At 69.3% G+C, this 113,234-nt stretch carries 105 protein-coding genes and 1 pseudogene (2 of these 106 running past the window's edge); 46 read left to right on the top strand and 60 right to left on the bottom strand.

Going from position 1 to position 113,234, the window contains the following annotated elements; genetic code table 11:
* From PWS46_RS10510 to PWS46_RS10550, 9 genes and pseudogenes are all read left to right on the top strand, one after another.
* On the top strand, positions 1–1,914 hold the 3' portion of the coding sequence (locus PWS46_RS10510) for a methyl-accepting chemotaxis protein (RefSeq protein ID WP_434614680.1). Its footprint begins 651 nt before the window's first position; the window shows 1,914 of its 2,565 coding nt (coding positions 652–2,565); its start codon lies off the left edge, out of view; it ends in the stop codon at positions 1,912–1,914.
* Between the two features lie 19 nt (positions 1,915–1,933).
* Complete coding sequence (locus tag PWS46_RS10515; protein ID WP_434614683.1) at positions 1,934–2,869, top strand: CheR family methyltransferase; 936 nt, start codon at positions 1,934–1,936, stop codon at positions 2,867–2,869.
* Positions 2,870–2,872: 3 nt separating this feature from the next.
* Positions 2,873–3,535 carry a chemotaxis protein gene (locus PWS46_RS10520; RefSeq protein WP_434614686.1) on the top strand — a complete coding sequence of 221 codons (663 nt, stop codon included), beginning with the start codon at positions 2,873–2,875 and terminating at the stop codon, positions 3,533–3,535.
* 3 nt (positions 3,536–3,538) lie between these two features.
* Positions 3,539–4,600 (top strand): protein-glutamate methylesterase/protein-glutamine glutaminase, encoded by a 1,062-nt coding sequence (locus PWS46_RS10525; RefSeq protein ID WP_434614688.1) that lies wholly within the window; start codon positions 3,539–3,541, stop codon positions 4,598–4,600.
* Positions 4,601–5,085: 485 nt separating this feature from the next.
* A pseudogene (locus tag PWS46_RS10530) lies at positions 5,086–5,766 on the top strand (methyl-accepting chemotaxis protein); the annotation flags it as partial.
* Positions 5,767–5,819: 53 nt separating this feature from the next.
* Positions 5,820–6,125 (top strand): STAS domain-containing protein, encoded by a 306-nt coding sequence (locus PWS46_RS10535; RefSeq protein WP_434614691.1) that lies wholly within the window; start codon positions 5,820–5,822, stop codon positions 6,123–6,125.
* 5 nt (positions 6,126–6,130) lie between these two features.
* On the top strand, positions 6,131–6,901 hold the full coding sequence (locus tag PWS46_RS10540; RefSeq protein WP_434614694.1) for an ATP-binding protein: 771 nt from the start codon (positions 6,131–6,133) through the stop codon (positions 6,899–6,901).
* Positions 6,898–8,160 (top strand): response regulator, encoded by a 1,263-nt coding sequence (locus PWS46_RS10545; protein WP_434614697.1) that lies wholly within the window; start codon positions 6,898–6,900, stop codon positions 8,158–8,160. The genes PWS46_RS10540 and PWS46_RS10545 overlap by 4 nt, the downstream gene beginning before the upstream one ends.
* Entirely contained in the window at positions 8,157–9,374 is a 1,218-nt protein-coding gene (locus PWS46_RS10550) for a PP2C family protein-serine/threonine phosphatase (protein ID WP_434614700.1), read from the top strand. Before PWS46_RS10545 ends, PWS46_RS10550 begins: the two co-directional genes overlap by 4 nt.
* Before the next feature lie 103 nt (positions 9,375–9,477).
* Here the strand turns inward: PWS46_RS10550 and rpsD are convergent, their stop codons facing one another.
* Positions 9,478–10,092: a 30S ribosomal protein S4 gene (rpsD, locus tag PWS46_RS10555; protein WP_014248629.1), complete on the bottom strand. Its 615-nt coding sequence runs from the start codon at positions 10,090–10,092 to the stop codon at positions 9,478–9,480.
* 240 nt (positions 10,093–10,332) lie between these two features.
* Here rpsD and PWS46_RS10560 point away from each other — a divergent pair, with 240 nt between their 5' ends.
* The 4 genes from PWS46_RS10560 to PWS46_RS10575 all read left to right on the top strand — a co-directional run bounded on the left by PWS46_RS10560 (position 10,333) and on the right by PWS46_RS10575 (position 13,682).
* Positions 10,333–11,493, top strand: coding sequence for an NAD(P)/FAD-dependent oxidoreductase (locus PWS46_RS10560; protein WP_434614703.1), 1,161 nt, complete (start codon positions 10,333–10,335; stop codon positions 11,491–11,493).
* 125 nt (positions 11,494–11,618) lie between these two features.
* On the top strand, positions 11,619–12,095 hold the full coding sequence (locus PWS46_RS10565; RefSeq protein ID WP_042689584.1) for an Hsp20 family protein: 477 nt from the start codon (positions 11,619–11,621) through the stop codon (positions 12,093–12,095).
* Between the two features lie 114 nt (positions 12,096–12,209).
* Positions 12,210–12,431, top strand: coding sequence for a DUF1150 family protein (locus tag PWS46_RS10570; protein WP_085090731.1), 222 nt, complete (start codon positions 12,210–12,212; stop codon positions 12,429–12,431).
* A gap of 225 nt (positions 12,432–12,656) precedes the next feature.
* The gene (locus PWS46_RS10575) at positions 12,657–13,682 is read left to right on the top strand and encodes a hypothetical protein (RefSeq protein WP_434614707.1); all 1,026 of its coding nucleotides are present in this window, start codon (positions 12,657–12,659) and stop codon (positions 13,680–13,682) included.
* 25 nt (positions 13,683–13,707) lie between these two features.
* Here the strand turns inward: PWS46_RS10575 and PWS46_RS10580 are convergent, their stop codons facing one another.
* The 4 genes from PWS46_RS10580 to rmuC all read right to left on the bottom strand — a co-directional run bounded on the left by PWS46_RS10580 (position 13,708) and on the right by rmuC (position 17,990).
* A complete protein-coding gene (locus PWS46_RS10580; RefSeq protein WP_244560865.1) occupies positions 13,708–13,908 on the bottom strand; it encodes a hypothetical protein in 201 nt (66 codons plus the stop codon).
* 128 nt (positions 13,909–14,036) lie between these two features.
* Positions 14,037–16,061, bottom strand: coding sequence for a methyl-accepting chemotaxis protein (locus PWS46_RS10585; RefSeq protein ID WP_434614710.1), 2,025 nt, complete (start codon positions 16,059–16,061; stop codon positions 14,037–14,039).
* Positions 16,062–16,237: 176 nt separating this feature from the next.
* Positions 16,238–16,426, bottom strand: coding sequence for a hypothetical protein (locus PWS46_RS10590; protein ID WP_434614713.1), 189 nt, complete (start codon positions 16,424–16,426; stop codon positions 16,238–16,240).
* A gap of 106 nt (positions 16,427–16,532) precedes the next feature.
* A complete protein-coding gene (gene rmuC / locus PWS46_RS10595; protein WP_434614716.1) occupies positions 16,533–17,990 on the bottom strand; it encodes a DNA recombination protein RmuC in 1,458 nt (485 codons plus the stop codon).
* A gap of 159 nt (positions 17,991–18,149) precedes the next feature.
* Between rmuC and PWS46_RS10600 the strand changes: the two genes are divergently transcribed.
* Positions 18,150–18,743 (top strand): NUDIX hydrolase, encoded by a 594-nt coding sequence (locus PWS46_RS10600; RefSeq protein WP_434614719.1) that lies wholly within the window; start codon positions 18,150–18,152, stop codon positions 18,741–18,743.
* Here the strand turns inward: PWS46_RS10600 and PWS46_RS10605 are convergent.
* The gene (locus PWS46_RS10605; RefSeq protein ID WP_434614722.1) at positions 18,740–19,981 is read right to left on the bottom strand and encodes a ChaN family lipoprotein; all 1,242 of its coding nucleotides are present in this window, start codon (positions 19,979–19,981) and stop codon (positions 18,740–18,742) included. The genes PWS46_RS10600 and PWS46_RS10605 overlap by 4 nt on opposite strands.
* Before the next feature lie 279 nt (positions 19,982–20,260).
* On the opposite strand from PWS46_RS10605, the gene PWS46_RS10610 reads away from it, so the two are divergent.
* Positions 20,261–20,998 carry an SDR family NAD(P)-dependent oxidoreductase gene (locus tag PWS46_RS10610; RefSeq protein ID WP_434614725.1) on the top strand — a complete coding sequence of 246 codons (738 nt, stop codon included), beginning with the start codon at positions 20,261–20,263 and terminating at the stop codon, positions 20,996–20,998.
* 202 nt (positions 20,999–21,200) lie between these two features.
* Here the strand turns inward: PWS46_RS10610 and PWS46_RS10615 are convergent, their stop codons facing one another.
* Positions 21,201–22,364, bottom strand: coding sequence for a pyridoxal phosphate-dependent aminotransferase (locus PWS46_RS10615; protein ID WP_434614728.1), 1,164 nt, complete (start codon positions 22,362–22,364; stop codon positions 21,201–21,203).
* A 77-nt stretch (positions 22,365–22,441) separates the two neighbouring features.
* A complete protein-coding gene (locus tag PWS46_RS10620; protein WP_434614732.1) occupies positions 22,442–23,761 on the bottom strand; it encodes a gamma-glutamyltransferase in 1,320 nt (439 codons plus the stop codon).
* Positions 23,762–23,834: 73 nt separating this feature from the next.
* On the opposite strand from PWS46_RS10620, the gene PWS46_RS10625 reads away from it, so the two are divergent.
* From PWS46_RS10625 to PWS46_RS10640, 4 genes are all read left to right on the top strand, one after another.
* Positions 23,835–25,199, top strand: coding sequence for a M48 family metalloprotease (locus PWS46_RS10625; RefSeq protein WP_434614735.1), 1,365 nt, complete (start codon positions 23,835–23,837; stop codon positions 25,197–25,199).
* 151 nt (positions 25,200–25,350) lie between these two features.
* Positions 25,351–26,766, top strand: coding sequence for an esterase-like activity of phytase family protein (locus PWS46_RS10630; RefSeq protein ID WP_434614738.1), 1,416 nt, complete (start codon positions 25,351–25,353; stop codon positions 26,764–26,766).
* 142 nt (positions 26,767–26,908) lie between these two features.
* Entirely contained in the window at positions 26,909–27,676 is a 768-nt protein-coding gene (locus PWS46_RS10635; RefSeq protein ID WP_434614741.1) for a DsbA family protein, read from the top strand.
* Positions 27,677–27,689: 13 nt separating this feature from the next.
* Positions 27,690–28,319 carry an HAD family hydrolase gene (locus PWS46_RS10640; protein WP_434614744.1) on the top strand — a complete coding sequence of 210 codons (630 nt, stop codon included), beginning with the start codon at positions 27,690–27,692 and terminating at the stop codon, positions 28,317–28,319.
* Between the two features lie 9 nt (positions 28,320–28,328).
* On the opposite strand, the gene PWS46_RS10645 is transcribed toward PWS46_RS10640, so the two are convergent.
* The 5 genes from PWS46_RS10645 to PWS46_RS10665 form a co-directional block, all read right to left on the bottom strand.
* Positions 28,329–28,997: an MT-A70 family methyltransferase gene (locus PWS46_RS10645; protein WP_085090134.1), complete on the bottom strand. Its 669-nt coding sequence runs from the start codon at positions 28,995–28,997 to the stop codon at positions 28,329–28,331.
* 127 nt (positions 28,998–29,124) lie between these two features.
* Positions 29,125–29,832 (bottom strand): Crp/Fnr family transcriptional regulator, encoded by a 708-nt coding sequence (locus tag PWS46_RS10650; RefSeq protein WP_434614748.1) that lies wholly within the window; start codon positions 29,830–29,832, stop codon positions 29,125–29,127.
* On the bottom strand, positions 29,829–30,461 hold the full coding sequence (locus tag PWS46_RS10655; protein ID WP_434614751.1) for a YgjV family protein: 633 nt from the start codon (positions 30,459–30,461) through the stop codon (positions 29,829–29,831). The genes PWS46_RS10650 and PWS46_RS10655 overlap by 4 nt, the downstream gene beginning before the upstream one ends.
* Before the next feature lie 410 nt (positions 30,462–30,871).
* Positions 30,872–31,432, bottom strand: coding sequence for a cold-shock protein (locus PWS46_RS10660; RefSeq protein ID WP_085090136.1), 561 nt, complete (start codon positions 31,430–31,432; stop codon positions 30,872–30,874).
* Between the two features lie 256 nt (positions 31,433–31,688).
* Positions 31,689–32,795, bottom strand: a complete 1,107-nt coding sequence (locus PWS46_RS10665) for an alkene reductase (protein ID WP_434614755.1) — start codon at positions 32,793–32,795, stop codon at positions 31,689–31,691.
* Positions 32,796–33,009: 214 nt separating this feature from the next.
* Here PWS46_RS10665 and PWS46_RS10670 point away from each other — a divergent pair, with 214 nt between their 5' ends.
* Positions 33,010–33,774: a histidine phosphatase family protein gene (locus PWS46_RS10670; RefSeq protein WP_434614758.1), complete on the top strand. Its 765-nt coding sequence runs from the start codon at positions 33,010–33,012 to the stop codon at positions 33,772–33,774.
* 40 nt (positions 33,775–33,814) lie between these two features.
* Entirely contained in the window at positions 33,815–34,732 is a 918-nt protein-coding gene (locus tag PWS46_RS10675; RefSeq protein ID WP_434614761.1) for an NAD(P)H-hydrate dehydratase, read from the top strand.
* Positions 34,733–34,735: 3 nt separating this feature from the next.
* On the opposite strand, the gene PWS46_RS10680 is transcribed toward PWS46_RS10675, so the two are convergent.
* A complete protein-coding gene (locus PWS46_RS10680) occupies positions 34,736–35,482 on the bottom strand; it encodes a ribonuclease T2 family protein (RefSeq protein ID WP_434614764.1) in 747 nt (248 codons plus the stop codon).
* A gap of 145 nt (positions 35,483–35,627) precedes the next feature.
* Between PWS46_RS10680 and aat the strand changes: the two genes are divergently transcribed.
* The gene (gene aat, locus PWS46_RS10685) at positions 35,628–36,272 is read left to right on the top strand and encodes a leucyl/phenylalanyl-tRNA--protein transferase (RefSeq protein ID WP_434614767.1); all 645 of its coding nucleotides are present in this window, start codon (positions 35,628–35,630) and stop codon (positions 36,270–36,272) included.
* Here the strand turns inward: aat and PWS46_RS10690 are convergent.
* The 4 genes from PWS46_RS10690 to PWS46_RS10705 form a co-directional block, all read right to left on the bottom strand.
* Positions 36,269–37,378, bottom strand: coding sequence for an anhydro-N-acetylmuramic acid kinase (locus PWS46_RS10690; protein ID WP_434614770.1), 1,110 nt, complete (start codon positions 37,376–37,378; stop codon positions 36,269–36,271). The genes aat and PWS46_RS10690 overlap by 4 nt on opposite strands.
* 40 nt (positions 37,379–37,418) lie before the next feature.
* Positions 37,419–38,282, bottom strand: coding sequence for a hypothetical protein (locus PWS46_RS10695; protein WP_434614773.1), 864 nt, complete (start codon positions 38,280–38,282; stop codon positions 37,419–37,421).
* Positions 38,283–38,497: 215 nt separating this feature from the next.
* On the bottom strand, positions 38,498–38,962 hold the full coding sequence (gene bcp, locus PWS46_RS10700) for a thioredoxin-dependent thiol peroxidase (protein ID WP_085090142.1): 465 nt from the start codon (positions 38,960–38,962) through the stop codon (positions 38,498–38,500).
* A gap of 56 nt (positions 38,963–39,018) precedes the next feature.
* Positions 39,019–42,027, bottom strand: coding sequence for a bifunctional [glutamine synthetase] adenylyltransferase/[glutamine synthetase]-adenylyl-L-tyrosine phosphorylase (locus PWS46_RS10705; protein WP_434614776.1), 3,009 nt, complete (start codon positions 42,025–42,027; stop codon positions 39,019–39,021).
* Between the two features lie 99 nt (positions 42,028–42,126).
* Here PWS46_RS10705 and PWS46_RS10710 point away from each other — a divergent pair, with 99 nt between their 5' ends.
* Positions 42,127–45,855, top strand: coding sequence for a YhdP family protein (locus PWS46_RS10710; protein ID WP_434614780.1), 3,729 nt, complete (start codon positions 42,127–42,129; stop codon positions 45,853–45,855).
* Positions 45,856–45,927: 72 nt separating this feature from the next.
* Here PWS46_RS10710 and leuC read toward each other — a convergent pair whose 3' ends face one another.
* The 3 genes from leuC to PWS46_RS10725 all read right to left on the bottom strand — a co-directional run bounded on the left by leuC (position 45,928) and on the right by PWS46_RS10725 (position 49,997).
* Positions 45,928–47,331: a 3-isopropylmalate dehydratase large subunit gene (gene leuC, locus PWS46_RS10715; RefSeq protein WP_434614783.1), complete on the bottom strand. Its 1,404-nt coding sequence runs from the start codon at positions 47,329–47,331 to the stop codon at positions 45,928–45,930.
* Between the two features lie 141 nt (positions 47,332–47,472).
* Positions 47,473–48,891 (bottom strand): FAD-binding oxidoreductase, encoded by a 1,419-nt coding sequence (locus PWS46_RS10720; protein ID WP_434614786.1) that lies wholly within the window; start codon positions 48,889–48,891, stop codon positions 47,473–47,475.
* Between the two features lie 110 nt (positions 48,892–49,001).
* Complete coding sequence (locus PWS46_RS10725) at positions 49,002–49,997, bottom strand: L-threonylcarbamoyladenylate synthase (RefSeq protein ID WP_434614789.1); 996 nt, start codon at positions 49,995–49,997, stop codon at positions 49,002–49,004.
* A 130-nt stretch (positions 49,998–50,127) separates the two neighbouring features.
* On the opposite strand from PWS46_RS10725, the gene parA reads away from it, so the two are divergent.
* Entirely contained in the window at positions 50,128–50,772 is a 645-nt protein-coding gene (parA, locus tag PWS46_RS10730) for a ParA family partition ATPase (RefSeq protein ID WP_085090739.1), read from the top strand.
* Between the two features lie 32 nt (positions 50,773–50,804).
* Here parA and bfr (PWS46_RS10735) read toward each other — a convergent pair whose 3' ends face one another.
* Both bfr (PWS46_RS10735) and bfr (PWS46_RS10740) read right to left on the bottom strand, forming a co-directional pair.
* Entirely contained in the window at positions 50,805–51,284 is a 480-nt protein-coding gene (gene bfr / locus PWS46_RS10735) for a bacterioferritin (RefSeq protein WP_434614792.1), read from the bottom strand.
* A gap of 14 nt (positions 51,285–51,298) precedes the next feature.
* Complete coding sequence (bfr, locus tag PWS46_RS10740; RefSeq protein WP_434614795.1) at positions 51,299–51,781, bottom strand: bacterioferritin; 483 nt, start codon at positions 51,779–51,781, stop codon at positions 51,299–51,301.
* A 387-nt stretch (positions 51,782–52,168) separates the two neighbouring features.
* Between bfr (PWS46_RS10740) and tyrS the strand changes: the two genes are divergently transcribed.
* Positions 52,169–53,437: a tyrosine--tRNA ligase gene (gene tyrS / locus PWS46_RS10745; RefSeq protein ID WP_434614798.1), complete on the top strand. Its 1,269-nt coding sequence runs from the start codon at positions 52,169–52,171 to the stop codon at positions 53,435–53,437.
* 55 nt (positions 53,438–53,492) lie between these two features.
* Here the strand turns inward: tyrS and PWS46_RS10750 are convergent, their stop codons facing one another.
* Positions 53,493–54,803, bottom strand: a complete 1,311-nt coding sequence (locus PWS46_RS10750; protein ID WP_434614801.1) for a branched-chain amino acid ABC transporter permease — start codon at positions 54,801–54,803, stop codon at positions 53,493–53,495.
* Positions 54,804–54,889: 86 nt separating this feature from the next.
* Positions 54,890–55,909: an aspartate-semialdehyde dehydrogenase gene (locus PWS46_RS10755; protein ID WP_434614804.1), complete on the bottom strand. Its 1,020-nt coding sequence runs from the start codon at positions 55,907–55,909 to the stop codon at positions 54,890–54,892.
* A gap of 217 nt (positions 55,910–56,126) precedes the next feature.
* Between PWS46_RS10755 and PWS46_RS10760 the strand changes: the two genes are divergently transcribed.
* A complete protein-coding gene (locus tag PWS46_RS10760) occupies positions 56,127–57,737 on the top strand; it encodes an ABC transporter substrate-binding protein (RefSeq protein WP_434614806.1) in 1,611 nt (536 codons plus the stop codon).
* Between the two features lie 39 nt (positions 57,738–57,776).
* Here the strand turns inward: PWS46_RS10760 and PWS46_RS10765 are convergent, their stop codons facing one another.
* Entirely contained in the window at positions 57,777–58,382 is a 606-nt protein-coding gene (locus PWS46_RS10765) for a cysteine hydrolase family protein (RefSeq protein ID WP_434614809.1), read from the bottom strand.
* 85 nt (positions 58,383–58,467) lie between these two features.
* Here PWS46_RS10765 and PWS46_RS10770 point away from each other — a divergent pair, with 85 nt between their 5' ends.
* Positions 58,468–59,352, top strand: a complete 885-nt coding sequence (locus PWS46_RS10770) for a LysR family transcriptional regulator (RefSeq protein ID WP_434614812.1) — start codon at positions 58,468–58,470, stop codon at positions 59,350–59,352.
* On the opposite strand, the gene truA is transcribed toward PWS46_RS10770, so the two are convergent.
* From truA to def, 3 genes are read right to left on the bottom strand one after another with little or no spacing between them, the layout of a single operon-like run.
* The gene (gene truA / locus PWS46_RS10775) at positions 59,346–60,083 is read right to left on the bottom strand and encodes a tRNA pseudouridine(38-40) synthase TruA (protein ID WP_434614815.1); all 738 of its coding nucleotides are present in this window, start codon (positions 60,081–60,083) and stop codon (positions 59,346–59,348) included. The two genes, PWS46_RS10770 and truA, sit on opposite strands and share 7 nt — an antisense overlap.
* 5 nt (positions 60,084–60,088) lie before the next feature.
* Entirely contained in the window at positions 60,089–61,033 is a 945-nt protein-coding gene (gene fmt / locus PWS46_RS10780) for a methionyl-tRNA formyltransferase (RefSeq protein WP_434614818.1), read from the bottom strand.
* 19 nt (positions 61,034–61,052) lie between these two features.
* Positions 61,053–61,565 (bottom strand): peptide deformylase, encoded by a 513-nt coding sequence (gene def, locus PWS46_RS10785; RefSeq protein WP_109150857.1) that lies wholly within the window; start codon positions 61,563–61,565, stop codon positions 61,053–61,055.
* A gap of 314 nt (positions 61,566–61,879) precedes the next feature.
* Here def and cobS point away from each other — a divergent pair, with 314 nt between their 5' ends.
* The 3 genes from cobS to PWS46_RS10800 are packed head-to-tail and all read left to right on the top strand — an operon-like array spanning position 61,880 to position 63,898.
* Positions 61,880–62,680, top strand: a complete 801-nt coding sequence (cobS, locus tag PWS46_RS10790; RefSeq protein WP_434614821.1) for an adenosylcobinamide-GDP ribazoletransferase — start codon at positions 61,880–61,882, stop codon at positions 62,678–62,680.
* A complete protein-coding gene (locus PWS46_RS10795; protein ID WP_434614823.1) occupies positions 62,677–63,321 on the top strand; it encodes a histidine phosphatase family protein in 645 nt (214 codons plus the stop codon). Before cobS ends, PWS46_RS10795 begins: the two co-directional genes overlap by 4 nt.
* Positions 63,322–63,373: 52 nt before the next feature.
* Entirely contained in the window at positions 63,374–63,898 is a 525-nt protein-coding gene (locus PWS46_RS10800; RefSeq protein WP_434614826.1) for a pyridoxamine 5'-phosphate oxidase family protein, read from the top strand.
* Positions 63,899–63,947: 49 nt separating this feature from the next.
* On the opposite strand, the gene PWS46_RS10805 is transcribed toward PWS46_RS10800, so the two are convergent.
* The 6 genes from PWS46_RS10805 to PWS46_RS10830 all read right to left on the bottom strand — a co-directional run bounded on the left by PWS46_RS10805 (position 63,948) and on the right by PWS46_RS10830 (position 73,409).
* Entirely contained in the window at positions 63,948–64,619 is a 672-nt protein-coding gene (locus PWS46_RS10805; protein ID WP_434614828.1) for a ChrR family anti-sigma-E factor, read from the bottom strand.
* Between the two features lie 10 nt (positions 64,620–64,629).
* Positions 64,630–65,205 (bottom strand): sigma-70 family RNA polymerase sigma factor, encoded by a 576-nt coding sequence (locus PWS46_RS10810; RefSeq protein ID WP_434614831.1) that lies wholly within the window; start codon positions 65,203–65,205, stop codon positions 64,630–64,632.
* A gap of 237 nt (positions 65,206–65,442) precedes the next feature.
* Positions 65,443–67,419 carry a molybdopterin biosynthesis protein gene (locus tag PWS46_RS10815; protein ID WP_434614833.1) on the bottom strand — a complete coding sequence of 659 codons (1,977 nt, stop codon included), beginning with the start codon at positions 67,417–67,419 and terminating at the stop codon, positions 65,443–65,445.
* Positions 67,420–67,441: 22 nt separating this feature from the next.
* Positions 67,442–68,626, bottom strand: coding sequence for a molybdopterin-binding protein (locus tag PWS46_RS10820; protein WP_434614836.1), 1,185 nt, complete (start codon positions 68,624–68,626; stop codon positions 67,442–67,444).
* Positions 68,623–69,540 carry a diguanylate cyclase domain-containing protein gene (locus PWS46_RS10825; protein WP_434614839.1) on the bottom strand — a complete coding sequence of 306 codons (918 nt, stop codon included), beginning with the start codon at positions 69,538–69,540 and terminating at the stop codon, positions 68,623–68,625. The genes PWS46_RS10820 and PWS46_RS10825 overlap by 4 nt, the downstream gene beginning before the upstream one ends.
* An 8-nt stretch (positions 69,541–69,548) precedes the next feature.
* Entirely contained in the window at positions 69,549–73,409 is a 3,861-nt protein-coding gene (locus PWS46_RS10830) for a response regulator (RefSeq protein ID WP_434614842.1), read from the bottom strand.
* A gap of 259 nt (positions 73,410–73,668) precedes the next feature.
* On the opposite strand from PWS46_RS10830, the gene PWS46_RS10835 reads away from it, so the two are divergent.
* Positions 73,669–75,063, top strand: coding sequence for a PQQ-dependent sugar dehydrogenase (locus PWS46_RS10835; RefSeq protein ID WP_434614845.1), 1,395 nt, complete (start codon positions 73,669–73,671; stop codon positions 75,061–75,063).
* A 39-nt stretch (positions 75,064–75,102) separates the two neighbouring features.
* Here the strand turns inward: PWS46_RS10835 and cowN are convergent, their stop codons facing one another.
* The 6 genes from cowN to PWS46_RS10865 form a co-directional block, all read right to left on the bottom strand.
* Entirely contained in the window at positions 75,103–75,399 is a 297-nt protein-coding gene (gene cowN / locus PWS46_RS10840; protein WP_149268171.1) for a N(2)-fixation sustaining protein CowN, read from the bottom strand.
* A 140-nt stretch (positions 75,400–75,539) separates the two neighbouring features.
* Complete coding sequence (locus PWS46_RS10845) at positions 75,540–76,256, bottom strand: LytTR family transcriptional regulator DNA-binding domain-containing protein (RefSeq protein ID WP_434614848.1); 717 nt, start codon at positions 76,254–76,256, stop codon at positions 75,540–75,542.
* A 22-nt stretch (positions 76,257–76,278) separates the two neighbouring features.
* The gene (locus PWS46_RS10850; RefSeq protein WP_295830429.1) at positions 76,279–77,061 is read right to left on the bottom strand and encodes an RNA methyltransferase; all 783 of its coding nucleotides are present in this window, start codon (positions 77,059–77,061) and stop codon (positions 76,279–76,281) included.
* Between the two features lie 146 nt (positions 77,062–77,207).
* Positions 77,208–78,338: a UDP-3-O-(3-hydroxymyristoyl)glucosamine N-acyltransferase gene (locus PWS46_RS10855; protein ID WP_434614851.1), complete on the bottom strand. Its 1,131-nt coding sequence runs from the start codon at positions 78,336–78,338 to the stop codon at positions 77,208–77,210.
* 90 nt (positions 78,339–78,428) lie between these two features.
* On the bottom strand, positions 78,429–78,893 hold the full coding sequence (locus PWS46_RS10860; RefSeq protein ID WP_434614854.1) for a cupin domain-containing protein: 465 nt from the start codon (positions 78,891–78,893) through the stop codon (positions 78,429–78,431).
* A 121-nt stretch (positions 78,894–79,014) separates the two neighbouring features.
* Complete coding sequence (locus tag PWS46_RS10865; protein ID WP_434614856.1) at positions 79,015–79,698, bottom strand: OmpA family protein; 684 nt, start codon at positions 79,696–79,698, stop codon at positions 79,015–79,017.
* A 53-nt stretch (positions 79,699–79,751) separates the two neighbouring features.
* Between PWS46_RS10865 and PWS46_RS10870 the strand changes: the two genes are divergently transcribed.
* The 3 genes from PWS46_RS10870 to PWS46_RS10880 all read left to right on the top strand — a co-directional run bounded on the left by PWS46_RS10870 (position 79,752) and on the right by PWS46_RS10880 (position 81,969).
* Positions 79,752–80,789 carry a DctP family TRAP transporter solute-binding subunit gene (locus tag PWS46_RS10870; RefSeq protein ID WP_434614859.1) on the top strand — a complete coding sequence of 346 codons (1,038 nt, stop codon included), beginning with the start codon at positions 79,752–79,754 and terminating at the stop codon, positions 80,787–80,789.
* A 143-nt stretch (positions 80,790–80,932) separates the two neighbouring features.
* Positions 80,933–81,478 (top strand): hypothetical protein, encoded by a 546-nt coding sequence (locus PWS46_RS10875; RefSeq protein WP_434614862.1) that lies wholly within the window; start codon positions 80,933–80,935, stop codon positions 81,476–81,478.
* Entirely contained in the window at positions 81,475–81,969 is a 495-nt protein-coding gene (locus PWS46_RS10880) for a hypothetical protein (RefSeq protein WP_434614865.1), read from the top strand. The genes PWS46_RS10875 and PWS46_RS10880 overlap by 4 nt, the downstream gene beginning before the upstream one ends.
* 209 nt (positions 81,970–82,178) lie before the next feature.
* On the opposite strand, the gene acs is transcribed toward PWS46_RS10880, so the two are convergent.
* Entirely contained in the window at positions 82,179–84,119 is a 1,941-nt protein-coding gene (gene acs / locus PWS46_RS10885) for an acetate--CoA ligase (protein WP_434614868.1), read from the bottom strand.
* Between the two features lie 387 nt (positions 84,120–84,506).
* Between acs and PWS46_RS10890 the strand changes: the two genes are divergently transcribed.
* Positions 84,507–84,731 (top strand): hypothetical protein, encoded by a 225-nt coding sequence (locus PWS46_RS10890; RefSeq protein ID WP_434614871.1) that lies wholly within the window; start codon positions 84,507–84,509, stop codon positions 84,729–84,731.
* A gap of 158 nt (positions 84,732–84,889) precedes the next feature.
* Here the strand turns inward: PWS46_RS10890 and PWS46_RS10895 are convergent, their stop codons facing one another.
* From PWS46_RS10895 to PWS46_RS10910, 4 genes are all read right to left on the bottom strand, one after another.
* Positions 84,890–85,309, bottom strand: a complete 420-nt coding sequence (locus PWS46_RS10895) for an EVE domain-containing protein (protein WP_085090178.1) — start codon at positions 85,307–85,309, stop codon at positions 84,890–84,892.
* Between the two features lie 17 nt (positions 85,310–85,326).
* Positions 85,327–85,611: a YciI family protein gene (locus PWS46_RS10900; RefSeq protein WP_434614874.1), complete on the bottom strand. Its 285-nt coding sequence runs from the start codon at positions 85,609–85,611 to the stop codon at positions 85,327–85,329.
* 74 nt (positions 85,612–85,685) lie between these two features.
* Positions 85,686–86,315, bottom strand: a complete 630-nt coding sequence (locus PWS46_RS10905; RefSeq protein WP_434614877.1) for a 3'-5' exonuclease — start codon at positions 86,313–86,315, stop codon at positions 85,686–85,688.
* A 22-nt stretch (positions 86,316–86,337) separates the two neighbouring features.
* On the bottom strand, positions 86,338–86,940 hold the full coding sequence (locus tag PWS46_RS10910) for an NUDIX domain-containing protein (protein WP_434614880.1): 603 nt from the start codon (positions 86,938–86,940) through the stop codon (positions 86,338–86,340).
* 259 nt (positions 86,941–87,199) lie between these two features.
* On the opposite strand from PWS46_RS10910, the gene PWS46_RS10915 reads away from it, so the two are divergent.
* Entirely contained in the window at positions 87,200–88,267 is a 1,068-nt protein-coding gene (locus PWS46_RS10915) for an SAM-dependent methyltransferase (protein WP_434614883.1), read from the top strand.
* Between the two features lie 13 nt (positions 88,268–88,280).
* Here PWS46_RS10915 and lepB read toward each other — a convergent pair whose 3' ends face one another.
* Positions 88,281–89,018, bottom strand: coding sequence for a signal peptidase I (gene lepB, locus PWS46_RS10920; protein ID WP_434614886.1), 738 nt, complete (start codon positions 89,016–89,018; stop codon positions 88,281–88,283).
* Between the two features lie 387 nt (positions 89,019–89,405).
* Here lepB and acnA point away from each other — a divergent pair, with 387 nt between their 5' ends.
* The 3 genes from acnA (at position 89,406) to PWS46_RS10935 (ending at position 93,049) form a co-directional block, all read left to right on the top strand.
* Positions 89,406–92,093, top strand: a complete 2,688-nt coding sequence (acnA, locus tag PWS46_RS10925) for an aconitate hydratase AcnA (RefSeq protein WP_434614889.1) — start codon at positions 89,406–89,408, stop codon at positions 92,091–92,093.
* Positions 92,094–92,345: 252 nt separating this feature from the next.
* Positions 92,346–92,567, top strand: a complete 222-nt coding sequence (locus PWS46_RS10930; protein WP_434614892.1) for a hypothetical protein — start codon at positions 92,346–92,348, stop codon at positions 92,565–92,567.
* Entirely contained in the window at positions 92,564–93,049 is a 486-nt protein-coding gene (locus PWS46_RS10935; protein ID WP_434614895.1) for a hypothetical protein, read from the top strand. Before PWS46_RS10930 ends, PWS46_RS10935 begins: the two co-directional genes overlap by 4 nt.
* A 24-nt stretch (positions 93,050–93,073) precedes the next feature.
* Here PWS46_RS10935 and PWS46_RS10940 read toward each other — a convergent pair whose 3' ends face one another.
* Positions 93,074–96,223, bottom strand: a complete 3,150-nt coding sequence (locus tag PWS46_RS10940; protein WP_434614898.1) for a PAS domain-containing protein — start codon at positions 96,221–96,223, stop codon at positions 93,074–93,076.
* 362 nt (positions 96,224–96,585) lie between these two features.
* Here PWS46_RS10940 and PWS46_RS10945 point away from each other — a divergent pair, with 362 nt between their 5' ends.
* Both PWS46_RS10945 and PWS46_RS10950 read left to right on the top strand, forming a co-directional pair.
* Positions 96,586–97,617, top strand: coding sequence for an amidoligase family protein (locus PWS46_RS10945; RefSeq protein WP_434614901.1), 1,032 nt, complete (start codon positions 96,586–96,588; stop codon positions 97,615–97,617).
* Between the two features lie 10 nt (positions 97,618–97,627).
* Complete coding sequence (locus PWS46_RS10950) at positions 97,628–98,371, top strand: gamma-glutamyl-gamma-aminobutyrate hydrolase family protein (protein ID WP_434614904.1); 744 nt, start codon at positions 97,628–97,630, stop codon at positions 98,369–98,371.
* Positions 98,372–98,489: 118 nt separating this feature from the next.
* Here the strand turns inward: PWS46_RS10950 and PWS46_RS10955 are convergent, their stop codons facing one another.
* Positions 98,490–98,903, bottom strand: coding sequence for a hypothetical protein (locus tag PWS46_RS10955; protein ID WP_434614907.1), 414 nt, complete (start codon positions 98,901–98,903; stop codon positions 98,490–98,492).
* Positions 98,904–99,219: 316 nt separating this feature from the next.
* Here PWS46_RS10955 and PWS46_RS10960 point away from each other — a divergent pair, with 316 nt between their 5' ends.
* Entirely contained in the window at positions 99,220–100,860 is a 1,641-nt protein-coding gene (locus tag PWS46_RS10960; protein ID WP_434614910.1) for a phospholipase D-like domain-containing protein, read from the top strand.
* Between the two features lie 34 nt (positions 100,861–100,894).
* Here the strand turns inward: PWS46_RS10960 and PWS46_RS10965 are convergent, their stop codons facing one another.
* The 3 genes from PWS46_RS10965 to PWS46_RS10975 form a co-directional block, all read right to left on the bottom strand.
* Entirely contained in the window at positions 100,895–101,665 is a 771-nt protein-coding gene (locus PWS46_RS10965) for an OmpA family protein (RefSeq protein WP_434614913.1), read from the bottom strand.
* On the bottom strand, positions 101,662–102,186 hold the full coding sequence (locus PWS46_RS10970) for a DUF4398 domain-containing protein (RefSeq protein ID WP_434614916.1): 525 nt from the start codon (positions 102,184–102,186) through the stop codon (positions 101,662–101,664). Before PWS46_RS10970 ends, PWS46_RS10965 begins: the two co-directional genes overlap by 4 nt.
* Before the next feature lie 122 nt (positions 102,187–102,308).
* Positions 102,309–102,947, bottom strand: coding sequence for a DedA family protein (locus PWS46_RS10975; RefSeq protein WP_434614919.1), 639 nt, complete (start codon positions 102,945–102,947; stop codon positions 102,309–102,311).
* A 153-nt stretch (positions 102,948–103,100) separates the two neighbouring features.
* On the opposite strand from PWS46_RS10975, the gene PWS46_RS10980 reads away from it, so the two are divergent.
* From PWS46_RS10980 to PWS46_RS10990, 3 genes are all read left to right on the top strand, one after another.
* The gene (locus PWS46_RS10980; RefSeq protein ID WP_434614922.1) at positions 103,101–103,772 is read left to right on the top strand and encodes an NnrU family protein; all 672 of its coding nucleotides are present in this window, start codon (positions 103,101–103,103) and stop codon (positions 103,770–103,772) included.
* A 123-nt stretch (positions 103,773–103,895) separates the two neighbouring features.
* Positions 103,896–104,330 carry a CBS domain-containing protein gene (locus tag PWS46_RS10985; RefSeq protein WP_434614925.1) on the top strand — a complete coding sequence of 145 codons (435 nt, stop codon included), beginning with the start codon at positions 103,896–103,898 and terminating at the stop codon, positions 104,328–104,330.
* 36 nt (positions 104,331–104,366) lie between these two features.
* Complete coding sequence (locus PWS46_RS10990) at positions 104,367–104,633, top strand: DUF2934 domain-containing protein (RefSeq protein ID WP_434614928.1); 267 nt, start codon at positions 104,367–104,369, stop codon at positions 104,631–104,633.
* A 27-nt stretch (positions 104,634–104,660) separates the two neighbouring features.
* Here PWS46_RS10990 and PWS46_RS10995 read toward each other — a convergent pair whose 3' ends face one another.
* The 3 genes from PWS46_RS10995 to PWS46_RS11005 all read right to left on the bottom strand — a co-directional run bounded on the left by PWS46_RS10995 (position 104,661) and on the right by PWS46_RS11005 (position 106,323).
* The gene (locus PWS46_RS10995) at positions 104,661–105,308 is read right to left on the bottom strand and encodes a cold-shock protein (RefSeq protein WP_434614930.1); all 648 of its coding nucleotides are present in this window, start codon (positions 105,306–105,308) and stop codon (positions 104,661–104,663) included.
* Between the two features lie 172 nt (positions 105,309–105,480).
* Positions 105,481–105,681, bottom strand: coding sequence for a hypothetical protein (locus PWS46_RS11000; RefSeq protein ID WP_434614933.1), 201 nt, complete (start codon positions 105,679–105,681; stop codon positions 105,481–105,483).
* Positions 105,682–105,717: 36 nt separating this feature from the next.
* The gene (locus PWS46_RS11005) at positions 105,718–106,323 is read right to left on the bottom strand and encodes a hypothetical protein (RefSeq protein WP_434614936.1); all 606 of its coding nucleotides are present in this window, start codon (positions 106,321–106,323) and stop codon (positions 105,718–105,720) included.
* 193 nt (positions 106,324–106,516) lie between these two features.
* Between PWS46_RS11005 and PWS46_RS11010 the strand changes: the two genes are divergently transcribed.
* Complete coding sequence (locus PWS46_RS11010) at positions 106,517–107,467, top strand: DMT family transporter (RefSeq protein WP_434614938.1); 951 nt, start codon at positions 106,517–106,519, stop codon at positions 107,465–107,467.
* Positions 107,468–107,476: 9 nt separating this feature from the next.
* On the opposite strand, the gene PWS46_RS11015 is transcribed toward PWS46_RS11010, so the two are convergent.
* The 5 genes from PWS46_RS11015 to PWS46_RS11035 form a co-directional block, all read right to left on the bottom strand.
* Positions 107,477–110,029, bottom strand: coding sequence for an ATP-binding protein (locus tag PWS46_RS11015; RefSeq protein WP_434614940.1), 2,553 nt, complete (start codon positions 110,027–110,029; stop codon positions 107,477–107,479).
* A 154-nt stretch (positions 110,030–110,183) separates the two neighbouring features.
* Positions 110,184–110,834 carry a maleylacetoacetate isomerase gene (gene maiA / locus PWS46_RS11020; RefSeq protein ID WP_434614942.1) on the bottom strand — a complete coding sequence of 217 codons (651 nt, stop codon included), beginning with the start codon at positions 110,832–110,834 and terminating at the stop codon, positions 110,184–110,186.
* A 186-nt stretch (positions 110,835–111,020) separates the two neighbouring features.
* Positions 111,021–111,725 (bottom strand): ABC transporter ATP-binding protein, encoded by a 705-nt coding sequence (locus tag PWS46_RS11025; RefSeq protein WP_109048004.1) that lies wholly within the window; start codon positions 111,723–111,725, stop codon positions 111,021–111,023.
* 14 nt (positions 111,726–111,739) lie between these two features.
* Complete coding sequence (locus PWS46_RS11030) at positions 111,740–112,576, bottom strand: ABC transporter ATP-binding protein (protein ID WP_434614946.1); 837 nt, start codon at positions 112,574–112,576, stop codon at positions 111,740–111,742.
* Positions 112,573–113,234, bottom strand: partial view of a branched-chain amino acid ABC transporter permease gene (locus PWS46_RS11035; RefSeq protein WP_434614949.1) — the 3' portion only. 286 nt of this gene lie beyond the right edge of the window; only the last 662 of its 948 coding nucleotides appear in the window; the start codon falls outside the window, past its right edge; its stop codon occupies positions 112,573–112,575. The genes PWS46_RS11030 and PWS46_RS11035 overlap by 4 nt, the downstream gene beginning before the upstream one ends.

The following is a 113,234-nucleotide window of genomic DNA, read 5'->3' on the forward strand; positions in this document are numbered from 1 at the left end:
GCGATGAGCGAGAGCATCGCCCGGCTGTCGTCGGTGGTCCGCAGCAACGGCAGCCTGCTGGCGGCCCTGCGCGAGATCAATGGCCGCGCCAGCGATTACCGCACCGCCTTCCGCGACGCGATGTCCGCCAACGACGAGGCGAAGCGGCTGACCGACGAGCTTGCCGCCGCCGCCACCGCGATCAACCGCGCCATCGACGGCATCGTCGCCTCCATCGCCGCCAGCGCCAAGGCGACTGAGGAGGAGGCCGGGAGCGAGGCCGCCTTCACCATCCGCCTGACGCTGGGCCTGGGGCTGCTGTCGCTGGTGATCGGCATCGTCGCCGCCAACCGCATCGCCGCTTCGATCATCGGGCCGGTCACCGGCATCCGCCGGGTGATGTCCGACCTGACAGAAGGCAAGCTGTCGGTCAGCGTCCCCCACACCGGGCAGAAGGACGAGCTGGGCGACATGGCCCGCGCCGTCGCCGCCTTCAAGGACGAGGCGGTGGAGGCCCTGCGCTCCCGCATCGCGCTGGAACGGGTGTCGGCCAACATCATGATGGCGGACGTCGACGGCCGCATCCTCTATGCCAACGACTCGATCATGGCCATGTTCCGACACGCCGAGGCGGACCTGCGCGTGTCCCTGCCCGGCTTCGACCCGAACAAGCTGGTCGGACAGAATTTCGACGTCTTCCACCGCGACCCCGGCCACCAGCGCCGCCTGCTGGCCGACCTGACCCAGACCCATCGCGGCTTGGCCAAGACCGGCGGACGCACCTTCCAGGTCATCGCCAACCCCGTCGTCAGCCGCCAGGGCGAGAAGCTTGGCACCGTCATCGAATGGCGCGACCTGACCGAGGAGCTGGCGATCGAGGCGGAGATCAGCGCGATGGTGGAGAATGCCGTGCGCGGCGACTTCACCCACCGCATCGCACTGGACGGCAAGACGGGCTTCTTCCGGCTGGTCAGCGAGGGCATTAACCGGCTGTCGGAGAACATCGCCGCCGTCACCGAGGAACTGGCTTCGGTGCTGGAGGCGCTGTCGCAGGGCGACCTGACCCGCCGCATCGACAAGCAGTATGAAGGCGTGTTCCAGCGGCTGAAGGACGATTTCAACGGCACGGTCGCCCGCCTGTCGGAGATCGTCCAGCGCATCGATCAGGCCGCCGGCTCCATCGCCGTCGCCAGCCGCGAGGTGGCGGAAGGCAGCATGGACCTGTCGGAGCGGACCGAGCAGCAGGCATCCTCGCTGGAAGAGACCGCGGCCAGCATGGAACAGCTCGCCGCCACCGTGCGCTCCAACGCCGACAACGCCCAGCAGGTCAACGGCTATGCCACCGAGGCGCGCAGCGCAGCCTCGCGCGGCGGCGACGTGGCGACCAGCGCGGTGGAGGCGATGCGCCGGATCGAGCAGTCGTCGCAGAAGATCTCCGACATCATCGGGGTGATCGACGAGATCGCCTTCCAGACCAACCTGCTGGCGCTGAACGCGGCGGTGGAGGCGGCGCGGGCCGGCGACGCCGGGCGCGGCTTCGCCGTGGTGGCGCAGGAGGTGCGGCAGCTCGCCCAGCGCTCCGCCCAGGCGTCGAAGGAGATCAAGGCGCTGATCATGGACAGCGGCGGGCAGGTGCGCGACGGCGTCGACCTCGTGCGCTCCGCCGGCAGCTCGCTGACCGAGATCGTGTCGGGCATCGGCCGCGTCGCCGATCTGGTGTCGGAGATCGCGCGGGCGACCACCGAGCAGGCGTCCGGCCTGGACGAGGTCAACATCGCCATCGCCCAGATGGACGAGATGACCCAGAAGAACGCCGCCCTGGTGGAGGAAAGCACAGCCGCCGCCCGCTCGCTGGAGGATCAGGCCGACCAGCTGCGCCGCCAGATGACCTTCTTCACCCTGGACCGCCAGTCCGCTTCTCGCAAATCCGCCTGAGGACGCCACCGGTGCCGCGATGACCGACCGCTCGCCCGTCTTATCGACCGAACCCGCGACACTGCGGCGCTCCCCCGCCGCCACACCGGCCGCCTCACCGGCCGCGGTATTCGGCGGCGCACGCGAGTTCCGGTTCGAGCGGCACCATTTCGACCTGATCGCCGGACTGCTGTATCAGCTGGCAGGCATCGCGCTGGCCCCGCACAAGGCCGAGATGGTCTATGCCCGGCTGGCGCGGCGCCTGCGCGAGTTGCGGCTGCCCGATTTCGACGCCTATTGCGCCCTGCTGCAGAGCGACGAGGTGGCAGACGAGATCGGCTTCCTGGTCAATGCGCTGACCACCAACCTGACCAGCTTCTACCGCGAATCGCACCATTTCGACTTCCTCGCCTCCACCGTCCTGCCGGAGGTGCGGGACCTGAACGCCGGCCGGCCGAAACCGCGCCTGCGGCTGTGGTCGGCCGGCTGTTCGTCGGGGCCGGAGCCCTACACCATGGCGATGGTTCTGGTCTCCACCATGGGCGCCGACCTGCGCCGCTGGGACGCCCGCATACTCGCCACCGACATCGACACCCACATGGTGGACACCGCCCGGCGCGGCATCTACCCGCTGTCGGGCGCCACCGGCATCCCGCCACAGGTCCGCCAGCGCTTCACCCAGGACGTGAGGCTGGACGGCGAGCCGGCGGTGGCGATGGGCGAGGAGCTGAAACGCCTCGTCACCGTCAAGCCGCTGAACCTGCTGGAACATTGGCCGATGTCCGGCCCGTTCGACGCGATCTTTTGCCGCAATGTGCTGATCTATTTCGACCGCCGCGGCCGGATGCAGGTGATAGAAAACTTCGCCCGGATGCTTCGCCCCGGCGGGTATCTGTTCCTCGGCCACTCGGAGAGCCTGTATGGCGTGTCGAACCTGTTCCGGCAGGCCGGTCCGACGATCTACCGGAGGGACTGAGCGATGAACGCCGTTCCCCTGCCCCGACACGACTCCACACATGCCGTATCCCCCCGCCGTCTGGGCAGCGGGCGCTACTTCAACCAGGAATTCAAGGTCGATACCGTCAAGATCGCGCTGGGCCAGCAGGCGGTCAGCGACCGCCCCGACCTGATGATCGCGACGACGCTGGGATCCTGCGTGGCGGCCTGCATCCACGACCCGGTGCGCGGCATCGGCGGCATGAACCATTTCATGCTGCCCGACCTGCCGGCGAGCGAACTGGAGGGGGCCGGCGTCGCCGCGCGCTATGGCTCGGTGGCGATGGAGCGGCTGATCAACGCGCTGCTGGCCGCGGGTGCCGAACGCCGGCGCCTGCGGGTCAAGCTGTTCGGCGGCGGCCGGGTCATCGAGTCGAGCTACGACATCGGCGGGCTGAACAGCCGGTTCGCGCTCGAGTACGTGCGGGCGGAGGGGCTGACGCTGGCCGGCCAGGATCTGGGCGGCGGCTCCGCCCGGCGGCTGCATTACTTTCCCCACAGCGGCAGGGCGCTGCGGCGCCTGCTGCGGCCGGAGGCGGCGGCCGACACCGTCACCCGCGAACGGCGCTTCATCACCCACCTGAGCCAGACCCCCGAGGAAGGCGACGTTGAACTGTTCGCCCCCGCCGATCCGGGAGGGAGCTGACCGATGCCCAGACCGATCCGTGTCGTCATCGTCGACGACAGCGCCCTGATGCGCGAAATGCTGAAGGACATCCTGAGCCGGGAGGCGGGGATGGAGGTCGCCGGCGTTGCCCGCGACCCCTTCGAGGCGCGCGAGGTCATCAAGGCCACCAACCCCGACGTCATCACCCTGGACGTCGAAATGCCGAAGATGGACGGCCTGTCCTTCCTGGAGAAGATCATGACCCTGCGGCCGACGCCGGTCATCATGGTCTCTTCCCTGACCCGCGAAGGCTCGGACGCCGCCATCCGCGCGCTGGAACTGGGGGCGGTGGATTGCGTCGCCAAGCCCGGCGGCTCCGACGGGCACGGGTTCGAGGCGACGGCGATGGAGTTGGTCTCCAAGATCCGCGTCGCCGCCACCGCACGCCTGACCATGCGCCGCCCGGCCGCCGCGCACGGTGTCCTGCCGACGCCGCGCCGCGCCGGGTCGGGAAAGCGGCTGATCGCCATCGGCGCCTCGACCGGCGGGGTGGAGCGCATCCGCGACGTGCTGGCCGCCATGCCGGCCGATTGCCCGCCGATCGTCATCACCCAGCATATGGGGCCGAGCTACGTGCCCAGCTTCGCGGCCCGGCTCGACCGGCTGTCGGCGCCCACCGTCCGGGTGGCCGTCCATGGCGACCGGCCGGTCCAGGGGCTGGTGCTGATCGCCCCCGGCGACCGCCATCTCGCCATCGTCCGCGACACCGCCGGCTTCGTCTGCCACATCCAGGACACCCCCGCGGTCAGCGGCCACCGGCCGTCGGTCGACGTGCTGTTCGCCTCCGTCGCCAAGGCGGCGGGCAACAATTCCGTCGGCGTCATCCTGTCCGGCATGGGCCGCGACGGCGCCATCGGCATGAAGGCGATGCATGAGGCCGGCGCCTTCACCATCGGCGAGCAGGAATCGAGCTGCGTCGTCTATGGCATGCCGCGGGCCGCCAGGGAGGCCGGCGCCGTGGCGGTCGAACTGCCGCTCACCCAAATCCCCGCCGAAATGCTGCGCGCCTTCGACGCCGTCGGCGAGCGCCCCCGCAGCGCCTGATTCCACCGCGCATCCGGGCAGAGTTTCCAAGGAGCACCAGTATGTTTACCCCCGCTTCCACCGATGCCGTGCCCGCGACGCCGGACGACTCCCAGGGCGGAAACGCCAAGGTCGCGGTCACCGAGGAGCTTCTGTCGACATGGCTCGGCTTCGCCGATGTGCAGCGCCGCACGCTGGATGTCGTGCAGGGCGAGCTGACGCGGACCTCGAACCATGTGGAGACCTCCACCCTGGACCTGTCGGACCGCTTCCGCGAGCTGGCCCAGAAGGCGCTGGAACAGTCGGAGCGGGTGGCCCAGATCGTCGCCATGGCCGGGTCGGTCGACATCGACGGCGAACGGGTGCCGCTCGACACGCTGGTCGTCGGCATGCAGGACATCATCACCGACATGGTGACCAACATCGTCACCCTGTCGCGCCACGCCATGAGCATGGTCTATCTGCTGGACGACGTGCAGAAGGACGTGGCCGAGCTGGAGAAGTCGATCGGCGACATCGACGGCATCAACCGCCAGACCAACTTCCTGGCGCTGAACGCCACCATCGAGGCCAGCCGCGCCGGCGAGGCCGGGCGCACCTTCGCCGTGGTGGCGCAGGAGGTGCGCCACCTCTCCCGCTCCACCGGCGAACTGGCCGAGCGCATGCGCAGCAAGGTCACCGCCGTGGTGAAGGGCGTCCGCAACGGCCACGACATCCTGCGCCAGATCGCCAACACCGACATGTCGCCGCAGATGCTGGCCAAGGAGCGGGTCGACAAGACGATGGACAGCCTGGTGGCGCAGACCACCCATTTCCAGTCGGTGCTGGAAACGGCCGCCTCGGTGTCGTCCGACATGTCCGCCACCATCGCCCATGTCATCACCGGCATGCAGTTCCAGGACCTGACCAAGCAGCGGATCGAGGCGATCAACGACAGCCTCGCCATCATGGGCGCCGGGCTGGGAGAGCTGGAAACCCGGATCCGCGCGCAGGTGCCCGCCGGCATCGGCGCGCGGGAGCCGCAGGAATGGCTGAACCAGCTGATGGGCCGCTTCACGCTCAGCGAAATGCGCGAGCGCTTCGTCCGCAAACTGCTGCTGGAAGGCACCGCGCTGGACGAAAACGGCGTGCTCGACCTCAATGCCGCAGGGGGAAGCGGCTCCGGCGGTGATATTGAACTCTTCTAGCGCGGTGCGCCCGCCGCCTGTACAGTGAACCACCTTTCCGGAAAGACGGGCCTATGGATTACGGCATAGAAGTGCGCGATCAGGAGGCGGTCGTCCGCTTGCGCGGCCGCCTGACCTTCAACGACCATGCAAAGTTGCGGACCCTGATCGGCGAGATGGGGCAGAACAGGCTCAAGCGCCAGGTGCTCGACCTGTCGTCGCTGGAGTTCGTCGATTCCGCCGGCATCGGCATGCTGCTGATCGCGCGCGAGGAGATGGACCGCGCGGCCAAGCAATTCGTTCTGCGGGGCGCCGCCGGTCAGGTGAAGCGGGTGCTGACCGTGGCGCAGATCGCCAAGATCGTTCCGATGGAGGACTGATCCCGGTGAGCGACGGGACGACCCAGATCACCGGATGCCGCACCCGCTTCGCCGGCATCGCCGCTCCCCGGATGCCGGCCGAACGGCTTGCCGGGCTGGCTCAGGCTCTGGGTCTGGCCCCGGTTGCGGAGCCCGCCGGGCCGGCGGCGCTGGCCATCCTGCTGACCGGCGCGGCCCCCGGCAGCGATGCCGACGAGCTGTGGCTCCCCCCCGTCGCCGCCTGGATCGAGCCGCCCGCCGGCAGCGAGGCCGCCGGGCTGGTTCCGCTGCTCGCCGAAGCGGCGGGCAACGACCTCTACCTCAACCTGACGACCGGGACTGCCCATGATCTCCAACTCGGCGGGCGGCTGCTGGCTGCGCTGAACGCGCGCCACCCGTTGGAAGGGGATCGCCGCGACGATCTGGAGTTGGCCCTGCACGAGGCGGTCAGCAACGCGCTGGTCCATGGCAATCTGGGCGTCGCCGGCATGAAGGAGTTGAGCGCGCAGGAACTGGAACGCTTTTCCCGCGACCTGGGCGACCGTCTTGCCGACCCGGCTCTGGCCGCCCGCCGCATCGTCATCGCGGTGCGGATCGATTCTGCGGAAGATGGGCCGGCGCAGGATGGCCGGGCGCTGGCGACGGTGGAGGTCACCGACGAAGGCGCCGGCTTCACCCCCGGCCCGCGCACCAGCTCCGGCGCCTCCGGCCGCGGCCTGGACCTGATCGGCAACGTCGCGGAAGAGCTGGAAATCGGAAATGGCGGTCGCAGCATCCGCCTGAGGTTCCGGCTGTGAACGCGGCGGGATGGCATAGCCCCGGCTGCGAGGCCGTTTCGGCGCCGCCGGACGGGATCGCCGACCCGCAGCGACCGGACGGGCCTGCCTGCGACTGCCAGGAGCCGGACTGGACCATCCTCGATTGCCCGGTCCTGGTGGTGGACGACACCGCCTTCAACCGCACCCTGATCGGCGCCTTCCTGACCGAGGCCGGCTTCCGCCGGGTTTCCTTCGCCGCAAGCGGGCTGGAGGCGCTGGCGATGATCGAGGCCGCCCTCCCCGACCTGCTGATCCTCGACATCATGATGCCGGGAATGGACGGGTTCGAGGTCTGCCGCCGCCTGCGCGCCATGCCCGAGACGGCCGACCTGCCGATCCTGGTACAGACCGCCCTGTCGTCCGGCGAGGACCGCAACCGCGCCTTCGCCGCCGGCACCACCGATCTGGTGTCGAAGCCGCTGGAACGCACCGAACTGCTGGCCCGCGTGCGCATCCATCTGGAAGACCGGGTGCTGATCCGCCGTCTGCAGGCCTATCGGGCGCGGGTGGAGGCGGAATTGTCCATCGCCCGGTCGATGCATGAGCATCTGCTGCCGACCCCGGCGCAATGCGATGCGGTGGCCGCCGCCGCCGGCTGCCGCCTGCGGGCCCACAGCGCGATCTCCCCCCATCTCGGCGGCGACCTGTGGGGGCTTCTGCCGCTCGGCGGGCGGCGCTTCGGCGTCTATCTGCTGAATGTCGCCGGCCGCGGGGTTTCGGCGGCACTGAACGCCTTCCGCCTGCATACCCTTCTGCAGGAGCTTGGCCCCGTCCACGGCCAGGATGCCGCCGGCCTGCTGACCGCGCTGAACGACCGCGCCGCCGGGCTTCTGGCCGCAGGGGAAAAGGCGACCATGACCTATGGGGTGGTGGACGGCGAGGCCGGGCGCTTCATCCACGCCTCGGCCGACGGCGCGCCGCCGATGATCCTGGATGCCGACGGCGGGCCGCATTTCGGTCTCGCCACCGGCCTGCCGATCGGCATCGCCCCCGGCACCCGCTATCGCAGCGAAATGATGGAACTGCCGCGCGGCGGCGTGCTGGCGCTCTACTCCGTCGCCGTGCTGGAAGCGCTGGATTCCGGCGGGACCGGAATCGGGCTCGGCTGGATGATCGCCCGCGCGGTGGCGGAAGGCGAAGGCTTCGATGCGGTGGTCCGCTCGCTGGGCTTTGCGCTGGGCCAGGGCAGCGGCGACGACCACACCTTGCTGTGGATCGAGCGGGAGACGGCGCCATGACCGGAGCCCCGCCGCCCGGCCTGCTGCCGATCGAGACGCGCGATGCCTTCGATGGGCTGGCCGGTGCCCGCGTATTGGTCGTCGACGACAACCGCATCAACCGCCATCTGCTGCTGGCATTGCTGGAGCGCGGCGGCATCACCCTGATCGAACAAGCGGAGGACGGGCATGACGCCCTGGTCCGGATCGAGCGGTTCAAGCCCGACCTCGTGCTGCTCGACCTGATGATGCCGCAGATGGACGGGTTCGAGATGTGCCGGCGCCTGCGCGCCGACCCGCGCTGGAAAACGCTGCCGGTCCTGGTGCAGTCCAGCCTGAACCGGGCGGAGGACCGCGCCCGCGCCTTCGCCGCCGGGGCGACCGACTATGTCACCAAGCCGATCAACGCGGTGGAACTGCTTGCCCGCGTCCGCATCCATCTGCGCAAGCGCACCATGCTGCGCGACCTGCAGCAGTATCACAGCCGCACGGAAGCCGAGCTGGAACTGGCCCGCGCCATGCAGGCCCGGATGCTGCCCGGCCCCGACCGGCTGGCGGAGCTGGAGGCGGCGACCGGCATCGCCATCCACACCCATTTCGCCCCCTCGTCCGAGCTGGGCGGCGATTTCTGGGGGATCGATCGGCTGCCGGACGGCCGGGTGGCAGTCTATCTGGTCGACTTCTCCGGCCATGGCGTCGGCGCGGCGCTCAACACCTTCCGGCTGGACGCCATCTGCCGCCAGATCGGCAGCACGGAGCTGAGCCCGGCGGATTTCCTGGCCGCCGTGAACCGGCGGCTGTGCGGGCTGCTGCCCTGCGGCCAGTTCGCGACCATGCTGACGGGCGTGATCGACCCGGCGGCCGGCCTGTTCCACTATGCCTCGGCCGGATCGACGGCGCCGATGATGTGGCATCCCGGCGACGAGGCGCCGCGGCTGGGCGACGGCAGCGGCCTGCCGCTCGGCCTGCTGGCCTCGGCCAGCTACGACAGCCGCCTGATGCCGATGCCGCCCGGCGCCCGCCTGTTCCTCTATTCCGACGCCGCCATCGAGATCCCGATCGGCGGCGAGGACAGCCACGAGGTTCTGGACGAATACGGCCTCGCCACCCTGTTCGCCCGCCGCCTGCAGGAGCCGGACGACGCCGCCCTGCTGTCCGGCCTGCTCGGCGACCTGAGGGCGACCGGCCCGATCGACGACGACCTGACGGCGCTGCTGTTGACGCGGCGGGAATGACACCGCCTGCCGGACGACACCGACGGCGCCGACGCTACCGGCCGAAAAGCAAAAAGGCCGCTCCCGAGGGAGCGGCCTTTCGCGTTCGGCGGGAGCCGACCGATCAGCGCGAGTAGAACTCGATGACCAGGTTCGGTTCCATCTGGACCGGGTACGGAACGTCGGCCAGCAGCGGGGCGCGGACGAAGCGGCCCTTCAGCGCGCTGCTGTCGACTTCCAGGTAATCGGGGATGTCACGCTCGCCGGAAGCGGAGGCTTCCAGGATCAGCGCCATCTGCTTGGACTTGGCGCGCACCTCGACGGTGTCGTTGTCCTTGATGCGGGCCGACGCGATGTTCAGGCGGCGGCCGTTGACCAGGATGTGGCCATGGTTGATCAGCTGGCGCGCGGCGAACGGGGTCGGCGCGAACTTCATGCGGTAGACCACCGCGTCCAGACGGCGCTCCAGCAGGCCGACCAGGTTCTCGCCGGTGTCGCCCTTGCGGCGGACGGCCTCGGCATAGATGCGGCGGAACTGCTTCTCGCCGATGTTGCCGTAGTAGCCCTTCAGCTTCTGCTTGGCCATCAGCTGCAGACCGTAGTCCGACGGCTTCTTGCGGCGCTGGCCATGCTGGCCCGGGCCATACTCGCGCTTGTTCAGCGGGCTCTTGGCACGGCCCCACAGGTTGACGCCAAGGCGGCGGTCGATCTTGTACTTGGACTCTTGACGCTTGCTCATAACTCTCAGGCCTCGTTGGACACGAGTTGATGTTGTCCCGGTAGTTCCATCCGCCCTGTTACAGGCGGCGGACGGGGCGTCAAAGATTGCGCGCGCCCGCTTTCCCAGGAGGTGAAGGCGCGCACAATACCCATTGGCGGGCTGGAGTCAAGCCCGACGGCATATCCGGAACTTCTTGCGTCCTCCCACCCTTTTGCGCTCCCTTTCCCGGCACCGCAAGCTGCAGGCAGGGATGACGCGATGGAACGGGTGGAGTGCGTGGTCGTCGGGGCGGGCGTGGTCGGGCTGGCGGTGGCGCGGCGGCTGGCACGGGCCGGGCGCGAGGTGATCGTGCTGGAGGCGGCGGACGCCATCGGCACCGGTACCAGTTCGCGCAACTCCGAGGTCATCCATGCCGGCATCTATTACCCCACCGGCAGCCTGCGCGCCCGGCTGTGCGTGCCCGGCCGCGATGAGTTGTATGACTATTGCGCCGCCCATGGCGTGGAGCATCGCCGCGTCGGCAAGCTGATCGTCGCGACGGAAGAGAACCAGCTGCCGAAGCTGGCGGCGATCCGCGCCCAGGCCACCGCCAACGGCGTCACCGACCTGACCGAGATCGACGCCGACACCGCGCGGACGTGGGAACCCAACCTGCGCACCGTCGGCGCCCTGCTGTCGCCCTCCACCGGCATCATCGACAGCCACGGGCTGATGCTGGCCCTGTTGGGCGACGCGGAGGAGGCCGGGGCAATGCTGGCGCTGCTGAGCCCGCTGACGCGCTCGCACCGCACCGCCACCGGCTTCGAACTGGAGGTCGGCGGGGCGGAGCCGATGCGCATCGCCTGCTCCACCCTGGTCAATGCCGCCGGGCTGGGCGCCTGGGGCGTGGCGCGCGGGCTGGAGGGTCTGGACCCCGTCCATGTGCCGCCGCGCGTGCTGGCGAAGGGCAACTACTATGCGCTGGCCGCCGGCCGCTCCCCCTTCTCGCGGCTGGTCTATCCGGTGCCGGTGGAGGGCGGGCTGGGCGTCCACCTGACGCTGGACCTCGCCGGACAGGCCCGATTCGGTCCCGACGTGGAATGGCTGGGCGATGTGGAGGGCAGTATTGATTACGCCGTCGATCCCGCCCGTGCCGACTCCTTCTACGGCGCGGTGCGCGCCTATTGGCCGGGTCTGCCGGACGGTGCACTGGTGCCGGCCTATTCCGGCGTGCGGCCGAAGCTGAGTGGGCCGGGACAGCCGCAGGCCGACTTCCTGATCCAGGGACCGGACACCCATGGAGTGGACGGTCTGGTCAACCTGTTCGGCATCGAATCGCCCGGCCTGACCTCCTGCCTCGCCATCGCCGACGCGGTGGCGATGGCGCTTGGCGAGGCGCCTGAAATTCTTAACCATTCCCAAGGCTCACAGGGTTCTTGACCGCGACCTCGGCTCTCCCAATCTATAGGCATGGCGGCGCCGGCCGATGCTGGGCCGCCGACCCGCCGGGCGCCGGAAACGGGCCCAACTTCCGCAACTCGCTCCCGTCGTGAGGAGGATGCGTCGTGACGACTCGCCTTTCGCTCTTCAACAGCCCGCTGCTGCTTGGCTTCGACCAGTTCGAGCGAACGCTCGACCGGATCGCCAAGAATTCGGCCGAAGGCTATCCCCCCTACAACATCGAGCAGATCGGCGACGACGGCCTGCGAATCACGCTCGCCGTGGCCGGCTTCACCTCCGATGACCTGTCGGTCCAGATCGAGGACAACCAGCTGGTCATCCGCGGCCGCCAGACCGACGACAAGTCGCGCGTCTACCTGCACCGTGGAATCGCCGCGCGGCAGTTCCAGCGCAGCTTCGTCCTGGCCGAGGGGATCGAGGTGGTGGGCTGCTCGCTCGACAACGGGCTGCTCAACATCGACCTGACCCGCCCGATGCCGGAGCCGAAGGTCCGCACCATCAAGATCGAACAGCCGAAGAAGGCCGCCGGCGGCGCCATGCCCCGCACCATCGACGTGTCCGCCGATGGCCGGGACGACTGATCGCCGGAAAGTCTGATCCAGGTCACGGCCTTCCCCCCTGTTCTCCGACACTCTACCCCCGACACTCTGCACGCGCGGTCGCCCATGACGGGGAGCCGCCGGGAGACCACGATCATGATGAACGATACCCACACCCAGCTGCGCCAGCTGTCGCCGCAGGATTTCGCCAGCTTCGGCCTGGGCGACGTCGCCTATGTCCGCCCGGTCGAGATGGACGGAACCGCCGCCTTCGCCATCCACGCCGCCGACGGCACGCCGCTGAGCGTGGTTGCCGACCGCGATCTGGCCTTCGCCGCCATCGTGCAGAACGACATGGAGCCGGTCAGCGTCCACTGACCGGTTCGGCCGGGGCGCCGCCGCCAACGGCGGCCGCCCCCTCGCCGCCTGCCCGCGGCCGGTTGCGCTGCAATCCGCCACATCTCGATCCTTGTCAGCCCTAACTCCTGTTGTAAGGTGCGCTCTGCGATAATCGCCGCTACGGGACGTGAAAAGGCAGTGGGGGACGGTCGGTTGGACGGCGGGGCAAGCGATACGGCGGCGGACACGAAGTCAGCTCCCGACATGGAAAAGCGTAGGGCCTGGGATGACGAGGCGCGCGATTCCCTCCACATCCTGCCCTTGTCGGCGATCCCGCTGGAAACGCCCGGCCTGCAGCATGCGCGCCTAATCAAGAATGTCCGGCTGCAGACGGTGGTGGAGATGTTCCGCGATGCCCAGACCGGCAGCGGGCAGGTCTCCCCCCGCCACATCCCAGCCTATTTCGAATCCTACAAGGACGAGATCGAACGCGATCTGGTGAAGCTGGAGAAGATCGGCGCCGCCTCCAGCTTCGACGTCTATTCCTCGCGGATCGAGCTGCGGCGGCTGAACATCGACGTCAACAACGTCGAATCGCTGACCCTGTCCGACCGCAAGAAGGCGGAGCTGACCAGCTACATGCGGGTCTTCACCCGGCCGCTGATGGAATATGTCTATGGCACGGAGGAGGTGCAGGTCGCCGACGTGACCGACATCATCCAGCTGTTCGCCAACCCCAACCGGGACGAGGCTCTGCGCAACCTGCGCATGATGGCCGACCGGCTGGACATCGGCCTGGGCGAGATCCCGCAGTTCCTGGAGGAGTATGGCGACGTCTTCCTGTCGCTGGCCTATTTCCGCAAATGCCTGGACGAGATCGTGCCGGAGGTGCAGCGCTTCGTCGGCTGGATGGGCGAGATCCGCAGCTCCGCCGAGGTCAAGCGCGACCCGCGCCAGATCAGGATGCTCGACGACATCGCCCGCGACCTGACCGACATCTCGACCTCCATCACCGGCCGGTTCGAGAGCTTCGACAACCGCTCCAAGGATTTCTGGAGCGACATCAACGCCGACACCTTCCGGTCGATCCGCGAGCTGATCTCGTCCCACCACGTCACCATCGGCGGGGTGCTGTGCGGTCTGGCGGTGAAGATGAACCTGTGGAAGCACCGCTTCGCCCGCGGTGGCGGCGGCCCCAACCGCCGCATGGAGTTCGTGAAGTCGGAGATCCTGCCCGGTCTGTCGCACATCAAGGCACTGGAGCAGTCGGCGCGGACCGGCCATCTGTAGGCGCCAGCCGCCCCCCCACTCGCCTTCAATCCATCGACAGCATCTTCCCCATGCCGTTGTCCAGCAGGATGGTGGCGAACAGCGTCAGGATCGGAATCAGGAACATCAGCCCGATGACGCAGCGCACGATCAGGTCCTTGCGTCGGGCGGAGCGGCACAGCGGGCAGTCGTCGGGACCATGCCCGTAATCGGACCCGCAATAGGGACAGGCGGTGGTGTCGACCATGGCAGACGGGCTTTCAGCATGGGCGGGAGGCCCTGGAACCAAGGCCATTCTGGACCCGCGCACCGCCCGGACGTCATGAAATCCCTGTCATCCTCAAGGCTTTTCGCCCGCTGTGGCGGGCCAGCCGCTCAGGCCGCGCGCTCCATCGGCACCAGCCCGGCGACGCTGCGGCCGAACTGCGCCGCGAACCGGTCGCGCTCGGCCCCGGCCAGGGTGAAGGTGACATGCAGGCGCCCGGCGCCACCGCGTTCCAACGCGCGCACGACGGCAGGCACCGGCTCCAGCCCCGGCAGCGCAACGCGTAGCGCGGTGCCTTCCGCCAGTCCGTTCCACGCCTCCTGCGGCAATCCACTCAGTTGGGCACCGCCTTCCGAGGCGTTGTCGACCGTCACCGGCACATCGCGCCCGGCCACCGTCAGCCGGCCCGGACGGTTCAGCGGATAGCGCGGGGCGGCCCGGCGGTTCACCTCCGGCGTCGCCGTGCGGATCGCCTCGATCAGGACGCGGCGGAGCTGGTCGATGCTGGTGGCGACGCGGGTGGACAGCGCATTGACCTCGCTGGCGCGCTCGCCGGTGGCGGTCGCCTCCTGCGAAACGGCGGCGATGCGGGTCGCCACCTCCTGCGCGGCGTTGGAGGTCTGGACGACGTTGCGGGCGATCTCGCCGGTCGCCGCCTCCTGCTCCTCGATGGCGGCGGCGACGGTGGCCGACACCGTTTCGACCCCGCGCACCCGCTCGGCGATGGCGCGCACGGCATTCACCGCCTCGGCGGTGGTCGCCTGGATGGCGGCGATCTGGCTTTCGATCTCGTCGGTCGCCCGCGCGGTCTGGCCGGCCAGCTGCTTCACCTCGCTCGCCACCACGGCGAAGCCCTTGCCCGCCTCGCCGGCCCGCGCCGCCTCGATGGTGGCGTTCAGTGCCAGCAGATTGGTCTGGCCGGCGACGTCGTTGATGAGGTTGGTCACCTCGCCGATGCGGGTCACCGCCTCCGCCAGCCGCTGGATGGTCTCCTCCGCCCGGACCGACGCGCCGACGGCGTCGCCGGTCATCGTGGTGGCGGTGCCGATCTGGGCCGCGATCTCGCGGATGGAGGCGCTGAGCTGCTCCGACGCGGCGGCCACGGTCTGGGCGTTCGACAGCGCCTGGGTCGCGGCGGCGGCGACATTCTGGCTGTTGTCGCTGACCGCCCGGGCCGATTCGGCCATGCGGGTGGCGTTGCCGGCCATCTGGCTGGTCTGGTTGGCGACCACGTCGACGGCGTTCGACGCCTCGGTCTCCACCGTTTCGGCCATGCGCAGCAGGGCCGCCTGCTTTTCGCGCTCCGACCGTTCGCGCTCCTCGTCGCGCAGGCGGCGCAGGCGCTCGGCCTCCTCGGCATTCTCCTTGAAGACGTTGAGCGCCTGGGCCATCGCCCCCACCTCGTCGCCGCGGTCGGCGCCGGGAATGGCGACGGCGAGGTTGCCCTGGGCCAGGGTCCGCATCGCCACCGTCAGTTCGCCCACCGGCCGCACCACCCGCCGCCGGATGCCCAGCACGCCGAGCACCACGACCGCCAGCACCAGGGCCGACACGCCCCACACCGCGGTCATGAACAGGCTCTCGCGGCCGGCGGCATAGACCTCCGTCTCGCTGTTGTAGCGGGTGGTGTCCTCGACGATGCGGTCGACGATGGCGCGGTGAGCGGCATAGGCGTCAGCGATGGCCACGTAGGAGGCGCGCGCCGCCGCTTCGTCCTTGCGGGCCAGCGCCGGCAGGAACTTGGTCTCGATCTCGCTCCAGAAACGCATCACCGGCGCGTGGGAGGTCCGGGTCAGCTGGTCGAGCAGCGACGGCTCGAAGCTCTCCTTCAGCCAATACTCATGCCGCTCGTCGTAATCCTTGCGCAGTTGCGCCAGCCGCGCGCGGCGCTGGTCGACCGATGCCGGGTCGTTCATCGCCAGCGTCGCCTCCAGATAGGCTTCGATCACATATTCCGGCGGCGGCAGGATGTCGGCGATCAGGTCCTTGCCCAGCACGATGCGCTGGTAGATCGGCCCGCCCACCTTCAACTCGCGGATCGCCAGCGCGCTGGTGACGACAACCGCCAGGAAACCGAGCGTGACCACCACCCCGAACAGATTGGTAAGCGCGGCAATCCGGAGGTTCTTCAGCATGTTGCAACCCCTGCGCAGAGACGACGGCACAGGGTTGCTTCTCAAAATAACGCTAATGTGACAAGTAAAAAACTTGCTCGATTATCGGGCGAAACAGAAATGATGTTTCGCTGTGCGCTCTGCACGCGGATTGTGCAGAGTCTGCGCAAGGACAGACCAAGGTGCCGGATACGGGCTCAGGTCAGAACCAAGGTGCCGATCCAGCCGACGAGCGTGAGGATCACCAGCATCACCAGCAGCGCCACGATCACGGAGTTGGTGCGGCGAATCGAACGGCAGCGCGGGCACCCGTCCTCGGCGGCAGGATAGCGGTGGGCGCAGCGGTCGCAGCGGACGGTCTGGTCGGTTGCGGTCTGGTCCGACATCGGCGGGTTCCATGGGGTCGAAGGGCGGTAACGCGGCATGGATAGCACGTCCGCCGGGCGCCGTCTCCAGAGCGACGAAATGCCGCATCACCCGGCCGGACGCGCGTCAATCGGCCGCCGTGGTCTCCACCGGTGGCACGGCGCGCAGTTCGGCCGACTGCAGGCGGCGCGGGCTGTGGTCCAACGGTTCCAGCAGCGGCATCTCCGCCCCCTCCGGCGCGGCGTGCAGGTCGCGGAAGCGGCGCGCGCTGACCAGCACCCGCGATTCCAGCGTGCCGACCGCGCTGTTGTAGCAGCCGACGGCCTTGTCCAACTGCCCGCCCAGCTTTTCCATATGGCCGCCCAGGTCGGACAGCCGCTTGTACAGCTCGGCCCCCAGCGCGCTGATTTCGCGGGCATTGTCGGCCAGCCGCTCCTGCCGCCAGCCATAGGCGACAGCGCGCAGCAGCGCGATCAGGGTGGTCGGGGTCGCCAGGATGACGCGATGGTCGATGCCGGCCTCGATCAGCGCCGGGTCCTGCTCCAGCGCCGCGGAGAAGAAATTCTCGCCGGGCAGGAACAGCACGACGAATTCCGGGCTGTCGTCGAACTGGTCCCAATAGCCCTTGGTGCCGAGCTGCTTCATATGCTCGCGAACATGGCGGGCATGGCGGACCATGCCGTCTCGCCTCGCCGGCTCCTCTACCGCCTGGATGCCGTCCAGATAGCCTTCCAGCGGCGTCTTGGCGTCGACCACGATGGTCTTGCCGCCGGGCAGCGTTACGATCAGGTCGGGGCGCAGCCGGCCGCTGTCGACTGAAACCTGCTCGACGAAGTCGCAATGGTCGAGCATCCCCGCCATCTCGCAGACCCGGCGCAGCTGGATTTCGCCCCAGCGCCCGCGCGCCGCCGGCGTGCGCAGCGCGCGGACGAGGTTGCCGGTCTCCGCCCGCAATTGGGTCTGGGTTTCCACCAGCGACAGCACCTGCTGCTTCAGCCCCTCATAGGCGCCGGCCCGCGTGCTTTCCAGTTCGCGGATCTGGCGGTCCATCGCTTCCAGCGACTGGCGCACCGGATCGACGATAGCGGCGATGGCGGTCTGGCGCTTGTCGAGGTCGCCCTTCGCCTGCTCCTGGAAGCCGGTCAGGGTCTCCCGCGCCAGATCGAGGAAGCTGCGGTTGTTCTGGTGCAGCGCCTCCGCCGACAGGGCCTTGAAGCTGTCGGCCAGTGCCGCCTGGGCGCGCTCCAGCAGCGCCATCTTCTCGGCCGCGGCGGTGCGCTCCGCCTCCAGCCGGGTGGACAGCTGGGCATGGCGCTCGCGGGCATCGGCGACCTCGCCATGCAGGCGGGCGATCTGGTGGTCGCGCGCCTCGATCTCCTCGCGCAGATCGTCCTCGGTCCGTTCGGCAAGGTCGAGACGGGTGGCGAACTCCGCATGCAGGGCGGCGGCGGCGGCTTCCGCCCGGCCGGCGGCGGCGCGCATCACCGCCCAGGCGACGGCGGCGCCCAGCAGCAGGCCGGCCACCAGCCCGACCGCCAGCGACTGCCCGTCGATCACCATCCCGTTGACCAGGAACTGCGTCACCCCGAATTCCTTCACCACTGGCTCACCGTCCGAGACGGGCACAGCCTATCGGAACAAATCGCGAATTGGAACGGGGCACGAACGGACAGAGGGCCGCACCGGCCGAGCCGCCGCTTTCCCCGCTTGCCCAACCAAGGATACGGCGCCATATCGGAAGCCATGCCGAACGACACGCCCCCCGACACCAATTCCCCCGATTGCGGCCCGAACTGCGGCGGCCCGCGCGTCCGCGGCATTCCACCCGGCGAGGACCGCGAGCGGCTGATGTGTCCGGACTGCGGCTATATCGCCTATCAGAATCCGCTGATCGTGGTGGGCGCGGTGGCGACCTGGGAGGATGGCCGCATCCTGCTCTGCCGCCGCGCCATCGAGCCGCGCAAGGGCTTCTGGACCCTGCCCGCCGGCTATATGGAAGAGCGCGAGAGCACCCGCGACGGCGCCGCCCGCGAAGCCTGGGAAGAGGCGCGGGCGCGCATCGACATCGACCATCTGCTGGCGATCTACGACATCCCGCGCATCAGCCAGGTCCAGATGATCTTCCGCGCGCGCCTGCTGTCTCCAGACGTGGAGCCCGGCCCGGAAAGCCTGGAGGTCGGCCTGTTCGCCTGGAAGGACATCCCCTGGAGCGAGCTTGCCTTCCCCACCGTCGTCTGGGCCCTGCGCGAGCATCACGAGCGGCTCGGCCGGTCGGACTGCGCGCCGGCGGTCAACCCCACGCCGGACGCGCTCGCCCGGTGGGAGAGGATGCTTTAAGGCGTCCCCGCCCCGTCCGCCGGAAACTTCGCCACCACATCCTGCTCCGCCCCGTCGCGCCGGATGGTGAGCGGCAGCCAGGTGCCCGGCGCCTGACGGCGGATCACCGCGACCAGATCGGCCGGTGCACGCACCGGCATTCCGGCGGCAATCAGGATGCGGTCGCCGGTGCGCAGGCCCGCCGCCTCGGCGACGCTGCCGTTGCCGACCGCTCCCACCCTGATGCCCTCCGGCGTGGGATCGAGTTGCACGCCCAGCTTCGGCCGTTGCGGCTCGGCATCCTCCCGCTCCGGCCCCAGTCCGAAGACGGCATCGGCGATGCGGCCGTCAAGCTCGTCGCAGTCGCGGTCGGCGTCCCAGGGCAGCAGCACGGCGGCGTCGCCGATGCCGAGATCGGCCAGCTGGTGCGGCACGCCCTCCCTGCGGGCGACATGCCCTTCGCCGAGGATGCCGATCACGCTGCGGCCGGTGGCGCGACGGGTCTCGGCGATCTTCTCCGCCATCGCGCGGTCCCAGACGCCCTGCGCCTCGATGAAGCGCTGGGCCGCCTTGCTGGGGGCATCGTCGGGCGCGGCGGCGCGGGCTTCCGAGCGGTCGTGCGCCGCCAGCGTCTCGGTCAGGCGGTTGCGGTAGGCATCCGTCGGGGGGGCCGGCGTGCCGACGCCCTCGCGGTCGGCCTCCGGGATGGCGGCCCAGCCGTTGCGGGCGGTTCGACTGACCAGCGAGCGTTCGACATTCAGCGCCACCACCGGCAGCCGGTGCAGGCGGGCGAACTGCAGGATCGGCAGATAGAATTGCGGATCGAAGCCCCAGACCGTGCGCCAGTCCGTCTGCTTCAGGAACTCGTTCTCCGTCAATTCCCCCGCCACCCAGCGGTCGAGCACCGGCTGCAGCCGCCGCGGCAGCATCTCCATGCCGACGGCAAGATCGGGATTCAGGGCGTGCAGCCCGGCCAGGGTGTGGAGCTGCCAGCGGTGATGGTCCGGCTTGTCATGCTGCTCCCCCAGCAGGACCACGGGCGCCTCGGCAATCCGGCGCAGCAGCGGCACCGGCTCCACCGCCGTTCCGGTGCCGTCCGCCCAGACACCGGGCGGCACGCAGCCGATGCGCGCGGCGTCCTCCGCCCTGGCCTCCGCGGCCCAAGCGGTGGGAGCGCTCAGGAACAGCGCCGCAACGGTCAGCAGCGCGAAGCGGAGACGCGGAACGGCGGCGAGGGGACGGAAGGGCTGGCGCGGCAAGGGCTGGCTCCGTCGGTGCGGGGATTGCGCCAAGGTTGGCGCTGCCGGCCGCAACGTCAATGGACAAGGCCGGCGATTGCGTCGTTCCGCCGCGCCGGACGGCGGACCGGTGGCCGGCATACTGCCGGATGACAGGCGGGACGACGGCGGTTAGGATCGCCGCAGGCGGTGGACCACCGGCGGATCGCGAGCGCAGGCTCCCGCATCCGTAAACCCGAGGCCGCTCCCAGGGTGTCCGCTTTCCCCGCCGACCGCAAACATTCGTGAAGCGCAGCCCCCATGCCGCACCGCAAAGTCGTCATTCTCACCGGCGCCAGCCGGGGTATCGGACACGCCACCGTCACCCGGTTCAGCAACGAAGGCTGGCGCGTGATCTCCTGCTCGCGCGAGGAGGTGCCGGAGCATTGCCGGCGCGATCCCAACTGGACCCACCACATCCCGGCCGACCTGTCGGACCCGGCCAGCCGCGCCGCCTTCGTGGAGGAGGCGAACAAGGCGCTGGACGGCGCGCCGCTGCACGCCCTGATCAACAACGCCGGCATCTCGCCGAAGACCCCGATCAAGGAGCGGCTCGGCTGCCTGAACGGCTCGATCGAGGGCTGGCACCGGGTGTTCGAGCTGAACTTCTTCGCCGCCCTGGTGCTGGCGCGCGGCTTCGCCGCCCCGCTATCGCGGGCGAAGGGGGCGATCGTCAACGTCACCTCCATCGCCGGCCATTCGGTGCATCCCTTCGCCGGCTCGGCCTATTCGACCTCGAAGGCGGCGCTGTCCGGCCTGACCCGCGAAATGGCGGTGGAGTTCGCGGAGATCGGCGTCCGCGTCAACGCCGTCGCCCCCGGCGAGATCGAGACCTCGATGACCGGCCCGGAATACGACGTGCTGATCCCGCGCATCCCGCTGAAGCGCATGGGCAAGCCGGAGGATGTCGCTGCGGTGATCTTCTATCTCTGCGGCCCGGACTCGGCCTATGTGACGGGCACGGAGACCTTCATCACCGGCGGGCAGCATCTGTTTTAAGGCGATGGCTTTGGTGCGGCGTTAGCCCCCACCCTGACCCTCCCCCGCTCTCAGCGGACCTACGGTCCGCCTGCCGCGTCAGCACAAAGCGAAGCTTTGTGCGAGAACTGGGCGGGGGAGGGCATTGGACCTTTGTCGGCGTTCAGCGGCAGTCCCTCCCCCGCCCAGCGGGGGAGGTTAGGTGGGGGTCTAACTCTGCCCCCTACTTCCCCGCCCGCCACGAGATCAGCCGCCGCACCGCCTCGGCGATGGTCTCCTCCGCCCCGGCGAAGCTGAAGCGCAGGAAGCGGCGGCCGCGGGCGGTGTCGAAATCGATGCCGGGGGTGCAGGCGATGCCCGTCTCCTCCAGGATCTGCTTCGCCAGCGCCTCGCTGTCGTCGGTCATGTCCGACACGTCGGCATAGATGTAGAAGGCGCCGTCTGCCGGAGCCATCTTGGTGAACCCCGCCTTCGGCAACTCCTCCAGCAGCAGCGCGCGGTTGCGGGCATAGCGGGCGACGTGGCCGTCCAGCTCCTCCGTGCAGTCGAAGGCCGCGACCGCCGAAACCTGACTGAGGGTCGGTGCGGAGATGAACAGGTTCTGCGCCAGACATTCGACCGAGCGCAGCAGGTCGTCCGGCACGATCATCCAGCCGAGACGCCAGCCGGTCATCGAGAAATACTTGGAGAAGCTGTTGACCACCAGCGCCTGATCGTTCACCTCGGCGGCGGTCACCGCGTCGGTGCCATAGGTCAGGCCATGGTAGATCTCGTCCGACACCATGCGCACGCCGTTGGCGCGGCACCAGTCGGAGAGCGCGGTCAGTTCCTCGCGGCTCAGCATCGTGCCGGTCGGGTTGGCCGGGCTGGCGACGATCAGGCCCTGCACCGGCTCGTCCAGGGCCTCCAGCAGCTCGATGGTCGGCTGGAAGCGATGCTCCGGCCCGGTCGGCAGCTCCACCGGGACGACGCCCGCCGCGGTCAGGGTGTGGCGGTAGGCGGGGTAGCTGGGTGACGCCATCGCCACCCGGTCGCCCGGATCAAAGGCGGCGAGGAAGCCCAACTGGAAGGCGCCCGACGACCCGGTGGTGACGACCACGCGGCGCTCCGGCACATCCACACCGTAACGATCCATGTACCACTTGGCGATGGCCGCACGCAGCGGCGGGATGCCGAGCGCGCCGGTGTAGCCCAGCGGGTCGGCGCCCACCACCGCGGTGGCCGCCGCCTGCACCACGCCCTTCGGCGCGCCGGTGGAGGGCTGCCCCACCTCCATATGCAGGACCTCCAGACCGGCGGCCTCGCGCTCGGCCGCGGCGCGCATCACTTCCATCACGAAGAAGGGCGGAATCGCGCCCCGCTTGGAAACCTTGGGCTGCTTGCTCATGATCGTTCGTCTCTAACTTTCTTTGACCGGGCTCTCTTTGGCCGGACTCTCTTTCGGCGTGCCGTTTCAGGACGCCGTCATTCCCGCTTGCGTTCGCTTTCGACCGTCAGCCCCAGGCTGCCGGCTTGCGGGTCGGTTGCCGTCTGGCAATAACGGACCCCGTCCTCGATCGAAACCCGGCAGCCGACGAAGCTGACCCGTCCGGGGATGGATTGCGGACGGGCCGCCTGGATCTGCGGGGCGGTGGACTTGTCCTCCAGACCGGCCGGAAGGGCGACCGACAGCAGCGCCGCCGGGCCGGCGGCCGGGCCGTCGTCGCCGTTGGCGGTGCCGACCCCGGCGAACAGCGTGCGGCCGATGATGGAATTGGCGATCAGCGCCGGCGCGCCGAAGCCGCCGCGATCGACCCCCTGGGCCACCAGCATCCCGGTGCCGGGAATGCCGCGGCCGGTGCCGAAGGGCGCACCCTGGGTGAAGGCGCAGGCGGCACCGTTCTCGTCGGGATCGATCACCATCACCCCGGCCCCGGCGGCGGTGGCCCCCCTGCCGGTGGCGCCCAGCAGCTGGGCGGCGCGGGTGGCGCGCTCGGCCGGCGGCAGCGATGCCACCGCCTTCCAGGCCTGGATCAGGGCGGCGCCGGCTTCCGGCTCGTTCAGGTCGGGCACATGCAGGTCGCTGATGTCGAAGGGCACGGTCAGCGTACCGGCGACGCGCGGCTGATAGGCGCGCAGCTGCGCCGGGTCGATGCCGGTGCCCTGGGCGACCGTGGCGGCGAGCGGCCCGCTGTAAAAGGCGCCGACGCCCTGACGGCGCAGGACCGACAGGGTCGCGGCCAGCTCCGGCTGCCCGACCACCGCACCGACCGCAGGCGTGCCAGCGCCCAGGAAGCGGCGCCGCGTCTCCGAATCGGGCGCCAGCCGCCCGCCGAAGGCGGTCAAATCCTGCACCAGCGCGCGGCTGAGGCCGGGGGAGAACTGGGCCAGCTGTTCGGCCGGGGAGACGACCTGCTCCCACCGCATCACGCCGGAGGAGGCCTGGACGGCGAACAGGCCGCGCGCCATGGCGGGCATGGCGACGCCGCCGGCACCGGCCGGGCGCGGCAGGAAATCGATGGTGCGCGCCTTTTTCGAGGCGGCGTCGAACAGGACGCAGACGCCGCCGCCGGTCAGACCGACCCGCGACGGCAGGCTGGCGGTCATCGCCAGCGCCATCGCCGCCACCGCATCGCCGGCCTTGCCGCCTTGGGCGATGATGTCGCGCCCCACGCCGGCGGCATAGGGTTCGTCGGCGACGACGAAGCTCTGCACCGTGGCGTCGGTCTTGAACTTGGTGTTGACGCAGCCCGGCAGCAGTGATGCAGCTATGGCAACCGCGCCCAACCGTTGCCAGATTTGCAAGCGAGTGTGTCGCGGTCCGGAGTTCCGCCGGTCGCGCGCGGGAATCCGCTTTTCCAAGCCGGAGGTCGTCACGGTGCGCAAGCCCAGCAGGCTGGTTTCGGTCGTCGCCATCATGTCCGTTTGTCTGATGTCGCTGGTGTGGGGAGCGCCACCGGCGAGCGCGCAGCGCCGCTCGGACATGCAAATCCTCAGCGACGCCGAGACGGACCATATCATCCGCAAGATGGCCCGGCCAATCTTCCAGGCGGCGGGCGTCGACCCGGATTCGGTGCAGATCCTGCTGGTCAACGACCCGTCGGTGAACGCCTTCGTCGCCGGCGGTCAGAACATCTTCATCCACACCGGGCTGCTGCTGGACGTCGACAACGCCGACCAGCTGCTGGGCGTGATCGCGCACGAGACCGGCCACATCGCCGGCGGCCATCTGGTGCGCGGGGCGGAGGCGATGGACAACGCCTTCCTCTCCTCGCTGCTCGGCATGGGGCTGGGCGTCATCGGCGGCCTGGCCTCGCGCAATGCCGGGGCGGGCGCCGCCGGCGTCATGCTGGGCCAGCATCTGGCGGAGCGGAACTACCTGTCCTTCTCCCGCACACAGGAGGCATCGGCCGATCAGGCCGGCCTGTCATTCCTGGAGCAGTCGGGCATTTCCGCCAAGGGAATGGAAACCTTTCTGGAGAAGCTGGGCGTCGGCGATCCGCTGATGAACGACCGCGACGCCGGCTATCGCCTGACCCACCCGCTGACCCGCGAGCGAATCGACGCGGTGAAGTCCTTCGTCTCCCGCTCCCGCTATGCCAACGCCCATCTGCCGGCGGCGACGGAGGCCGATCTGCGGCGCATCCAGGCCAAGCTGTACGGCTATCTCGATCCGCGCGGCGCCCTGCAGCGCTACAAGGCGAACGACCCGTCGCCCGCCGCCCGCTATGGCCGCGCCTATGCCTATTTCCGCCAGGGCGACATCAGGCAGGCGACGCCGCTGATCGACGGGCTGATCGCCGATGAGCCGAAAAACCCTTACCTCTATGAGATGAAGGGCGACCTGATGCTGCAGACCGGCCGGGCGCCCGATGCGGTGGCCCCGTATCGAAAGGCCGTCGATCTGGCTGGTTCCGAAGCCGGAACGATCCGCGTCTCCCTCGCCCACGCCCTGCTGGAGCAGCACGACCCCCGTCTGGCGGACGAGGCGCTGAAAAACCTGCAGGTCGCGTCCAAAGGCAAGGCGCAGTCCGCCTTCCTGTGGCGGCTGACCGCGCAGGCCTGGAGCATGAAGAAGAACGACGGCATGGTGGCCTACGCCACGGCGGAGGAAGCGCTGGCACGCGGCGACATGCCGATGGCCAAGGCGCAGGCGGAGCGGGCGGAAAAGCTGCTGCCCGCCGGCTCGCCCGGCTGGCTGCGCGCCCAGGACATCCGCGGCCAGACCGGCGGCGGACAATAACATCAGCATGCGGGTCATATGACGAAAGCGTCCTTCCGGTAACGCAACGGTCATCGAACGGTCCCGGCCACGTCATCGCCGCTTGCTATTCCGCGGACATCGAGCGCGCCCCGCCAGCCGGGCGCGCGGTTCCGTCCACGGAGTACACCGCATGCCGTCCGTCCGTCCCCAGCCCTGGCGTGTGCCCCTGCTCGCCACCGCGGCGCTGCTGTCAGCCGGCCTCGCCGCCATCCCGGCCTTGGCCCAGGAGCAGCAGGCCAAGCGTTATCCCGCCACGCTCGCCGGGCATGCGGTGCTGCCGGCCGACACGCTGGTGCAGCCGCCGGCCGATGCCGGGCCGCTGTTCGCCAGCGCCGGCAAATTCACCAATGCCGACCGCAAGCGGGTGGACGCCGTGGGCAGCGTCCGCGCCACCTCCTTCGCCTCCGCCCCCAAGGTTCCGCGCGAGACGGAGATCATGCTGCCGGTCGCCGGTCAGGCGGTGCAGGGCTTCTCCGCCATCGTGCCGCAGGGCAACGGCGAGTTCCTGGCCCTGACCGACAACGGCTTCGGCAGCAAGGTGAACTCCGTCGACGCCCTGCTGATGGTCCATCGCGTCAAGCCGGACTGGCAGAGCGGCGCCATGCAGCGGCTGGAGACCATCTTCCTGCGCGATCCCGACCGCAAGGTCCCCTTCGCCATCGTCAACGAGAACAGCAGCAGCCGCTATCTGACCGGCGCCGATTTCGACCCCGAATCGCTGGTGGTCCAGAACGACCGCCTCTTCATCGGCGACGAGTTCGGCCCCTATATCCTGGAGCTGAGCCGCGACGGCGTGGTCATCGCCGTGCATGAGACCGTGGTCGACGGCAAGCCGGCCCGCTCGCCCGACCATTACCGCAACAACGGCCTGCCCTCGGTCCCCGGCGCCGTCAGTTTCGAGGTCCGCCGCTCCCGCGGGTTCGAGCCGATGGGCGTGGCGCCGGACGGCAAGACACTGTACCCGTCGCTGGAAGGCCCGCTGTGGAACGCCGCCGCCAACGGCTTCGAGAACAAGGACGGCCACGCGTACACCCGTATCCTGGAGTTCGACGTCGCCGGCCGCACGTACACCGGCAAGTCATGGAAGTACAGACTGGAGGACAACGCCAACGTCGTCGCCGACATGGCGATGATCGACGCCGGCACCGCCCTGGTGATCGAGCGCGACGACAGCACCGAAGGGGCCAGGACCCAGGCCTGCCAGGGCGAGCCGAAGCCGGATTGCTTCAACGCGCCGGCCGCCTTCAAGCGCATCTACAAGATCGACATCGCCGGGGCCGATGCCGACGGCTTCGTCCGCAAGGTCGGCTACATCGACCTGACCGACATTGCCGACCCCGACCACAAGGCCCGCGCCGGTCAGGCGCCGGAGGGTCGCTTCGTCATGCCCCATCTCGGGCCTGAGGGGGTGAACGTCGTCGACGCCGACCACATCGTCGTCGTCAACGACAACAACCTGCCCTATTCCACCGGCCGGACCATCGGCAAGGCCGACGGCGACGAGATGGCGCTGCTGGCGGTGGGCGAGCTGCTGCGCGCCAAATGATCGACAATCCCAAATGATCGCCGATCGCTGATCGCGTAAAGGTGATGTCCGGGCAGGCGCTTTGCACTTGTCCGGACCGGATTGTCGGTCCAGTGTGGGCGGCCTTCGGCCCAACTCCCTTCGTGCTTCGGAGACCGCCCTCATGCGCCCCGCCCTGCCGTTCCTGCGTTCCGCCCTGTTGGCCCTGCCCGTCGCGGCGCTGGCGCTGTCCGCCGCCGCCCCGGCCCGTGCGCAATCGGCGAGCTTCGACAGCAGCCAGAAGACCGCCATCGAGAAGATCGTCCGCGACTATCTGATGGAGCATCCGGAGGTGATCCTGCAGGCCGTCGACGCCATGCAGGAGCGCCAGAAGACGGCGGAGGCCGAACAGGCCCGCAAGGCGCTGATCGAGAACAAGCAGGAGCTGACCCGCAACCCCGCCGATCCGGTCGCCGGCAACCCGCAGGGCGACGTGACGGTGGTGGAGTTCTTCGACTACCAGTGCGGCTACTGCAAGGCGGTGCAGGCCGACACCCAGTCGCTGATCAAGGGCGATCCCAAGCTGCGCTTCGTCCTGAAGGAATTCCCGATCCTGGGGCCGGCCTCGGTGGTCGCCTCCAAGGCGGCGCTCGCGTCGCGCGCACAGGGCAAGTACATGGAATTCCACAACGCCCTGATGGCCCAGCGCGGCCAGCTGGACGAGGCCGTCATCATGCGCCTCGCCAAGTCGGTCGGGCTCGACACCGACCGGCTGAAGAAGGACATGGAGTCGCCGGACGTGCTGAAGGTGATCGCCGCCAACCAGGCGCTGGCCGAGAAGCTGAACATCCGCGGCACCCCCGCCTTCATCTTCGGCGACGAACTGGTGCCCGGCGCCATCCGCCTGGACGACATGAAGCGGCTGACCGAAGCCGCCCGCGCCAAGGGCTGAGGCGGACCGTTCGATGACCGGAATGACCGAGCAGGCGAAGCCGTCCGTCGTCGTCTTCGATGTCGGGCAGGTGCTGATCGAATGGGATCCGCGGCATCTCTACCGCGAACTGTTCGACGGCTACGAAGACCTGATGGAGGATTTCCTCGACGGGGTCTGCACCCCGGCCTGGAATCTGGAGCAGGACCGCGGCCGTCCCTGGGCGGACGCGGTCGCCCAGTTGACCGAGGAGCATCCGGACTGCGCCGAACTGATCCGCGCCTATGACGACATGTGGGAACGCATGGTGCCCGGCCCGATCCCCGGCACTCCGGACATCCTGGCGGAGTTGAAGGCCCGCGGCGTTCCCGTCTACGCCATCACCAACTTCTCGGTCGACAAGTTCGAGCTGACGCGCAAGCGCTTCGACTTCCTGAACGGCTTCGACGGGATCATCGTTTCGGGTCAGGAACGACTGGTGAAACCGGACCCGGCGATCTATCGGCTGCTGGCGGATCGTTACGGTCTCGAACCGAAAGACTGCTATTTCATCGACGACAATCCCGACAATGTCGAGACGGCGCGGTCGGTGGGAATGTCGGCGCACCTGTTCCTGGGCGCCGAGGCGCTGAGGCGCGATCTGGAGGAGTTGGGGCTGCTTTGATGCGGCCCCCTACTCCGCCGCAGCCTCGCGGTCGGTCGCGGAATTGAACGCGTAGGTCTTCCAGGTCGGCTCGTAGCCGTCGTCGGCCTGATTGCCCCAGACCGACCAGTTGGGCCGGGCGCCGCGGGCGAACATCTCCAGATAGGGGCCGGGGCTACAGGACTCGATCAGGTCATACTGCTCGTCCGGCTTGCGGCTGTGTTCGCGCTTGCGGCTCTCGATCAGGTTGACCTGGGTTCGGCCGGGCGGCAGCGTGCGCGCCTTCTTGCCGCGCACGCCGAACAGGATCAGTTCGGTGACGTTGCGGAAGTAGAAGCCGACACCACGACCGTCGGACCCGCCGTCCTTGCGCACCTTGTGCCAGATCAGGTTGGTCTTGTACTCGAACCCCCAGCTGCGCATCACCTGCAGACCTTCCGGCAGCAGGGCGTTGGGGACCCAGAGATAGAGGTGCGCGGTGGGGGCGGCGATGTCGGCGACCGGAAGGGCGCAGATGTCCTCCACCGTCATGGTGCCGTAGCGCGACAGGCGGCGATGCTCCGGCGCCATCTTGCCGGTGCGGTTGACGAAGCGCCAGGGCGGGTCCGCCATCACGGTGGCGAAGCGCCGGTCACCGGCGAAGGCCACCAGATCCTGCGCCGGATCCGATGCCGTCTCCACCGTCTTGCTGTCGCCCATCGCTGCCTCGAAATCCTGAACAAATGCGGTACCGGGAGGGGTGCAAACTCGCACGGGGGGACTGCGCCGTCAATCGGGTCTGAACCGTCCCGCCGACGCTGTCACAAGCGCCGGTGTATGATCCCCGTCACTCCTCCTCGCCGGCCTCGGCCATGGCGCGCAGGGAAGCGCGTTCGGCGACGCTGACGGTCAGCCCCTGGGTATCAACGCCCACGGCGCGCAGCTTTGCCAGCGCCCGCGACAGGGTTTCCGGCTGCATGCCCAGGCGCCGCGCGATCAGCGCCTTGTCAAAGGGGAGCTGGAACTGCGCCGGCCCGTCGCCCGGCGGGCAGACGCGCATCAGGAACGCGGCGACCCGCTGCGGCGCCGGCTGGACCTGGAGCTGTTCGATCTGCGTCACCAGATGGCGCAGACGGACGGAGAGAGAGCCCAGCATGCCGAAGGCGATGCGGTCGTCCTCGCGCAGGCAGCGGGCGAAGCCGTCGGCGGTCAGGGTCATGACGCGGGCATCGGTCACCGCCTCGGCGCAGACCGGGAATTTGCCGTCGGCGAACATGGCGGCCTCGGCGAAGCTTTCCGCCGGGCCGATGACATGGACCACCGCCTCCGTCCCGTCGCGGGTCAGGCGATACAGCTTCACCCAGCCGTCGAGCAGGACGAAGAAGCGGTCGGCCGGCTCGTCCTGCAGGAACAGGGTGGTGCCGCGCGACACCGGGCGAACGATGGCGACCCCGCCCAACAGCGACACCGCGCGGTCGGTCAGCTTGGCGAACAGCGGGATCGCGCGCAGTGCGGCGGCGTCTTCCGCCGACAGGTTTGAATGGTTGACGGTCATGACAGCTTCGCCTCCCCGGCCGCCGGCGGCATCGCTGCTGCAGCCGGTGGCATTGGTGTTGGTGAGGGCGGCGTCAGTCCGGTGCCGCGCAGCAGCATCCAGGCATTGACGGCGATTCCGGTCACGTCCGAGATCATTGCCGGCACCGACCCCACCAGACTGTTGTGCACGAACCAACAGGGCAAAGCCACCAGCATGATGCCGCGGAAGAGGGTGATCCGCGTCTGATAGCGGGCAAGGCTGATCGCCGCCATCCCGGCCGCGGCGAAGACGGACGGCAGCCCGGTCCAGGTGACGGCCATCACCACGGCGATCACCGGAAGGATCGCCAGATAGACGATCCGAAAGGCCGGCCGCGCACCGATCGCCAGCGCCACAAGCACCTGCAGCGCCGCCAGCCCGTTCAGCGCCGACGCTGTCGGCGCGCCCATCATGGCGTAATGCACGGCGAAGCAAACGCAGGGCACCAGTTGCACCAGCAGCATGCCGGCCCGGCTGCGGAAGAAGGGCCAGAGCATGCCGCCGACAGTGCCGCAGAACCCGATCAGCTGGGCCGCGGACCAGCCACCGCCCTCCAGCCCTTCCCCGCCTGCCAGGACGGCGACCAAGTCAGTCAGCACCTCGCTCATGCCGGATCGGACCTTTGGCAGCAAAGGGGGGTGGCAGCAAGGGGGGCAACAGAAGGGAGAGGTGGCGCCGGCCGCCCCGGAGGGCGGCGCAGAGGAACAAGGCGTCACGAGGAAAGCAGAAACAAAGGAATGAGCGGAAGACACACGCAACGAACAGCCGGGCCGAACAGCGCCACGGCCGGATCACTCACGAGCCAGGACCGCAAAAGCAGCAGTACAAAAGACAGGAACGCACGGCGCGCCCCCGAAGGGAGGCGCCGTGCGCTGAAAGTCCGGATTCTCACCGGGAGGTCCGGAGCCGATGCGGCTCAGGACCCCATGAGGCTATTCAGCCAAGCGGAGCCGGCCGGTAAGGTGCGCGTCCGGAGAGGACGAACGCCGCGCGGCCGAGGCCCGGATTTCCCGGAGCCTTACAGGTACTCGACCTTGCCCGCTTCCGGACCCTTCTGGCCCTGACGAACGGTGACGCGCACCTGATCGCCTTCCTGAAGGGTCTGCATGCCCGAACGGCGCAGCACGTTGACGTGGACGAAGACGTCCTTGCCACCGGTGCTGGGCGTGATGAAGCCAAAGCCCTTGTCGGCATTGAACCACTTCACGGTGCCGTCGACTTCTTCGCCACCGGCGCCGCCGGCATCGTAGCCGCCGCGGTCATAGCCGCCACGGTCGAAGCCGCCGGTCCGCGGACGGGCCGAACGCTGAGCGGTCGACGCATCGACCGTGTGGATGGAGGCCACCTGCGGACCCTTCGGCCCACGGGCCAGGTCACAGGTGATGGTGGTGCCTTCGTCCAGCGCGTCGTAGCCGGCGGCCTGAACCGCAGAGACGTGCAGGAAGGCGTCGGGCGAACCGTCCTCAGGCGACACGAAGCCGAACCCCTTGGTGGGGTTGAACCACTTCACGGTGGCGGTGACGTTGGACTTGGTGATCTCGGGAGCGCGGAAGCCCTGGCGGGGCGGGCGGTCGAACATGTGTCTTCAAGCTCATAGAGTGTGCCGAATGTCTTTTGTCACAGGGATCCGGTCCCAGGTCAAGCCTTCCAAAGGAAAGATGACCAAATCGCCCTTAAATGCCTCACCCCTGGCTCACGCTTGCCGCATCCCCGGTGCTTCCGACCGCCCGAAGCGGCACCGAAGTGCCGCCTCGCCGGCTGAGCCCGGCACCCCCGGCCCGCCGGCCGCGGCGCGACTCGGGAGGGTTTTTGCACGCGGGCCGTGCGCCGCCGGATCAGGCTGCCGACTGGCTCAAAGTCGGATAGTCGGTGTAGCCGTGGCGGTCGCCGCCATAGAAGGTCTTGGGGTCCGGCTCGGCCAGCGGAGCGTCGATGCGCAGCCGCTCCACCAGATCCGGGTTGGCGATGAAGGGCCGGCCGAAGGCGATCATGTCGGCGTGGCCATTCGCCGTCGCCTGGATCGCCATGGCGCGGTCATAGACGTTGTTGGCCATGTAGCGGCCCTTGTAGAGCCCACGCAACTCGGCCAGATCGCCGCCGAATCCGGGATGCGGGCCGCGGGTCACCCCCTCGATCATGTGCAGGTAGGCAAGGCCGTAGTCGTTCAGCCGCCGGATCACCGGGCTGAAGGTGCCGACCGGGTCGCTTTCCTGGGCGTCGTTGGCCGGGCTCAGCGGCGACAGGCGGATGCCGACGCGGTCGGCCCCGGCCTCCGCCACCACGGCGTCCAGCACCTCGAACAGGAAGCGGGCGCGATTCTCGACCGAGCCGCCATAGGCGTCGGTGCGCTTGTTGGTGCCGTCGCGCAGGAACTGGTCGATCAGGTAACCGTTGGCGGCATGCACCTCCACCATGTCGAACCCGGCGGCCAGCGCGTTGCGGGTGGCACGGCGGTAATCCTCGACGATGCCCGGCAGTTCCGACAGTTCCAGTGCGCGCGGGGCCGGGATGTCCTTGAAGCCGTCGACGGTGAATGCCTTCATCTCCGGCTTGACCGCGGAGGGCGCCACCGGCAGGGCGCCGCCCGGCTGCAGGTCGGGGTGGGAGATGCGGCCGACATGCCAGAGCTGCAGGCACATGTGCCCGCCCTTGGCGTGGACCGCGTCGGTCACCAGCTTCCAGCCCGCCACCTGTTCGGCACTGTGGATGCCGGGAGTGTAGGCATAGCCCTTGCCCTGCGGCGAGATCTGCGTCGCCTCGGCGATGATCAGGCCGGCGCCGGCGCGCTGGGCGTAATATTCGGCGTTCATCGCGGTCGGCACGCCGGTGGCGTTGTCGGTGCGGCTGCGGGTCAGCGGCGCCATGGCGATGCGGTTGGGCAGGGTAAGGCGCCCGATCGTCACCGGCTGGAACAGGGGGGCCGCGTCCTGGCTGTCCGTCATGTCCGATCCATTCTGTATGGTTGAAGACTGGCTGCTGATGGGAAACTGGACAGGAAAGTGTGGCCCGGCCGGCGCCGGCGGCAAGGTGCCGAGACGCCGCAGCGGCCGAACGGGCAGCATGGCTGCCATACCGTGACCGGCACGGCAGAGGGACCTTTCGGCCCGCCCGGCGGTTATTTCCGACAGTTTCGCCTGCCAGGGAATGGGATCGCCGATGCAACAGCGCTGGCCCGACCGATTGTGGATCGTCCGCCATGGCGAGAGCGCCGGGAACGTCGCGCGCGACGCCGCCCACGCCGCCGGCCATGTCCGGATCGACATCGACGAACGCGACGTCGACGTGCCGCTCAGCCCGCTGGGCGAGCGGCAGTCCGACGCGCTCGGCCGCTGGTTCGCCGCCATGCCGGCGGTGGAGCGGCCGGACGTGGTGCTGACCTCGCCCTATCGCCGGGCGCTGCGCACGGCAGAACGGCTGCACCAGTCGGGTGGGCTGCCGATCGACCCGGCCGATTTCGTCATCGACGAGCGGCTGCGCGAGAAGGAGTTCGGCGTTCTCGACCGGCTGACCAGCGCCGGCATCCGCCAGGAATTCCCCGAACAGGCCGATTTCCGCCGCCTGCTCGGCAAGTTCTATCACCGTCCGCCGGGAGGGGAGAGCTGGTGCGACGTGATCCTGCGTCTGCGCAGCGCGCTCGACACCGTCAGCCTGCACCACGGCGGCCGGCGGGTGCTGATCGTCGGGCACCAGGTGGTGGTGCTGTGCCTGCGCTATCTGCTGGAAAACATGACGGAGGAGGAAATCCTGGCCGTCGACGCGGCCGGCGACGTCGCCAACTGCTCCGTCACCGAATACCGTTTCGACGCCCAGGCCGGGCCGCGCGGCGGGCTGCTGCTGCACCGCTACAACTTCGTCGCCCCGCTGGAGGAGGCCGGCGCCCCGGTCACCGCCGAGCCGGATGCCGCAGTCGCCGCTCGATAGATTGCCGCCCGATAAATCGCCACCCGCCGTGGAGAGCCGATTGGACGCCGAGATCCCCATCACCGCCGGGCTTCTGCGCGGCATGCCCCTGCCCCAGCCGGACGGCGACGGCGACAAGGAGACGCGCGGCCGGGCGCTGGTGGTGGCCGGCAGCGTGCCGGTGCCGGGCGGCGCCCTGCTGGCCGGGATCGGCGTTCTGCGGGCAGGCGCCGGCAAGCTGCAGATCGCCACCGTCGCCAGCGTCGCCGCGCATCTCGGCCTCGCCCTGCCGGAGACCCTGGTCGCCGGCCTGCCCGAGACACCGGATGGCGGGATCGCCGCAGAGGCGGCCCCGACGCTGGCCGAGCGCGCCTCGCATTGCGACACGGTGCTGATCGGCCCCGGCATGATGGACGAGCCCGCAACCGCGGCCCTGACCGCCGATCTGCTGAGACGCCTGAAGCCGGACGGGGACGAGAACGGCCCGCGCTTCGTGCTGGATGCCGGGGCGCTGGCCGGGCTGGGGCGGGACCCGGCGCCGCTGCATCGGCATGAGGGCCGCGTGGTCGTCACCCCCCATGCCGGCGAGATGGCCGGCCTGCTGGGCTGCCCGCGTGAACAGGTAATGGCCGAGCCGCTCGGCAGCGCAAGGCAGGCGGCTGCCCGGCTGAGGGCTGTGGTGGCGCTCAAGGGTGGCTGCACCCGCATCGTCGCACCGGACGGGCGCGCCTGGGCCTACCGCGAGGGCACCGTTGGGCTTGCGACCTCCGGTTCCGGCGACACGCTGGCCGGGATCGTCACCGGCCTGCTGGCCCGCGGCGCCAGTCCGGAACAGGCCGCCATCTGGGGCGTCTACCTGCATGGCGAGGCCGGCAACCGGCTGAGCCGCCGAATCGGCCCGCTGGGATTCCTCGCCCGCGAATTGCTGGCGGAAATCCCGGCGGTGATGGCGTCGCTGGCGGACGGAACGGGCGGCTGAGCCTTACTGCGCCGGGACGCTTGCCGGGGCGGGTGCCGCGGCAGGCGCCGGCGGCAGGGCCGGGGCGGCGGGCGGCGTCGCGTTGCGACGCGGCTGGGACGGGACCACGTCGGGCGACAGGGCGGCGTCGCGGTCGCGGCAGCGGTCGACCACCTTCTGGCCACAGGCGACGAAGCCCAGATCCTTGTTCAGGCAGACCCGCACCTCCGCCACGTCGCGGCGGGAGCAGATGACCGCCACCCCCTCCGCCGTCAGGCCGGGGTTGGCCTCCAGGAACAGGCGCTCCACCTGCGTCGCCGGCACGGTCGGGCCGGGAACCTTGAGCTGCTCCGGGATCGCCACCTTGGACGCCGCGGCGCGCAGCTTGGCGAAATAGTCGGTGGCGTTCAGGCCGGAGCAGGTCCCGTGCTTGCGCCATTCATGCATCATCAGCCCGACGCTGGGCATCACCGGCATGGTCTGGTCCACCACCGCCTTGGGCAGGTTGCGGTCGCGGGTGCAGGTGGCGGGATAGCTGCCGTCATTGTATTGCGGCCACAGGCCATGGACGACGAAGCCGTATTTGCGGTCGCCGCACTGGTCGGGATCGGGACCGTACTTGTCGCGGGCGCAATAGGTCGGCGTCCAGGACAGCGACAGCAGGTAATAGTCGAAGTTGCCCGGCTCCGCCCGCCTCTGCGCCCAGGAGGGGCTTGCAATGAACAGTCCGGCAACCATAACGGACAGAATGGCGGCGACGACGCTTCTCATGACGGCCTTCCCCACGGATGTGCTTCCCTGCGTTGCATACCATGGAAGGAGATTGCTGTCGCGGGGTCTCGACACCAGTATCACTCAGCCAATCTTCGGCCGAACGTTTGCGCGTTCCGCCCCATCAGCGGGTATAGTGACCGGCATGTTCACCCTGTCCGCACCGATTTTGCTGCGTGCCTACGCCGCCGGCATCTTCCCGATGGCCGAGAGCGCCGAATCGCGGGAGCTTCACTGGTTCGACCCGGAACTCCGCGGCATCCTGCCGCTGGACGGTTTCCATGTACCGCGCAGCCTGCGCAAGACGCTGCGCCGCTGCCCGTTCGAACTGCGCTTCGACAGCGCCTTCCGCGCGGTGATCGAGGGTTGCGCCGAGGCGACGGAAGACCGGCCGAAGACCTGGATCAACGACGACATCGTCCGCCTCTACGGCGACCTGTTCGACAGCGGATTCGCCCACAGCGTGGAATGCTGGCGCGACGGCCGGCTGGTCGGCGGGCTGTATGGGGTGTCGATCGGCGGCGCCTATTTCGGCGAAAGCATGTTCAGCCGCGAGACCGGGGCCAGCAAGGTGGCGCTGGTCCATCTGATCGCCCGGCTGCGCGCCGCCGGCTTCGCCCTGCTCGACACCCAGTTCGTGACGGAGCATCTGAGCCGATTCGGCGCCATCGAGATCCCGCGCACCGACTACCGCCGCCGCCTCGCCGCCGCGATGGAGCGCAAGACCGACTTCCGCGGCGTCGACCAGCAGGCGGCGCTCGCGGATTTGCTCGGCTCCACAACCGATTAAGCCCGCGGGTGGAACACCCCGCCCGGCATCGGCGCCGGCACGCCGGTGGTCGCCGGCAGGCTGAGCGGCAGGCCGAGCAGGCTGCGAACCGCCAGATAGCCGAAGGCCTGCGCCTCCAGCGCGTCGCCGTCCCAGCCGACGAGATCGGCCGACTCGACGGGCACGCCCAGCCGGTCGGCCAGCATCGCCATCAGCGTGGCATTGTGCCGCCCGCCGCCGCAGACCAGCCAGCGCACCGGTGGGGCCGGCAGGTGGGGAACGACCTGGGCAACCGACTCTGCGGTGAAGGCGGTCAGGGTGGCGGCGCCGTCCTCCGGCGACAATGCCGCCACCGGCGCCGGGTCGAAGGCGTCGCGGTCCAGCGACTTGGGCGCCGGACGGCCGAAATAGGGATGGGCCATCAGGGCCGCCAGCGCCGAAGCGTCCACCCGCCCCGCCGCCGCCAGCGCCCCGCCGCCATCGAAACGGCCGAGCCCGTGGCGCAGCACCCAGTCGTCGATCAGGGCGTTGCCCGGCCCGGTGTCGCAGGCGACCACATCGGCCTCCCCGTCCGCCGGTTGGGGGCCGATCCAGCTGACATTGGCGACACCTCCGATGTTGAGGACGGCGAGCGGACGCGGCAGCCCATGCGCCAGCGCCCGGTGGAACAGCGGGACCAAAGGCGCCCCCTGCCCACCCGCGGCGACGTCGGCGCTGCGGAAGTCGTTGACCACCGCGATGCCGGTCGCCGCCGCCAGCCGGGCGCCGTCGCCGATCTGGCGGGTGATGCGCCGATCCGGGTCGTGGTGGATGGTGTGGCCGTGGAAGCCGATCAACTCGACCGCCGCTGCCGCGACGCCCGCCTTGTCGAGCAGGCGGCGCACCGCGTCGGCATGGGCGTCGGTCAGGTCGCGCTCGACCGCCGCGACCGCCCCGCCGCTGTCCGTCCGTCCCAGGCAGCCGCGCAGACGGGCACGGAAGCCGTCGTCATAGGGAATGGTCAGGAAGTCCAGCGCCTCCACCCGGTCGCGGCCGTCGGTGCGCAGCAGAGCGGCGTCGATGCCGTCCATCGAGGTGCCGCTCATCAGGCCGACGACCGTGCGCAGCCCGTCCTTCGCTTCCATCATCCGATCCGCATCCCCCAGTGACGATGCGGACCAGTCTAGCTCAGCTGATCCACAGCTGCAGCATCAGCCGCTCGCGGCTGGCCGGCGGGGTGGCGCGGTGGTAGCAGGAGGTATCCTCGATGAAGCCGGTGCCGGCCGGCCCCTCCACCACCAGGATGCGGTCGCGGGCAAAGCGGGTGAACAGTTGCTCGTCGCGGGCATTGGCGGAGCCCAGCAGCATGCGCAGCGACTTGCCGTGATGGCTGCCGCGGACCAGCGCATGCTCTCCCGCGCCCGGCCCGACATCGGTCAGGTAGAACTGCGCAGAGCAGAAATGGAAGTCATGGACGTCGTAATGCCAGTCGATGGTCTGGCCCAGTTGGCGGCGCTCGTCGTCGGTGGCGTCGGTGACGAAGCTCCAGAACAGGCGCGGGATAATCTTGGTGGCGGGGAAGCCCAGGAAAGCCCCGGCACATTCCATCAGCAGCGGGTCGCGGCAGATCCGGCGCACCGCCGGACAGTCCAGCGGATCGGGGACGATGCCCATCACCGCGGGTGACCCATCCTCCAGCCGGCCCTTGCGGACATCGTGGCGATAGAACATGCGGTCGTCGCGCAACCGCCGCTGCAGGGGGGAGTGGGTGGCGAACTCCACCATCTCCTCCACCATCGGCCAGGGCAGATCGAAACCGAGCGCGATCGAGTCGCGCCGCAGGTCGGCCAACGCGCGGTCGATGGTCTGGCCGGCGAACAGGCTGATGGGGAGCGGAGGAAGCGAGATGGGCGGGCCGGCCGGCGCCCGCTTGCGGGACCGGGGGGACAGGCGGCGCAGAGCACTGTAGCCGCGCCGCACCGATTCGAACCGGCCCAGCGCATAATGAAGCTCTCCGGCGACGAGGCGCCGGGCAATGTTCGCAACGTTCATGGCGTGTGCATCCCTGGGGCAGCCGAAGGACCAAAACCGCGGTGGGTTGCGCGGCCTCTGGTGCGGGAATGCACGAAGTGTAGGCAGATTTGGGGCGATTCTAAAAATACCCTTCGGGCGTACGCCCACACGCCGGGGGAATAGCCGGGCCGGCGGGGCGCTCTTCCCATCCGGTCATACCGGGAGAAAAAGGCGCCCCACCCTCCCGCTGGAGGTTACAGCGCCTGCACCGCCTTCAAAACCGCGGCGACATGGCCGGTGACCTTCACCTTGCGCCAGACGTTGCGGACGATGCCGTCCTTGTCGATCAGGAAGGTGGCGCGGTCGATACCCATGTACTTACGCCCGTACATGCTCTTTTCAACCCAGGTGCCATAGGCTTCGCACACGGCGCCATCGGTGTCCGACGCCAGGGTGAAGGTCAGTTCGTGCTTGGCCTTGAACTTGTCGTGGCTGGCGACGCTGTCCTTGGAGACGCCGATCACCACCGCATCCACGGCGGAAAAGTCGGGCAGCTGGTCGCGGAAGCCGCAGGCCTCCGACGTGCAGCCCGACGTGTCGTCCTTCGGGTAGAAATACAGCACCACCGGCTTGCCGCGCAGGGCCGACAGCGTGACGCTGCCTCCGCCGTCGGTCGGCATGGTGAAATCCGGGGCGGGCGATCCGACGTCTACGGTCATGGCTGCTCGATTATCCTTCTTCTTGCCGGCCTTCTTGCCGGTCGGAATCTCTGTCCTCAGGCCGGAGGCGTGGCGGTGTTGGGTGGGGCCAGACGGCCAGCCGGTTCCTCGACCAGGGCCTTGAAATAGCCATGGGCGCGGGCGGCGACGGCACGGATTCTGTGGTCCAGTTCCGGGAAGTCAACAGTGCCAGGCTCACGCTCGTCAGGAAAGGCGGCGCGGACCAGTCCGCTCAGGAGGCTGGGCGACACCTGGTTGGGGTCGAGCACCCCAGCGGTGGTCAGCCGCAGGAAGCCCTGCACCCGCCGCCACAGCCGCAGCGTCGTTTCCAGCTCTTCCGCCACCGCCGGGTCCAGCGCGCCGGTCCGGGCGGCGCAGCGCAGCGCCTTGGCGGTGCCGATGTGCAGGATGTCCGGCCGCTCGTGCCCATGGCGCAGTTGCAGGTACTGGGCGATGAACTCGATGTCGATCAGGCCGCCGCGGGCGTATTTGACGTTCCAGACGTTGGTCGTCCCGAACTCCTTCTCGATTCGCCGCCGCATGTCGGCGACATCCCACAGCAGCCGGTCGGCGTCGCGCGGCGCTGTCAGCGCCGACCGGATCGCCGCCGACACGCGGTCCCCCAACTCCGCATCGCCGCCGATCACGCGGGCGCGGGTCAGCGCCATATGCTCCCATGTCCAGGCGTCGGTGGCCTGATACTTGACGAAGGCGTCCAGCGAGGTGGCGAGCGGCCCGGCATTGCCCGACGGGCGCAGCCGCATGTCGACCTCGTAGAGCCGCCCGTCGCCCATCGGCGCGGTGATGGCGTTGGTCAGCCGCTGGGTCAGCTTGATGTAATACTCGTTGGGCGACAGCGGCTTGGTCCCATCCGACAGTCGCGGCCCGTCTCCGGGCGCCACGTCGTAGATGACGATCAGGTCGATGTCCGACGTGATGGTCAGCTGCCGGCTGCCCAGCTTGCCCATCGCCACCACCACCCAGGCGCCGCCGGGAATCCGGCCATGGCGCTGGGCGAACTCCTCCTCCACCCGGCGGGCGAGGTCGGGGACGACGATGTCGGCCAGATCGGCAAGGAAGGCGCCGCAGCGGTCGCCGTCGGTGATGCCGCGCAGGATATGAACCCCGGCGCGGAAGCGCTGGTCGTTGGTCCAGCGCCGGGCCAAGGTCAGCGCATCCTCGAAATCGCGGGCCGGCGCCATCACCCGGGCATGGTCGTCGGCCAGACCGTCCGCCTTGCCCGGAAGCGGATCGAAGAAATCCGGCGACAGCACGGCATCGAGCAGCGACGGGTTGCGCGACAGCGTCTTCGCCATCTGCGGCGCGATGCCCATGATCTCCGCCACCAGCTCCAAGAGCCAGGGATTGGCGACGAACAGGGAGAACAGCCCGACGCCGGCCGGCAGCTTCCCCAGAAAGTCGTCGAAATTCATCAGCGCCGAATCGGGGGCCGGCGTCTTGGCCAGCGCGCTCAGCAGGGCCGGCGTCATCTCGGTCAGCAGTTCCCGCGCGCGTCCCGACCGGGTGGCGCGGTAACGGCCGCGGTGCCAGGCCGACACCACGTTGATGACGCGTGCCGGATCGGCGAAGCCCATGCCGCTCAGCGTTTCCACCGTGCCGGGATCGGGGTCGGTGCCGGTGAAGACCAGATTGCCCGGCCCCGACAGCGACGGCGCCTCCTCGAACAGCTCGGCATAGCGGTCCTCGACCTGCCCCAGCGTCGCCAGCAACTCCGCCCGGAAAGCGGCGGGGTCGTCATAGCCGAGGAAGGTCGCCAGATGCGCCACCCCGGCATCGTCGGCGGGAATACGGTGGGTCTGCTGGTCGTCGATCATCTGGATGCGATGTTCGACACGGCGCAGGAAACGATAGGCCCCGGCAAGCTCCTCCACCGTCTGCGGCGGCACCCGGCCGACGTCGCGCAGCGCCTCGTTCGCCATCAGGGTCGGGGCGATGCGCACGCGCGGGTCGCGCCCGCCGAAGATCAGCTGCTGGGTCTGGGCGAAGAACTCGATCTCGCGGATGCCGCCGCGGCCGACCTTGATGTCGTGGCCGTTGACCGTCACCTCGCGGTGGCCCTTGTGGGCGTTGATCTGGCGCTTGATCGAATGGATGTCCTGGATGGCGGCGAAATCCAGGTTGCGACGCCAGACGAAGGGCTCCAGGAAGCGGATGAAGGACGCCCCCGCCTCCGGATCGCCGGCGATGGGGCGGGCCTTGATCATCGCCGCGCGTTCCCAGTTCTGGCCGACGCTGCCGTAATAAATTTCGGCCGCCGACACGGACACCGCCAGCGGCGTGGCTCCGGGATCCGGCCTAAGCCGAAGGTCGGTGCGGAAGACGTAGCCGTCCTTGGTCCGTTCATCCATAATGCGGACAAGATCGCGTGCGAGCCTGATGAAGGTTCGCGCGAGGTTGTCCGGCTGGGGCGTCTGCACAACAGCGTCGTCGTACAGGACGATCAGGTCGATGTCGCTGGAATAGTTGAGTTCGCGCCCGCCAAGCTTACCCATGCCCAACACGATCAGGCCCGAACCGACCCACGGTCGCTGCGGATCCGGCAGCGTCAGCGTCCCCGCCTCCCCGGCGCGGCGCAGCAGGAAATTCGCGGCCAGCTGCACCCCCGTCTCCGCCAGTTCCGACAGGGCGCCGGTGACGCGGAACAGCGGCCATTCGCCCGCGATGTCGGCAAGCGCGATCAGCAGCGCCGCCCGCCGCTTCGCCACGCGCAGGCCCGCCATCAGCCGGTCCATCGACTTTTCCTCGCCATGCTCGGCGTGGAGCGAGGCGATCAGGGCGGCGAAGGTGTCGTCAAAGCCGTCCCGCACCGTCCGGGCGACGAAGGGCAGCTCCCGCGTCAGGCTGTGGCCGAGATACGGGCTGTTGCCGCACACCGCCTCGATCAGCGCCCGGCCGGGTTCCGAATCGGCGAAGGCCTCCGCCCAGGCACGGGTCTCCGGCTCCGCCGCGGCGGCCTGCTGGCGCCAGCGCTCCATCCCCAGCGCCGCCTGCGCGGCATCGAAGGGCTTCGGCAAGGGGCTTGAGAACGCGATGGGGCTGGGCATGGCAACCGTCTTTCCTGCTCAAATCATGGGCAGAAAGCTGCACGTGTCGGGCGTGAAGGTCAATCGGACCAATTATCCTTCTTTTTCCGACGGTGCCCGATGATCCGCCGCACCGCGAAAATCCTCGGGCTGACGCTGACCGGGGTCGGCGCCGTGGCGCTTGCCGCCGGCGGGCTGTTCGCGTGGCGGCTGTCGCAGGGGCCGATCGCGCTCGACCCGCTGATCCCCTATGTCGAGCAGGCGCTAAGCGACCGCGACGGCCGCTTCCACATCGACATCGGCGAGCTGGTGCTGTCGCTGGAAGACGAGGACGGGCTTGAGAGCAGCGGCCGCCGTCTCGATCTGCGCGCCCGCCGGGTGCAGGCGCTGAATGCCGGTGGGACGGAACTGGCCGCGGTGCCGGAGATGGGCATCGGCTTCTCCATTCCGGCGCTGTTCCGCGGCACGCTGTCGCCGACGCGCCTGGATCTGGTCCGGCCGCGCCTGACCGTGCTGCGCCGCGCCGACGGCAGCCTCGCCTTCGACGTGCGGGCCGACGCCGAGTCCGCCGGCAGTTCCGAGAATGGCGGACCCGACCTGATGGACGAGGCGCTGGACAGCCTGCGCCGCCCGCCCGACATCGACCGGCCGCTGGGGCTGCTGCGCCGGCTGTCGGTGGTGGGCGCCGACCTGCGGGTCGAGAACCGCATGCTCGATCTGTCCTGGCACGCCACCCGCGCCGACATCGTGCTGACCCGCGATTCCCAGGGCGCCCAGGGGCGCGCCCGCGTCACGCTGGATTTGGGCAATGGCGGCAGTGGAGCGACTCCGCAAGCGGTGACCGTCGCCGCCGCCGGCCATTACAACATCGCCGACGCCACCACCGACCTGACCCTGTCGGTCGACGGGCTGGAGCCGGCGGCGCTGGCGGAGGTCGGGCCGGCTATGGCGCCGCTGTCGGCGGTGAAGCTGCCGCTGTCCGGCACGGTCTCGGCGCGGCTGGACCCGCGCTTCGAACCGATGACGGTCGATCTGGACCTGCGCGGCGGCGCCGGCACCGTTGCCCTGCCCGCCGACCTGCGGCCGGAGCCGGTCGCGGTGCGGAGCCTGGAACTGCGCGGCAGCCTGGACGTGCCGGGCCGGCGGCTGCGGATCGACGACCTGTCGCTGGCGGCGGCGGATGGCGGCAAACCGCTGGGCCTGAGCGGCCGGGGCGAACTGGTGGAGACCGATGGCGGACGCGACCTCCAGGCCAGCCTGTCGCTGACCGCCGGCGGCCGAACCGCCGGGCTGGAGTTGTCGGGACGGCAGGGACCGGACAAGGACGGCCGGGCGACCGCGCACCTGACCGGCTTCACCCCCGCCGCCGTCGCCGGCCTCGCCCCGCTGCTGGCGCCGCTGAAGGCCGCCGACCTGCCACTGTCGGGAACGGTGGAGGTCGCCTTCGACCCGTCGCTGCAGCCGACCGGCGGCAAGGCCGACATCGCCGCCGGGCGTGGGCAGTTGCTTCGCCCCGACCTGTTCGAAGGACCGGTGCCGGTCGAGTCGGCGCGGCTGCGTCTGCATGGCGACCTCGACCGCATCGAGCTGGACGGGCTGAGCGCGGTGCTGGGCGAAGCCGGCGGGCCGCAGCCGAAGGTCGAGGCCAGCGGCACCGCGCTGCGCCAGGGCGACCGCATGGCGGTGGAGGCGCAGGCGACCGCCCGCGGCGTCGCGCTGGACGAACTGCACCGCTACTGGCCGACCGTCGCCGGTCCCAATGCGCGGGAATGGGTGACCCGCAACCTGTCGCACGGCACGGTGACGGAGGCGCGGGCGGAGGCGGCGCTGTCCCTGCCGCTCGACGGATCGGGGGAGCCGGAGACCACCCGCTTCCTCGCCACCATGGCCGGGCAGGACATCAGCGTCCGCTACTTCCACGACCTGACGGCGGTCACCGGCGCCGGGCTGGAGGCGACGACCGACGGCAAGACCTTCACCGTGCTGACCAAGGGCGGCCGGATCGCCGACCCGAAATCCGGCGACATCGAGATCGGCGACGGCAAGGTGGTGATCGGCGGGCTGGACATCGGCAAGGAGACGATGGACATCCGCCTGCCGGTCCAGGGTCCGGTGCGCTCCATCCTGACGCTGATCGACATGCCGCCGCTGGGCTATCCGACCAAGCTGGAGATGGACCCGAAGCGCACGCAGGGCACTGCCGAGGCGCAGCTGCATTTCGCCTTCCCCCTGCTGGCCGACCTGAAGGTGGAGCAGCTTGAACTCGACGTGACCGGCAAGCTGCACAAGGTGGCGGTGGAGAAGGTCGCGGCCGGGCTGAACGCCACCGACGGCGAACTGTCGCTGGCGCTCGACCTCAAGGCCATGCAGATCAAGGGCGCGACCAAGCTGGACGGCATTCCCGTCACCGTCGACTGGAACGAGTCCTTCGACAGCGCCGCCAAGGGTCCGCGCACCCGCATCGCGGTGAAGGGCGACGCCACCGCCGACGATCTGCGCGCCCACGGGATCGACCTGGAAAACCGGGTGCAGGGTCCCTTCGGCGCCGACATCCTGTTCACCGTGGACCGCAAGCACAAGCTGCTGCTGACCGGCAATCTGAACCTGGAAAAGACCCGGCTGTCGATCGAGGAGCTGGGCTGGGCCAAGCCTCCCGGCAAGCCCGGGACGGCCAAGCTGACGCTGGAGTTCGACAAGGACCGTCCCACCCGCATCAGCAACCTGACCGTCGATGCCGGCGGGTTGAAGAGCGTCACCAACCTGGAACTGGCCGACGGCGGCAAGCGGGTGGCGCGGGTGCAGACCCCCAGTTTCAAGCTGGGGCAGACCGACCTGCGCGCCGACCTGACCGTACTGCCTCCCGCCAAGCCGGGCGGGCCGGCCGGTGGCCCATCGACTGGCGGCTATGCCGGCACCATCACCGGCGCCAGCCTGGACGCCCGTGGCCTGACCGGCAAGACACCATCGGGCGAAGGAGCCGTCGCACCGCCTCCCAAAGGGCCGCCCTCCCCCACCGACGATGGCCGCAAGACGCCGCTGGACGTCGCCATCAAATTCGATTCGGTGGTGTTCGGCGAGGGGCGGCGGCTGCGGCAGGTCTCGGGAACCATGCGGCGGAACACCACCGCCTGGACGTTGCTGGACCTCACCGGCCGCAGCGAAGGCGGCGGCGTGTCGCTGAAATGGCGGCCGGGTCCGCAGGGCGTCTACGACCTTGCCATCACTGCCGAGGATCTGGGTTCCGCCCTGCAGGCGATGGATCTGAACGACCGCATGCGCGGCGGCCGGCTGACCCTGACCGGCCGCTCGGCCGAGCCGCGGGCCGACGCCGCCATCGTCGGCAAGGCCGAGATCCGCGATTACACGCTGATCGACGTCCCGGCGCTGGCCCGCATCCTGAACGCCATCTCGCCGTCGGGCTTCGCCGAGCTGCTGGGCGGCGGCAAAGGCGTCAATTTCGGCCGCATGGTGGCGGATTTCCGCAAGGAGGGCCGGCTGCTGACGCTGAAGGATCTGCGCACCTCGGGCTCGGCGCTCGGCCTGACGCTGGAGGGGCAGATCGATCTGGAGACGGAAACCGCCAACCTGCAGGGCACCATCGTCCCGGTCTATGGCCTGAACCGCCTGATCGGCCAGATCCCGCTGCTGGGCGACATCCTGAGCGGCGGCGAGGGCCAGGGCATCTTTTCCGCCACCTGGCATGTTCAGGGGCCGCTGTCCGACCCGGACGTGTCGGTCAACCCGCTGGCCGTGCTGGCTCCGGGCTTCCTGCGCAACCTGTTCTTCCTGGGCGGCGACGGCACGCCGATGCCCGACACCAAGGCGCCGCCGGAGGCGCATACGCGCTGAGGCCTCAAGCAAAAAGGGCGGGATCGGGGGAGAACCCCGACCCTGCCCCTTCAGCAACCGAACCTTACAGTCTTACAGCGCGCGGACGTCGGCCAGATGGCCGGTCACCGCCGCCGCCACGGCCATCGCTGGGCTGACGAGATGGGTGCGGCCGCCGCGGCCCTGACGACCTTCGAAATTGCGGTTGGAGGTCGAGGCGCTGCGCTCGCCAGGAGCCAGACGATCGGCATTCATCGCCAGGCACATGGAGCAGCCCGGCTCGCGCCACTCGAAGCCGGCCTCGGTGAAGATCTTGTCCAGACCCTCTTCCTCGGCCTGCTCCTTGACCAGCCCCGAACCGGGGACGACCAGGGCGCGCACGCCCTCGGCGACCTTGCGGCCCTTGGCGACATCGGCGGCGGCGCGCAGGTCTTCGATGCGGCCGTTGGTGCAGGAGCCGATGAAGACGGTGTCCACCTTCACCTCGGTCAGCGGCTGACCGGGGGTCAGGCCCATGTAGGCGAGCGAGCGCTCGACGGCGGCGCGCTTGCCGGCGTCGGCGATCTCGGCAGGGTTCGGCACGGTCGCGGTGATCGGCAGCACGTCTTCCGGGCTGGTGCCCCAGGTGACCTGCGGGGCGATGTCGGCGGCGTTCAGCACGACGGTGGCGTCATAGACCGCGCCCTCGTCCGACGGCAGCGTCTTCCAGTACTGGACGGCCTGCTCCCAGGCGCCGGCCTTCGGGGCCAGGGCGCGGCCCTGGACATAGGCGAAGGTCTTCTCGTCCGGGGCGATCAGGCCGGCGCGGGCGCCGCCTTCGATCGCCATGTTGCAGACGGTCATGCGGCCTTCCATCGACAGGTCGCGTATGGCTTCGCCCGCGAATTCGATGACGTAGCCGGTGCCGCCGGCGGTGCCGATCTTACCGATGATGGCCAGCACGATGTCCTTGGCGGTGACGCCCGGGTTCACCTTGCCGTCCACGCGGATCAGCATGTTCTTGGCCGGCTTCTGCAGCAGGGTCTGGGTGGCCAGCACATGCTCCACCTCCGACGTGCCGATGCCGAAGGCCAGCGCACCGAAGGCGCCATGGGTGGCGGTGTGGCTGTCGCCGCAGACGATGGTGGCGCCGGGCAGCGTGAAGCCCTGTTCCGGGCCGACGATGTGCACGATGCCCTGGCGGACGTCGTCCATCGGGAAGTAGCGGACGCCGAAGTCGCGGGCGTTCTTGTCCAGCGTCTCCACCTGGATCCGGCTTTCCTCCTCGGTGATGCCCTTGGAGCGGTCGGTGGTGGGGACGTTGTGGTCGGGCACGGCGAGAGTGGCTTCCGGACGCCGCACCTTGCGGCCGGCGACGCGCAGTCCTTCGAACGCCTGCGGGCTGGTCACTTCATGGACCAGATGGCGGTCGATATAGAGGATGCAGGTGCCGTCGTCCTGGCGATGCACGACGTGGCTGTCCCAAATCTTGTCGAACAGAGTGCGCGGCTTGGACATCGGAAAAACTCTCTCTCGCGGTACGACAGGCGCAGAACAATCGGAGGCCGCACCATAGCCTTGTGTCGTGCCGGGGACAAGCATCGCGCTACGTCTGTCGCCGCAAGCCTGTCCCCCGCAATATTATGACGCGCTAGGTCCTTACGGCAGCATCTTGCCGGGATTCAGCAGGCCCTTGGGGTCGAGCGTCGCCTTGATGGCGCGCAACATGTCGAACTCCACCGGCCCCTTGATGACCGGCATCTCGTCCTTCTTGAAGCGGCCGACGCCATGCTCGGCGGAGATCGAGCCGTCGAGCTTGAAGATCACCTCGTTGACGACGTGGCAGATCTCGTCCCAGCGGTCGAGATAGGCCTTGGTGTCGGCGCCTTCCGGCTGGCTGAGGTTGAAGTGGATGTTGCCGTCGCCGACATGGCCGAAGGGGGTCGGACGGATGCCGGGGCAGGCTTCGATCACCGCAGCTTCCGCCAGTTCCAGAAACTCGGCGACACGGGAAACCGGGATCGACACGTCGTTCTTGATCGAGCCGCCTTCGAACTTCTGCGCCTCGACGATGGCCTCGCGGATGAACCACAGCTGCTTGGCCTGGGCGTCCGACTGGGCCAGCGTGGCGTCGGTCGCCAGTTCCGCCTCGAACGCCTCGCCCAGCGCGGTCTCCACCGTCTCCTGGAAGGCGTCGGACTTGGTGCCGGCGGTCAGCTCGGTCAGCACATACCAGGGCGAGGGCTCCGACAGCGGGTCGATGGTGCCGGCGACGTGTTTCAGAGCGAAATCCAGGCAGCGGCGCGACATCAGCTCGAAGGCCGAGACGGCGTCACCGGAGGCGGCGCGCAGGCGGGCCAGCAGCTCGATGGCGGCGGCGGGGCTGGGCACGGCGACGAAGGCGGTGATCGACTGGCGCGGGCGCGGGAACAGCTTCAGCACGGCGGCGGTGACGATGCCCAGCGTGCCTTCGGCGCCGACGAACAGATTCTTCAGGTCGTAGCCGGTGTTGTTCTTGCGCAGCCGGCGCATGCCGTCCCAGACGCGGCCGTCGGCCAGCACCACCTCCAGCCCCAGCACGAGGTCGCGGGTGTTGCCATAGCGCAGGACGTTGATGCCGCCGGCGTTGGTGGAGATCAGGCCGCCGATCTGCGCCGTGCCCTCCGCCCCCAGGCTCAGCGGGAACAGGCGGTCGGCGTCGGCCGCGGCCTCCTGGATGCTGGTCAGGACGACACCGGCCTCCACCGTCATGGTGTAGTTCAGCGTGTCGATGTCGCGGATGCGGTTCATGCGCGACAGGCTCAGCACGATCTCGCGCCCCTCCTCATAGGGGATGGAGCCGCCGACCAGGCTGGTGTTGCCGCCCTGCGGCACGATGGGGATGCCGGCCTCGGCGCAGACCTTGACGACCGCCGCGACTTCCTCGGTGCTGGCCGGGCGGACCACCGCCGGGCTGTTGCCCTTGAAGCGCCCGCGCCACTCCGCAAGGTACGGGGCCATGTCGGCGGCGTCGGTGAGGATGCCGGACGGGCCGACGATGGCGCGGATCCGGTCGAGAGCGGCGGCGATGTTGGTCATGGCACGGGGTCCGGCAGGTGGAGGTGGACGCGTCGAAACGCGACACTTCTACAATCTAGCCGCCCCCATTTCCATGCAACTGTTGCGCAGACCTGCTGCAACGCAGCGGTTCAGCTCCGCGGCGCGGCGGCGCGGCGCAGTCGGTCGTTGATCGCCAGCCCGAGCCCGACCTCCGGGATCGGCATCACGGCGATGCGCTTCGCCCCGCTCTGGTCCAGGCTGCGCAGATGCGAGAACAGGTTGGCCGCCGCCTCGTTCAGGTCGCCTTCCAGGCTCAGGTTCAGCCGCGTGGTGCCGCCGAAGACGAAGCGGTCGGGGCCGAAGGTCAGGAAGGCCTCGTCCTCCTCCGCCGACGATGCGTTCAGGCGCACCGCCGCATTGGGGGCGTAGTGGCTTTCCAGCTGGCCCGGAGATTTGGGCGCCGTCGGGTCGCCGGCCGACAGGCGGACCGGGCCGATCAGCCGCTCCATTTCGTCGGGCAGCACCGCGCCGGGGCGCAGAAGAACGGCCTCCGGGCCGGTCAGGTCGATGACGGTGGACTCGAGGCCCACCATGCATTTGCCGCCGGTGACGATGGCGTCGACCCGGTCGCCCAGGCTTTCCAGCACATGGTGCGGCGTGGTCGGGCTGACGGCGCCGGAGCGGTTGGCGCTGGGGGCGGCGACCGGCTTGCCGGCGGCGCGCAGGATGGCCTGGGCCACCGGGTGGTTGGGCACGCGGATGGCGATGCTGTCAAGCCCGGCGCTGACCAGCAGCGACAGGGCGGAGTTGGCCGGGCGCGGCACGACCATGGTCAGTGGGCCGGGCCAGAACTGCGTCGCCAGATCGTGGGCGCGGTCGTCGAACAGGCCCCAGGAGTGGGCGGCGACCAGATCGGGGACATGGACGATCAGCGGATTGAACTGCGGCCGGCCCTTGGCGGCGAAGATGGCCGCCACGGCGCGGTCGTCGGTGGCGTCGGCGCCCAGGCCATAGACCGTCTCGGTCGGAAAGGCGACCAGACGGCCGGCGCGCAGCATCTCGGCCGCGCGGGCAATGCCGGCGGGGGTGGCCGGGATCAGCGCCGGGCGCTTTTCACCGGTATCGGGTGCGGAATGGTCGGTCACGGCGTCTTTCTAGCCAGCGCGACGCGGCTGTCAATCATGATGGGGGTCAATTCGCGCGGTTGCACCGGTGCCATGCCCAAGGTTATGAGGGGAGTGCGCAATCACCGAACACAACATGATGGGTACGGGCATGACGGGCAAGGTCTTCACCGTGGCGCAGCAGAAAGGCGGCGCCGGCAAGACCACGCTGGCCGCCCATCTCGCAATCGCCTGGGCGCAGCTGGGATACCGCGTCGCCACCGTCGACATCGACCCGCAGGGCAGCCTGACCCGTTGGCACGCCGTACGGGCCGAGGCGACCGGCGGGCAGCCCGGTTTCACCCATGTGCAGATCACCGGCTGGCGCACCCAGGCCGAGGTGGAGAAACTGGCGCGCGCCCACGACATCGTGGTGATCGACAGCCCGCCGCACGCCCAGACCGAGGCGCGCATCGCCGTCCGTGCCGCCACGCTGGTGGTGGCCCCGGTGCAGCCGAGCCCGATGGACCTATGGGCGGTGCATCCGACCATCGATCTGGCGGCGCAGGAGAAGCGCCGGCTGCTGCTGGTGCTGAACCGCGTGCCGCCGCGCGCCCGCATCGCCGACGAACTGATCGCCAAGGTGCATGAGCTGGTCGATCCGCCGGCGGTGGAGTTGGCGGCGGCCCAGGTCGGCAACCGCACCGCCTATGCCGGCACGCTGATGACCGGCCTGTCGGTGACGGAGGCCGCACGCAAGACCCAGGCGGCGGCCGAGATGCAGGCGCTGGCCGAGGAGATTCTGGGGCGGGTTTGAGGGGGCAATCGAAGCCAACCGCCCCCCAAAACTCAGTCCTTGAACTCGCCCATCGCCGACTGGATGTAGTTGGGCAGCCCGATGTCGTCGATCAGGCTCAGCTGGGTTTCCAGATAGTCGATGCGCTCTTCCGACTCTTCCAGCAGTTCGGAAAGCTCGTCGCGCGACACGTAGTCGGCCTTTTCCTCGCACACGGCGATGGCGTGGGCGATGCGGTCGCGGGCTTCCTGCTCGGCGGCGAGGTCGCTGGAGAGGATCTCCGGCACGTCCTCGCCGATGTGCAGCTTGCCGAGGTCCTGCAGGTTGGGGATCGCCTCGATGAACAGGATGCGTTCGATGATCTCGTCCGCACTCTTCATCACCTCGATGGAGGCGTGATACTCCCACTTGCCCAGGGCCTTGACGCCCCAGTTCTTCAGCATGCGGGCGTGCAGGAAATACTGGTTGATCTGCGTCAGCTGGTCCTTCAGGACGATCTGAAGCTGGGCGATGACGTCGCTGCTGCCTTTCATGATCCGTCCTCCGCTCAGGTCGGGAAGCCGCCCATGGCCGACTGCAGGTAATTCTGCAGGCCGAGCATGTCGATCAGTCCAAGCTGCTGTTCCAGCCAGTGGGCGTGGTCTTCTTCGGTGTCGACCAGCAGTTCCAGCAGGATGCGGCGGGTGTCGTAATCCTTCACCTGCTCGCAATAGGCGATTGCCTCCTTCAGCGCGGCCACCACCTCATATTCAAGGTTCAGGTCGTTCCGCATCATCTCCGGAACGGTCTTGCCGATGTGAATCGGGTCGCGGCTGGCGACGTCGGCGGTGCCTTCCAGGAACAGGATGCGGCGGATCAGCTTGTCGGCATGCTCCAGTTCCTCTTCCCGCTCGTGCGAGATGCGCTCGGCGAGCGCCTTGAGGCCCATGTCCTCCATGCTGCGCGCATGGGACAGATACTGGTCGGCCGCGCTCAGTTCGCCGGTGAGCAGCTTGTTCAAACGGTCCAGGACCCCTTGATCGCCTTGCATGGTGGGATGCTCCTGAATGGATAATTTGTCGCACCTTGTCACAGAAGAAGGACTCGCACAATAAAAATCTCCTGCAGAAACAGAAATGTAGTTGATAGTCACTTTCATTTAGAAAGGCGGCGCGCTGCATAAAATACAGTCAAGGCAGGACGTCTGTATTGCGAATCAATGTCAATTGCGATTGGGATGGAATCGAGGGAATTCCCCGGCATGACTTGTGGGATTTGACTTGCGGCAGCGCAGCGATGCTTGAGCCGGAGGACGGGCCGGCGGATGGAGCAGTTCCCCCACCCCGATCCGGCCGCCGCATTGAGGCAGGGGCCGTTCCGTGGTAACAGACCGCGGGAATTCCTCGCCCCTCATTTCAACGACAGCCGGATTGCGGCCATGACGACGACCACCCCCTCGGCCCCCTCTTCGGAGTTCCTGCGCACCCTTCAGGAGCGCGGGTTCATCCACCAGTGCACCGACCTCGCCACGCTGGACGAGCGGGCGCAAAAGGGGCCGATCGTCGCCTATATCGGCTTCGACTGCACCGCCGACTCCTTGCATGTCGGCAGCCTGCTGCCGATCATGATGCTGCGCTGGCTGCAGAAGACCGGCCACAAGCCGATCGTCCTGATGGGTGGCGGCACCACCAAGATCGGCGATCCGTCGGGCAAGGACGAGGCGCGCCAGCTGCTGACCGACGAGGTCATCGGCAACAACATGGCGGGCATCAAGCGCATCTTCGGCCGTTACCTGACCTTCGGGGACGGCCCGACCGACGCGGTGATGGCGAACAACGCCGACTGGCTGGACGAGCTGAAATACATCCCGCTGCTGCGCGACATCGGCCGGCATTTCACCATCAACCGGATGATGAGCTTCGAGTCGGTCAAGCTGCGGCTGGACCGCGAGCAGCCGCTGACCTTCCTCGAATTCAACTACATGATCCTCCAGGCCTACGACTTCGTGGAGCTGAAGCGGCGCTATGGCTGCACGCTGCAGATGGGCGGGTCGGACCAGTGGGGCAACATCGTCAACGGCGTCGAACTGGGCCGCCGCACCGACGGCGCCGACCTGTTCGGCCTGACCACGCCGCTGCTGACCACCTCGTCGGGCGCCAAGATGGGCAAGACGGCCGCCGGCGCGGTTTGGCTGACCGCCGACAAGCTCAGCAGCTATGATTTCTGGCAATACTGGCGCAACACCGAGGATGCCGACGTCGGCCGCTTCCTGCGCCTCTACACCGAACTGCCGCTGGACGAGGTCGCCCGGCTGGAAAGCCTGCAGGGCGCCGAGATCAACGAGGCCAAGAAGATCCTCGCCAACGAGGTGACGAAGCTCGCCCATGGCGAGGAAGCCGCGCTGGAGGCCGCAGAGACCGCGCGCCGCGCCTTCGAGGAAGGCGCCGCTGCCGAGGGGCTGCCCAGCATCGAGGTCGCCCGCGCCGATCTGGAGGCCGGGCTGCCGGTGGTCGATTTGCTGGTGTCGGCCGGTCTGGCGGCGTCGAAGGGCGAGGCCCGGCGCCTCATCAAGGGCGGCGGGGCCAAGCTGAACGACGGGCCGATCGCCGACGAGACGGCGAAGGCGACGGCGGCGGACCTGAACGCCGACGGCGTGGTCAAGCTCAGCGCCGGCAAGAAGCGGCACGCGCTGGTGAAGGTGGGGTAAGGAGGCTGCTCACGGTGCCGGCCGGGGTCTTTTGTCTCCGACCGGCACCTCCCGCCTAATCGCCCCTTCCCCGCGCCTGTCCCATCAATCCCTGCGGCCGGTAGATCAGGAACAGCGTCAACAGCCCGAACGCGACGATGTCCTTGTAGGCGAGCGCGAAATAGGCCGACCAGAAGGTCTCCACCAGCCCCAGCAGGGCGCCGCCCAGCATCGCCCCCGGCACCGATCCGATGCCGCCGACCACCGCCGCGGCCAGCGCCTTGAAGCCGATCAGATAGCCGGTGAAGAAGTTCACCCCGCCATAATAGAGCGCGATCACCGCCCCCGCCGCCGCGGCCAGCCCGCCGCCGATGGCGAAGGTCGCCGCCACCGTGCGGTTGACGTCCACCCCCACCAGTTCCGCCGCCGCGATGTCGTCGGTGCAGGCGCGATGCGCCCGGCCGAAGGCGGTGCGCTGCATGATTCCCCACAGCAGGGCATAGAGCCCGCCGGTAAGCCCCAGGATCGCCAGCTGCGCCGTCAGCGCGGTGACGGTGAAGGCCCCGTCGCTCAGCAGGTCGTACCGCCCGGTCAGCACCGGCGCCGGCCACCAGTCGCGGGCGCCATGCAGCAGCCGCACCCCCTCCTGATAGGCGATGGACAGCCCGACCGCGACGATCAGCGGCGTGTGGCTGCGCACCCCGCGCAGACGGCGGAAGACCAGCCGGTCCATCGTCCAGCCCTGCACCGCGGTAAAGCCCATCACCAGCACCAGCACCCCCAGCAGCGCCGGCGGCCATGTCGCCCAGCCGGCCATGCCCAGGCCGGCCGCCGCCATCGCCGTCAGCATGGCGCCGACCATCGTCAGCTCCCCCATCGCCAGATTGATCTGGCCGAGGATGGCGTAGACCAGGGTGTAGCCCAGCGCCAGCAGCCCATAGACGCAGGCGACGGTGGCGGCGTTGATGATCTGCTGGACCAGGAACAGGACCGGCGTCCAGCGCGTCGGCGGCGCCCGTTCCGTATCGACCGCTCCGCCGACGGCATCGCGCGGCGGCCGGATGCGCAGCCATTGCTGCAGCATGGCGAAGCGCATCCCGGTCAGCCAGCCGCTGCGGTCGGTGGCCACCGCCTCCAGGGTCCGCCGCCCCTCCTCCATCGACGTGCCGGCGAAGCGGCAGGCGATCCAATGCGCCTGCCCGGCGCTGCGGTAATCGACGCGCAGCACCCGCTTGTCCTCGGCGTACGCGCGCGTGGACAAGTCGGTGACGGGACCGTCATCGAAAGCCGGGATCAGCTTCCGGCACAGTGCATCCTGGTCGGCATCGACGCCGCACCCGGTGAGCAGCAGCAGTACGAAACACAGCAGCGGCAGGATGCGAGGCACGGAACCGCCCGGTCAGGTGGGACGGTTCAGCCTACCGACAATTTGGAAGGGTGGGAAGCGCCAGCAAATTGCCCCCACTCGCCCCTTCACTCCACCATGTAATCCCGCACCAGCAGCTCGGCGATCTGCACGGCGTTCAGCGCCGCGCCCTTGCGCAGGTTGTCGGCGACGCACCAGAAGGACAGGCCGTTCTCCACCGTGAAGTCGTCGCGGATGCGACTGACGAAGACCGGGTTGTCGCCGGCGACCTCGACCGGCGTGACATAGCCGTCGCTGGTCTGCTGATCGACCACCGAAACGCCGGGGGCGGCGCGCAGGATGACGCGGGCCTCTTCCGCACTGATCGGCTCCTCCGTCTCGATGTTGATCGACAGGGCATGGCCGATGAAGGTCGGCACGCGGACGCAGGTGGCGGCGACCTTGATCTTGGGATCGAGGATCTTCTTGGTCTCCACCATCATCTTCCACTCTTCCCTGGTGGAACCGTCCTCCATGAAGGCGTCGATCTGGGGGATGACGTTGAAGGCGATCTGCTTGGGGAAGACGCTCTTGGCGATGGGGTCGTTGACGAAGATGGCGCGGGTCTGGGTGAACAGCTCGTCCATCGCCTCCTTGCCGGCGCCCGACACCGACTGGTAGGTCGACACCACGACGCGGCGGATCCTGTAACGGTCGTGCAGCGGCTTCAGCGCCACCGCCATCTGGATGGTGGAGCAGTTGGGGTTGGCGATGATGCCGCGCTTGCGATAGCCGACCAGCGCCTCCGGATTCACCTCCGGCACCACCAGCGGCACGTCGGGGTCCATGCGGAAGTGCGAGGTGTTGTCGATCACCATGGCACCGGCGGCGGCGGCGCGCGGCACATGGACGGCCGAGACCTTGGCGCCGGGCGACGACAGCACGATGTCCACGCCATGGAAGTCGAACTTGTTCAAATCCTGGACCTTGAGGATATCGTCCTCGCCATAGGACACCTCCTGGCCGATCGACTTTTCGGAGGCGAGCGCGATGACCTTGTCGGCCGGGAACTTCCGCTCGGCCAGCGTTTGCAGGATCTCGCGCCCGACATTGCCGGTGGCGCCGATGACCGCGACGGTATAGCCCATGACGGTGGATTCCTTCTGCCGAATGTCCGCGAATACAAGAATGGTGCCGGGGGGCGATAGGAGCTAGGCGCTTTCCCCACGAATTGCAACCCGTCCCGGGTGGAAACGGCAGGCGGGGCGGAAACGGCCAATCTGCCGGATTGACATACCGGGGAAGGCAGCAGGAAGATTCACCCACTCAACAGTGCCCGAACGGGCCTCCAGGGAGACTTCACGGATGACCAGCTTCAGGCGCGGCCTTATTGCCCAGACCGTTCTCGGCGCCGCCGCTCTCGCCCTCGTCAGCCTCACCGCCCCGGCCAACGCCGCCACGCCCAAGGATGCGCTGGTGATGGCGTGGCAGTTCGACGACATCGTCAGCCTCGACCCCGGCGAGATCTTCGAGCTGTCGGGCGCCGAATACAGCGCACAGGTCTATGACCGCCTGATCCATTTCGACGTCAACGACGTCAGCAAGATCGAGGGCGAGGTCGCCGAAAGCTGGACCGTGTCGCCCGACGGCAAGACCTTCACCTTCAAGATCCGCAACGGCATCAATTTCCATTCCGGCAACCCGCTGACCGCCGACGACGTGGCGTGGTCCTTCGCCCGCGCGGTGAAGATGAACAAGGGCCCGGCCTTCATCCTGACCCAGTTCGGCCTGACCCCGGCCAATGTCGACCAGATGGTGCGCGCCACCGATCCGCACACGCTGGTCTTCACCACCGACAAGGCCTATGCGCCGACCTTCGTGCTCTACTGCCTGACCGCCGATGTCGCGTCGGTCGTCGATTCCAAGCTGGTGAAGAGCAAGGAGAAGGACGGCGACTTCGGCGCCGGCTGGCTGAAGACCAATTCCGCCGGCTCCGGCCCCTTCATCCTGAAACAGTGGAAGCCGAGCGAGCTGCTGACCTTCGACGCCAACACGAAATACTGGCGCGGCGCGCCGAAGCTGAAGCGCGTGCTGATCCGCCACATCGCCGAACCGGCGACCCAGCGCCTGCTGCTGGAGAAGGGTGACGTCGACGTCGCGCGCAACCTGAAGCCGGAGCAGTTCGAACCGCTGAAGTCCAGCGACGCCATCCGTCTGGTCCAGGCGCCGAAGGGCACGCTGTGGTATCTCAGCCTGAACCAGAAGGTCCCCGCCCTGGCCAAGCCCGAGGTGCGCGAGGCCTTCAAGTATCTGGTCGATTACGACGGCATGGCCGGCTCGATCATGAACGGCATCGGCGCCGTCCATCAGGCCTTCCTGCCCAAGGGCTTCCTCGGCGCCGTCAACGACAACCCCTACAAGTACGATCCGGCCAAGGCGAAGGAACTGCTGGCGAAGGCCGGCTATCCCGACGGCTTCACCGTCAGCATGGACGTGCGCAACACCAACCCGACCCAGGACATGGCCCAGGCGATCCAGGCCAGCGCCGCCAAGGCCGGCGTGAAGATCGAGATCATCCCCGGCGACGGCAAGCAGGTGCTGACCAAGTTCCGCGCCCGCAACCATGAACTGATGATCCAGCAGTGGGGCGCGGATTACCAGGATCCGAACTCCAACGCGGACACCTTCGCCTCCAACCCGGACAACAGCGACGACGCCAAGTCCAAGCCGCTGGCCTGGCGCAACGCCTGGGACATTCCGGAACTGACCAAGAAGACCGCCGCCGCGGTCGAGGAGCGCGACAGCGCCAAGCGCGCCAAGATGTACGAGGAACTGCAACGCTCGGTCCTGGCCGACTCGCCCTTCGTCATCATGTTCCAGCAGACGGAGATGGTGGCGGAGCGCAAGAACGTCAGCGGCCTGGTCTGGGGTCCGAGCTTCGACACCAACTACTACTGGAAGGCCGATAAGAAGTAAGGATGCGCAGGGGGCGCCGACCGCGCCCCCTCCTGTTGCTCACCCCCAGGCCCGCGCGTCCTCGACCACGGTGGCGAGGCTGTCGGACAGGCCGGTCAGCACGCCGCGCTGGATGTCGGCCGCCGGCACCACGCCGCCCTTGCCGTCCGGCAGGTCGCGGGTGGCGGTGGCCGACGCCACGACCGTCACCCGCCAGCCATGATCCACCGCCGATCGCGCGGTGCTGCTGACGCAATTGTGGGTCATGAAGCCGGCGACGATCATCTCCGTCCGCCCGGTATCGCGCGCCACTGTCTGCAGATCGGTCCCGGCGAAGGCGTTGGCAAGCTTCTTGACGATCACCGGCTCGTCCGCGCGCGGGGCGACCGCCGGGACGATCTCCGCCATCGGCCCGGTCGGGTCGAACACCGGCGCACCCGCCGCGGTGTGATGGACGATGTGGATCACCGGCACGCTGTTGGCGCGGGCAAGGGCCAGCAGCGCCGCCGCCTGCTCCACCGCCGCATCGACGCCGGACAGCCGCAGGGCACCGTCGGTGTATTCGCGCTGCAGATCGATCAGCACCAGAACCGCCTTCTCGAGCGGGGCGGGAGTGCTCGGCGCGCCGACGATCTGGCGCAGGGTCCGGGCGGGAAGGGTCGTCATCGGGAAATGCTCCGCAGTCGTTGAATGGTGATGGAGGCCATGCTGCCCCGTTCACCGATGCGCAGCCATCCGTTATCCTTGCACGATGACTGTTCAGAAATTCACAGGCCCGCTCGACTGGGACGATCTGCGCGTTTTCCTGGAACTGGCGCGCGCCGGCAGTCTGTCTGCGGCGGCACGCAGCCTTCGGCTGAGCCACGCCACGGTGGGGCGCCGGCTGGCTGCACTTGAGACCACGCTCGGCCGCAGCCTGATGGAGCGCCGCCCGGACGGCTATGTCCTGACCCAGGAGGGCGAGAGCGTCCGCGCCCTGGCCGAGGCGATGGACGAGCGGGCACAGGCGATCCGCCGCCGCGAGGGCAATGCCGCCGGGCTGACCGGCACCGTCAGATTGACGATGACCCAGGCGCTGGCCGACATCTTCCTGATCCCCCGGCTGGGGCCGCTGCGGTCGGCCAACCCGTCCCTGGACCTGGAAATCCTCGTCGACAACCGCACCCTCAGCCTCGCCCGGCGGGAGGCCGATCTGGCGATCCGGCTGGCCCGTCCGCAGCGCGGCGACTTGGTCGGGCGGCGGCTGGCGACGCTGGGCTATGGGCTCTATGCCGCACCGGACGCCCCCGACACGCTGATCGCCTATGACGAGTCGATGGCGGAGTTGCCGGAGGCGCTGTGGCTGGACCGTCATGGCGGCGGCCGGCGCGTCGCCTTCCGCTCCAACAGCGTGCAGGGCCAGCTTGCCGCGGCGGTCGCCGGCTTCGGCATCGCCTTCCTGCCCTGCATGCTGGCGGACGGCGTGCCGGGACTGGAGCGCCGCCCGCTGCCCGGCCCGCCGCTGACCCGCGAGGCGTGGCTGCTCGTCCACCGCGACCGCCGCGAGGTGCCGCGGGTGCGAACGGTAATCGAGCATCTGGTGGCGGTCTTCACCACCGGGAAGGAGCGGTTGGCGGGAGGCGCCGTCGCTCAGTAACGCGCCGCCATGAAATACAGCCCGTCCGGCGGGCAGGTCGGCCCGGCCTTGGCGCGGTCGCGGGCCTCCAGCGCGCGGCGGACATCGTCTGGAGTCCATTTGCCGGCACCGACCAGTTCCAGCGTGCCGACCATGTTGCGGACCTGATGGTGCAGGAAGGAGCGCGCGGCGGCATGGACGCGGATTTCCTCGCCCTGCCGCTCCACATCCAGCCGGTCGAGCGTCTTCACCGGCGACTTCGCCTGACACAGCGCGGCGCGGAAGCTGGTGAAGTCATGCTGGCCGACCAGCACCTGCGCCGCTGCGTGCATCGCCTCCGCGTCCAGCGGGCGCGTGACGTGCCATGCCCGGCCGGCGTCGAGTGCCAGCGGCGCCCGGCGGTTGACGATGCGGTAGACGTAGGCGCGGCCGGTGGAAGTCAGGCGGGCATGGAAGTCCTCGGCCACCGCCTCCACCTCCAGTACCGCGATAGGGGCCGGCTTCAGGTGGAAGTTCAGGGCGTCGCGCAGCTTGAGGCCGGTGAAGGGCTTTTCCAGGTCGAAATGGCAGACCTGCCCCAGCGCATGAACCCCGGCGTCGGTACGGCCGGAGCCATGGACCCGCACCACCTCGCCCGACAGGCGCTGCACCGCCTCTTCCAGGCTCTGCTGGACGGAGGGACCGTTGTCCTGGCGCTGCCAGCCGACGAAGGGACGGCCGTCATACTCGACGGTCAGTTTCCAGCGCTGCACGGCGGTCAGTCCGCAACGGTCTCGGCGGAGACCGGCTGCCCGACCGCCAGCGCGAAGCCGCGCAGGAAGGCGGCGCCATCCACCGGCGCCTTGCCCGGCCGCTGTACCTTGGTCAGCCGCACCGCACCATCGGCGCAGGCGACCGTCAGCCGGTCATCGAGCAATGTACCGGGCGTGCCGGTGCCAGCGGCAGGTTCGGCGGCCAGCACCTTGATGCGCTCGCCATTCGCCGCATCGAACCAGCAGCCGGGCCACGGCGTCAGCGCCCGCACCTGCCGCTCGACGTAATCCGCCGGCTGGGTCCAGTCGAGCCGGCCATCCTCGCGCGCCAGCTTGGCGGCGTAGGTGACGCCCTCTTCCGGCTGCGGCACCGCGGCCAGCGTGCCGGCGGCCAGACCTTCCAGCGCCGGAACGATCATGCGGGCGCCGAGCGCGGCCAGTTCGTCATGCAGGCTGCTGGCGGTGGTGGCGGGGGTGATCGCCACCGCCTCCTTCGACAGCATGGCCCCGGTGTCGAGGCCGATGTCCATCTGCATGATGGTGATTCCGGTCTCGGCATCGCCGGCCAGGATGGAGCGCTGGATCGGCGCCGCCCCGCGCCAGCGCGGCAGCAGCGAGCCATGCACGTTGACGCAACCCAGCCGCGGCGCGTCGAGGATCGGCTGCGGCAGGATCAGGCCATAGGCGGCGACCACCGCGACGTCGGCCTTGAGGTCGGCGAACTCCGCCTGCGCCTCGGCATTGCGCAGGCTCTTGGGCGTGCGGACGGGGATGCCGTGCTCCTCGGCGAAGCGGTGGACGGGCGATTTCTGCACCTGCTGACCACGGCCGGCCGGGCGAGGCGGCTGGCTGTAGGCGCAGACCACCTGATGCCCCGCCTCGATCAGCGCGGCAAGGCTGGGCACGGCGAAGTCCGGCGTGCCCATGAAGACGAGACGGAGCGGAGTCATGGGAGCTGTTCGAGGCGGATCAGGCCGTCGCCTTCTGCATCTTCTGGACCTTCTTCAGCAGGATGTTCCGCTTCAGCATCGACAGGTAATCGACGAAGAGGACACCGTTCAGATGGTCGATCTCATGCTGGATGCAGGTGGCGAGCATGCCGTCGGCCTCCATCTCCTGCTGCTGGTTCTTTTCGTCCAGATAGCGGACGCGGATGCGCTGGGGACGGGTGACCTCGGCATACTGCTCCGGCACCGACAGGCAGCCTTCCTCGCACACCGACTTCTCGTCGGACGACCAGACGATTTCCGGGTTGGCGAGGCGCATCGGGTTCGCCGGCTCGCCCTTCTCATGGACGTCGACGACGATGACACGGTCGAGCACGCCGACCTGCGGGGCGGCCAGACCGATGCCGTTGGCGTCGTACATGGTCTCCACCATGTCGTCCATCAGCTTGACGACGCGCGCATCCACTTCGGCGACGGGTTGCGCCTTGCGCTTCAGGATCGGATGCGGGGCGACGAGGATCGGAAGACGGGCCATGGGTACTCGATGCTGGTAGGGGGAGTTCAAACGGACAAAGTAGGCGGACAGGCCGATTTGGTCAAGGAATCGGACCTGTGCGAACGAAGCTGCCATGCGCTGCTTCATGCCCTCTCCCGCCCCGGGAGAGGTAGGGGACCCGCGCCGTAGGCGTGGGGAGGGTGAAGGGTAACCCAAGAATCCGGAAGCGCATGGTTTCTTGGAATGCCCCTCACCCTTCCCATGCTCCGCATGGGCCCCTTCCCTCTCCCGGGGCGGGAGAGGGAATGGAGGAGGTTGCGCCGGACGCCGCTTGGGCGTAGTCGATGCCGATCATGCCTGACGCGACCACCGCCCCTCCCCCTCCGCCCAGTTGGACCCAGGACGCCGCCCTGGCGCTGGTGTTCCTGACCCGCCTGCCCTTTCCTCCGCTGGGTCCGCTCAACGGCTCGTTGGCCGAGGGCGCGTCGGCGCGGGCAATGGGATGGTTTCCACTTGTCGGCGCGCTGGTCGGACTGGCGGGCGGGGCGGTCTTTGCGGCGGCGGCACTGCTTCACCTGCCGCCGTTGGCCTGCGCGCTGCTGGCGCTGGCGGCGACCGTGCGGCTGACCGGCGGGCTGCACGAGGATGGCGCGGCCGACGTCGCCGACGGCTTCGGCGGCGGGCGCGATCTGGCACGCAAGCTGGAGATCATGCGAGACAGCCGGGTCGGCAGCTATGGCGTGTTGGCGCTGGTCTTCTCCATCGGCATCCGTGCGTCGGCGCTGGCCGCCCTGCCGGTGCCGGCGGCGGTCGCGGGGATGGTTGCGGCCGGCGCCCTGTCGCGCTGTGGGCTGGCCGCGATGGCGCGCGTCCTGTCCCCGGCGCGGCGCGACGGGCTGGCGGCGGCACAGGGCCGCCCGGCGATGACGACGGTGCTGCTGGCGCTCGTCTCCGGCACGGCGCTGGCGGCGGTCGCCCTCCGCGGCTTGGTCCTGCCGGCGCTGGCGGCCTCGCTCCTGGCGGTGGTCGCGGTGGCGGTGCTGGCCCGGCGGCAGATCGGCGGGCACACCGGCGACGTCTTCGGCGCAGCACAGCAGGTGGCGGAGGCCGCGGTGCTGCTGACCCTCTCGGCCTTCCTTGGAGCAGTCGCATGAGCGCGGTGAGCCTCACCCCCCTGACCGTCACCCGCTGGTGGCTGATCCGCCATGCGCCTGTCCACAATCCCGACAACGTGATCTGCGGGGCGAGCGACCGCGAGGCCGACACCGGCAACGGCGCCGCCGCCACCGCGCTCGCGGCCAACCTCCCCGCCGACGCCCTGTGGCTGACCAGCCCGCTGCGCCGCAGCCGCCAGACCGCCCAGGCGCTGTGGAGCCGCAACCCTCGGCTTGCCGACACCGCCGTCGTCGAGCCGGCGCTGGCCGAGCAGGATTTCGGCGAGTGGGAGGGCATCAGTCACGACACCGCGGCCTTGCGCGATGCCGAGGCGGCGGCGCGCTTCTGGCGCAACCCGGCCCGCCACGCCCCGCCCGGCGGCGAGAGCTTCGCCACGGTGATGGAGCGCACGGCGGCGGCGCTGCGGCGGCTGACCGACCTTCATGGCGGACGCGATGTGGTTGCGGTGATTCATGCCGGCAGCATCCGGGGCGCGCTGGCATTGGCGCTGGATCTCACGCCGGAGGCGGCGCTGCGGCTGCGGATCGACCCATGGTCGCTGACCCGGATCGACCACTATCACGCCGGGACAGGATCCTGGTCTGTCGGGGGAGTGAATTGGCAGGTCGGAACATTCTGACCCCGGTGGGCGTTCCCCAGTCTCCGTTGGGCTACCGAACGAGAGGCAGACCATGGTCCATAGCACCACCGCCGGCCATAACCCGGACCAGGGCGAAGTCAAGAAGCTCTGGGAAATGATGAAGAGCGTCCAGGTCGCGATGATGACGACGCTGGACGACAACGGCCGGATGAACTCCCGTCCGATGGCGACGCTGTCCCATGCGGGGTTCGAAGACGGAACCTTGTGGTTCTTCACCCGCGCCCATTCCGAAAAGGTGGACGAGATCGACCGCCACTGGCGCGTCAACCTCGCCTACGCCAACCCCGACAAGCAGGATTACGTGTCCGTCTCCGGCGTCGCCGAAGTGGTGCGCGACCGCGACAAGATCCGCTTCCTGTGGCGCGACATCATGAGCACCTGGTTCCCCCAGGGTCCGGACGATCCCGAGGTGGCGCTGCTGAAGGTGTCGGTCGATCAGGCCGAATACTGGGACAGCCCGTCGAGCACCATGGTCTACGCCTATGGCTATGTGAAGGCGAAGCTGACCGGCCAGTCGCCGAATCCGGGCGACAACGCGAAGATCGCGTTCCAGTAAGGCGCGTGCGATGGGCGCTCCGGCGCCCATCACCCCCGGAATTTCGTCTTCAGAACTTCACGAAACGGTTGAACCACCGCCCCAGCGGCCCGGTCAGCCTCAGCCCGCCGATGGTGGTGGCGAGGCACAGGCAGCCTTCCGGGTCCGACACCGGCCGGTGGACCAGCGACGGATCGCCGATGGCGAGATCGCCGGGCAGGAAGGCGCCGAACTCGTCGGAGAAGCCGCCCTCCAGCACCACGGTCAGCTCGATGCCGCCATGGGTGTGCTGCGGCACGCCGACGCCGCCCTTCATGCGGATCAGCCGGGTGGTGCCGTTCGGGCCCGACAGCAAATCCATGCAGCGCATGCCCGGCTGAAGAAAGCGCCAACCGCCTTCCCCGATCCGCCCCTCGCGGTCGAGCCGCCCGCGCAGATAGCTGCGCAGCGGTTCCGGATAGCGCGACTGTTCCGGCGACGGCTTCACCGCCGGACGGCAGGGCGCCGGCCGCTCGTGGTCCAGGCGGGCCATCAGCGCTTCCAGGCAGCCGTCGGACAGCGGTTCCGGCTCCAGATCGTCCAGCAGGGCGCCGCCGATCGCCTCCATCTCCGCCACCGTGTGGCGGCAGGCGGGGCAGAAGGCCATGTGGGTGGCGACGGCCAGCGAAGCGCCCTCGCACAGGGCGCCGCCGGCATAGTCGATCAGCAGGGTATCGCCGGGGTGGTGGCTCGGCCGGTTCATCGGAAATGCCTCATCCGACATCCTTCATCGACCGGCGCAGGCGATCCATCGCCAGCCGCAGGCGCGATTTGACGGTGCCGAGCGGGATGCCGTTCTCCGCGGAAATGACGCTGTGCGGCTTGTCCTCGAAATAAGCCATGCGCAGAAGCTCGGCCTGTTCCGGCGGCAGATCCTTCAGCGCGGCGCGCAGGCGTCCGCTGCTTTCCTTCGCTTCGATCCGGCGGTCGGCGGACTCGTCGGGTTCGGGCACGAGGGCGGGATCGTCGGGATCGATCTCCGGCCGCTGTTCGCGGCGCAGCACATCGATTCGCTTGTTGCGGGCGATGGTGAACACCCAGGTGCCGGCCGAGGCGTGCCTCGGATCGTAGGTTTCGGCACGACGCCAGACCAACAGCATGACCTCCTGAACAAGCTCTTCCGCCGCACCGGAATCGCATCCCAACCGGCGCAGATACGTTTTCAGCCGCGGCGCGAAGTGGCCGAACAGCACCCCGAACGCCTGTTTGTCCCGCTCGCGCCCGACGGCGACGAGCAGGGATTCCAGGCTGGGGGCCGTGTCGGCCGCGGGGGTGTGCTGGTCCTGCATGGTCCCATTCAAGGGGAACATCGGCCGCCGCACAAGCCGGGGATGGCACCCATTCCCGGAATTCGCGGCAGCGCCCCCTTTTTCAAGGACCCTGCGTCAATCCTGCATCCCGCGGGTCTTCACGCCGGGCTGTATGTCGCATCGTGACCTTCGGTACGCAACCGCCCGACCGTCGGATCACGAAAAAACCCGACACGGGGCATTTTGTTCGGATTTGCCGGACGATTCGATCAGAGACTATCTGATGAAGCCCATGGCGCGCAGGGCCTCCGCCACCTCGGGCGTTTCCAACGCCTCGACGAAGCGGCGGACGGCCGGGCGGTCGCGGCGGGCGGTTGGGATGACGAAGTCGTAATGCTCCTCCTGCAGCGGCAGGAAGCCCAGTCCGTAGAGGTTCGCCGCGGTTTCGATGGCGACGCCCCAGTCGGCGCGGTTCTGCGCCACCGCGACGGCCACCGCATTGTGCGACTTGGCCTGTGTCCAATAGCCGGTCGGCCGTGCCGCGCCCAGCAGCCGGTCGGTCAGGATGCGGGTGCCGCTGCCGGCATTGCGGTTGATCAGGATGCAGTCGGCCAGACCGGCGACCGCTGCGACCGCCTCCGCCGCCGTCCTGCCCTCGAACCGCGGGTCGCCGCGGCGGAAGACGATGCCCTGCATGCGGCGGTAGCCGGTGACGAGATCCAGCCCCGGCGCCAGGAAGGGCGTGTTGTAGGCGCCGGTGGCGGGGTCCATCAGATGGACAGGGGCGATGTCGCACTCCCCGCGCCGCGCCGCCGCCAGCCCGCCCATCGAGCCGACATTCAGCGCCTTGACGCTCATCCCCTCGGCGATCAGCCGGCCGACCACAGCGTTCAGCCCGATGCACTGGCTGCCGACCACGATCAGGTCGGCCGGCGACAGGGAGCGGCCGAGCAGCTGGACCGATACCGGCGTGCCGGCCTCCATCGCCTCCGCCTGGGCGTCGATGGCCAGGAAGCCGTCGGCATGGCTGAAGGCGGTGACCGCGCCCGACCCCTTGGACAGCGGATAAGCCGCCAGCTCGTCCTCGTTGGCTCCATGGACCAGCGAGACCATCACATATTCGGTACGTCCGCGCTCCGACCCCAGCCGCACCGGCAGGGTGGCCGGCACCTCTTCGGCAAGCGCCGGCGGCAGGCCGGCCAGGGCGCGGATCACCGGCGCGACGAAGCTGTGGAAGGTGAACATGGCCGATGTGGGGAAGCCCGGCAGGATCACCACCGGCTTGCCGCCGGTCACCGCGAGGCACAGCGGCTTGCCCGGCTTCAGCGCCACGCCGTGGGCGACGATGCCGGGATCGGACAGCCGCGCCACGATGCGGTGGGAGCGGTCGCCGGCCCCCTTCGACGTGCCGCCGGACAGCAGCAACGCGTCGCATTCCAGCCCCTGGGCGACCAGCCGCTCCAGCGCCGCGTCCTCGTCCGGCGCGATGCCCAGCGGCACCGGTTCGCCGCCCAACTCGGCCACCGCGGCGGCCAGGATGGCACCGTTGCTGTCATAGACCGCCCCGGTGCGGATCGGCTGGCCGGGCGCCACGATCTCGTCGCCGGTCGACAGGATGGCGACGCGCGGCCGGCGCACCACCGGCACCTCGGCCAGCCCGATGGCGGCCAGCACGCCGATCTCGCGCGAGGTCAGCGACTGGCCCCGGCGCAGCACCACCTCGCCCCGCCCGATGTCGGAGCCGGCGGCGGCGACGAAGGCACCGGGCGTCGCCGGACGGGTCAGAGTGACGAACAGGCCGTCGGGCCGCTCCGCCGCCTCGGTCGTCTCCACCATCACCACGGCGTCGGCGCCACGCGGCAGCATGCCGCCGGTGGCGATCACGGTGGCGGTGCCGGGCTCCACCGTCAGTTCGGGGGCATGGCCGGCCGCCAGTACCTCGTCGTTCAGGCGCAGGGCGACCGGACGATCCTCGGCCGCCCCCACCGTGTCGGCGGCTCGCACGGCGAAGCCGTCGACCACCGAGCGGTCGAAGCCGGGCACGTCGACCTCCGCCACCACGTCGGCGGACAGGATGCGGCCCAACGCGGCGGACAGCGGCACCCGCTCCTCCCCCCGCGGCGACAGGTCGAGATGGCGGTGGAAACGGGCGCGCGCCTCCTCCCCGCTGACCACCTCCAGGAACTGGTCCTGGCGGGCGGCCTGGGCGACGAAACGGCGGATGTCCTCACGGCTGCGGTCGGAGCTGTGCACGCGGCAAACCCTTGAGCAAAAATCAGGCGAAACGATACATGGTGACTGAGGCGCCGTCCGGCACGCCTTCGCTGTCCGCCCCGATCAGGACGAAGCCGTCGGCCCGCGCCGCCGCCGCCAGTCCCGGCCAGTTGGGCGAGGCCACCGGCTCCACCCGGCCGTCCTCGTCCAGCCGGACCCGGTGCAGGTCATAGCTGCCGATCTCCGACACCAGCTTGCGCGTGGTCACCGCCTCGACCGTCGCATGCGGCAGAGCGGCCGGCAAGCCGGCGGCACGACGCACCGCCCGCCCGGCCAGCAGCTCATAGGCCGCCAGCGCCGCCATCGGCTCGCCCGGCAGCAGCAGGACCGGAACGCCGCCCGCAAGCCCGCCGGCGATCCCCAGCCCGGCGCTGCCCCCCGGCCGCATGGCGATGCCGTGCAGGTCGAGGCTGCCGGCCTGCGCCAGCGCGGGCGGCGCCACATCGTCGGGACCGGTGCCGGTGCGTCCGGCCGACAGGATCAGGTCGGCGCCCGGCCGGGCAAACGCCTCGGCCAGGGCGTCGAGGTCGGCCGGCAGTTCCTCGACCGCCTCGACCACACCGCCGTCGCGCGCCACCAGCGCCGCCAGCATCGCGCCGTTCTGCTCCGGCGCGCCCGCCTTGGGTCCGCCGGCCAGCAGGATGCGCACACGCGGCGCCGGCAGGACCGGCACGGTGCCGTGCCCGGCGGCGGCGAGCAGGCCGAGATCGCCGGGGCGCAGGCGCCGTCCGGCCGGCAGCAGCGGACTTCCGGCGACGGTCCAGGCGCCGTGCCGCTCCACCCCGCTGCCGGGCGCCACCGTGTCGATCGCCTCGATGAAGGGTCCGACGGCCTGTGCCGCCTCGTAAGGGATCACCGCGTCCGAGCCCGGCGGCAGCGGGTCGCCGGCGCTCACCGCCACCGCCGCCGTCAGCGGCACCGGGTTGTAGGAGCCGGCCCCCAGCGTGTCGGCCGCCGCCACGGCAAAGCCGTCCACCGCCGCCCGGTCGGCCGGCGGCCAGTCGCCCACCGCCGCGACCGCATCGGCCAGCCGCTGCCCGACACACGCCCCCAGGGGCAGAAGCCGTGCGGGCGGCGGGGCGACCCGGTCGTCGACCCAATCCCAGGCGTCGGTCAGGGGCGCGCGGCGGATGAAGCCACGGCCACGGACGTCATGGATGGACGACGAGGGCGGCCGGGCGGTCACAGCGCCGGCACCGTGGCGTCCTGCACGCGGTTCCGGCCGGTGCGCTTGGCCCGGTAGAGCAACTGGTCGGCCATCTCCGCCAGTCTTTCGGGACTGCTGTCGGCGGACGGGATCACGGTGGCGACGCCCAGGCTGATGGTGACATAGGAGGCGACCGGCGACTGCGCATGCGGGATGCGGCGCTCGGCGACGCCGGCCCGGAACCCCTCGGCCACGCGGGCGGCGCCGGGGCCGTCGGTCTCCGGCAGCAGGCAGACGAACTCCTCGCCGCCATAGCGGGCGACAAGATCGCTCGGCCGCCTTGCCCGCTCCGCCAGCACCTCGGCCACGATGCGCAGGCATTCGTCGCCGGTCTGATGGCCGTACTGGTCGTTGTAGGCCTTGAAATGGTCGACATCGAGGATGATGAGCGACAGAGGCAGGTGCGACCGGGCGCAACGCCGCCATTCGCGCGCCATCGCCTCGTCGAAGCGGCGGCGGTTGGCGATGCCGGTCAGCCCGTCCAGGAAGGACAGGCTGCGCAGCAGGTCGGCCTGCCGTTTCAGCAGCAGATGGTTGCGCACCCGCGCCTTCACGATGGGCGGGCTGATCGGCTTGGTGATGAAGTCGATGGCCCCTACCTCCAGCCCACGGGTCTCGTCCTCCACCTCGCTCTTGGCGGAGATGAAGATGACGGGTATGTCGTGGGTGGTGGGATCGTCCTTGATGCGGCGGCACACCTCGAACCCGTCCATCCCCGGCATCATGATGTCCAGCAGGACGAGGTCGGGCATCCGCGCCTGGACCAAATCCAGCGCCTTTTCGCCGTCGGTGGCGAAATAGATGTCGTAATCGTCCTTCAGGATGCGGCTGAGCACATGGACGTTGGACGGGATATCGTCAACCACCAGGATTTTCGGGCGGGGCTCGGCCATGGGCGCGTTCAGACCGTCGGTAGCGAAAGGCCGAGGTCGCGTGCGATCCGCTGCACAATCCCAAGCGCCTTGGTGAAGTCCAGAGCGTCGATGGCGGCGGACAGCCCCTTCATCGTCGAAGGCTCGATCCAGTCCGTCAGCAACGGCGCCAGCATAGCGAACTCTTCCGCCGCTGCGAAGTTGCTGTCCTGCAACAATGTTGCGAATTGCGGGAGCTGCCCGGCCAGCAGCCGCCGGCTTTCCGCCGACCGCGCGGGCGTGGCCGGATCTCCCGCCCCTCCGTCGGCCGCCCCCCCGGCGGTCTCCGCCTGCAGCCGGCGTGCGCTATCCAGCACCAGCGCCAGTTCGGCACGCAGCACCGGCACCTCGGCCGCCGCCGCCGCGGCATCCCCGCGCTGGGCCGCGATCTGCACCGAATCGGCGGACTCCGACAGCCGGCGGGCGCCGACGTTGCCGGCGACACTCTTCAGCTCATGCGCGATGGATTTCGCCGCCGACAGGTCGCCGCCCTCCAGCGCTCCGGCGATCCGTTCGACGACATCGCCATAGCTCCCGGCGAACTGGCCGATGAAGCGGCGGAACAGGCCGGCGTCGCCGTCCAGCCGGTTGAGCGCGTCGGCAAGGTCGATGCCCGGCAACTCGTCAGGCAAATTGGCCCCGCGGCCGGCCGGCGCGGGCGAAGCGGCGGCGATGCCCGACGCGGATGTGCCGGCGGCCATCAGCATGGCTTCCCCCCGGGGCGGGATCGGCCCGGCACCACAGGGCGTGGAGGGCCGGACAGCCACCAGCGGCGGGCCGATCCAGCGGGCCAGCGTGGCGAACAGCTGCGGCAGGTCGAGCGGCTTCGGCACATGGGCGTCCATTCCATTGTCGAGGCAGCGCTGCCGATCGGCCGGCAGGGCGCTCGCGGTCATCGCGATGATCGGCAGTTTTTGTCCGCCCGGCAGCGCCCGGATCGCCGCGGTGGCCGCGAAGCCGTCCATGTCCGGCATCTGCACGTCCAGCAGCACGGCGTCGAAGGGCTGCTCCGATGTCCGCACGCACTCCACCGCCTGCCGCCCGGTGTCGGCCGTTGTGATGCTCGCCCCGGCGCGTTCGAGGATCTCCTGCGCCACCTGACGGCTGATGGCGTTGTCGTCGGCCAGCAGCAGGCGACGGCCATGCAGCCCCCGGCTGGCATCCCAGACCGGCCCGCACAGCCCGCCGCCGGGCGATGCGGCACCCTGCTCCCCGGCGGGCGCCGGGACCGGAACCGGCAGGCGGAGACCGCCTTCGGCATGGCCACCTTTGGCATAGGCGACCGTCACGGCGTCGAGCAGGGTGGAGGCGGTGACCGGCTTCACCAGGAAACCGGAGATTCCGGCCTCCTCGAACCGGCTGCCCAGCCGCTCGCGGCCATAGCCGCTGATGACGATGATCATCGGCGTGCCGGACTCGGCATCGGCGCGGATGCGGCGTGCGGCCTCGATGCCGTCCATCCCCGGCATCTTCCAGTCCATCAGCACCACGTCATAGGCATGGCCGGCGGCGGCGGCGCGCTCCAGTTCGGCGATGGCGGACCGCCCGTCGCAGCAGGCGCTGACCGTCCAGCCGAAGGCGGTGGCGATCTCGCCCAGCACGTCGCGCGCGGTGGGGTTGTCGTCGACCACCAGCACCGTCAGGTCGCGCGGCACCGCCCGCAGCGGCAGGGCCGGTCGTCCCGCCGCACCGCGCTGGAGGCCGAATTCCGCTTGGAAGCGGAAGACGCTGCCCTTGCCGGGTTCGCTCTCCACATCCATGGCGCCGTTCATCAGCCGGACCAGCCGCGCGCAGATCGCCAGCCCCAGACCGGTGCCGCCGAAGCGCCGCGTGGTGGAGCTGTCGCCCTGGCTGAAGGCCTGGAACAGCCGCTCGCGCTGTTCCGGCGCGATGCCGATGCCGGTGTCGCGCACGGCGAAGTCCAGCACGGCGCGCTCGTTGCTCAGCGACCGCACCCGCACCGACACCACCACCTCGCCGGCCTCGGTGAACTTGATGGCGTTGCCGGTCAGGTTGATCAGGACTTGCTGAAGACGCAGCGGGTCGCCGATCAGATCCAGCGGCACGTCCGGCGCGACGGAGAACAGGACGTCGATGTCCTTCTCCTGCGCGGCCGACCCGACGATCACCGCCAGCGTCTGCAAGAGGTCGTCCAGGCGGAAATCGACCCGTTCCAGCTCCAGCTTGCCGGCCTCCACCTTGGAGAAGTCGAGGATGTCGTTCAGGATGCCCAGCAGCGATTGCGCCGAGACCCGCACCTTCTGCACATAGTCCGCCTGCCGGCCGGTCAGCTCCGTCTGCTGCAGCAGGTGGATCAGCCCGAGGATCGCGTTCATCGGCGTGCGGATCTCGTGGCTCATGTTGGCCAGGAACTCGCTCTTGGCCCGGCTCGCCGCCTCCGCCGCCAGACGGGCGCGCTGCATCGCCGCTTCGGCCCGCTTGCGCTCGGCGATCTCGTGGAAGACCACCACGGCGCCCTCCACCTTGCCGTCGGCCAGCATGGGCGAGGCCGTATATTCGACCAGGAACGGCTTGCCGGTCTTGGTCCAGTATGTGTCCTCCAATCCGCGGCGGCTTTCCCCGCTCAGCAGCACCTCGGTCACCGGGCATTCCAACGCCGGGAAATGGCTGCCGTCGGCGCGGCGGGAATGGATCAGCAGATGCAGGTTGCCGCCCAGCAGCTCCTCGTTGGCATAGCCGGTCAGGGCGGAGGTGGCAGGGTTGGCGAAGGTGATCAACCCCTGGCGGTCGACGCCGCAGATGCTGTCGGACGCCGAATGCAGGATCAGGTTCAGCCGGCGGTTGGCGCTGGCGAAGGCCTCGTTGGCGGTTTCCAGCTCGCGCTTCTTGGCGTCCAGCTCGGCATTGGTGTCGGCCAGTTCGCGGCGTCCGGCGACCTCGCGTTCCAGGCTGCGCAGCGCGGCATAGGCCAGCCCGGCGCAGGCCAGCACCGCCAGCCCGACCAGGATGCTGCCGCGTAAGGACCGCTCCCGCCAGGGCGCCAGTTCCGTCCCCTCCGACAAGGCGACGAAGACGACCAGCGGCAGGGTCGGTACCCGCTGGTAGGACAGGATGCGCCTGCCCGCCGGCCCGTCCACCTCGAATGTCTCGGTCGCAGCCTCCGCCGCATGGCGCAGCACCGTCGGCCCTTCCGGCCCGTCCAGCGGTTCGGTGGAGGGGAAACGCAGCACCGGCTTGCCATCGGTGCGGTAAAGCGCGATCGCCGATCCGTGGCCGAGATCCAGCCCCTCGAACAGCATCCGATAGTAATCGATCTCGATGTTGGCGTGGATGACGCCCAGGAAACGGCCGTCCTGCAGGATGGAGCGGCTGACGGTGAAGGACTGGGCGCCGGTCAGACGGCCGGTGATCCGCTCGCCGACATGGAAATCGGCGCCGTCCCGGTGGGCCTGGAAATAGGCACGGTTGGACGCGTTGCCGGCCGGCGCCGGGAACTGGCGGCTGGACAGGATGTTGTCGCCGGTCGGGCCATGCACCCACAGCGCTGCAATCTCCGGCAGGTTCTCCACCATGTCGCGGATGGTGATCCAGGCTTCGCGGTTGGTGTCCAGGCCGACCATGCCGTGGTGATGGATCAGATCCTGCGCGCGGCCGATGGCGAGGTCGGCGGTTGCGACCGTTCGCCGCACATGCTCCTGCAGCAGCCGGGCGGTGGATTGGGCCTGTTCCCGGCTGTGGCGCAGAGTCTCTTCGCGATCGGCCCAGACGACGGAGCCCCAGAAGCCGGCACCCAGCAGCGCGATCAGGGCGAAGGCGGCGGCCAGCAGCAGGCGGGTCCGCGTGGGCGACAGCGTGAGAGCCGCAGCGTCGATCCCGTGTCTGTCCATCATTGCCGAATCATCGCCGCCCGCCGGCCCTTCCGCCTAGATCGGTCGGAGTATGGTCTTGCGCCGGCTGAGACCGCAAGCAACTTGATGGGTGCAACGATGGCGTTGGCGACACCCGGCACTTGCGGGGGACCCCTCCGGTACAGCCCCCCTTGCCCCGCCTGCGTTTCCGCGCGGTCTGCGGCATCGTCGCCATAGTCACGCCCGATATTTGTCTCAACCGTCGTCCGATCCTCCGTTTCGCCGTGAAAGCGCCCGTCCGATGGCCGACCGCCTTACCCCGTCGCTCAAGCCTCTTCTGGCCGGCCTGCTCGCGCTGGCCGCCGGAACCGCCCTCGTGCAGGCCATGCTGCCGGCCGCCGCCCTGGCCCAGGCGGCGATGACCGGCCCGGTGCGTTCCGACCCGATGCAGACGGTCGGCGCCGAGGTCCATGTGCGGATCGAAACGCTGCCGAAGCCCTACGCCACCCCCGCCGTCGCCAACCAGGCGGTGGAGGTGCCGCGTCCGGAGGACCAGCCGCTGCGCGTCCCGCGCGGCTTCACCGTCACCCTGTTCCGCGACCATGTGGAGAATGCGCGCAACCTGCTGGTCCTGCCCAACGGCGACGTGCTGGTGGCGCAGCAGCGGCCGGGCAGCCTGACCCTGCTGCGCGATGCCGACGGCGACGGCCGGGCGGAGATGGCCCAGGTCTGGGCCGACGGATTCGACCATCCCTTCGGCCTCGCCTTCCACGACGGGGCGGTGCTGGTCGGCGATCTGGCCGGCGTGTGGCGGCTGCCCTGGACCGCCGGGACCGTCCAGGCGGGGGAACGGCGGCGGCTGACGGCCGAGGGCGCCTTCGGCCGGCGCGGCGGCCATGCCACGCGCTCCATCGCGGTGGCGCCGGACGGGCGGCATTTCTATGTCGGCATCGGATCGGAATCGAACATCGGGGTGGAACCCGAACCGCGCGCCACCATCCAGGAATTCCGCATGGACGGCAGCGGCCAGCGCACCTACGCCGCCGGCCTGCGCAACCCGGTCGGCCTCGCCTTCAAGCCCGGCACCGGCGACCTCTATGCCGTGGTGAACGAGCGCGACGGGTTGGGCGACCAGCTGGTGCCCGATTTCCTGACGATGGTGAAGCCGGGCGGCTTCTATGGCTGGCCCTATTCCTACATCGGCGACAACCCGCAGCCGGACCTCGCCGAACGGCGCCCCGACCTGGTGAAAGCCGCGCTGGTGCCGGGGCTGCTGTTCCAGGCGCATTCGGCGCCGATCGGGCTGGTCTTCGGCGACGCCACCCATTTCCCGGAGCGCTACCGCATGGGCGCCTTCGTCTCGCTGCACGGCTCCTGGAACCGGTCGCGCCCCACCGGCTACGCCGTCGCCTTCGTGCCCTTCGACACCGCGCCGTTCGACAAGAGCAAGCCGACCGGCACCTACGAGACCTTCGTCACCGGCTTCCGCGTGACCAGCCCCGCCGGCACCGCCACCGGAAGCGCCGCCGAGGGTGACGAGACGCCGAAGGTCTGGGGCCGGCCAAGCGGATTGGCGGTGACCGCCGACGGCGCCCTGCTGATCGCCGAGGACGCCTCCGGTTCGGTCTGGCGCATCGCCTATGCCGCGGCGGACAAGGAAACGGAGAAGGATCCGGCGAGGGGCCCCAAGCGCTGAGCGCTGAATACCGGGCGCTGAACACCGGGCGCTGAGCGCTCAGCAGCATTCGTCCTCCAGCTGGCGCAGCATCGCCAGCCCGTCCTCGTCGTCATGCTCCTCGAACAGGTCGGCGATGTAATAGATGTTGGCGCAGAGCAGGCACAGCCCGTCGGCCTGCCGCTTCAGCGGGTCCTCGGCGACCGCCAGCTTGGCGCGGAACCGCTCCCAGAAGGCGTTGGTCTTGGCGGGATCGTCGATGTGCATGTACAGCCGGTCGATGATGCGGCGGCTGTTGCCGTCGCAGTCGATGCCCTTGAACGAGACGTAACGGTCGGGCGCGTCGATGCTGTCCACGGTGGCGGTCTCCTGTAGCGATGCGGAGTGGGGAACATTGCGCCGATGCTCTCCCGCCCGCGGCCCCACCCTCAAGCGGGCCTGCACCAAGCGCATCCGGCTCGCGCGAACGGCCGGATCGCCGCACGAACGGTGCCGTCCTACAGCGCCAGCCGCTTCTTCAGCGCGTCGGCCCGGTTGCGGCTGACCGGCACGCGGGGCGCGCCGGGGGCGGCCATGACGAAGGCGGCGCGGCCGTCCTGCCGTTCCACCGCGCGGGCATGGCGCAGGTTGACGATGTAGCCGCGATGGGTGCGCACGAAGGACCGGGCGTCGAGCCGCGCCTCCAGCTCCGACAAAGGCAGGCCGCAGAAGAAGGCGCCGTCGGCGGTGTGGACGGTGGTGTAATGGCCGTCGGCCTGCAGATAGACGGCATCGGCCGGGTCGAGCAGCACGATGCCCTGCCCCTTCTCCACCGGCAGCTTGACCAGCGGTTCCGGCGGCGGAATCGCCGTGGCCTGTGGCTCTGCCGCAGCGGGCCGCACCGCCTCCATCAGCATCAGGGCGGTGACGGCGCTCCCCTCCGCCACCAGCGCGGCGGGCGCCAGCGCGGTGGCCTTGACCACCAGCACCCGGCCGGGCAGCGCCACCATCATCGAACAGGCGGACGCCGGCGCGGACGGATCACCCGCCGCGGCCAGCAGCAACTCCACCTTGGCCCTATGCGAGGGCGGGTGCAAATCGTGCAGATAGGCGCCGGCCAGCCCGGCCGCCCGTTCCCCCAGCAGCCGCACCGCCGCCGGGTTCAGCGCCAGCACCCGCCGCGCGCCGTCCAGCAGCACCAGCCCGACATCCATGTTCTGCAGCGCATAGTCCATGGACGCCCACTATAGCGGGGATTCAGTCCTGGCTCCCGCCTTTCCGCTTGTCGCCCTGGACCAGGGCGGCGACGACGCCGTGGAAGGTGCGCACCTCCTGCTCGGTCATCTCCATCCGCTCGAAGGCGTTGCGCAGGGTGCGGACCATCGACGGGCGCTTTTCCTCGCTGGTGAAGAAGCCGGTGCGGTCCAGCGCCGCTTCCAACCGCTCGAAGAAATTCACCCGCTCCGCCATCGTCGCCGGGCGGGTCTGGCCGGTGTGCAGGAAGCGGTCGGGCGTGCGGTCTCCGGCCTGGAACCACTCATAGCCGATCAGCAGCACCGCCTGCGCCAGGTTGAGCGACGAGAAGGCCGGGTTCAGCGGCACCGTCACCAGCGTCTGGGCGAAGGTCAGGTCGTCGTTGACCAGCCCGGTGCGCTCCGGCCCGAACATCACGCCGACCTTCTGCCCGGCGGCATAGCGTTCCCGCATCTCGCCGGCCGCGACGCGCGGGGTGACGAAGCGCTGGATCATGTCGCGGGTGCGCACCGTGGTGGCGAAGACTGACTCCAGATCGGCGACCGCCTCGGCCGTCGTCTCGAAGATCTTCGCATTGTCGATGACGAGGTCGGCGCCAGACGCCGCCGCGCTGGCCTTCGCGTTCGGCCAGCCGTCGCGCGGCTTGACGAGGCGAAGGTCGGTCAGCCCGCAATTCAGCATCGCGCGCGCACAGGCGCCGATGTTCTCGCCGAGCTGCGGCTGCACCAGGATGACGGCCGGGCCGCCAAGGATGGATTCGCGGGTGGGGTTCTGGCCGGAGGTCATTGGACGTAAGTGGTTCGAGTGGCAAACACTTGCCCCCACCCCGACCCTCCCCCGCTGGGCGGGGGAGGGAGCAAGTGCTTGTTCGGGAGAGGGGCGGCAGTCCCTCCCCCGCCCAGCGGGGGAGGTTAGGTGGGGGTCTAACTCCCCTATTCCTGCTGCTCCGCCGGCTCCGCCTCGACCTTCACCGGGCCGCCGTCGATGGCGGTCAGGCGCTTCTTCAGGTCGGAAACGTCGGCATACAGGCGTTTGAGGCGGGCGAGGCCCTTGTATTGTTCGAAGGCGCGGGCGCGCGGCACGGCGGGGTAGCCCATCCACACCGACTTCGGCGGGATGTCCATGCCGACGCCGGAATTGGCGGCCACCACCGCGTCGCTGCCGATCTTCACATGGTCGGCGACGCCGACCTTGCCGGCCAGCACCACGCGGTCGCCGATCTCCGTGCTGCCGGCGATGCCGACATGGCCGCACAGCATGCAGTTGGTGCCGACCTGGACGTTGTGGCCGATCTGGACGAGGTTGTCGATCTTGGTGCCGTTGCCGATGCGGGTGGCCGTCACCGTGCCGCGGTCGATGGTGGCGCCGGCGCCGATCTCGACATCGTCGCCGAGGATCACCGTGCCGATGGAATTCACCCGCCGGATCATCACGTTGGTGCCGACGACGCGGCCGGTGGTCTTGGCCGATTCGACGCTGCCCGGCTCGGGCGTGACGAAGCTGAAGCCGTCATTGCCGACGGCGGCGTTGGGATGGATGATGCAGCGGGCGCCCATCTCCACCCGCTCGCCGATGCGGGCACCGGGATGCAGCAGGCAGCCCTCGCCGATCACCGCGTCGGCGCCGACGGTGACGTGCGGCAGGATGACGACCCCGGCCCCGATGCGGGCGCGCGGGCCGACATAGGCGAAGGGGGCGATGGAGGCATCGGGCGCCACCACGGCGTCGGGCGCCACATAGGCCTGCGGCGACACGCCCGGTTCGGCATGGACCGGACGCTCGAAGATGTCGAGCATCCCGGCCATGGCATAGCGCGGACGCTTCACCACGATGCGGCCCTTGATCGTGTCCGGCACCTCGACCCCTTCGGCGACCACGGCGGCGACCGCCTTGCTGCCGGGCAGCAGGGCCAGCAGGTCCTTGTCCATCGCCAGCGCCAGATCCTGCGGCCCCTCCGCTTCCGACGGATGGACGGCGCGGAGGATGGTGAGGGAGCCGTCGCCTTCGACCGCGGCGCCCAGCGCTTCGGCGATCTCGGTGAGGGTCATGGGGTGCTTGGTCATGGTCGGAACACCGGCGTCATGGTCTTCAAAGGCCGCCCCGACGGACGGCGCGGCGGACCCTAACACGGGCGTCCGGCCAATGGCGAGGCATCAGAACGCGGCGCCGGCCTGCGCCTTCCCCGTCCGGCCATCCTTGGCACCCGGCCGCAGCCAGCCCTTCACCCGCTCCTTCACCCGGCGCATCAGCGGCTGGCGCGCCTGCACCGCGTAGTATTTGCGCACCGTCTCCAGGATCTCCCAGGTGCCGGTGAAGCCCATCGGCAGCACAAGCGCGTCGCCGGCCTTGTATTCGCGCGGGGAGCCGCCCTCCGGCGTGATAATGACCCGGCCGGACAGCAGCACGCAGAATTCGTGGTACGGCCAGTCCTTCATGGCGACGAGGCCCGGCGTACACTGCCACACCCCCGACCGGAAGCGGCTGTAGTCGCCTTCGAAGATGTTGCGGTGAATCTCCAGCGGCTGGCCGGACAGGATGGCGCCGAAGACCGCCGGCTTGCCGACCTCGTCGTCGGCGATGCGGCGGCTGTCGATGGGGATGGGGGTGTGGTCGGGCATCGGCTCTCCCGGTTGGAAGGTGGAGGGTCGGTGCGCACGGGGCCACGGCAGAGCCACGATCCGGGGGCGCCCCTGCGCAACACCTCACACCGCCGAAGGTTCCCCCACCTGCGAAAAAATTTCAGCCGCCGAGATTGACGATCTCCACCCGCCGGTTGGCCGCCGCCTTGGGCTGGTCGGGCAGCAGCAGCTCCCGCGCGCCCATGCCCGACGCCTCCAGCCGGTTGCGGCGGATGTGGTGGTGCGACACCAGATACTCGACCACCGCCGCCGCCCGCCGTTTGGACAGGGCAAGGTTCGCCGCGTCGCCGCCGACGCCATCGGTGTGGCCGACGATGCGAAAGCGGGTGTTGCCGGCCGCCGCCATCACCGTTGCCACCTTGTCGAGGGTCGCCCGCGATTCCGGGCGGATGCGGGCGGAGTTGAAATCGAATTCCACCCGGAAGGCGGCGCGCAGTTCCGGCGCCGGCATCGCCGCCGGTCCCGGCAGGGGCGGCACCGTCACCGGCGCCGGCCGCCCGGTCGGAGGTGAAGCCGGCGAAGCGGCCGGCGGCGGCACGGCCGGCCGCTGCATCGCCACCGGCGGGCAATTGGGGCCGGTGGTGCCGAGCAGCGCCGCCTGGATCTCGCACTCGCTGGGGTTCGGCCCCATCGGCATCGCCGGACTTGGCAAGCCCTGGGCGCCCGCCGCGACCGGCAAAGCCAGCCAGACGCAAGCGCCGAGCATCAGGCCCAGCCGCATGGCCGCATTGTTCGGACCGCGGACGGTCGTGTAAAATTGCTCGTGGAACAGTCCTGCGTGCATCTGTACGATCCCGATCCGTATCTTTCGTATAGGGCGCTTGGGAGGAAACAAGCATGAAATCGCTGAAGGCTCTGCTCGCCGGCATCGCGCTGGCCGCGCTGACGGTTCCGGCCTTGGTTGCCGGTGCGGCGAACGCTGCCGACTACAAGGCGGAGTACAAGCTTTCCACCGTTCTGGGCAAGCCCTTCCCCTGGGGTGTCGGCGGCGACCGCTGGGCCGAATTGGTCAAGGAGAAGACCGGCGGCCGCATCAACATCAAGATGTATCCCGGCACCTCGCTGGTGAACGGCGACCAGACCAAGGAATTCACCGCGCTCCGCCAGGGCACCATCGACATGGCGGTCGGCTCAACCATCAACTGGTCGCCGCAGGTGAAGGAGCTGAACCTCTTCTCCCTGCCCTTCCTGATGCCCGACCACAAGGCGCTCGACGCCCTGACCCAGGGCGAGGTCGGCAAGAAGCTGTTCGACCTGCTCGCCACCAAGGACGTGGTGCCGCTGGCCTGGGGCGAGAACGGCTTCCGCGAGATCTCCAACTCCAAGCACCCGATCCGCACGCCGGCCGACCTGAAGGGGATGAAGATCCGCGTCGTCGGCTCGCCGCTCTATCTCGACACCTTCACCGCGCTGGGCGCCAACCCGACGCAGATGAGCTGGGCCGACGCGCAGCCGGCGCTGTCCACCGGCGCCGTCGACGGGCAGGAGAACCCGCTGGCCATCTTCGTCGCCGCCAAGCTCGCCACGCTGGGGCAGAAGAACCTGACCCTGTGGGGCTATGTCGCCGACCCGCTGATCTTCGTCGTCAACAAGGAAGTCTGGGCCAGCTGGTCGAAGGAAGACCAGGAGGCGGTTCGCGCCGCCGCCGTCCAGGCCGCGGCGGAAGAGGTGGCCCTCTCCCGCAAGGGCATCACCGCCGAGGACGACAGCCTGCTGAAGGAAATCACCGCCCAGGGCGTCGATGTGGTGCGCCTGACGGCGGAGGAGCAGAAGGCCTTCCAGACCGCCACCCAGCCGGTCTTCGACAAGTGGACCAAGCAGATCGGCCCCGATCTGGTGAAGGCGGCGCAATCCGCCATCGCCGCGCGGAAGTGATCCTTCTTCGCTGATGTGACGACTGACGGCGCCCTGCGGGGCGCCGTTTTTCATGGCCGCAAGGCACTTGCTTGTGATGCGTGCCCGCGCGGATTGCGCTACAACTCTTCCAACTTGCAGGATGGTTTGCGGAGCGGGCGCCTATGACGTCGGAGATGCTGCTGGCGCTGTTCTGCATCGGCGCCACCTTGCTGTTCCTGGGCATCCGCCGCGCCTTGATCCTGCGAGCCGACCGGCAGATCCGCCGCTGCGGCGCCACCCTGACCGCCGAACGCGATTCCCTGGAAGGCCAAGCCAACGAGCTTGAGGCCATGCAGGCCGAGATCGGGGAGATGAAGGCCAAGCTGGTCGAACTGTCGACCGAAAAGCTGATCCTCAACCGCCGCGGCGGCAAGCGCGCCGCCACCACGCGCCGCTTCATCCACGAGATCGGCCGGCATGAGCCGGGACGCAACCGCTTCGTCTTCCGTCTGGCGATGGCGCCCGGCTTCACCGCCCGTCCCGACGCCAAGGCGGTGGTCCATCCCGCCATCTGGCGCTTCGAGAACGAAGCGCAGGTCTGGGCCTCCGACTTCGCCGCCGCCCAGATGCTGACCCGCAACATCTTCCACGACGGGGTGGGCGTGACCGTTTCCAGCGAGAACGCTGATGAAGAGGCGGTTGCCGGAGCCGGAGCCGTCGGGCCATGACCATCGTCTGGCTGCTGGGGGCGGTCACCAGCCTTGGCGTCGGCATGCTGGGCGAACGGATCCTCGGCATCCGCGCCCGCCGCCAGTCGGAGAAGCTGGCCGCCCTGAAGGAACGGCTGGACGTCTACGCCAATTACGCCAAGCTCGCCGCCGTCCGTCGGGTGGAGGCGGAGGAGACACTGGCCGGCCTGCGCCGCGAGGTGGCGGAAGTCGAGGGCGAGATCCTGTCCCTGCAGGCCGCCATGACCGACGATACCGCCTTGGCGCCGATGGAGTTCCACTGCGTCGACCGCGTCGCCCGCTCCAGCGGCCCGCTGTGGTATGTCGCGGTGGAGGCGCTGGATGCCACCGCCCCGTGGACGGGCGTGCGCACCTATGCCGTCGCCGCCGACAGCGCGGAGGACGCCCGCAAGCGGATCGCCGAACGCCACCCCTCCCCGACCGCCTTCGCCATCTCCCCCGCCGCCCCGCTGGTGCTGCCGGAGGGTTGAGGGAGTTCGCGGTTTGGGGAGTCGTCGGCTGACGATGCCCCCACCCTAACCCTCCCCCGCTACGCAGGGGAGGGAACTCCGCCACTCTCCCGAACAAGCACTTGCCCCCTCCCCCGCCCAGCGGGGGAGGGTTGGGGTGGGGGTCTGACGCGCCCAAAGAAAAAGGGGCGCCCCAACCGGAGCGCCCCCGTTTTCCCATCAACCGCCGATCAGGCGTTGTTCATGCGGTTGTCGATCAGGTCGGTCACGACACCCGGATCGGCCAGCGTCGAGGTGTCGCCCAGGCTGTCATGCTCGTTCGCGGCGATCTTGCGCAGGATGCGGCGCATGATCTTGCCCGAACGGGTCTTCGGCAGGCCGGGAGCCCACTGGATCAGGTCGGGCGAGGCGATCGGGCCGATCTCCTTGCGGACCCAGGCGACCAGTTCCTTGCGCAGTTCTTCCGTCGGGGTCTCGCCGGCGTTCAGCGTGACGTAGGCGTAGATGCCCTGGCCCTTCAGGTCGTGCGGATAGCCGACGACCGCGGCCTCGGCGACCTTCGGGTGGGCGACCAGCGCGCTTTCGACCTCGGCGGTGCCCATGCGGTGGCCGGACACGTTGATGACGTCGTCGACGCGGCCGGTGATCCAGTAATAGCCGTCGGCGTCGCGGCGGCAGCCGTCACCGGTGAAGTACTTGCCCGGGAAGGTCGAGAAGTAGGTCTGGACGAAGCGCTCGTGGTCGCCGAACACCGTGCGCATCTGGCCCGGCCAGCTGTCGGCGATGCAGAGGTTGCCCTCGGTCTCGCCTTCCAGGATCTGGCCTTCGTTGTCGACGACGACCGGCTGGACGCCGAAGAACGGCTTGGTCGCCGAGCCCGGCTTCTGGCCGATGGCGCCGACCAGCGGGGTGATCAGGATGCCGCCGGTCTCCGTCTGCCACCAGGTGTCGACGATCGGGCAGCGGGCGTCGCCGACCACATTGTAATACCACAGCCACGCTTCCGGATTGATCGGCTCACCGACCGAACCCAGCACGCGGAGCGAAGCGCGCGAGGTCTTCTTGACCGGGCCCTCACCCTCGCGCATCAGCGAGCGGATGGCGGTGGGCGCGGTGTAGAAGATGTTGACCTTGTGCTTGTCGATGACCTGCCAGAAGCGCGAGACGTCCGGGTAGGTGGGCACGCCTTCGAACATCAGGGTGGTGGCGCCGTTGGCGAGCGGACCATAGACGATGTAGCTGTGGCCGGTGACCCAACCCACGTCGGCCGTGCACCAATAGACCTCGCCGTCCTTGTAGTCGAAGACATACTCGTGGGTCATCGACGCGTAGACGAGATAGCCGCCGGTGGTGTGCAGCACGCCCTTCGGCTTGCCGGTCGAGCCGGAGGTGTAGAGGATGAACAGCGGATCCTCGGCGTTCATCTCCTCCGGCGGGCAGTCGGCGGAGACGCTGTCCATCTCTTCGTGGTACCAGAGGTCGCGGCCCTCGGTCCAGGCGACGTCGCCGCCGGTGTGCTTGACCACCAGCACATGCTTGACCATCGGCGCTCCGGCCACCGCCTTGTCGGCGTTGGCCTTCAGCGGCACCCTGCGGCCGCCGCGCAGGCCCTCGTCGGAGGTGATGACGAAGTGGCTGTCGCAGTCGACGATGCGGTCCTTCAGGCTGTCGGGCGAGAAGCCGCCGAAGACGATGGAATGGATGGCGCCGATGCGGGTGCAGGCCAGCATCGCATAGGCGGCCTCCGGGATCATCGGCAGGTAGATGGTGACGCGGTCGCCCTTCTTGACGCCGTTCTTCTTCATCACGTTGGCGAGACGGCAGACCTTCTCGTGCAGTTCCTTGTAGGTGATCGCCTTGGAAACGCCGGGGTCGTCGCCTTCGAACAGGATCGCGGTCTGGTCGCCGCGGGTCGCGAGGTGGCGGTCGATGCAGTTGGCGGAAACGTTCAGCGTGCCGTCGTAGAACCAGCGGATGTGGACGTCGTCATTGTAATTGACGTCCTTCACCTTGCTATAGGGCTTGATCCAGTCGAGCCGCTTGCCCTGCTCGCCCCAGAACGCCTCGGGGTCCTTGACCGACTGCTCGTACATGCGGGCATAGGCTTCCGCGTTCACGTGGGCGGTCGCCGCGATCTCGGGCTTCACCGGAAAGAAGCTGTTGTCGGTCATGAGTGCGATTCCCCCGTTGCTTCCGAATTGGCCGGAAGATGTTGCAGGGCGGCGGGCCGCCGCCCGGAATTGAGCGGCATTATCCACACAAGTTGCGGGACGAACAAGCAAATCGGCCCCTGCAGGCCCCCCGACCAAAGGAGGATTGTGTCGCTGATTTTGCAGCGCGAGACTGTTTCTTCCTCAAGCATACCAAGGCACGCAGGTTTCGGCGCCGTTCGGGCAGGGAGAGCGCGGGTCCATTGCCGCGACCATCCGCCGCGCCGCGGTGCAGCATCGGCCATGTCGGCTCTGTAACGAACCGTCCCTTGCTTAACCCGACCTTAACCGACCGACCGCTATAGAGTTGCTGCATCACGGTAACGATCATCGGCGGCAAGGATCGCAATGGCCAGCACCACCAACGCGGACGATCTTCCCGAAGCGGGCGACACCGCCAGCCGCCTGACCGGTCTGGCAGACGGCATCAGCCTGACGGCCATCGACGCCACGCTGCGTGCCCTGGGCGCGCCCCTCACAGCCACCTCCGCCGCCGGCATGGCCGACATCGCCCGGCGCATGCTGCAGGCGACCAACGACTTCCACGCGGCGATGCAGGACGCGGCGGAGTAACAGTTGTTTCGATTGAGTGGGGAGCGTGTCGGCGTTTGCCCCCTCCCCGACCCTCCCCCGCTAAGGCGGGAGAGGGTGCCTTCTGCGAAGCGGCGGTAGTCCCCTCCACCGCCAAAGGCGGGGGAGGGTTAGGGAGGGGGCATGCGGCAGCACCCCCCTCACGCCGGCACGCCGACTCCCGCCAGATCGCACACCCGCGCCCATTCCTCCTCGCTGACCGGGCAGACCGACAGGCGGGACTGGCGGACCAGGGCCATCGACTGCAGCAGCGGGTCGGCCTTGATCTGCTTCAGCGTGACGGGCGTCTTCACCGGCATCACCGGGGCGACGTCGACCATGCCGAAGCGGCCGGACTCGTCGCTGGGGTCCGGGTAATAGGTGCGGACGATCTCGACGATGCCGACGATCTCCAGCCCTTCGTTGGAGTGATAGAAGAAGGCGCGGTCGCCTACCTCCATCGCCTTCAGATTGTTGGACGCCTGGTAATTGCGCACCCCGTCCCAATGGGTCCGGCCGTCGGCAACCATGCGGTCCCAGGAATATTTGAACGGCTCGGATTTCACCAGCCAGTAGGCCATCGCCGGCGCTCTCCCGCTCAGGCCTTGGGGTAGACGCGGCGCCAGGGCCGGATCGTCACGCTGTCGAACAGGCCGGCCTTGGCATAAGGGTCGCCGGCGGCGAAGTCCTGCGCCGCGGCGGCATCGGCGCACTCGACGATCAGCAGGCTGCCGACCATGCCGCTCTGGTCGTCCGACAGCAGCGGACCGGCGACGAAGAGGCGGTCGGCGTTGGCCTCCAGATAGGCCAGATGCTCGGCACGGTTGGCGGCGCGGATATCGGCGGCACCCGCCTTGTCGACGCAATGGAACATGAACAGCATGCGGTTCGCTCCTTCAAACGGTGGAGCGGGAGCCTAGCGCAGGGGCCGGCCGCGGGGAAGCCTCGGCTGCGCCTTCACACCACCACGCGCGGACGCCGTGGCGGTGTCTTGCCACCCTTGCATGGTGAATAGCCGCCGGGGGCGATGCGGCCCGGATTGATCCCGGTGCGCGAGATGTCGCCAAAGCCGCGCAGCCCCATCTCCGCCGCGGCGACCAGCGCGATGCGGCCGCAGGCCTCGGCGTCGCTGCCGGCATGGTGGTGGTCCAGCGCGATGCCCAGGAAGTCGGCCAGATGGTTCAGCCGGTGCGCGGTCAGCGTCGGCCAGGCGCGCCGCGCCATCACCACGGTGCAGAGATAGTCGCAGGCCGGCCAGTCCAGGCCATAGTCGGTCAGGGTGTGGCGCAGGACGCTGATGTCGAAGGCGGCGTTGTGGGCCAGGATCAGCCGGCCCTGCACCCGTTCGCGCAAGGTCGCCCACACCTCCGGGAATTCGGGGGCGTCGGCGACGTCCTCCTCCCGGATGCCGTGGATGGCGCTGTTGAAGGAGTTGAAGCGCATCTCGCGCGGGCGGATCAGATGCTCCTCCGTCCGGGTCACGCGGCCGTCCTCGATCCAGGCGACGCCGATGGAGCAGGCGCTGGTGCGGGTCTCGTTGGCGGTTTCGAAATCGATGGCGACGGCGTGGCCGGAAACGACGGTCATTGAGATCCGATGAGCAGGCAGGTCACAGGCGCAGAATGCTTGCAAGATCCTCGGGCAGCGCATCTTCCGCCACCAGAACCCTCAGCTTCAGCAGGCTGGCGACCGCCATGGCGTCGGTGATGGCGCCGTCCATCACCAGATCGATCACCTCAGCGAAGGGCAGGCGGCGCACCGCCAGGACCTCGGTCTCGTCGGGAGCGGAGTCGCCCTGCTCCAGGCCCCAAGCGACGAAGGTATAAGCCACCTCGTCGGTGATGCAGTTGGACAGATGCATCTTCATCAGCGGCATCCAGCGCCGCGCCGTCAGGCCGGTTTCCTCGCGCAGTTCGCGCGCCGCGGATTCCTGCGGCTCCAACCCCTTGCGCCCGCCGCCTTCGGGAATTTCCCAGCTGTATTGCTTCAACGGGAAGCGGTACTGGCCGACCAGCGTCACCGTGCCGTCGTCATGGATCGGCACGACGCCGGTGGCGATGCTGCGGGGATGGACGACGCCGTAGATTCCCGGGGCGCCCTTCGGGGTCAGAACCTTGTGTTCGACCACCTCCATCCAGGCGTTTTCGTATTTCGTCGTGCTGGTCAGCACGGTCCAGGGATTGCCGGTGTCCTCACCGGTTTCGATCGGCACGCGAAGCCCCCTTCGTCGGTTGCGACCGGAGTATAGTGAGGCAGCACCTCTGCCGCAATGGCCGCACATAGCAAGCCCACAGACAAAAACCGGTAAAATTTTCCAACAATTGGCGAAAACAAAGTCGAAATCGTTAAATATTGGTTTCTTGACAGATAATTCGGTCGCACCTACTTCTAAATCGCAGTGCCGGATGCCTATGTCACGCCTCAGAAGGGGTGGTACGGCAGGTCCCCCTTGACCTGGAAAGGACAGATGCGTGGTTCCGCAGATCAGTCCGCAGGATTTGGAGCGGTGGCGTAACCCCGACTGGCGCATCCGTTTGGCCGCCTGGTGGGAGGGTTATGACCTGTCCCGCCTGCCCCGCGTCTCGCACCGGTCTGACCTGCGTAACCTGGCGGAGCGGCGCCATGCCGGACCGGTGGATGCGGTCGGCACCGTCATCCGGCCTGTGGCGGCGTCGGATCCGGCATCGCCCGACCCGGCATCGTCCGACCCGGCGGCCGGCGGCAATCCGGAACTGGACCGTCTGGCGCTGATGCAGCTCGACCGCCACGGCGAACCCGTCTGGTCGCCGGCGCGCAGCGAGGGTGCGCAGCTTCTGTGGGGCCGGGACATGACCGGCCCGGAAGAGGCGGCCTGGATGGTCGACTCCGTCCGCTCCTTCGGGCTCAATCCGGCCAAGAGCGTGCTGGACCTGTCGGCCGGCCTCGGCGGCACCGCCCGGGCGCTGGTGGAAAGCTGCGACACCTGGGTGACCGGGCTGGAGCCGTCGCCGCTGCTGGCGAAGCTGGCGATGGACCGGTCGAAGGCGCTGGGCCTGTCGAAGAAGGCGCCCATCGCCCATTACGACCCCGAGCATTTCAACCAGGCCGGCAGCTTCGACCTCGTGATGGCCGACCGCATCGTCCACCGGCTGCGCGACAAGGAGCTGTTCCTGGACCGTGTCGGCGACTGCGTGAAGCCCAAGGGCGGCATCGCCCTGTTCGATTACGTGATCGACGGCACCCCGGGTTCCTGGGACGCCTGGAACGGCTGGCGGGAGGAGGAGCCGATGGAGGTCTATCCCTGGACCGCCACCCGCATGGCCGACGAGCTGACCCAGCGCAACCTCGACCTCCGCATTTCGGAGGATCTGACCCAGCTGCACCGCCGCCACATCATCGACCGGGTGCGCAGGCTGGCCGACACGCTGGCGAACGCCGTTCCGCCGCCGGCCCCGGTGCTGGCGGCGCTGAAGCGGGAGCTTGCGCTGTGGTGGGCCCGGCTGCGGGTGCTGGGCAGCGGCCTGCGCTTCGTCCGCTATGTGGCGATGAAGCCGGCGTGAGAGGCCGCACCCGTCAGCGGATCAGCCCGATGCGGTCGAGCCGCAGGGCGGCCGGCCAGCGGGTCGGTTGGTCCAATGCCGAAGGATCGACGGAGAAATGCCGCAGATCGGCCCGGCCGACGAGGTTCTCGGCGGGAACGAAGCCGACGCCGCCGGCCGTTGCCGCCACCCGGCTGTCCAGAGAATTGCTGCGGTTGTCGCCCAGCATGAAATAATGGCCGTCCGGCACCCGCAGCGGCGGCGTGTCGTCAAGACCATCGCGCCCGGCCACATGCAGGACCCGGTGTGCAGGCCCGCCCGGCAGATGCTCCACGAATTGCGGGATGGTCCGGTGCCGACCGTCGGCCGCCGTCTCGACGAAATCCTCCACCCGCTCCAGCACCGCCGGCTGGCCGTTCACATACAGAACGCCGCCCCGCATCTGCACGACATCGCCCGGCAGCCCGACCAGCCGCTTCACATAGGTCTGCGCCGGGTCGCGCGGCAGGCGGAACACCACGATGTCGCCGCGCTCTGGTGCATGGCCCAGGACCCGCCCGGCAATGGGAAGCGCATCGAGAGGGAAGGAGTAACGGCTGTATCCGTAGGGGAATTTGCTGGCGAACAGGAAATCGCCGACCTCCAGCGTCGGCTCCATCGATCCCGATGGGACGTGAAAGGGCTGCGCCACCACCGAACGGGCGCCGAGGGCGACCAGCCCCGCGACCGCCACCGTGCGGATCATTTCCCAAAGACCACCCCTGCCCTGCATCGCCTGCCTCCCGCATCCGTACCGGTACGCGCGCAGCAGACTAGACCGACAGCGCAGCCGCTGAAAGGCATATTCACTTCCGGATAGCCTAAAACTTTGTAATGTATAGACCACCGCGCCGTAACCGTTTCCAATACCGAAGCGCACGCCAACTCTCGGCCCGTGGGCCGGACTGCCTCCTTTGTCTTGCGGCGGGGGTCATGTGGCGCGTTGATAGACCGGCCTTGCGCCCTACATCTTGGCTGTATGGCGCGTCCTGTCCGGCGGCCTTCCAGTCCATCCGACGAGAAGCCTCTTCACAGGCATCGTTCCCGGTGCCCGCCCGAACCAAAAGCCACGATCCGGACGGCCGGATCCAAAAGCCACAGAAGCCAAGGAGTCTTTCCCGTGACCACCTTCACCGGCCAAGATTCGCTCAAGACCCGCCGCTCCCTCACCGCCGGCGGCAAGAGCTACGACTATTTCAGCCTGAAGGCCGCCGAGGATGCTGGTCTCGGCGATCTGTCGCGGCTGCCGTTCTCCATGAAGGTGCTGCTGGAAAACCTGCTGCGGTTCGAGGACGGACGCACCGTCTCGGTCGACGACGTGAAGGCGGTGGCCCAGTGGCTGGTCGACAAGCGGTCGGATCGTGAAATCGCCTATCGCCCGGCGCGCGTGCTGATGCAGGACTTCACCGGCGTGCCGGCGGTCTGCGATCTGGCGGCGATGCGCGAGGCGATGGCGTCGCTGGGCGGCGACCCGACGAGGATCAACCCGCTGGTTCCGGTGGACCTCGTCATCGACCACTCGGTGATGGTCGACTATTTCGGCGGCGCCGACGCCTTCCAGAAGAACGTCGACCTGGAGTTCGAGCGCAACCTGGAACGCTACGAGTTCCTGCGCTGGGGCCAGAAGGCCTTCGACAATTTCCGTGTGGTGCCGCCGGGCACCGGCATCTGCCACCAGGTCAACACCGAGTATCTGGCGCAGGTGGTGTGGGCCGACAACGACCCGTCGGGCAAGCCGGTGGCCTATCCCGACACGCTGGTCGGCACCGACAGCCACACCACCATGGTCAACGGCCTGTCCGTGCTGGGCTGGGGCGTCGGCGGCATCGAGGCGGAGGCGGCGATGCTGGGCCAGCCGATCTCCATGCTGATCCCCGAGGTCGTCGGCTTCAAGCTGACCGGCCGGATGAAGGAGGGCATGACCGCCACCGATCTGGTGCTGACCGTCACCCAGATGCTGCGCAAGAAGGGCGTGGTCGGCAAGTTCGTGGAGTTCTTCGGCCCGGGGCTGGACAGCATGACGCTGCCCGACCGCGCCACCATCGGCAACATGGCGCCGGAATATGGCGCCACCTGCGGCATCTTCCCGATCGATGCCGAGACCATCCGCTACCTGACCTTCACCGGCCGCGACCCCGACCGCGTGGCGCTGGTCGAGGCCTATGCCAAGGCCCAGGGCATGTGGCGCGAGCCGGGCAGCCCCGACCCGGTCTTCACCGACGTGCTCGAACTGGACATGGGCACGGTGGAGCCGTCGCTGGCCGGGCCGAAGCGGCCGCAGGACCGCGTCGCCCTGTCGGGCATCGCCCAGGGCTTCGCCAAGGACATGACCGAGGCCTACAAGGCCGACGACCCGAACAAGGCGGTTCCGGTCCAGGGCACCGACTACAGCCTGGAACAGGGCGCCGTCGTCATCGCCGCCATCACCTCCTGCACCAACACCTCCAACCCGGCGGTGCTGGTCGCCGCCGGCCTGCTGGCCAAGAAGGCGGTTGAGAAAGGGCTGAAGCAGAAGCCGTGGGTCAAGACCTCGCTGGCGCCGGGATCGCAGGTGGTCACCGACTATCTCGCCAAGGCCGGGCTGCAGCCCTATCTCGACCGCATCGGCTTCAACATCGTCGGCTACGGCTGCACCACCTGCATCGGCAATTCCGGCCCGCTGCCGGAGCCGATCGCCGCGGCGGTCGAGGAGGGCAACCTCGTGGTCGGCGCCGTGCTGTCGGGCAACCGCAACTTCGAAGGCCGCGTCAACCCGCACACCCGCGCCAACTATCTGGCCTCGCCGCCGCTGTGCGTCGCCTATGCGCTGGCCGGAAACCTGAACATCGACCTGACCAGGGACCCCATCGGCACCGGCACCGACGGCCCGGTCTATCTGAAGGACATCTGGCCGAGCAACCGCGAGGTGCAGGACGCCATCGACGCCTCGCTGACCGCCGAGATGTTCCGCAGCCGCTATTCCGACGTGTTCAAGGGTCCGGAACAGTGGCAGGCCATCGCCACGGCGGAGGGCCAGACCTACCAGTGGCAGGAAGGCTCCACCTACGTGAAGCTGCCGCCCTTCTTCACCGGCCTGACCAAGACGCCGGACCCGGTGTCGGACGTGCGCGGCGCGCGGGCGCTGGCGGTGCTGGGCGATTCCATCACCACCGACCACATCTCCCCCGCCGGCTCGATCAAGAAGACCAGCCCGGCCGGCGAATATCTGCTGAGCTATCAGGTGCGGCCCAGCGACTTCAACAGCTACGGCGCCCGCCGCGGCAACCATGAAGTCATGATGCGCGGCACCTTCGCCAACATCCGCATCCGCAACGAGCTGATCCCCGGCGTCGAAGGCGGCGAGACCAGGCATTACCCGTCGGGCGAGCGGCTGCCGATCTACACCGCCGCCATGCGCTACGCCGACGAGGGCGTGCCGCTGGTGGTGGTCGCCGGCAAGGAATACGGCACCGGGTCGAGCCGCGACTGGGCGGCGAAGGGCACCCGCCTGCTGGGCATCCGCGCGGTGATCGCCGAGAGCTTCGAGCGCATCCACCGCTCCAACCTCGTCGGCATGGGCATCCTGCCCTTGCAGTTCAAGGACGGCGTCACCCGCGCCGACCTGAAGCTGGACGGGTCGGAGACCTTCGACATCGCCGGCATCGAACAGGACCTGCGCCCGCGCAAGGACGTCACCCTGACCCTGACCCGCGCCAGCGGAACGGTGGAGACCTACCCGCTGCTGCTGCGCATCGATACGCTGGACGAGGTGGAGTATTACAGGAACGGCGGCGTGCTGAACTTCGTGCTGCGGAATCTGGCGAAGTAAGGCCTTGCTCCATAAACTGCCGACAGGGAACGGCTTTCCCTGTCGGCAGCCCGGCGACAGCAGGCTCCGACACCGGAGCGTGTGGTAAACAAGCGCCACTCTCTCGAAAGAAGCGCTTGACCCCAGGCGACCATTGTCCTACCCCTTCGAATAGGTAGGTAGCTAGGAACCTACCTATTTGCACAAGCCCTCAAACCCGGCCTACGTATCCGCATCTTGCGTGAGCCGGGGCGAACAACATGGGTTAACGCCATGCCGAACCTTCAGGACGTCGTCGACAATCCCGAACTGATTCAGGAGTCGATCAGGACCATGATGAGCCTGCGTGGCAGCCGCGGCGAGGTTTGCCTGAACCACGGCATTCGCACCACGGAAGAACTCGATGCCCTGGTGCGCCGCTCCCTGGAACACAACGCGTCCGACGACGTCGACGTCGCGGCGTTCCGCCGGCTGTTGGGTATCGAACAGGAATGAGCGGCGGTGCCGGTGCGGCGTCATCCGCTTCCCCGATCATCATTTCCGATGATATCCGACAGCAGATCTACACGAACTATGTCGGTTTCCTGATCGAGGCATGCCGCGTCTTCCGGCTGCCTCTCTCCTGCGTCGAGTACAGCCAGCAGGAGCTTGCCCTCGCCATCGACGAGGCGGAGATCGACGTGCAGGCGATGCAGGCGCGCCGCTCCCGTACCCACGGCATTTCATCCGGCAAGATCGCCGGGGTCCTGGCTTTCCGGCTCAGCCGCTTCAAGATCGTTCATTTCAAGGAAGCTGCCTGGGCGAACAGCCATTTCCATCTGGTGCAGGAATTGGCGGCCACCCTGCTGGTGCGCAAGCTGTTCATGCCCTGCCAAGTGCCCGCGAAGAACATCCTCGAACTCAGCTACCAGCTCTCGCGCCGGCACGCCAACCAGGAAACCGCCGGGCTGTTCTTCGACGCCTTCGCGGCGGGCTGACGTAACGATACATCCACCCAACCCTCACGCCGCCCCGGCGCTTGCCATCATGCGGCGCAGGTCGTTGGGGAAGACCGGCTTGTGCAGGATGCGGAAGCCGCGGCGCTCGGCCTCCTCCTGGCGTTCGGTGCTGGTGTCGCCGGTCAGGATGATGCCGGGGACCGTCTGGCCCAGCATGGTCTGGACGGCACTGACCGCCTCCGGACCGGTGCGGCCCTGCTGGAGCTGGTAGTCGGCCAGCACGATCTGCGGGCAGCGGCCGTCGGCGCGCAGCCGCTCCATCGCCTGATCGCCCGACTTGGCGGTCAGCACGTCATAGCCCCAGCCTTCCAGGATCGCCTTGAGGCCGAGCAGGATGATCGCCTCGTCGTCGATCACCAGCACCATGCCCTTGGCCTCCGTGGCCCCGGAAACAACCGGGGCGGCAATCGTCGCCGCTCCCCCCTTCGCGGCCCCGCCACCGCTCCGCCCGCCGCCGAAGGCGTTGGCGATGGCGCTGATCGCCTGACCGCGGTCGTTGGCGGCGTTCGCGGCGGCATCATTGGCAACGGAGTGGCGCGCCAGCGTCGCCGCGGCAGCGGCGGTGCCGCCGGCCGGACGCGACGTGCTCCGGGAGTTGCCCTTGGGAGTGCCGAGGATCACCCGCGGCAGCTCGACCGCGAAGGCCGAGCCCCGGCCCTCCCACGAGCGCACCGTCACCGGATGACCGAGCAGGCGCGACAGGCGCTTGACGATCGCCAGACCGAGGCCGAGGCCGCGTTCGCTGCGCTCGCCCAGCTGGGTGAACTCCTCGAAGATGTCCTCCAGCCGGTCGGCGGGGATGCCGCTGCCGGTGTCCCACACCTCCACCCGCATGCCGGACGGGGTACGGCGGCAGCCCAGCAGCACCTTGCCCTTGGTGGTGTAGCGCAGCGCGTTCTCGACCAGATTGCGCAGGATGCGTTCCAGATGGGCCGGGTCGGTGCGGACCCAGGCGCGGGTCGGCACGGCGCGCAGTTCCAGCCCTTTCTGGGCGGCGCGCGGGCCGTATTCGGCGACCAGCCGGCCGAGCAGCTGGTTCAGCCGCACCTCGACCGGGGTGGCGACGATCTTGCCGGATTCCAGCCGCGACATGTCCAGCAGCCCGTCCAGCAGGGTCTTCAGCGTGTCCAGCCCCTGGCGGATGTTGTCGAGGATCGGCAGGGCCGGATTGCCCTGCAGCCGGTCGCTCAGCGCCGCGGTGAACAGGTAGAGCGACTGCACCGGCTGGCGCAGGTCGTGGCTGGCGGCGGCGAGGAACTTCGACTTGCCCTCGTTGGCCTGATCGGCCTCCTCCCGCGCGCGGCGCAGTTCGGCCTCGGCCTTCTTGCGGTCGGTGACCTCGACGGCGGCGCAGGTGACGCCTTCCACCCGACCGGAGGGGTCCCGCAGCGGATCGACGGTCAGGTCGAAGAAGCGATCCTCACCCTTGCAGCGGATGCGCACCTCTTCCCGCGCGCCGACGCCGCTGTCCATCACGCGGCGCTTCAGCGCCATCATGCCGTCGGCATCCTCGCCTTGGTCGAACAGGTCGGCGTCGGTACGGCCGATCAGCGCGTCGGGAGCGACGCCGAGCCATTCCGAATGCGCCCAGGTATAGCGCAAATCCTGGTCCTGGTTGAACACCACCACGCCGGAATTGCGCAGGCCGGTGCGCACGCGCTCCTCGGCGACGCGCAGCGCCTCCTCGGTGCGCTTGCGCTCGGTGATGTCGATGCCGGTGGCGATCAGGTGGGTGACATGGCCGTCGGCGTCGACCATCGGGGTCAGGTTGACGTCCACCGTCATCTCACGCAAGGCCGTCTCACGGCCTGCCGTTTCCCTCCCCGGCGCCAGCCGCAGCCCGGCGTCGAAGCGGGAGGACCGCCCGCCCGCTCCCAGCGCCAGCGCCTGCCGCAGCCGCTCGCGCCCGGCGTCGTCGAAGGACAGCCAGCAGATCTCGTCGAATGGACGGCCGATGATGCGCGCGGCCGGCAGCCCGGCGGCGTCGGCCGCGACGCGGTTGACCTGGGCCACCGCCCCGTCCGGCGTCAGCACGCCGACGAAGGCCGGCAGCGCATCCAGCACCGCGCGGATGTGGCTCTCCGACTGGCGCAGCGCGGCTTCCCGCGCCTCCAGCCGGTCGGCCATGGTGTCGAAGGCGTGGCCGAGCTGGCCGATCTCCGACGAGCGGTCGGACAGCTTGACGCGGGTGGTGGTCTTGCCCTCGCTCCAGTCGCGGGCGGCCGAGACCAGCGCGTCGACCGGGCGGCGGATGAACAGGGTGCCGCCGATCCAGGCGGCGGCGGCGGCAACCAGGAAGCCGGACAGGGTCATCAGCAGCCCGTCGCGGGTGGCGCGGTCCACCGCGCCCATCGCGGCGCTGCGGTCGACGCCGACGCTGATGAACAGGTCGCGGATGCCGGCGGACGGCGGGGAATAGGCCAGGATGCGCGGCACGCCGTCCAGTCCGGGAAGCGTCGTCAACCCGACATCGGCGCCCGACAGCAGCGGCAGATAGCTGGCCGGCAGCCGTTCTCCCGGACGGCCCGACGTGCCCGGCAACTTGACCAGGATGGTGCCGGAGCGGTCGGCGACGGTCAGGGTGGTGTTCTCCGGCATCGGACGGGTGGCGAACATGGCGGACAGCCGCGACACGTCGAGCGACAGCGCGACCACCCCGGCCCGCCGTCCGCCGGCATCGGCATAGGGAGCGGCCACCGGCAACTCACCGCCGGCATCGCCGGAGTGGGTGATCGTCCATTCGCCGACGGAAAAACGTCCCTGGGCCATCGCCCGGCGGAAATGCGGCTGGGCCGCCAGAGAGGCGCCGATGCGCGACGGGTCGGCGCTGCACAGGATGCGGCCTTCGGCGTCGGTGATCGACAGGGTCCGGTAATCGGCGGAGCGGGCGGCCAGCCGTTCCAGATAGGACTGGCAGTTTTCGATCTCGCCCCGGCGCAGGAATCGCGTCTCGGTCACCGCCGTGACCATCAGGCGGGCACTGTCGATGATGCGGAAATGCTCGTTTTCCACCTGACGCAGGAGCCGCTCGGCCTGGAGGGTGACGTCGGCCTCGCGCTCCGCCCGCTGTTCGAGCACGCTGTAGATCTGGATTCCGATCGCCGGAAGCACCGCGAGCAGGACCAGGATGAAGAGGCGTGCCAGAAGGGTCATGGCGTAGACGAGGCTCCTCCGCGAAGCCGACCGGATGGAACAGCAGACGCCCCACCGTGCCGCGCATCTATCGCTAACGCACTTATGGTTAAGCGTCGGTTAATTTAGAGAACTGCGGCCCAGCATGAACGAAAAGATATGAACGAAAGTCGGTAGATTTTCTCTAAAGTGCCGGTAATTGAGTGACATTGACATCCGAACTCCAAACATACCACCATCGGACGGCTAGGGCCAAAAGGGGTATGCCGGCACCACTTCCTCGATTTCCCGCGCGCAAGTCGAACAGTGACTTCCGCAGCCCCGATTTATGCCGAAGACCGGCGGAGGGAACAGCGCACGGAATGCACTGTTGAAGGCTTGCGATGACATCCTTCCTCCTCCCCCCGCTCCGCACCACTCCCCAGGGCACGCCGCGCCGCGTGGGGGTGGAACTTGAATTCGCCGACCTGGACGCGCCGTCCGCCGCGGCCTGCGTGCACAGGCTGTTCGGCGGAACGATCGCCGTCGAGAACCCGCACCGATGTCTGGTGACGGGAACCCGGCTCGGCGACTTCACGGTGGAGCTGGACATGCGCTCCGCCCACAGCGGCAAAGGAGGGGTGGCGATGCTCGACCCGCTGCGTCCGCTGTGGGGCAACATCGGCAGCCTGGTGATGCCCTTCGAGATCGCCGCGCCGCCGGTGACGGTGGAGCAGATGCCGGACCTGGAGGAGATGGTCGCCCGCCTGCGCGCGCTCGGCGCCGCCGGGACGGAGGCCAGCCCGCTCTTCGCCTTCGGCCTGCATTTCAATCCGGAAGTGGCGCGAACCGACGGCGATTACCTGCTGGACACCTTGAAGGCCTTCCTGCTGCTGGCCCCCTGGCTGCGGCGGGAGATCCGCGTCGACGTCACCCGGCGGCTGTCGGGCTTCATCGCCGCCTTTCCGACGCCCTACGCCGCCAAGGTGGTCGATCCCGCCTACCGTCCCGATCTCGGCGGGCTGATCGACGATTATCTGGCCGACAACCCCACCCGCAACCGCGAGCTGGACCTGTTCCCGCTGTTCGCCCATCTCGACCGCGACCGGCTGGCCGCGGCGATGGAGGACCCGCATATCCGGCCGCGCCCGACCTTCCATTACCGGCTGCCGAACGCGCGGCTGAGCGACCCCGGCTGGTCGCTCGCCGCCGACTGGAACCGCTGGGTGACGGTGGAGCGGCTGGCCGCCGACCGCGCCCTGCTGGACAGTCTCGGCACCGACTACCGCCGGGCCACCGAGGCGCAGCAGCTTGACGGCTGGGCCGAGCGCATCGACGCCCTGTTTGCCGCCGATCCGAGCCTGCGCAATTCGACCCCGCATGGAGCCTCCGGCCAGGGCGATGTCATGGACGACTCCGCCCGTCAGGCGGGCTGAGGGGATCGCCATGGCATCCATCGTCGGCAGGTCCCGGCCGCTGGTCGGCATCACCGCCTCGATCCATGGCAGCCGCATCGCCGCCATGGCCAACCGGCTGGCCCTGTGGCGGGCCGGCGCCTCGTCCGTCCGGATCACGGCCGAGTCTCCCTTTCCCATCGACAGGCTGGACGCGCTGGTGGTCGGCGGCGGCGACGACATCGACGCCTCGCTCTACGGCGAATCCGCCCGCCCGCAAATCCGCATCGATCCCGAACGCGACCGGCTGGAGTTGCGGGCGCTGGACTGCGCGGCGAAGATCGCGCTGCCGGTGCTGGGCATCTGCCGCGGTTCGCAGATGATCAACGTCCACCGCGGCGGCTCGCTCCACGTCGACATCCACGAGGTGTACGAGGAGGCGCCGCACATGCGCACCGTGCTGCCGCGCAAGCGCATCCGGATCGAGCCGGACAGCCGGCTCTACCGCATCCTCGGCATCGCCGAATGCCGGGTGAACGCCCTGCACCACCAGTCGGTGGATCGTGTCGGCGACGGGATGCGCGTCGTCGCCCGCGAACGGGCCGGCGTCGTCCAGGGCATCGAGGCGCCGAACGAGCCCTTCCTGATCGGCGTGCAATGGCATCCGGAATATCTGGTCGCCGACAACCGCCAACAGGCGCTGTTCCGCCGTCTGGTCGCCACCGCCGCCGGCACCGCCCCGCTGGACGACTTCGTGGAGGCTCCGCCCCGCCGTTCGGTCCGCGCATCCGGCTGAGGGCGCGCTTGAGCCGTTCCGGGTCTCTCATGCCCGTTTTCATCATGCCCGAAACGACGCGGGCGCCGCCGGAGGGATGGCTCCGGGGCGCCCGCGGTGACTGCCGCGATGCGGAAGGTTACTGGCTGCCGCCCTGGTCCGGGCCGCAGTTCGGGGTGCCCGGCGGGCAGTGGGTGCCGGTGGCGGTCTGGTTGTCGCGCGGGACGGTGCTGCCGGTGTTGTTGCCCATGCCCGACGGCGCGGTGGTCACGCCCGGCATCGACGAGCCGGAGCCGTTGCTGTAGGTGCCCGACGAACCGGACGTGCCCGGCATGTCCACACCGCCGGTCGAAGCGCCGGCCGACGGCGAGGTGGTGGCGCCCGGCGCGGTGCGGACGACGCCGTCGGGGCCCTTATAGCTGCTTTCCGGGGCGGTGTCGTACGCGCCGCTGCTCTTGAGGGCGCCGGGGCTCTCCGACTGCGCCGTCTGGGCCATGGCCGGTGCGGCCATCAGGAGAACCGCAGAAACGGCGCCGATCATCAGGTTACGCATCCTCGAACTCCTTCATGGTGGCAACGCCTCGCATTCGGGCGTCTTTCAAAGTGAGGCTAACGACGCGCCTTGAGCCGCTTCGCGACTTCCGGCGCATGCCTCGCGTCTTTCACCGGTTTAGAACAGGGCTGCGCGAACTTGGTTGCGGTCTTCGCCTTTTCTTTTTTTGGGGAAGCCGGTGACAAAAAGCGTACCGAACCGGTCTCCTTCGGCGAGATACGGACGCCCCACCGGCGAAACGGGAACATCGGTGCGCCACCGGGGTTCAAGCCGCGAGGCGGACGGTCCTCCGCCTCCCACAATCCGACGTGCCCCGATGAAGCTCCAGTCCTCCCCCCTTCCCGCCGACACGCCCGAGCCGCCGCAGCGGGTGGTCGGCCCGGTGCTCCGCCCCGGCCTCACCTGCTGGCGGACGGAACGGGCCGGGCGGGTGGCGGTGCTGGTCGATGGCGCCGACTATTTCGTCGCCGCCCGCGCCGCGATGGAGCGGGCGCGGCGGTCGATCCTGCTGGTCGGCTGGGACATCGACCCGCGCATGCGCCTCGATCCCGACAGCCCGGAGACGCTGGGTCGCTTCCTCGCCCGTCTGATGCGCAGGAAACCCGGCCTGCATGTGCGGGCGCTGAAATGGGACATGCCCTTTCCCATCGCGCTGGACCACCCGCACGAACCGCTGGAACGGCTGGACCGCAGCACCGGGCGCCGGCTGACGGCCCGGCTGGACGGCGAGTTGCCGGTCGGCGCCGCCCAGCACCAGAAGCTGCTGGTGATCGACGACGCGCTGGCCTTCTGCGGCGGGATCGACTTCTCCTTCGACCGCTGGGACACGTCCGAGCATCGCGACCACGACCCGCGCCGCCGCTGTCCGGACGGCGAACCCTATGGCCCGCGCCACGACGTGATGATGATGGTCGACGGCGACGCCGCCCGCGCGCTCGCCGAACTGGCGCGGGAGCGCTGGCGCTGCGCCACCGGCGAGGCGCTGGAGCCCTGCCCTTCCCCAGATTTGGAGTCCTCCGATCATGATCCCTGGCCGGACTGCCCCCTGCCCGACTGCGCCCACCCGATCCTGACCGACGCGCAGGTCGGCGTGTCGCGCACCGTGCCGGCGACCACCATGCCGACGACCGAAGAGCGGCCGGCGATCCGCGAAAGCGAGGCGCTGACCTATGCCGCCATCGCCGCGGCGGAGCGGACGATCTATCTGGAGAACCAGTATTTCGCCTCCGCCCGCGTCGCCGAGGCGCTGGCCCGCCGTCTGGCCGAACCCGACGGGCCGGAGGTGGTGCTGGTGGTGTCGATGGAAAGCCCGAGCTGGTTCGACCGCATGGCCATGGACACGCCGCGTTCGGTCGCCTTGCGCTGCCTGCGCGAGGCCGACCGCTTCGGCCGGCTGCGCGCCCTGACCCCGGTGACGGAGCAGGGCCGGCCGGTGATCGTCCATTCCAAGGTGGTGGCGGTCGATGGCCGGCTGCTGCGCATCGGGTCTTCCAACCTGAACAACCGCTCGATGGGCTACGACAGCGAATGCGACCTGACCATCGAAGCGCCGCAGGAGGATGGACCGGAGCGGGACCGGGCGAAGGCCGCCATCGAAGGCGTGCGCAACCGCCTGCTGGCCGAGCATATGGGCTTCGCACAGGACCGGCTGGAGGCGGAGATCGCGAGGACCGGCAGCGTGGTGGCCGCCATCGACCGGCTGTGCCGGCCGTCCGGCCGCCGGCTGGCGGATTTGCCGGCCAGCGATCCCAGCCTGACCGAACAGGCCTTCGCAGCATTGCGCATCGCCGACCCGGACGACCCGGACGAAGCCTGGGCGCCGTGGAAGCGCCTGCCCGCGCCGCCGCGCTCCGCCCTGCGCGCCGGCGCCGCTGCCTTGCTGACAGTCGGTCTCGCCGCCGGAGCCTGGGGCGTCTTCCGGGCCGTGCAGGCAAAAAAACACCCCCCGCGCGGCTGACGCCGGCGGGGGGCTGGGTAGGACCGGCCGACGGTCAGCGCGTCTGCGCGACCCTGCCGTCGTCGGAGATGACGATCTCGACACGGCGGTTCTGCTGGCGGCCGGCGTCGTTGCTGTTGCTGGCGACCGGTTGCGCCTCGCCCATGCCCTGGGTGACGATGCGCGAGGGCGAGACGCCGCGGGCGGTCAGCGCGTCGCGGACGGCGTTGGCACGGGCCTCCGACAGGCGCAGGTTGGTGGCGTCGCTGCCGGTGTTGTCGGTGTGGCCCTCGATCCGGATGGTGCGGCCGGGCTGCGCCTGCAGGAAGCTGGCAAGCCGGTCGATCCGGTCATAGGCGCCGGGGGTCAGCTCCGCCCGGCCGGTGGCGAACAGGATGTCGCCCAGCGTCATGACCAGCCCGCGCTCGGTCCGCTGCGCCTGCAGGTCGCGCAGCTGCTGCTCCAGTTCGCTGTTGCGGGCCTGGAGGCGGTAGGTGTCGGCGTTGGCGACCACGTTTTGGGCGCCCTTCACCCCGGCCGTCTCCTGGGCGATCTGCACCCGGCGGCTGGCGATGTAGGCCTGGTGGTCGACCTCGGCGGCGTCGGCGCCCTGGTCGCGCATCGCCTCGGCCCGGCGCAGCGCCTGCTCGGCGTCGCGCAGCTGCAGGGGGGCGTTGCCGGCGATCTGCGGATTGGCGGCGGCGAGGCTGTAGTCCTGGCGCGCCTGGGTCAGGGCGGCGCTGTCGGTCGGCTGGGTGGCGCAACCGGCCAGCCCGAGACCAAGCCCGGCCAGCACGAGGATGGTGCGGGGAGCGAACGCGGTCATTGACGCACCTCCGGATAGCTGTAGCCCCAGCTGTTGCCGCCGCTCGTGCCAAGCGAGCCGGCCGGCGCGGGCGTGCCATAGCTCGATCCGCTGTACGGCGGCGCGCTCCCGGACGACCCGCTGTAGACCGGCGCCGCGTTCGGCGCGGCGGCCGACCGCGAGCTGTTGGGAATGGCGGTCTTGGCCACCGCGCTGGCGGCCTGCTGCGTCACCGCGCGCTGCGAGGTCACCGTCGCCAGTTCGGCATCGACGCGGGCCTCCTCGGCGAGGCGGCGGGCGCGGGTGCGTTCGTCGGCACGCATCGCCTTGTCGGCGGCGGCCAGCTTGTCGCGGGCGCTCTGCAGTGCCACCGGGGCGTATTGCAGGGCGTTGGCGCGCTCGGCCTCCTGCACCGCCTGGGAAGCGGCACCAAGCTGGGCGGTGGGCGGCGGCACGTCGGAGGCGCAGGCGGCCATGCCGAGCGCCGCCGACAGCACGGCGGCGGCTCGCCACCGGATCGTCATTGCGGATTTGCGGGTCATCGGATCGGTTCCTTTCGGATCGGGCTTCACGCCGGAAACCGGTATCTGGCCGGAAGGCCATGTCCTTTCGGGGATGTCTCGCGCCTCAAACGCGCGAGCCGGGACGAAAGTTCCGCGCCCCTTCACCCGCCGCTGCGTGAAATTTCGCTCTGCGCCGCCCGCCGGTTGTCCCTGCGGTGGCGGACCAGCCGCAGCACGTAGGTCGCCAGCAGGACGATGAACAGCACCAGCGTCGCCGGCACCATCCAGTCGGCGATCCAGGGGAAGCCCACCCGCACCAGATAGCCGGTGGCGGCCAGCACCAGCGACCACAGCGCCGCGCCGGCGGCGGCATAGAGCAGGAACACCCCCATCGGCAGCCCGCAGGCCCCGGCGGGAACCGAGATCAGCGTGCGCAGCCCCGGCAGCGGCTGGCACAGCAGCACGGCGAGGCCGCCGCGCCGGGCGAACCATTCGGTGGCGCGGTGGACCTGCTCCGGCTTCACCGTCAGCCAATGGCCGTGGCGGCGCAGGAAGGCCTCGAACCGTTCGCGCCCCATCCAGTGGGCCGGCAGATACCACACCAGTTCCCCGACGGCGGAGCCCGCACCGGCGGCCAGCGCCACCAGCAGCAGGTTGAACTCCCCGGTCGCGGCGCCCATGCCGGCCAGCGGGATCACCGTCTCCGCCGGCACCGGCGGCAGCACGCGGGCCAGGATCAGCATCAGGAAGATGCCGAGATAGCCGAACTGCTGCACGATCTGGATGATCCACTCGGTCATTGGGTCCACAAAGGTCGGGGAGGATGAGCCGGTCTCCACTTGTGAACCGCACGAGACATGCGGGCGTTCCCTCGCTCGCCACCTTCTTGACCCGGAAGACTCTTGACCCCAATCAAGGCGGCGGTCGTTCGTCCACGGTTTGGTGTCTCCATCATGACCGCATCCCTCACCCTCGCCGCCGCCCTGCTGTTCCTCAGCCATGCCCTGCCGTCCTGGCCGGGGGTGCGGCCCGCCCTGATCGCCCGGCTCGGCCGTGGCGGCTTTGCGACGATCCATTCCGTCGGCTCCCTGGTAACGCTGGCCCTGTTCGTGCTGGCCTATCGCGCCGCCGACGGCGGGGAGGTGGTGTTCACCCCCTTCGACTGGGCGGCTCCGCTGGTCGCCGTGGTGATGCCCATCGTCTTCCTGCTGCTGGTCGCCCGCGTCACCACCCGTTTCGGCAGCCAGAGCGAGCCCAACCCGCCGCGCGGCGTCTACCGCCTGACCCGCGCGCCGGGCAGCCTGGCGCTGCTGCTGTGGGCGCTGGCCCATCTGAACGCCACCGGCGACGGGCGCCGCGTGCTGCTGTTCGGCACCATGGCGGCCATCGCCCTGTTCGCGCTGGTGAAGAACGAGATCGTGCTGCGCCGCAGCCCCGGCGGCCGGGCCTTCCGGGCGGAGACCTCGCTGCTGCCGCTGGCGGGGCCGCAGGGCTGGCGCGGGGCGTTGCGCGGACTGGCGGAGATGGGGCCGGCGCGGCTGGCCGGCGGGCTAGCGGCCTATGTGGGCATGCTGATGCTGCATCCCCTGCTCTTCGGGGTGGATCCACTCTACTGGGTAGGTTGAGCGGGACGGCGGACCGGCGCATCTGTTGGGGACGGGACAGGAATACCGCGCTCCTTCGCCACTGTGCCCACCGCCCTTTGCCCACCGCCCACTGCCCACCGCCCACTGCCAGGAAGCCACCGCATGAAAATCCGCGAGATCATGACCCGCGACGTGCAGACGGTACGGCCCGACGACAGCATCCGCCGGGCCGCGCAATTGATGGACCAGTTGAACGTCGGCATCCTTCCCGTCTGCGACGGGCGGGATCTGATCGGCGTGGTGACCGACCGCGACATCACCGTCCGGGCGATTTCCGCCGGCAAGCAGCCCGACCGCTGCAAGGTGGCGGAGGTGATGACCGCCAACCCGCGCTATTGCTACGAGGACGACCCGGTCGGCAGCGTGACCGAACTGATGGCCGGCCAGCAGGTCCGGCGGGTGCCGGTGGTGGACCGCAACGACCGGCTGACCGGCATCGTCTCGCTGGGCGACCTTGCCACCGATGCCAAGAACGACCGCGCGGTTCAGGACGCGCTGGAACGGATTTCCTCCCCCTCCCAGCCGGACCGGACCTGACGGCCCCCTCCACGTTCAGAACAGGAACCGACCATCATGGAACACACTCTGGGTCCCGACGACCCTCGGGTCCGTGAACGGGCCTATCAGCTTTGGGAACAGGAAGGGCGGCCCGACCACCGCCATCTCGATCACTGGGCGCAGGCCGTGCGCGAGATCGAGGAAGAGGACCGCCGCAACTCCGGCGGCCCCCATGTCAACAGCCCGGAAGCCGGGCTGGCGGTCCCGGATGACGCCACCGCCCGCAACCAGCGGGAAGCGGCTGCGCATCTGGGCCAATCCTCCGTGCCGTCGGACATCTGACGGCCGGCTATCAAACGGGGGAAGCGGTCACTCGATCTTGAGGCTGACCGCTTCCATCCCCTTCTCGCCCTGGCGGATGGTCATGCGCACGCGCTGGCCGTCGTCCAGGCCGCGCAGGCCGGCGCTTTCCAGCGCACGGGCGGGGATGAAGACGTCACGCCCGCCGTCGTCGGGCTGCGCGAAGCCATAGCCCTTGCCGCCGTTGAACCACTTCACGGTCGCGCCCACCTCGCTGGTCGGGCCGCCGGCCTGCGGCGGGCGCGGGCCGCGATCCTGGCCCCGGCCCTGGAAGCCGCCACGGTCCTGGCCGCCCCTGTCCTGGAAGCCGCGATCCGGCCCGCGGCCCTGGAAGCCGCCCCGATCGCCAAAGCCGCGGTCGCGCGCCGGCGTGCGGGTGGGAGCGGCGGTGGAGAGGTCGACGGAATGCAGGACGCTGACCTGCTGGCCCTTGCGGTCCTCGACGATGTCGACGACTACGGTGGCGCCGTCCGGCAGGGTGGTGTGGCCGGCGGGCACGACGAGCGAGGCCGGCAGCAACGCGTCCTTGCCGCTGTCGCCGACCTTGACGAAGCCGTAGCCGCGTTCGGGGTTGAACCATTTCACGGTGGCCGTCACCTGGGTGGCGACGACGTTGGGCTGACGATAGACGTGGCTGCGGGGCGGCTGATTGTGCATGGGAAACCCGAACTCCGGCAAACAGAAGCGGCGCCCATGCCGGCCGACTTCTGGACCGGCGGACGCCAACCCCTGACACATCGCCCGTCCGGGCGCTCTTGGCAAGTCGGGACCGCTCCGAATAGGCCGGACGGGCCGTGAAATCGCATCCGTGACGCTGCTCGGACGGGCATCAGCCCATCAGGCGGTCCATCAGACTGTCCGCAGCCAGCCGGTCCGGAACCGGCGGCGGTTCGCGCGGCGGAACCGGAATCGGCACCGGCGGCTCCCCCAGCGGCGGGCGCGACGGATCGCCCGGCACCGGCGGCGGTGCGTCGGGCACGGACGGTTCACGCGGCGGCGAGGGCGGATAGGGTCCAAGGCTGAAGGTCATGCATCGCTCCTTGAAGGTCGGAAAATGTCGCCCCGGTCAGCCGCCATGGCCGCCGGGTGCCGTCCGCGACAGCCGGCGGGCGTCGTCGAGGCTGTTCATGCAGCGGGTCTCGTCGCCGTCACGGGCGGCGCTGCGGGCGGCGGTGACCAGCGATTCCAGTTGGGCGTTCCGCGCCGCCTGCCCCATCAGCCCGTCGCCCCCACCCGAACCGCCCGGCCCGCTGTCCGGCGCGGTGCGCGAATTTGCCTGTGAATTGGCCTGTGAATTGGATTGGGGGGCGACCGAGGGAGCGGTCGGCATGTTGCTGCCGATGGCCGGCGGTTCGATCACCGCCTGATCGCCCACTGCGGGCGGCGCCACCATGCCGCCGGACTGCGCCAGTTCCCCGCTGCTGACGCCCGATCCCACTTCCCCGCGCGGCGAGGAGCCGGACAGGCCGGGTGCGGCGGTGCCGGGAACGGCGACCGGCGGCGGTTCGGTCGACAGGCCCTGGTTGGCGGCGAACTGCTCCACCATCGCGGCGCAGCCCGCCGGGGCCGCCCCTGCCGTCTGGGCCGCCGCCGGCCGGGCGGAGAGAAGCCCCGCCGCAACGAGCAGGGCGACGGGGCCGACGGCGCCAAGCCTCATGAAATCTGTCCGCATCGGTCGCGTGCTCCTCGTATCGGCTGTGCCACAAGAGGCGGGTTCCGACCGACTCAACGGCAGGGGGCCGGGCGCGGTTCCGGCGGACGGACGGAAGATCGGCCCGGCCATGCATCTTGCACATTTCGCAGGCAGAGCGCGTCGGCTGTAGAGTGCTGGTCCTTCCCCTCAACCATCGGTTCGTATTTCCATCATGATCGCCAACATGGCCGCGCTGGGCGCGGCGCTGTGCTGGGCCGCGGGCGGCCTGATCGCCATCGGACCGGTGCGGGTGCTCGGCTCCATCGCCTTCAACCGCGTGCGGCTGACCATCGTCGCCACCGCGCTGCTGATCGCCACGACGCTGATGGGCGGCTGGCACACGCTGGACACGGGATCGGCGCTGACGCTGGCGCTGTCGGGCCTGCTGGGGATCGTCGTCGGGGACATGGCGCTGTTCTGGTCGCTCAGCCGGCTGGGACCGCGCCGCAACGTGGTGATCTACGCCGCCAACGCGCCGCTGACCGCCCTGCTCGCCTATGCCCTGCTGGGAGAGGCGCTGGGACCCTGGACCGTCCTGGGCGTGGCGCTGGTCACGCTGGGGGTGATGCTGGCGGTGGCTCTGCGCTCCGGCTCCACCCACAGTTGGGAGGCGATCCAGGGCAGCCTGCTGGCCGGCGTGTCGGTCTGCCTGCTGGCGGCGGTCGGGCAGGCCGCCGGCTCGATCATCGCCAAGCCGGTGATGGCGGCCGGCGCCGATCCGATCGCCTCGGCCGCGGTGCGGGTCACCACGGCGGCGCTGATGTTCACGGCGATCGGCGCCCTGTCGGCGCTCCGCGGCGGCGGCGCGGCGGCGGCGGGCGGCGGGCTGGCCGGCGGCGTTTTTGGTGGAATGCTGGGCGGGTTGCTGCTGCCGCGCGGGCTGACGCCGAAGCTGATGCTGCAGATCGCCGGCAACGGACTGCTGGGCGTCGGACTGGGGATGACGCTGCTGCTGGTCGGGCTGGCCCACGGCAATGCCGGGGTGGTCGCCACCCTGTCGGCGCTCAGCCCCGTCCTGATCCTGCCGATGATGTGGCTGCTGACGGGCCAGCGCCCGGCGCTGGGTGCCTGGGTCGGCGCCGCGGTCGCCGTGGCCGGCGTCGCCCTGATCGTCAACCGGTAGACGAAAGCCTCAACGCCCCACCGTCTCCACCGCCACGCCAAGGGCCGCCACGCCGAGCGCGGGCAGCGCCGCCTGAAGGGCTGATGAGGCGCGGTTGACGGCGTCGCGCAGCTCGGCCTTCAGCATCGGCGCGTCGGGCCGATCCTGCTCGCAGGCATGCTGCAGCCTGCGGGCGATGCGCGACAGCTCCAGAAGGCCGACATTGCCGGCCAGCGACACCATGGCGTGGGCGTCGGCCGCCGCGGCCTTCGCCGACTCCGCCTCGCTGATGCGGTCGGCGCGCAGGGCCAGTTCGGCCAGCGTTCCGTTGACGAAGCGGGGCAACACCTCGGCGCCCAGCGTTTCGGCAAGCGTTTCCAGCGTCGCGAGGTTCAGCACCGGCGGCGTGTCGGAGACCGGAGCCACCCCGGCCAGCACGGCCGCGTCGTCCAGCGCATCCTCCGCCCCGGCGTCGAGCCAGCGGTCGACCGCCGTCAGCAGGGTGTCGCGCTCGATCGGTTTGGTCACATGGTCGTTCATGCCGACATCCAGGCAAAGCTGCAGCTGATCGGTCAGCGCATTGGCGGTCAGCGCGATGATGGGCACGGCACCCCGCCGTCCGCCAAGCTGACGGATCGCCGCGGTCGCCTGCAAGCCGTCCATGCGTGGCATCTGCATGTCCATCAGGACGAGGTCGAACTCGCCCTTGCGCATCGCCTCGACCGCCAGCATGCCGTCCTCCACCACCTCGACCGTATGGCCGGCCTTGCAGAGGATGGAGGAGGTGACGATCTGGTTCATCGGCACGTCCTCCGCCAGCAGGATGCGGGCACTGCGCGACGCCGCGGTTTCCCGGCGCTCGGCGGCCAGACCCGGCGCGGCGGCGACCGGCAGCGGCAGTTCGAACCAGAAGGTGCTGCCAACGCCCGGACTGCTCTGCACGCCGATCCGCCCGCCCATCAGCTCCGACAGCTGTTTGGAGATGATGAGGCCGAGCCCGGTGCCGCCATAGCGCCGAGTGGTGGACCGGTCGCCCTGGCTGAAGCGCTGGAACAGGTTGGCCTGCTCGGCCGAGGTGATGCCGGGGCCGGTGTCGCTGACGGAAAAACGCAGCAGGACCGGCGCCCCGTCGTCGCCGCCCTCCGCCGACAGCAGCCCGGCCGAGAGCAGAACCGACCCGCGCTCGGTGAACTTCACCGCGTTGCCGACGAGGTTCAGCAGGATCTGGCGGATGCGCGCCTCGTCGCCATGGACGAAACGCGGCACGGTGCCGCCCAGCGACAGCTGCAGCAGCAGCCCCTTCTGCGAGGCGGCGTTGCTCATCAGGTCGCGGCAGTCGCGCAGCAGCCGGTGCAGGTCGAAGGCGCGTTCCTCGAGATCCAGCTTGCCGGCCTCGATCTTCGAATAATCCAGGATGTCGCCGATGATCGCCAGCAGCCCGCGCCCGGCCTCGCGCTGGAGCGCCACATACTGGCGCTGTTCGGCCGACAGATCGGTGCCCAGCAGCAGGTCGGCGAAACCGATGACGCCGTTCAGCGGCGTGCGGATCTCGTGGCTCATCGAGGCCAGGAACTCCGACTTCACGCGGTTGGCCGCCTCCGCCTCGGCGCGGGCGGCGGACAGTTCCTCCTCCTGGCGTTTGCGCTCGGTCACGTCGCGGACGACGCCGACCACCACGAACTCGCCATCGGCCCCCACCGTCGGCCGCATGCTGGATTCGACCCACAGGTAATGGCCGTCGCGGTGGAGCAGCCGGTGGGTGAAGGTGACGGGCGGCGATCCCGGATTCATGCCGGCGAAGGCCGTCGCGGCGCTCTCCACATCGTCGGGGTGCAGCAGGGTTGCCGGGGCGCGGCCGACGATCTCCGCCGGATCATGGCCCAGGATGTCGCGCACCGACGGCGACAGGTAGCGCACCGCCCCGTCCGCCTTCATCTCCAGGATCATGTCGGTGGCGTTGTCGGCCAGCAGGCGGTAACGCGCCTCGCTCTCGCCCAGCCGCCGCTCGGCATCATGGTGGCGCTGTTCGCGCAGCAGCAGGCCGCCCAGGAACAGGGTGCCGAGCGGGACGATGGCCAGCAGGACCGGCGCCGTGCTCTTGCCCACCTTCAGCATCAGATCGATGGTGGGCAGCAGCAGCAGCGTGGACAGCGACACCACGGCCAGCAGGAATCCGAAGGACAGCAGCGACACGACGCCGAGCGTCACTCCGCGCCGCTTCACCCACATCGCGAAGCCGACGCCGGTCAGGAAGGACAGCAGCGCGTTGGCGACGCCCGCCTCCATCCCCGCCCCGCCCAGATGGATGCGGTAGCCGGCGACGGTCGCGGCGGCGATGGCGGCGGACAGCGGGCCGCCGAACAGGGCGCTGAGTCCGATCAGCGGCGTGCGCGCATCGATGAAGATGCCCGGCCCGATATGGATCGGGTGGACCATCGAGAAAACGGCGGTCAGCGCCATCACCGCGCCGAAGACGATCTGACGGGCGTTCAGCCCCCAGCCGCCGGAACGGCGGATCATGAAGGTATAGGCGAGAACGACGAAGGCGCTTGCCGCGATGTTCTCGGCAAGGTCGTACGCCATCGAAGAAAAGTTGCCCAACATCGTCCGGCCGCCGTCCCCACCCGATTCCGGTTACCTCTATACCACGGAAGGGTGTCGCGAAACCGCTAACACCAACGGGCGGGGATGTGATCTGCCGGGGACAAAAGGCGGAGCTGGGTCTCGCGTGGGGGGATCAGGCCTCCGCGTCGGGCTGACGGGCGGGCGCGGCGGCGGCGAAGGCCGGCACGGCGCGGCAGGCCTCGTCGATCCGCAGCAGGGTGGGATAGCCGTCCAGCGGGCAATCGAGCCGGCGGGCGTTCGCCATCTGCGGCACCAGCAGGATGTCGGCCAGTCCGGGTTCGTCGCCATGGCAGAAGCGCCCGGTGCGCGGATCGCCGGCCAGCTGCGCTTCCAGCGCGGTCAGCCCGACGGCGATCCAGTGCCGGTACCAGCCGTCGACCTCCTCCTGGCCGTGGCCCATCGTCTTCAGATGGTTCAGCACCCGAAGGTTGTTCAGCGGATGGACGTCGCAGGCGACCGCCAGCGCCAGCGCCCGCACCCGCGCCCGGCCCAGCGCATCGGCCGGCAGCAGCGCCGGCGTGGGATGCGTCTCGTCCAGATACTCGATGATGGCGAGCGACTGGGTCAGCACATGGTGCCCGTCCGGCCCGTCGACCTCCAGCGCCGGCACCAGATGCTCCGGGTTGAGGTCGGCATAGGGCGGCTTGGCCTGCTCGCCCCGGCGGAGATGGACGAAGGCCTGCTCCGGCGCCAGCCCCTTCAGGTTCAGGGCGATGCGCACGCGATAGGCGGCGGAGGATCGGAAATAGGTGTGGAGTTTCACGGGTTCGGGTCCGTTGATGTGTCGTGGCGGGGTGGCCCCCTCCCCATCCCTCCCCCGCCCTCGGCGGTGGAGGGGGCGGGATGCTTGGCGGCGTGTGTTTGATCGTCAAGCGGCGGCAGCCCCCTCTCCCGCAAAGCGGGGGAGGGTTAGGGAGGGGGCATCCGAAGCCGACACTCTATCAAAGCGTCACAGCCCCAGATAAGCCTGCCGCACCCGCTCGTTGCTCAACAGCGCGGCGCCGCTGTCGCTCAGCACGATCTCGCCGGTCTCGATCACATAGCCGCGGTCGGCGATGGCGAGCGCCGCATGGGCGTTCTGCTCCACCAGCAGGATGGTCGTCCCCTCCCGCTTCAGCCGCTGCACGGCGTCGAAGATCTCCGCCACCAAGAGCGGCGCCAGCCCCATGCTGGGCTCGTCGAGCAGCAGCAGGCGCGGCTTCGCCATCAGCGCACGGCCCAGGGCCACGATCTGCTGCTGGCCGCCCGACAGGGTGCCGGCCGGCTGGTCGCGCTTGACCTTCAGCACCGGGAACATCTCGTACAGCCGGTCGATGTCGTCGTCCGGCTTGCCGCTGCCGCGGCGGTAGGCGCCGAGGCGGAGGTTGTCCTCCACGCTCTGCGGACCGAACAGCTGCCGGCCCTCCGGCACCTGCACCACCCCTTCGGCGACGCGGCGCGACGCCTTCATCCGGGTGATGTCGCAGCCGTCGAAGGTGATGCGCCCGCTGCTGGCGGGATGGACGCCGGACAGGGTGCGCAGCAGCGTCGTCTTGCCGGCGCCGTTGGCGCCGACCAGCGCCACCAACTCGCCCTCCCGCACGGTCAGGCTGGCCGATTTCAGCGCGTGGATGCGGCCGTAATGGCTGTTGAGGCCCTCGATCTCCAGAAGCATGCTCCGCGCCTCCCTCACGGTGCCGCGCCGAGATAGGCGGCGATGACGTCCGCGTTGGCCGCCACCTCCTGCGGCGTTCCCTCGGCCAGCATGCGGCCCTGGTTCAGGGCGGTGATACGGTGCGAGATGCCCATCACCATCTTCATGTCGTGTTCCACCAGGATGATGGTGACGCCGGACGCGGCGACGGTCTTGATGACCTCGTCGATCTCGCGGCTTTCTGTGGCGTTCAGGCCGGCCGCCGGCTCGTCCAGCAGGAGCAGCTTCGGCTCGGATGCCAGCGCGCGGGCGATCTCCAGCCGTTTCAGCGCGCCGTAGGGCATGGAGGCGGCGTCGGCGTCGATGTATTTCTCCAGCCCGACGTCGGTCATCAGCTGCGCCGCCCGGTCCTTCGCCTCGCGGTCCTTGCGCACCAGCGAGGGAAAGCGGAACAGGGCCGGCAGAAGCCGCGTGTTCAGGTGCAGGTGCCGCCCCACCATGACGTTCTCCAGCGCCGTCATGTTGAAGAAGATCTGCAGGTTCTGGAAGGTGCGCGACATGCCGCGCGCGGCCAGCTTGTAGGGCGCCATGCCCGACACGTCGGCCCCGTCGAACAGCACCCGGCCGCCCGACGGCTTGTAGACGCCGGTCACCAGATTGAACAGCGTGGTCTTGCCTGCGCCGTTCGGCCCGATGATCGAATGGATGTCGCCGGCGGCGACGGTGAAGCTGAGATCGCCGACGGCGAGCACGCCGCCGAACTCGCGGCTGAGATGCTCCACCTTCAGGATCGGCGGGCCGACGCGGCGGGCCTGCGACGTGGTGTCGGGGGAAAGATCGGCCCCATGGGTGTTGGTCGCCAGCATCTTCATGCCCGCCTCCGCGCCGGGAGCAGCGCCGCCAGGGTGGGGAGTAGGCCCTTGGGCATGAACACCATGGTCGCCATAAGGATGCCGCCAAGCACGATCTGCTGGTAATCCTGGAAGACGGTCAGCGCCTGCGGCAGCAGCGTCAGCACCACCGCGCCGACGACGGCGCCGAAGGTGGAGGCCATGCCGCCGAACACCACCATGGTCACCAGCTCGATCGACTTGAAGAAGTCGGCCTTGGCCGGGGTGATCAGGCCGGTGTAGTGGGCGAACAGGCTGCCGGCCACGCTGGCGAACACCGCCGAGACCACGAAGACCAGCACCTTGAAGCGGGCGGTGTCGACGCCGACCACCTCGGCCGCCACCTCCGACCCGTGGACGGCGCGCAGCGCCCGGCCCATCGGACTATCGATCAGGTTCAAGGACAGCCAGACCACGCCGACCAGCAGCACGCCGACCACCCAGTACCAGACCTTTTCGCCATACAGTTCGACGCCGAAGATCTTGAATGGCTCCACCATCATGCCGTCGGGACCGCCGGTCAGGCCGCTTTCGGTGCGCAGCACGATCGACACGATGATGCCGATGCCCAGCGTCGCCATGGCAAGATAGTGCCCCTTCAGCCGCAGGATCGGCTTGGCGACCAGGAAGGCCAGCAGCC

This window comes from Azospirillum sp. B2RO_4, from assembly GCF_051124815.1.
Classification (GTDB): Bacteria; Pseudomonadota; Alphaproteobacteria; order Azospirillales; family Azospirillaceae; genus Azospirillum.

Coding starts and splice junctions, on each gene's coding strand:
- PWS46_RS10515 (WP_434614683.1), top strand. CDS start 1,934: ATGACCGACCGCTCGCCCGTCTTATCGACCGAACCCGCGACACTGCGG.
- PWS46_RS10520 (WP_434614686.1), top strand. CDS start 2,873: ATGAACGCCGTTCCCCTGCCCCGACACGACTCCACACATGCCGTATCC.
- PWS46_RS10525 (WP_434614688.1), top strand. CDS start 3,539: ATGCCCAGACCGATCCGTGTCGTCATCGTCGACGACAGCGCCCTGATG.
- PWS46_RS10535 (WP_434614691.1), top strand. CDS start 5,820: ATGGATTACGGCATAGAAGTGCGCGATCAGGAGGCGGTCGTCCGCTTG.
- PWS46_RS10550 (WP_434614700.1), top strand. CDS start 8,157: ATGACCGGAGCCCCGCCGCCCGGCCTGCTGCCGATCGAGACGCGCGAT.
- rpsD (WP_014248629.1), bottom strand. CDS start 10,092: ATGAGCAAGCGTCAAGAGTCCAAGTACAAGATCGACCGCCGCCTTGGC.
- PWS46_RS10560 (WP_434614703.1), top strand. CDS start 10,333: ATGGAACGGGTGGAGTGCGTGGTCGTCGGGGCGGGCGTGGTCGGGCTG.
- PWS46_RS10570 (WP_085090731.1), top strand. CDS start 12,210: ATGATGAACGATACCCACACCCAGCTGCGCCAGCTGTCGCCGCAGGAT.
- PWS46_RS10575 (WP_434614707.1), top strand. CDS start 12,657: ATGGAAAAGCGTAGGGCCTGGGATGACGAGGCGCGCGATTCCCTCCAC.
- PWS46_RS10580 (WP_244560865.1), bottom strand. CDS start 13,908: ATGGTCGACACCACCGCCTGTCCCTATTGCGGGTCCGATTACGGGCAT.
- PWS46_RS10585 (WP_434614710.1), bottom strand. CDS start 16,061: ATGCTGAAGAACCTCCGGATTGCCGCGCTTACCAATCTGTTCGGGGTG.
- PWS46_RS10590 (WP_434614713.1), bottom strand. CDS start 16,426: ATGTCGGACCAGACCGCAACCGACCAGACCGTCCGCTGCGACCGCTGC.
- PWS46_RS10600 (WP_434614719.1), top strand. CDS start 18,150: ATGCCGAACGACACGCCCCCCGACACCAATTCCCCCGATTGCGGCCCG.
- PWS46_RS10610 (WP_434614725.1), top strand. CDS start 20,261: ATGCCGCACCGCAAAGTCGTCATTCTCACCGGCGCCAGCCGGGGTATC.
- PWS46_RS10615 (WP_434614728.1), bottom strand. CDS start 22,364: ATGAGCAAGCAGCCCAAGGTTTCCAAGCGGGGCGCGATTCCGCCCTTC.
- PWS46_RS10630 (WP_434614738.1), top strand. CDS start 25,351: ATGCCGTCCGTCCGTCCCCAGCCCTGGCGTGTGCCCCTGCTCGCCACC.
- PWS46_RS10635 (WP_434614741.1), top strand. CDS start 26,909: ATGCGCCCCGCCCTGCCGTTCCTGCGTTCCGCCCTGTTGGCCCTGCCC.
- PWS46_RS10640 (WP_434614744.1), top strand. CDS start 27,690: ATGACCGGAATGACCGAGCAGGCGAAGCCGTCCGTCGTCGTCTTCGAT.
- PWS46_RS10645 (WP_085090134.1), bottom strand. CDS start 28,997: ATGGGCGACAGCAAGACGGTGGAGACGGCATCGGATCCGGCGCAGGAT.
- PWS46_RS10650 (WP_434614748.1), bottom strand. CDS start 29,832: ATGACCGTCAACCATTCAAACCTGTCGGCGGAAGACGCCGCCGCACTG.
- PWS46_RS10655 (WP_434614751.1), bottom strand. CDS start 30,461: ATGAGCGAGGTGCTGACTGACTTGGTCGCCGTCCTGGCAGGCGGGGAA.
- PWS46_RS10660 (WP_085090136.1), bottom strand. CDS start 31,432: ATGTTCGACCGCCCGCCCCGCCAGGGCTTCCGCGCTCCCGAGATCACC.
- PWS46_RS10665 (WP_434614755.1), bottom strand. CDS start 32,795: ATGACGGACAGCCAGGACGCGGCCCCCCTGTTCCAGCCGGTGACGATC.
- PWS46_RS10670 (WP_434614758.1), top strand. CDS start 33,010: ATGCAACAGCGCTGGCCCGACCGATTGTGGATCGTCCGCCATGGCGAG.
- PWS46_RS10680 (WP_434614764.1), bottom strand. CDS start 35,482: ATGAGAAGCGTCGTCGCCGCCATTCTGTCCGTTATGGTTGCCGGACTG.
- aat (WP_434614767.1), top strand. CDS start 35,628: ATGTTCACCCTGTCCGCACCGATTTTGCTGCGTGCCTACGCCGCCGGC.
- PWS46_RS10690 (WP_434614770.1), bottom strand. CDS start 37,378: ATGATGGAAGCGAAGGACGGGCTGCGCACGGTCGTCGGCCTGATGAGC.
- PWS46_RS10695 (WP_434614773.1), bottom strand. CDS start 38,282: ATGAACGTTGCGAACATTGCCCGGCGCCTCGTCGCCGGAGAGCTTCAT.
- bcp (WP_085090142.1), bottom strand. CDS start 38,962: ATGACCGTAGACGTCGGATCGCCCGCCCCGGATTTCACCATGCCGACC.
- PWS46_RS10705 (WP_434614776.1), bottom strand. CDS start 42,027: ATGCCCAGCCCCATCGCGTTCTCAAGCCCCTTGCCGAAGCCCTTCGAT.
- PWS46_RS10710 (WP_434614780.1), top strand. CDS start 42,127: ATGATCCGCCGCACCGCGAAAATCCTCGGGCTGACGCTGACCGGGGTC.
- leuC (WP_434614783.1), bottom strand. CDS start 47,331: ATGTCCAAGCCGCGCACTCTGTTCGACAAGATTTGGGACAGCCACGTC.
- PWS46_RS10720 (WP_434614786.1), bottom strand. CDS start 48,891: ATGACCAACATCGCCGCCGCTCTCGACCGGATCCGCGCCATCGTCGGC.
- parA (WP_085090739.1), top strand. CDS start 50,128: ATGACGGGCAAGGTCTTCACCGTGGCGCAGCAGAAAGGCGGCGCCGGC.
- bfr (WP_434614792.1), bottom strand. CDS start 51,284: ATGAAAGGCAGCAGCGACGTCATCGCCCAGCTTCAGATCGTCCTGAAG.
- bfr (WP_434614795.1), bottom strand. CDS start 51,781: ATGCAAGGCGATCAAGGGGTCCTGGACCGTTTGAACAAGCTGCTCACC.
- tyrS (WP_434614798.1), top strand. CDS start 52,169: ATGACGACGACCACCCCCTCGGCCCCCTCTTCGGAGTTCCTGCGCACC.
- PWS46_RS10755 (WP_434614804.1), bottom strand. CDS start 55,909: ATGGGCTATACCGTCGCGGTCATCGGCGCCACCGGCAATGTCGGGCGC.
- PWS46_RS10760 (WP_434614806.1), top strand. CDS start 56,127: ATGACCAGCTTCAGGCGCGGCCTTATTGCCCAGACCGTTCTCGGCGCC.
- PWS46_RS10765 (WP_434614809.1), bottom strand. CDS start 58,382: ATGACGACCCTTCCCGCCCGGACCCTGCGCCAGATCGTCGGCGCGCCG.
- PWS46_RS10770 (WP_434614812.1), top strand. CDS start 58,468: ATGACTGTTCAGAAATTCACAGGCCCGCTCGACTGGGACGATCTGCGC.
- fmt (WP_434614818.1), bottom strand. CDS start 61,033: ATGACTCCGCTCCGTCTCGTCTTCATGGGCACGCCGGACTTCGCCGTG.
- def (WP_109150857.1), bottom strand. CDS start 61,565: ATGGCCCGTCTTCCGATCCTCGTCGCCCCGCATCCGATCCTGAAGCGC.
- cobS (WP_434614821.1), top strand. CDS start 61,880: ATGCCTGACGCGACCACCGCCCCTCCCCCTCCGCCCAGTTGGACCCAG.
- PWS46_RS10795 (WP_434614823.1), top strand. CDS start 62,677: ATGAGCGCGGTGAGCCTCACCCCCCTGACCGTCACCCGCTGGTGGCTG.
- PWS46_RS10800 (WP_434614826.1), top strand. CDS start 63,374: ATGGTCCATAGCACCACCGCCGGCCATAACCCGGACCAGGGCGAAGTC.
- PWS46_RS10805 (WP_434614828.1), bottom strand. CDS start 64,619: ATGAACCGGCCGAGCCACCACCCCGGCGATACCCTGCTGATCGACTAT.
- PWS46_RS10810 (WP_434614831.1), bottom strand. CDS start 65,205: ATGCAGGACCAGCACACCCCCGCGGCCGACACGGCCCCCAGCCTGGAA.
- PWS46_RS10825 (WP_434614839.1), bottom strand. CDS start 69,540: ATGGCCGAGCCCCGCCCGAAAATCCTGGTGGTTGACGATATCCCGTCC.
- PWS46_RS10830 (WP_434614842.1), bottom strand. CDS start 73,409: ATGATGGACAGACACGGGATCGACGCTGCGGCTCTCACGCTGTCGCCC.
- PWS46_RS10835 (WP_434614845.1), top strand. CDS start 73,669: ATGGCCGACCGCCTTACCCCGTCGCTCAAGCCTCTTCTGGCCGGCCTG.
- PWS46_RS10845 (WP_434614848.1), bottom strand. CDS start 76,256: ATGGACTATGCGCTGCAGAACATGGATGTCGGGCTGGTGCTGCTGGAC.
- PWS46_RS10850 (WP_295830429.1), bottom strand. CDS start 77,061: ATGACCTCCGGCCAGAACCCCACCCGCGAATCCATCCTTGGCGGCCCG.
- PWS46_RS10855 (WP_434614851.1), bottom strand. CDS start 78,338: ATGACCAAGCACCCCATGACCCTCACCGAGATCGCCGAAGCGCTGGGC.
- PWS46_RS10860 (WP_434614854.1), bottom strand. CDS start 78,893: ATGCCCGACCACACCCCCATCCCCATCGACAGCCGCCGCATCGCCGAC.
- PWS46_RS10865 (WP_434614856.1), bottom strand. CDS start 79,698: ATGCACGCAGGACTGTTCCACGAGCAATTTTACACGACCGTCCGCGGT.
- PWS46_RS10870 (WP_434614859.1), top strand. CDS start 79,752: ATGAAATCGCTGAAGGCTCTGCTCGCCGGCATCGCGCTGGCCGCGCTG.
- PWS46_RS10875 (WP_434614862.1), top strand. CDS start 80,933: ATGACGTCGGAGATGCTGCTGGCGCTGTTCTGCATCGGCGCCACCTTG.
- PWS46_RS10880 (WP_434614865.1), top strand. CDS start 81,475: ATGACCATCGTCTGGCTGCTGGGGGCGGTCACCAGCCTTGGCGTCGGC.
- acs (WP_434614868.1), bottom strand. CDS start 84,119: ATGACCGACAACAGCTTCTTTCCGGTGAAGCCCGAGATCGCGGCGACC.
- PWS46_RS10890 (WP_434614871.1), top strand. CDS start 84,507: ATGGCCAGCACCACCAACGCGGACGATCTTCCCGAAGCGGGCGACACC.
- PWS46_RS10895 (WP_085090178.1), bottom strand. CDS start 85,309: ATGGCCTACTGGCTGGTGAAATCCGAGCCGTTCAAATATTCCTGGGAC.
- PWS46_RS10900 (WP_434614874.1), bottom strand. CDS start 85,611: ATGCTGTTCATGTTCCATTGCGTCGACAAGGCGGGTGCCGCCGATATC.
- PWS46_RS10905 (WP_434614877.1), bottom strand. CDS start 86,315: ATGACCGTCGTTTCCGGCCACGCCGTCGCCATCGATTTCGAAACCGCC.
- lepB (WP_434614886.1), bottom strand. CDS start 89,018: ATGCAGGGCAGGGGTGGTCTTTGGGAAATGATCCGCACGGTGGCGGTC.
- PWS46_RS10930 (WP_434614892.1), top strand. CDS start 92,346: ATGCCGAACCTTCAGGACGTCGTCGACAATCCCGAACTGATTCAGGAG.
- PWS46_RS10935 (WP_434614895.1), top strand. CDS start 92,564: ATGAGCGGCGGTGCCGGTGCGGCGTCATCCGCTTCCCCGATCATCATT.
- PWS46_RS10940 (WP_434614898.1), bottom strand. CDS start 96,223: ATGACCCTTCTGGCACGCCTCTTCATCCTGGTCCTGCTCGCGGTGCTT.
- PWS46_RS10945 (WP_434614901.1), top strand. CDS start 96,586: ATGACATCCTTCCTCCTCCCCCCGCTCCGCACCACTCCCCAGGGCACG.
- PWS46_RS10950 (WP_434614904.1), top strand. CDS start 97,628: ATGGCATCCATCGTCGGCAGGTCCCGGCCGCTGGTCGGCATCACCGCC.
- PWS46_RS10955 (WP_434614907.1), bottom strand. CDS start 98,903: ATGCGTAACCTGATGATCGGCGCCGTTTCTGCGGTTCTCCTGATGGCC.
- PWS46_RS10960 (WP_434614910.1), top strand. CDS start 99,220: ATGAAGCTCCAGTCCTCCCCCCTTCCCGCCGACACGCCCGAGCCGCCG.
- PWS46_RS10965 (WP_434614913.1), bottom strand. CDS start 101,665: ATGACCGCGTTCGCTCCCCGCACCATCCTCGTGCTGGCCGGGCTTGGT.
- PWS46_RS10970 (WP_434614916.1), bottom strand. CDS start 102,186: ATGACCCGCAAATCCGCAATGACGATCCGGTGGCGAGCCGCCGCCGTG.
- PWS46_RS10975 (WP_434614919.1), bottom strand. CDS start 102,947: ATGACCGAGTGGATCATCCAGATCGTGCAGCAGTTCGGCTATCTCGGC.
- PWS46_RS10980 (WP_434614922.1), top strand. CDS start 103,101: ATGACCGCATCCCTCACCCTCGCCGCCGCCCTGCTGTTCCTCAGCCAT.
- PWS46_RS10985 (WP_434614925.1), top strand. CDS start 103,896: ATGAAAATCCGCGAGATCATGACCCGCGACGTGCAGACGGTACGGCCC.
- PWS46_RS10990 (WP_434614928.1), top strand. CDS start 104,367: ATGGAACACACTCTGGGTCCCGACGACCCTCGGGTCCGTGAACGGGCC.
- PWS46_RS10995 (WP_434614930.1), bottom strand. CDS start 105,308: ATGCACAATCAGCCGCCCCGCAGCCACGTCTATCGTCAGCCCAACGTC.
- PWS46_RS11000 (WP_434614933.1), bottom strand. CDS start 105,681: ATGACCTTCAGCCTTGGACCCTATCCGCCCTCGCCGCCGCGTGAACCG.
- PWS46_RS11005 (WP_434614936.1), bottom strand. CDS start 106,323: ATGCGGACAGATTTCATGAGGCTTGGCGCCGTCGGCCCCGTCGCCCTG.
- PWS46_RS11010 (WP_434614938.1), top strand. CDS start 106,517: ATGATCGCCAACATGGCCGCGCTGGGCGCGGCGCTGTGCTGGGCCGCG.
- PWS46_RS11015 (WP_434614940.1), bottom strand. CDS start 110,029: ATGGCGTACGACCTTGCCGAGAACATCGCGGCAAGCGCCTTCGTCGTT.
- PWS46_RS11025 (WP_109048004.1), bottom strand. CDS start 111,725: ATGCTTCTGGAGATCGAGGGCCTCAACAGCCATTACGGCCGCATCCAC.
- PWS46_RS11030 (WP_434614946.1), bottom strand. CDS start 112,576: ATGAAGATGCTGGCGACCAACACCCATGGGGCCGATCTTTCCCCCGAC.